At 59.5% G+C, this 115,078-nt stretch carries 100 protein-coding genes, 1 tRNA gene and 1 pseudogene (1 of these 102 cut by a window edge); 68 read left to right on the forward strand and 34 right to left on the reverse strand.

Annotated features, from left to right (window positions below; genetic code table 11):
- The 5 genes from D3878_RS00085 to D3878_RS00105 form a co-directional block, all read left to right on the forward strand.
- Positions 1-1,584, forward strand: a 1,584-nt coding sequence (locus D3878_RS00085) for a hypothetical protein (RefSeq protein WP_119783618.1), incomplete at its 5' end; no start/stop codon positions are given.
- A gap of 46 nt (positions 1,585-1,630) precedes the next feature.
- Positions 1,631-2,695: an ATP-binding protein gene (locus D3878_RS00090; protein ID WP_158592132.1), complete on the forward strand. Its 1,065-nt coding sequence runs from the start codon at positions 1,631-1,633 to the stop codon at positions 2,693-2,695.
- The gene (locus D3878_RS23335) at positions 2,676-4,130 is read left to right on the forward strand and encodes a hypothetical protein (protein ID WP_147383840.1); all 1,455 of its coding nucleotides are present in this window, start codon (positions 2,676-2,678) and stop codon (positions 4,128-4,130) included. The genes D3878_RS00090 and D3878_RS23335 overlap by 20 nt, the downstream gene beginning before the upstream one ends.
- Positions 4,093-5,388, forward strand: coding sequence for a hypothetical protein (locus D3878_RS23340; RefSeq protein ID WP_147383841.1), 1,296 nt, complete (start codon positions 4,093-4,095; stop codon positions 5,386-5,388). The genes D3878_RS23335 and D3878_RS23340 overlap by 38 nt, the downstream gene beginning before the upstream one ends.
- Before the next feature lie 456 nt (positions 5,389-5,844).
- A complete protein-coding gene (locus D3878_RS00105; RefSeq protein ID WP_119783622.1) occupies positions 5,845-6,114 on the forward strand; it encodes a DUF2164 domain-containing protein in 270 nt (89 codons plus the stop codon).
- Positions 6,115-6,139: 25 nt separating this feature from the next.
- Here D3878_RS00105 and D3878_RS00110 read toward each other — a convergent pair whose 3' ends face one another.
- A complete protein-coding gene (locus tag D3878_RS00110) occupies positions 6,140-6,343 on the reverse strand; it encodes a YbdD/YjiX family protein (protein WP_119783623.1) in 204 nt (67 codons plus the stop codon).
- 3 nt (positions 6,344-6,346) lie between these two features.
- Positions 6,347-8,419, reverse strand: coding sequence for a carbon starvation CstA family protein (locus D3878_RS00115; RefSeq protein ID WP_119783624.1), 2,073 nt, complete (start codon positions 8,417-8,419; stop codon positions 6,347-6,349).
- A 230-nt stretch (positions 8,420-8,649) separates the two neighbouring features.
- Between D3878_RS00115 and D3878_RS00120 the strand changes: the two genes are divergently transcribed.
- The gene (locus tag D3878_RS00120; RefSeq protein WP_119783625.1) at positions 8,650-9,087 is read left to right on the forward strand and encodes a universal stress protein; all 438 of its coding nucleotides are present in this window, start codon (positions 8,650-8,652) and stop codon (positions 9,085-9,087) included.
- Positions 9,088-9,305: 218 nt separating this feature from the next.
- Positions 9,306-11,135: a bifunctional diguanylate cyclase/phosphodiesterase gene (locus tag D3878_RS00125; protein ID WP_119783626.1), complete on the forward strand. Its 1,830-nt coding sequence runs from the start codon at positions 9,306-9,308 to the stop codon at positions 11,133-11,135.
- Here D3878_RS00125 and D3878_RS00130 read toward each other — a convergent pair.
- Both D3878_RS00130 and D3878_RS00135 read right to left on the reverse strand, forming a co-directional pair.
- Positions 11,121-11,675 carry a transposase gene (locus D3878_RS00130; RefSeq protein ID WP_119783627.1) on the reverse strand — a complete coding sequence of 185 codons (555 nt, stop codon included), beginning with the start codon at positions 11,673-11,675 and terminating at the stop codon, positions 11,121-11,123. The genes D3878_RS00125 and D3878_RS00130 overlap by 15 nt on opposite strands.
- On the reverse strand, positions 11,647-12,180 hold the full coding sequence (locus D3878_RS00135; protein WP_158592133.1) for a helix-turn-helix domain-containing protein: 534 nt from the start codon (positions 12,178-12,180) through the stop codon (positions 11,647-11,649). The genes D3878_RS00130 and D3878_RS00135 overlap by 29 nt, the downstream gene beginning before the upstream one ends.
- Before the next feature lie 29 nt (positions 12,181-12,209).
- Here D3878_RS00135 and D3878_RS00140 point away from each other — a divergent pair, with 29 nt between their 5' ends.
- A complete protein-coding gene (locus D3878_RS00140; RefSeq protein ID WP_158592134.1) occupies positions 12,210-12,848 on the forward strand; it encodes an EAL domain-containing protein in 639 nt (212 codons plus the stop codon).
- A 71-nt stretch (positions 12,849-12,919) separates the two neighbouring features.
- On the opposite strand, the gene D3878_RS00145 is transcribed toward D3878_RS00140, so the two are convergent.
- Positions 12,920-13,153 (reverse strand): hypothetical protein, encoded by a 234-nt coding sequence (locus D3878_RS00145; protein WP_119783629.1) that lies wholly within the window; start codon positions 13,151-13,153, stop codon positions 12,920-12,922.
- A 268-nt stretch (positions 13,154-13,421) separates the two neighbouring features.
- Here D3878_RS00145 and D3878_RS00155 point away from each other — a divergent pair, with 268 nt between their 5' ends.
- The gene (locus D3878_RS00155) at positions 13,422-13,796 is read left to right on the forward strand and encodes a glutaredoxin domain-containing protein (protein ID WP_119783631.1); all 375 of its coding nucleotides are present in this window, start codon (positions 13,422-13,424) and stop codon (positions 13,794-13,796) included.
- A 527-nt stretch (positions 13,797-14,323) separates the two neighbouring features.
- Here D3878_RS00155 and D3878_RS00160 read toward each other — a convergent pair.
- Positions 14,324-15,064, reverse strand: a complete 741-nt coding sequence (locus tag D3878_RS00160) for a GntR family transcriptional regulator (RefSeq protein WP_158592135.1) — start codon at positions 15,062-15,064, stop codon at positions 14,324-14,326.
- A 178-nt stretch (positions 15,065-15,242) separates the two neighbouring features.
- Between D3878_RS00160 and D3878_RS00165 the strand changes: the two genes are divergently transcribed.
- The 8 genes from D3878_RS00165 to D3878_RS00200 all read left to right on the forward strand — a co-directional run bounded on the left by D3878_RS00165 (position 15,243) and on the right by D3878_RS00200 (position 24,598).
- A complete protein-coding gene (locus D3878_RS00165; RefSeq protein ID WP_119783633.1) occupies positions 15,243-16,130 on the forward strand; it encodes an NAD(P)-dependent oxidoreductase in 888 nt (295 codons plus the stop codon).
- Positions 16,131-16,246: 116 nt separating this feature from the next.
- Complete coding sequence (locus D3878_RS00170) at positions 16,247-17,740, forward strand: aldehyde dehydrogenase family protein (RefSeq protein WP_233556180.1); 1,494 nt, start codon at positions 16,247-16,249, stop codon at positions 17,738-17,740.
- A gap of 43 nt (positions 17,741-17,783) precedes the next feature.
- Positions 17,784-18,593 (forward strand): enoyl-CoA hydratase/isomerase family protein, encoded by an 810-nt coding sequence (locus D3878_RS00175; protein ID WP_119783634.1) that lies wholly within the window; start codon positions 17,784-17,786, stop codon positions 18,591-18,593.
- A gap of 56 nt (positions 18,594-18,649) precedes the next feature.
- The gene (locus D3878_RS00180; protein ID WP_119787617.1) at positions 18,650-20,158 is read left to right on the forward strand and encodes an AMP-binding protein; all 1,509 of its coding nucleotides are present in this window, start codon (positions 18,650-18,652) and stop codon (positions 20,156-20,158) included.
- 28 nt (positions 20,159-20,186) lie between these two features.
- On the forward strand, positions 20,187-21,167 hold the full coding sequence (locus D3878_RS00185; RefSeq protein WP_119783635.1) for a zinc-binding dehydrogenase: 981 nt from the start codon (positions 20,187-20,189) through the stop codon (positions 21,165-21,167).
- A 169-nt stretch (positions 21,168-21,336) separates the two neighbouring features.
- Entirely contained in the window at positions 21,337-22,566 is a 1,230-nt protein-coding gene (locus tag D3878_RS00190; protein ID WP_119783636.1) for an ABC transporter substrate-binding protein, read from the forward strand.
- 874 nt (positions 22,567-23,440) lie between these two features.
- A complete protein-coding gene (locus D3878_RS00195) occupies positions 23,441-24,190 on the forward strand; it encodes an SIR2 family NAD-dependent protein deacylase (RefSeq protein WP_338016797.1) in 750 nt (249 codons plus the stop codon).
- Positions 24,191-24,280: 90 nt separating this feature from the next.
- Positions 24,281-24,598, forward strand: a complete 318-nt coding sequence (locus D3878_RS00200) for a hypothetical protein (protein WP_119783637.1) — start codon at positions 24,281-24,283, stop codon at positions 24,596-24,598.
- Between the two features lie 62 nt (positions 24,599-24,660).
- Here D3878_RS00200 and D3878_RS00205 read toward each other — a convergent pair whose 3' ends face one another.
- From D3878_RS00205 to D3878_RS00220, 4 genes are all read right to left on the reverse strand, one after another.
- The gene (locus D3878_RS00205; protein ID WP_119783638.1) at positions 24,661-25,113 is read right to left on the reverse strand and encodes an NUDIX hydrolase; all 453 of its coding nucleotides are present in this window, start codon (positions 25,111-25,113) and stop codon (positions 24,661-24,663) included.
- Positions 25,114-25,189: 76 nt separating this feature from the next.
- On the reverse strand, positions 25,190-25,690 hold the full coding sequence (locus D3878_RS00210) for an outer membrane lipoprotein (protein ID WP_119783639.1): 501 nt from the start codon (positions 25,688-25,690) through the stop codon (positions 25,190-25,192).
- 350 nt (positions 25,691-26,040) lie between these two features.
- Positions 26,041-26,116: transfer RNA gene (locus D3878_RS00215), tRNA-Asn, on the reverse strand.
- A 62-nt stretch (positions 26,117-26,178) separates the two neighbouring features.
- The gene (locus tag D3878_RS00220) at positions 26,179-27,393 is read right to left on the reverse strand and encodes an amino acid aminotransferase (RefSeq protein WP_119783640.1); all 1,215 of its coding nucleotides are present in this window, start codon (positions 27,391-27,393) and stop codon (positions 26,179-26,181) included.
- A gap of 128 nt (positions 27,394-27,521) precedes the next feature.
- Between D3878_RS00220 and uvrB the strand changes: the two genes are divergently transcribed.
- The 12 genes from uvrB (at position 27,522) to iscX (ending at position 38,017) form a co-directional block, all read left to right on the forward strand.
- Positions 27,522-29,615 (forward strand): excinuclease ABC subunit UvrB, encoded by a 2,094-nt coding sequence (uvrB, locus tag D3878_RS00225; protein WP_119783641.1) that lies wholly within the window; start codon positions 27,522-27,524, stop codon positions 29,613-29,615.
- A gap of 61 nt (positions 29,616-29,676) precedes the next feature.
- Entirely contained in the window at positions 29,677-30,480 is an 804-nt protein-coding gene (locus tag D3878_RS00230) for a uracil-DNA glycosylase family protein (protein ID WP_119787618.1), read from the forward strand.
- A gap of 121 nt (positions 30,481-30,601) precedes the next feature.
- Entirely contained in the window at positions 30,602-31,546 is a 945-nt protein-coding gene (locus D3878_RS00235) for a hypothetical protein (RefSeq protein ID WP_147383843.1), read from the forward strand.
- A 35-nt stretch (positions 31,547-31,581) separates the two neighbouring features.
- On the forward strand, positions 31,582-31,914 hold the full coding sequence (locus D3878_RS00240) for a four-helix bundle copper-binding protein (protein WP_476638914.1): 333 nt from the start codon (positions 31,582-31,584) through the stop codon (positions 31,912-31,914).
- A 328-nt stretch (positions 31,915-32,242) separates the two neighbouring features.
- Complete coding sequence (iscR, locus tag D3878_RS00245; RefSeq protein ID WP_119787619.1) at positions 32,243-32,716, forward strand: Fe-S cluster assembly transcriptional regulator IscR; 474 nt, start codon at positions 32,243-32,245, stop codon at positions 32,714-32,716.
- 16 nt (positions 32,717-32,732) lie between these two features.
- Positions 32,733-33,986 carry an IscS subfamily cysteine desulfurase gene (locus D3878_RS00250; RefSeq protein WP_119783644.1) on the forward strand — a complete coding sequence of 418 codons (1,254 nt, stop codon included), beginning with the start codon at positions 32,733-32,735 and terminating at the stop codon, positions 33,984-33,986.
- Positions 33,987-34,062: 76 nt separating this feature from the next.
- Positions 34,063-34,461: a Fe-S cluster assembly scaffold IscU gene (gene iscU, locus D3878_RS00255; RefSeq protein ID WP_119783645.1), complete on the forward strand. Its 399-nt coding sequence runs from the start codon at positions 34,063-34,065 to the stop codon at positions 34,459-34,461.
- Positions 34,462-34,560: 99 nt separating this feature from the next.
- On the forward strand, positions 34,561-34,884 hold the full coding sequence (gene iscA, locus D3878_RS00260; RefSeq protein ID WP_119783646.1) for an iron-sulfur cluster assembly protein IscA: 324 nt from the start codon (positions 34,561-34,563) through the stop codon (positions 34,882-34,884).
- A 149-nt stretch (positions 34,885-35,033) separates the two neighbouring features.
- A complete protein-coding gene (gene hscB, locus D3878_RS00265) occupies positions 35,034-35,549 on the forward strand; it encodes a Fe-S protein assembly co-chaperone HscB (RefSeq protein WP_119783647.1) in 516 nt (171 codons plus the stop codon).
- A 13-nt stretch (positions 35,550-35,562) separates the two neighbouring features.
- Positions 35,563-37,428 carry a Fe-S protein assembly chaperone HscA gene (gene hscA / locus D3878_RS00270; RefSeq protein ID WP_119783648.1) on the forward strand — a complete coding sequence of 622 codons (1,866 nt, stop codon included), beginning with the start codon at positions 35,563-35,565 and terminating at the stop codon, positions 37,426-37,428.
- Positions 37,429-37,472: 44 nt separating this feature from the next.
- Complete coding sequence (gene fdx / locus D3878_RS00275; RefSeq protein ID WP_119783649.1) at positions 37,473-37,811, forward strand: ISC system 2Fe-2S type ferredoxin; 339 nt, start codon at positions 37,473-37,475, stop codon at positions 37,809-37,811.
- Between the two features lie 11 nt (positions 37,812-37,822).
- Positions 37,823-38,017 (forward strand): Fe-S cluster assembly protein IscX, encoded by a 195-nt coding sequence (gene iscX, locus D3878_RS00280; protein ID WP_119783650.1) that lies wholly within the window; start codon positions 37,823-37,825, stop codon positions 38,015-38,017.
- Positions 38,018-38,039: 22 nt separating this feature from the next.
- Here the strand turns inward: iscX and D3878_RS00285 are convergent, their stop codons facing one another.
- From D3878_RS00285 to prfB, 5 genes are all read right to left on the reverse strand, one after another.
- Positions 38,040-39,275, reverse strand: a complete 1,236-nt coding sequence (locus D3878_RS00285; RefSeq protein ID WP_119783651.1) for a PAS domain-containing sensor histidine kinase — start codon at positions 39,273-39,275, stop codon at positions 38,040-38,042.
- A 12-nt stretch (positions 39,276-39,287) separates the two neighbouring features.
- Complete coding sequence (locus tag D3878_RS24765; RefSeq protein WP_119783652.1) at positions 39,288-39,467, reverse strand: PAS domain-containing protein; 180 nt, start codon at positions 39,465-39,467, stop codon at positions 39,288-39,290.
- A gap of 95 nt (positions 39,468-39,562) precedes the next feature.
- The gene (locus tag D3878_RS00295) at positions 39,563-40,288 is read right to left on the reverse strand and encodes an outer membrane lipoprotein (protein ID WP_119783653.1); all 726 of its coding nucleotides are present in this window, start codon (positions 40,286-40,288) and stop codon (positions 39,563-39,565) included.
- 180 nt (positions 40,289-40,468) lie between these two features.
- Entirely contained in the window at positions 40,469-42,007 is a 1,539-nt protein-coding gene (lysS, locus tag D3878_RS00300) for a lysine--tRNA ligase (protein WP_119783654.1), read from the reverse strand.
- Positions 42,008-42,061: 54 nt separating this feature from the next.
- Positions 42,062-43,166 (reverse strand): peptide chain release factor 2 gene (gene prfB, locus D3878_RS00305; RefSeq protein WP_119783655.1). Its coding sequence is split into 2 segments (ribosomal slippage): positions 42,062-43,084 and positions 43,086-43,166, totalling 1,104 coding nucleotides; the frame shifts between segments, so codons are not numbered across the junction.
- A gap of 294 nt (positions 43,167-43,460) precedes the next feature.
- On the opposite strand from prfB, the gene D3878_RS00310 reads away from it, so the two are divergent.
- On the forward strand, positions 43,461-47,330 hold the full coding sequence (locus tag D3878_RS00310; protein WP_119783656.1) for a DUF3427 domain-containing protein: 3,870 nt from the start codon (positions 43,461-43,463) through the stop codon (positions 47,328-47,330).
- A gap of 64 nt (positions 47,331-47,394) precedes the next feature.
- Positions 47,395-47,871 carry a hypothetical protein gene (locus D3878_RS23345; protein WP_147383844.1) on the forward strand — a complete coding sequence of 159 codons (477 nt, stop codon included), beginning with the start codon at positions 47,395-47,397 and terminating at the stop codon, positions 47,869-47,871.
- A 49-nt stretch (positions 47,872-47,920) separates the two neighbouring features.
- On the opposite strand, the gene D3878_RS00320 is transcribed toward D3878_RS23345, so the two are convergent.
- The 4 genes and pseudogenes from D3878_RS00320 to D3878_RS24535 form a co-directional block, all read right to left on the reverse strand.
- On the reverse strand, positions 47,921-48,724 hold the full coding sequence (locus tag D3878_RS00320) for an HNH endonuclease (protein ID WP_119783658.1): 804 nt from the start codon (positions 48,722-48,724) through the stop codon (positions 47,921-47,923).
- An 11-nt stretch (positions 48,725-48,735) separates the two neighbouring features.
- Positions 48,736-48,915 (reverse strand): annotated as a pseudogene (locus tag D3878_RS24185) (DUF4172 domain-containing protein); the annotation flags it as partial.
- A gap of 97 nt (positions 48,916-49,012) precedes the next feature.
- The gene (locus D3878_RS00330) at positions 49,013-50,371 is read right to left on the reverse strand and encodes a Fic family protein (protein ID WP_119783659.1); all 1,359 of its coding nucleotides are present in this window, start codon (positions 50,369-50,371) and stop codon (positions 49,013-49,015) included.
- A gap of 51 nt (positions 50,372-50,422) precedes the next feature.
- Entirely contained in the window at positions 50,423-50,554 is a 132-nt protein-coding gene (locus D3878_RS24535) for a hypothetical protein (RefSeq protein ID WP_274381889.1), read from the reverse strand.
- Between the two features lie 370 nt (positions 50,555-50,924).
- On the opposite strand from D3878_RS24535, the gene D3878_RS00335 reads away from it, so the two are divergent.
- The 7 genes from D3878_RS00335 to D3878_RS00365 all read left to right on the forward strand — a co-directional run bounded on the left by D3878_RS00335 (position 50,925) and on the right by D3878_RS00365 (position 58,637).
- Positions 50,925-53,669 carry a type VI secretion system Vgr family protein gene (locus D3878_RS00335; protein WP_233556182.1) on the forward strand — a complete coding sequence of 915 codons (2,745 nt, stop codon included), beginning with the start codon at positions 50,925-50,927 and terminating at the stop codon, positions 53,667-53,669.
- A 2-nt stretch (positions 53,670-53,671) separates the two neighbouring features.
- On the forward strand, positions 53,672-55,348 hold the full coding sequence (locus D3878_RS00340) for a lipase family alpha/beta hydrolase (protein WP_119783660.1): 1,677 nt from the start codon (positions 53,672-53,674) through the stop codon (positions 55,346-55,348).
- Positions 55,345-56,382: a T6SS immunity protein Tli4 family protein gene (locus tag D3878_RS00345; protein WP_147383845.1), complete on the forward strand. Its 1,038-nt coding sequence runs from the start codon at positions 55,345-55,347 to the stop codon at positions 56,380-56,382. The genes D3878_RS00340 and D3878_RS00345 overlap by 4 nt, the downstream gene beginning before the upstream one ends.
- A 2-nt stretch (positions 56,383-56,384) precedes the next feature.
- Positions 56,385-56,648 (forward strand): PAAR domain-containing protein, encoded by a 264-nt coding sequence (locus tag D3878_RS00350; RefSeq protein WP_119783662.1) that lies wholly within the window; start codon positions 56,385-56,387, stop codon positions 56,646-56,648.
- A gap of 192 nt (positions 56,649-56,840) precedes the next feature.
- Positions 56,841-57,650: a hypothetical protein gene (locus D3878_RS00355; protein ID WP_119783663.1), complete on the forward strand. Its 810-nt coding sequence runs from the start codon at positions 56,841-56,843 to the stop codon at positions 57,648-57,650.
- A 151-nt stretch (positions 57,651-57,801) separates the two neighbouring features.
- Complete coding sequence (locus D3878_RS00360; RefSeq protein ID WP_119783664.1) at positions 57,802-58,131, forward strand: type II toxin-antitoxin system PrlF family antitoxin; 330 nt, start codon at positions 57,802-57,804, stop codon at positions 58,129-58,131.
- Positions 58,128-58,637 carry a type II toxin-antitoxin system YhaV family toxin gene (locus D3878_RS00365; RefSeq protein ID WP_119783665.1) on the forward strand — a complete coding sequence of 170 codons (510 nt, stop codon included), beginning with the start codon at positions 58,128-58,130 and terminating at the stop codon, positions 58,635-58,637. The genes D3878_RS00360 and D3878_RS00365 overlap by 4 nt, the downstream gene beginning before the upstream one ends.
- Positions 58,638-58,663: 26 nt before the next feature.
- Here D3878_RS00365 and recJ read toward each other — a convergent pair whose 3' ends face one another.
- Both recJ and D3878_RS00375 read right to left on the reverse strand, forming a co-directional pair.
- Positions 58,664-60,361, reverse strand: coding sequence for a single-stranded-DNA-specific exonuclease RecJ (gene recJ / locus D3878_RS00370; RefSeq protein WP_119783666.1), 1,698 nt, complete (start codon positions 60,359-60,361; stop codon positions 58,664-58,666).
- Positions 60,358-61,437 carry a hypothetical protein gene (locus tag D3878_RS00375; RefSeq protein ID WP_119783667.1) on the reverse strand — a complete coding sequence of 360 codons (1,080 nt, stop codon included), beginning with the start codon at positions 61,435-61,437 and terminating at the stop codon, positions 60,358-60,360. The genes recJ and D3878_RS00375 overlap by 4 nt, the downstream gene beginning before the upstream one ends.
- A 72-nt stretch (positions 61,438-61,509) precedes the next feature.
- Between D3878_RS00375 and D3878_RS00380 the strand changes: the two genes are divergently transcribed.
- The 10 genes from D3878_RS00380 (at position 61,510) to D3878_RS00425 (ending at position 75,008) form a co-directional block, all read left to right on the forward strand.
- Entirely contained in the window at positions 61,510-62,775 is a 1,266-nt protein-coding gene (locus tag D3878_RS00380) for a lipoprotein-releasing ABC transporter permease subunit (RefSeq protein WP_119783668.1), read from the forward strand.
- Complete coding sequence (gene lolD, locus D3878_RS00385; protein WP_119783669.1) at positions 62,768-63,499, forward strand: lipoprotein-releasing ABC transporter ATP-binding protein LolD; 732 nt, start codon at positions 62,768-62,770, stop codon at positions 63,497-63,499. The genes D3878_RS00380 and lolD overlap by 8 nt, the downstream gene beginning before the upstream one ends.
- Positions 63,489-64,334, forward strand: coding sequence for a TatD family hydrolase (locus D3878_RS00390; protein ID WP_119783670.1), 846 nt, complete (start codon positions 63,489-63,491; stop codon positions 64,332-64,334). Before lolD ends, D3878_RS00390 begins: the two co-directional genes overlap by 11 nt.
- On the forward strand, positions 64,335-67,010 hold the full coding sequence (locus D3878_RS00395; RefSeq protein WP_119783671.1) for a DNA internalization-related competence protein ComEC/Rec2: 2,676 nt from the start codon (positions 64,335-64,337) through the stop codon (positions 67,008-67,010).
- A gap of 53 nt (positions 67,011-67,063) precedes the next feature.
- A complete protein-coding gene (locus tag D3878_RS00400; protein WP_119783672.1) occupies positions 67,064-68,005 on the forward strand; it encodes a lipid A deacylase LpxR family protein in 942 nt (313 codons plus the stop codon).
- 136 nt (positions 68,006-68,141) lie between these two features.
- On the forward strand, positions 68,142-69,800 hold the full coding sequence (locus D3878_RS00405; protein WP_119783673.1) for a CTP synthase: 1,659 nt from the start codon (positions 68,142-68,144) through the stop codon (positions 69,798-69,800).
- Positions 69,797-70,651, forward strand: coding sequence for a 3-deoxy-8-phosphooctulonate synthase (kdsA, locus tag D3878_RS00410; protein WP_119783674.1), 855 nt, complete (start codon positions 69,797-69,799; stop codon positions 70,649-70,651). The genes D3878_RS00405 and kdsA overlap by 4 nt, the downstream gene beginning before the upstream one ends.
- An 80-nt stretch (positions 70,652-70,731) precedes the next feature.
- Positions 70,732-72,015 carry a phosphopyruvate hydratase gene (gene eno, locus D3878_RS00415; protein WP_119783675.1) on the forward strand — a complete coding sequence of 428 codons (1,284 nt, stop codon included), beginning with the start codon at positions 70,732-70,734 and terminating at the stop codon, positions 72,013-72,015.
- Positions 72,016-72,141: 126 nt separating this feature from the next.
- Positions 72,142-72,465, forward strand: coding sequence for a cell division protein FtsB (ftsB, locus tag D3878_RS00420; protein WP_119783676.1), 324 nt, complete (start codon positions 72,142-72,144; stop codon positions 72,463-72,465).
- 257 nt (positions 72,466-72,722) lie between these two features.
- Positions 72,723-75,008, forward strand: coding sequence for a DUF1631 family protein (locus tag D3878_RS00425; protein ID WP_119783677.1), 2,286 nt, complete (start codon positions 72,723-72,725; stop codon positions 75,006-75,008).
- 38 nt (positions 75,009-75,046) lie between these two features.
- On the opposite strand, the gene hslO is transcribed toward D3878_RS00425, so the two are convergent.
- Together hslO and D3878_RS00435 are read right to left on the reverse strand one after the other, a co-directional pair.
- Entirely contained in the window at positions 75,047-75,970 is a 924-nt protein-coding gene (gene hslO, locus D3878_RS00430; RefSeq protein ID WP_119783678.1) for an Hsp33 family molecular chaperone HslO, read from the reverse strand.
- 23 nt (positions 75,971-75,993) lie between these two features.
- Positions 75,994-76,518, reverse strand: coding sequence for a gamma carbonic anhydrase family protein (locus D3878_RS00435; protein ID WP_119783679.1), 525 nt, complete (start codon positions 76,516-76,518; stop codon positions 75,994-75,996).
- 64 nt (positions 76,519-76,582) lie between these two features.
- Here D3878_RS00435 and D3878_RS00440 point away from each other — a divergent pair, with 64 nt between their 5' ends.
- From D3878_RS00440 to bamC, 11 genes are all read left to right on the forward strand, one after another.
- The gene (locus tag D3878_RS00440) at positions 76,583-77,443 is read left to right on the forward strand and encodes a ferritin-like domain-containing protein (RefSeq protein WP_119783680.1); all 861 of its coding nucleotides are present in this window, start codon (positions 76,583-76,585) and stop codon (positions 77,441-77,443) included.
- Entirely contained in the window at positions 77,440-78,648 is a 1,209-nt protein-coding gene (locus D3878_RS00445; protein WP_119783681.1) for a YbfB/YjiJ family MFS transporter, read from the forward strand. The genes D3878_RS00440 and D3878_RS00445 overlap by 4 nt, the downstream gene beginning before the upstream one ends.
- A 113-nt stretch (positions 78,649-78,761) precedes the next feature.
- Positions 78,762-79,787 carry a patatin-like phospholipase family protein gene (locus D3878_RS00450; protein ID WP_119783682.1) on the forward strand — a complete coding sequence of 342 codons (1,026 nt, stop codon included), beginning with the start codon at positions 78,762-78,764 and terminating at the stop codon, positions 79,785-79,787.
- A gap of 80 nt (positions 79,788-79,867) precedes the next feature.
- Positions 79,868-80,749 carry an alpha/beta fold hydrolase gene (locus tag D3878_RS00455; protein WP_119783683.1) on the forward strand — a complete coding sequence of 294 codons (882 nt, stop codon included), beginning with the start codon at positions 79,868-79,870 and terminating at the stop codon, positions 80,747-80,749.
- Positions 80,750-80,831: 82 nt separating this feature from the next.
- Positions 80,832-81,668: a 3',5'-nucleoside bisphosphate phosphatase gene (locus D3878_RS00460; protein ID WP_119783684.1), complete on the forward strand. Its 837-nt coding sequence runs from the start codon at positions 80,832-80,834 to the stop codon at positions 81,666-81,668.
- A gap of 111 nt (positions 81,669-81,779) precedes the next feature.
- Entirely contained in the window at positions 81,780-82,655 is an 876-nt protein-coding gene (gene htpX, locus D3878_RS00465; protein WP_119783685.1) for a protease HtpX, read from the forward strand.
- A 9-nt stretch (positions 82,656-82,664) separates the two neighbouring features.
- Entirely contained in the window at positions 82,665-83,288 is a 624-nt protein-coding gene (locus tag D3878_RS00470; RefSeq protein ID WP_119783686.1) for an L-threonylcarbamoyladenylate synthase, read from the forward strand.
- A gap of 61 nt (positions 83,289-83,349) precedes the next feature.
- Positions 83,350-84,006, forward strand: a complete 657-nt coding sequence (locus tag D3878_RS00475) for a site-2 protease family protein (protein WP_119783687.1) — start codon at positions 83,350-83,352, stop codon at positions 84,004-84,006.
- Between the two features lie 9 nt (positions 84,007-84,015).
- Positions 84,016-85,221: a tryptophan--tRNA ligase gene (locus tag D3878_RS00480; RefSeq protein WP_119783688.1), complete on the forward strand. Its 1,206-nt coding sequence runs from the start codon at positions 84,016-84,018 to the stop codon at positions 85,219-85,221.
- Positions 85,222-85,364: 143 nt separating this feature from the next.
- Complete coding sequence (gene dapA / locus D3878_RS00485; protein ID WP_119783689.1) at positions 85,365-86,243, forward strand: 4-hydroxy-tetrahydrodipicolinate synthase; 879 nt, start codon at positions 85,365-85,367, stop codon at positions 86,241-86,243.
- 57 nt (positions 86,244-86,300) lie between these two features.
- Complete coding sequence (gene bamC / locus D3878_RS00490; protein WP_119783690.1) at positions 86,301-87,500, forward strand: outer membrane protein assembly factor BamC; 1,200 nt, start codon at positions 86,301-86,303, stop codon at positions 87,498-87,500.
- Between the two features lie 194 nt (positions 87,501-87,694).
- Here bamC and D3878_RS00495 read toward each other — a convergent pair whose 3' ends face one another.
- On the reverse strand, positions 87,695-87,892 hold the full coding sequence (locus D3878_RS00495; protein ID WP_119783691.1) for a hypothetical protein: 198 nt from the start codon (positions 87,890-87,892) through the stop codon (positions 87,695-87,697).
- 239 nt (positions 87,893-88,131) lie between these two features.
- Positions 88,132-89,253 carry a cupin domain-containing protein gene (locus D3878_RS00500; protein WP_119783692.1) on the reverse strand — a complete coding sequence of 374 codons (1,122 nt, stop codon included), beginning with the start codon at positions 89,251-89,253 and terminating at the stop codon, positions 88,132-88,134.
- A gap of 107 nt (positions 89,254-89,360) precedes the next feature.
- Here D3878_RS00500 and D3878_RS00505 point away from each other — a divergent pair, with 107 nt between their 5' ends.
- Entirely contained in the window at positions 89,361-89,906 is a 546-nt protein-coding gene (locus D3878_RS00505; protein WP_119783693.1) for an FKBP-type peptidyl-prolyl cis-trans isomerase, read from the forward strand.
- A gap of 3 nt (positions 89,907-89,909) precedes the next feature.
- Here D3878_RS00505 and D3878_RS00510 read toward each other — a convergent pair whose 3' ends face one another.
- Together D3878_RS00510 and mutS are read right to left on the reverse strand one after the other, a co-directional pair.
- On the reverse strand, positions 89,910-90,842 hold the full coding sequence (locus tag D3878_RS00510) for a hypothetical protein (RefSeq protein ID WP_119783694.1): 933 nt from the start codon (positions 90,840-90,842) through the stop codon (positions 89,910-89,912).
- The gene (mutS, locus tag D3878_RS00515; RefSeq protein ID WP_233556183.1) at positions 90,839-93,532 is read right to left on the reverse strand and encodes a DNA mismatch repair protein MutS; all 2,694 of its coding nucleotides are present in this window, start codon (positions 93,530-93,532) and stop codon (positions 90,839-90,841) included. The genes D3878_RS00510 and mutS overlap by 4 nt, the downstream gene beginning before the upstream one ends.
- Before the next feature lie 233 nt (positions 93,533-93,765).
- Here mutS and D3878_RS00520 point away from each other — a divergent pair, with 233 nt between their 5' ends.
- On the forward strand, positions 93,766-95,103 hold the full coding sequence (locus D3878_RS00520) for an MFS transporter (protein ID WP_119783695.1): 1,338 nt from the start codon (positions 93,766-93,768) through the stop codon (positions 95,101-95,103).
- A gap of 62 nt (positions 95,104-95,165) precedes the next feature.
- Here the strand turns inward: D3878_RS00520 and D3878_RS00525 are convergent, their stop codons facing one another.
- Positions 95,166-96,053 carry a LysR family transcriptional regulator gene (locus tag D3878_RS00525; RefSeq protein WP_119783696.1) on the reverse strand — a complete coding sequence of 296 codons (888 nt, stop codon included), beginning with the start codon at positions 96,051-96,053 and terminating at the stop codon, positions 95,166-95,168.
- 102 nt (positions 96,054-96,155) lie between these two features.
- Between D3878_RS00525 and D3878_RS00530 the strand changes: the two genes are divergently transcribed.
- Together D3878_RS00530 and D3878_RS00535 are read left to right on the forward strand one after the other, a co-directional pair.
- Positions 96,156-97,298 carry a muconate/chloromuconate family cycloisomerase gene (locus D3878_RS00530; RefSeq protein WP_119783697.1) on the forward strand — a complete coding sequence of 381 codons (1,143 nt, stop codon included), beginning with the start codon at positions 96,156-96,158 and terminating at the stop codon, positions 97,296-97,298.
- 84 nt (positions 97,299-97,382) lie between these two features.
- On the forward strand, positions 97,383-98,303 hold the full coding sequence (locus D3878_RS00535; protein ID WP_119783698.1) for a dioxygenase family protein: 921 nt from the start codon (positions 97,383-97,385) through the stop codon (positions 98,301-98,303).
- A gap of 148 nt (positions 98,304-98,451) precedes the next feature.
- Here the strand turns inward: D3878_RS00535 and D3878_RS00540 are convergent, their stop codons facing one another.
- The 5 genes from D3878_RS00540 to D3878_RS00560 form a co-directional block, all read right to left on the reverse strand.
- Complete coding sequence (locus tag D3878_RS00540; RefSeq protein WP_233556184.1) at positions 98,452-99,735, reverse strand: DUF2325 domain-containing protein; 1,284 nt, start codon at positions 99,733-99,735, stop codon at positions 98,452-98,454.
- Between the two features lie 267 nt (positions 99,736-100,002).
- The gene (locus D3878_RS00545) at positions 100,003-102,795 is read right to left on the reverse strand and encodes an AMP-binding protein (protein WP_119783699.1); all 2,793 of its coding nucleotides are present in this window, start codon (positions 102,793-102,795) and stop codon (positions 100,003-100,005) included.
- Positions 102,792-104,090 carry an MFS transporter gene (locus D3878_RS00550; protein ID WP_119783700.1) on the reverse strand — a complete coding sequence of 433 codons (1,299 nt, stop codon included), beginning with the start codon at positions 104,088-104,090 and terminating at the stop codon, positions 102,792-102,794. Before D3878_RS00550 ends, D3878_RS00545 begins: the two co-directional genes overlap by 4 nt.
- A gap of 7 nt (positions 104,091-104,097) precedes the next feature.
- Positions 104,098-104,277, reverse strand: coding sequence for a DUF2934 domain-containing protein (locus D3878_RS00555; protein ID WP_158592136.1), 180 nt, complete (start codon positions 104,275-104,277; stop codon positions 104,098-104,100).
- A gap of 486 nt (positions 104,278-104,763) precedes the next feature.
- Positions 104,764-106,152 (reverse strand): DEAD/DEAH box helicase, encoded by a 1,389-nt coding sequence (locus D3878_RS00560; protein ID WP_119783702.1) that lies wholly within the window; start codon positions 106,150-106,152, stop codon positions 104,764-104,766.
- A gap of 382 nt (positions 106,153-106,534) precedes the next feature.
- Between D3878_RS00560 and D3878_RS00565 the strand changes: the two genes are divergently transcribed.
- The 5 genes from D3878_RS00565 (at position 106,535) to D3878_RS00585 (ending at position 113,212) form a co-directional block, all read left to right on the forward strand.
- Positions 106,535-108,739, forward strand: coding sequence for a TonB-dependent receptor (locus tag D3878_RS00565; protein WP_119783703.1), 2,205 nt, complete (start codon positions 106,535-106,537; stop codon positions 108,737-108,739).
- A 17-nt stretch (positions 108,740-108,756) separates the two neighbouring features.
- Entirely contained in the window at positions 108,757-109,437 is a 681-nt protein-coding gene (locus D3878_RS00570) for a Fe2+-dependent dioxygenase (protein ID WP_119783704.1), read from the forward strand.
- The gene (locus D3878_RS00575) at positions 109,437-110,153 is read left to right on the forward strand and encodes a DUF4198 domain-containing protein (RefSeq protein WP_119783705.1); all 717 of its coding nucleotides are present in this window, start codon (positions 109,437-109,439) and stop codon (positions 110,151-110,153) included. Before D3878_RS00570 ends, D3878_RS00575 begins: the two co-directional genes overlap by 1 nt.
- Before the next feature lie 258 nt (positions 110,154-110,411).
- Entirely contained in the window at positions 110,412-112,517 is a 2,106-nt protein-coding gene (locus tag D3878_RS00580) for a TonB-dependent receptor (protein WP_119783706.1), read from the forward strand.
- Positions 112,518-112,528: 11 nt separating this feature from the next.
- On the forward strand, positions 112,529-113,212 hold the full coding sequence (locus D3878_RS00585) for a PepSY-associated TM helix domain-containing protein (RefSeq protein WP_119783707.1): 684 nt from the start codon (positions 112,529-112,531) through the stop codon (positions 113,210-113,212).
- A gap of 127 nt (positions 113,213-113,339) precedes the next feature.
- Here the strand turns inward: D3878_RS00585 and feoB are convergent, their stop codons facing one another.
- Positions 113,340-115,078: the 3' portion of a ferrous iron transporter B gene (gene feoB, locus D3878_RS00590; protein ID WP_119783708.1), read on the reverse strand. Its footprint extends 160 nt past the window's final position; only the last 1,739 of its 1,899 coding nucleotides appear in the window; its start codon lies beyond the right edge, outside the window; the stop codon is at positions 113,340-113,342.

Consider the following 115,078-nt stretch of genomic DNA (forward strand, 5'->3'; position numbering starts at 1 on the left):
GAGATTCGAGCTAGGCTAGAGGCGATGATTCTCAAGCGTAGGGGAGAAGTGCATGAAGCAAGGATTTCAGCCAAGTCACTGCATAAGGTATTCATTACACTTTGCGAGTCTGCCGGCATTTCCAGCAGCAACTATCCGTTCAATTCAAAGTCACTTGGACGTCGCTCATTGGAGCGATTCATGCACAAAGTAGCAAGCCAGAATTTGGTTGAGAGTACTGCGTCGCGTTATGGAAAAGATGCAATTAAGCGCCTGGCTACTGGCACTGGATACAGCAAGCATATCTACTCTATGGCGCCATACGATCTTGTGGGACTTGATGCTCACAAGCTCCATTGTTTTGGCACCGTGCAAGTGAATGGCCCTGCCGGTTCGAAGAGGGTCGCCATCGAGCGACTTTGGATCGTGCCAGTGTTGGAAGGGGATTGCGCAGCAATTCTCGGCTACAGCGTTGGTATCCGAACTGAATGCAATGCGGCCGTCATTGAGAATGCACTGATTTCGGCCATGTCCAAATGGAGTGCGAGAAAACCGAGCATTCCTGGGATGGAGTATCTGCCTGGGGCGGGGCTGCCGTCCGGAGTGTTTCCAGAACTCGCCGGGCGCGGATGGGCAACCCTGATGGTTGATAATGCGGCACCACACTATGCCAAGGCGGTGGCAGAACGTGCCCGTCGGCGTATCGGATGCTTCCTGAATTTCGGGCCAGTTGGCCACTGGGAACACCGGGGGGCATTGGAACGACTGATGGCAACCTTAGAAGCATACGGTTTTAGCCGCCTGCCATCATCGACAGGCTCATCCCCCGCAGATCCGAAACGTGACGACCCTGTAAGAAAGGCAATCGATCTGGGAATCGACTGGGAGCACCTTCTCGACTTGATCGATATTACGCTTGCGAATTACAACGTTACACCGCATGCGGCCCTCGGAAATCGCAGTCCGCTTAGCGTATTGCGGGATAAATACCATGAAGCCGCATCTCAATTTCTACCACGCTCACTACCACCGCCTAGTGCAGCCCAACCCGAACTTGGGATCGCAATTGAAACGCGGTTTGTAAGAGGCAATAAAGCAGCGGGGCGCCGGCCTTATATCGAGGTCGACCGGGTGCGCTATACCAGTCCCGTGTTGGCCAATGCAATGAGCATGATTGGCAAGCAGATCCGGCTTCATATTCGTGAAAGCGACTTGAGTACGATCGACGTCTACCTTGTGACCGGCGAATCCCTGGGCACGCTACGCGCCCAAGGCGTGTGGGGACGTTGCAAGCATTCACGCGAGCTGCGCAAGCAGTTTAATGCATTGGACGATGCCGGTGAACTCCTCAATTTACCTGGCTCCGATCCCGTTCAAAAAATGCTGGCGTACTACGCGGGAGCCGCTCTCAAACAAACGGAAAAGAATCGACTCAAAGTATCCCGTGCTGGGACAAAACTTGCCCATACCGCCCACAGCACAGGGAAATCGCTAGAGGAAGTCAAAGCGATGGAGCCGGCGAGGGCAATCGATATGGTCAGCGCCCCAGAAAAACTCCCTGCACCGTTGATCCAACGCCCCCGCTGGAAAGCCATTAACTCTTAGGCTTAAAAATGAATCTTAAGGCCCAAGAATGGAGACTCCGACGCAAATGGCAAAAACGCAGGGAAGTACGAATAGGTCAGAGGCAAAGCCCGTGCTGAGCCGAGTTTTTGATGAGCATCCAGTCATTCGCGATAGAGCGCGTCTACCGACGCCGCCAGTCAAGGCCGTGTTCGATGTAATCGAACGAACCATCTACCAGCGTGACCCCGGTTCCTCTTTCATTGCCCATCCAAGATTTGGAAAGACTTTTGCAATTCAGGTGCTCACCAAACAGGTTTGCGCCACATTCCCCCAAGTTCCTGTGATCATCATCAGTGCCAAAGGACACGCTCGCTTCTCTGAAGTCGCCTTCTATACCGAAATCTTGGAAAACTGTAAGCATTCCTTTTCTGGCGTGGGGAAGGTCTCTGCACGACGTTCTCGCTTGATTAATTATCTTTGGACGCTGAGCCAGGCCCGTAATAGCGACAGAATCGTCCTGTTTATCGATGAAGCACAAAACTGGGCAGAAGCAGAATTTTCTTGCCTGCGCGATCTATCAAATGACCTTGCGCTCAACGACGTCCGCGTGATTGCACTGCTTTTCGGACAAACAGAGCTTGCGTCGATCCGCACCGTGCTTTTGCAATCGAAGCGGACCGATCTAATCGGACGTTTCATGATGCAGCAGTTCGAATTTAAAGGCCTGACCTCGCTTTCTGACCTTGTTGAAACGATGGAGTGTTATGACGATGTCGAGATGTCGGAATATCCGGAAGGAAGCGGTATTTGTTATTCCGAATATTTTTTGCCGGCCGCTTTTCAAGGCGGCTGGCGGCTTTCCAAGGAAGCAGGGCGCTTATGGGCGCAATTCGAGCACGCCGCGCGTGAACACGGAGGGCTAAAACAAGTAGGCATGCACTGGGTCGCGGCTTGTATTCGCAGCTTCTTTGTTACCCATATCGGTGTCGACCATACTGGATTGACAGGCACTGATGCGGATTGGCGCCAGGCTGTCGCGGCGTCCTGTTTTGCCTTATCCCTGGGAGTGACCTATGACGCGGACCTACAGCTGCCCGTAAATGCATCGATCTTTCGTGAGGCGCGCCCAAATGATTACAGGTCAACCTAACGATGCCGCTTGGCGTGACGAATGGCGCAATCCGTTTGAAAGCCCTTTGTCCTTGCTATGGAAGTTTGCATGGGCAAACTGCCTCACCGCAGGCGAAATTTGCAAAGCGTTATTCGGCCGCAACCTGACTTCAAGCCTTGGAATGGCGGTGCATGGCAGAACGTTGCTGACGCCGACTTGGATTCGCCACGAGTATCCGTACAGCGGACCAGTCGCTACTGCAGTGGCCAATGGAGGCCTGGAGGAGTATACGAGGTACTGGGCTACTGCATTGGCTTCGGATGCTGCGATTCGCTATTGCCCCAAATGCATGCAGCGCGGATATCAAACTATTTTTGCGCAGCTCGATGGTTTGCAGCAATGCCTGATCCATGCGGAACCTCTGCTTGCTCACTGTACAAACTGTACTGCAGCGACACCGCGTTTTGCATTGGTGCCAGAAACGATGGATGCGCCTTGGCGTTGTCCTTCCTGCTTGCATCCATTTGGTGGCGTGTTTCAGCCAAGCGAATGGGTTACGACGCCTTCCGAAAAGGCGTGCATTTACGACGCATTTGAACCTATCGACCACTGGCTACGAAATCTTGAGCACGCATCGCTTGAATGGTCGGGGCAGAGGGAATGGCACGGTAGATGGCTGGCTGAACCATTGGGACACATGAAACGCATTATGACGTTTTCAGTATTACGTACCCTTGAACCTATTGACCTGCCAGATTCGTTCCTCGCAAAGCCAGACCGCTCGATGGCCATCACCGTTGGTAGTTCCGTACCAGACATATTGCTCGAAAGTCGACTGATCGAAACGCCTCCAGATAATCGGGGGCTAATAAGCATTTATAAATCAATACGGCGTTACCTTCGGAGGCGACTTGGACCATGTGCGCGTATTGACGATGGAATGACTAATGAAGATATCTTTTGGAAAGATCAAATTCTGAACCTGTCACGTAAGTTGTGCCCGCGAAAACAAGCGATGCTGTTATGGCGTCTTCGGTTTGAAGATATCGACCAATTTCAGCAGTCGCCACGTCGCCAAGCTCCAAGACTTCATTTACGCGAATCAGCCTTGAATTGGCCTTGGCAGGCCACGGCAAACCAGACGGCCTGGGCTGGTTTTGCCTTGACCAGCGCTCACGCGAGCTTTGAAGTGGTGGCGAATTGGTGGGAGAGGGCGAAGCAGCTTCAAGATGAAGATATTTATGGGCGCGATAGAGCCCATGCTCTCACCCTTTACCTGGAGTTTGCGCCCTTTCTGAGCCCTATTAAGACGCCGGTACTGCCTCAAATAACGATGTTGCTCAACGTAGGAGTACATCAAAAGGGGGAGGCCATGGTCGTCGTTGGCCCTGGGCCGCGATTTGATGACCTGGAGCCTTGTCCGCACTGCGAGCTCCATGTCAACCACCATTGCCGTACAGCGGTCTACTCATAATTTAGCCCATCAAAATTCGATGCCTATGTCAGACCATCCTTCCGTAAGGATAGAGAAAACATTCTCCGTAGCTCCGATTGATTGGCTGGAATTGCCCGCTGAGCTGGATGGCAGTCGCAGTCATGTGGCTCTGCGTTCCAGTCAATGCGTACTTGGCGCCGTCAATGATCTTGAGGCAATCGATGCATGGCTTGCATTTACGGCAAAGGATGAAAACACCTTTCGACTCTATCGACACCAAGTGGAGAAATGTCTATTGTGGGCGACAATCACTCGCGGCAAGGCATTGTCTTCCATAGACGAAGAAGATGCCGGTGCATTCGAAGCTTTTCTTTTAGATCCGCAGCCTTATCGCCAATGGATTAGCAATGCGACGGTCCGCCGAGACAGTCCTGATTGGCGCCCCTTTCGTGGATTACCTTCACCTGCCAGGGCATGCCAGATCGTTGAAATTGTGTCGTTGCTTTTCGATTGGTTAGTTAGCCATAGATATGTTCCCTGGAATCCTTGGTACGGAACAGCTCGTTCTAGACGTACTATTCGCCAGCGTGAAATGGCGCTTATGGCCGCGGATCAGTTTCAGAAATGCGTTTTGACGCTGCCTGAGTGGAAATACATCAATCGCTCACTGGTTAGCGTCAGCAATGATGAGCAGGGCGCCCGTGTAACTTTAGCAATTTACCTGGCTTACTATGCCGATCTGAAACCAGGTGAGATTTTGAAGCTACAGCGTGAGTCGTTTCGAATCGGGCCGTCCATTTACGGCGAATCACCAATCTGCAGGCTCCACATAGCCAATCGCAAACCTATCCGCGCCTCCGTCGTTGTGCTCCCTCCAGTCCTCGCAGCACTTGAACGCTATCTCGTTCATAGTGAAAAAAATAAATGTCTTGCCTTTGAAGAAGGTGGTCAACCTCTTTTCCGCTATATATACAAGCGCGTTCCAAAGGGATTTTTAAGCCTTAGCGAGTTGAATAGAATCTCAAAGGCGCAGCTGAGGCAGGCCGCTGAGATCGCGAGACATGAAAAGAATTTCATTTCCGCACAACGACTAGGTCAAGCCACGTTGGGTTGGGTTACTCACAGCTTCGAACTTCACTGTAGAGCGGCCAATATCGGCGGCGATCTTCCTTGGTATTTGTTGGGGGCGCGAAAGACTATCGCGGGTACGACTTTGGAATATTGTCGTGATCGTCGCCTGATGTCCGATGAAGAAATCGTACATGGTATTGCCGATCTTGTGCCGATGTGGAGCTGACTTTGGGCATTGCTTAAAGCCTTGTAGCTAGACTTTTTAGATGGCGGTAGCTTGCGTCAGGGTAAAGCGCGACAAAATTCTATAACTAAGCATGTCTCAGGTTTTTATGCGACGCAAATCTATAACTTTTCGGACTAGTATTACTTTAGAGGCGAAAGTTATAGGTTTGTGTCGATGAGAGTTATACATTTCTGTCGGAGGACTAAAGTGCATAAAAAACGGGCGGCAAAAACAATCATTAACAAGAGAAAATGACGCGTGCGTCTTTATTTTACATTCCATAGTGCATCGTTTGGGTCTTTCAGCGGGGATGTCATCACGATAATTCCCTCGACCTGGGCTCGCACAGCTTGAAATTATTTTTAAAAGCCCACTGCGCCAGCAGCCAAATGGTCTGGCATCGCCGTGTGACACGGTACAATTTCGGCCAGCAGGCGCCTAAGCAATGGAGGAAAAATGGCAATCAAACTTAAAAAAGAGGCCGAGGAACAGTTGACCGGTTCGCTTCGCCGTTACTGGAAACAGGAAGAAGGCGAAGAATTGGGCGAACTTCGTGCTCAGATGTTCTTGAAGTTCATTTTGGAAGAGATTGGCCCGAGCGTTTATAACCAGGCGATTGTTGACGCGCAGGCATACATGCAGGAAAAGGTGACTGAGATGGAGATTTCCTGCTATGCGGAGGAATTTTCGTTCTGGGGAAAGCGTAGCACGAGTTCGCGCAAGTAACTTAATTTCACTCAATTAATTTCACTCAACAACAGCCACCAACTTTCCCGTTGCCGCTGCCGTAACGCGCGTCCTGACGCTCCCTGAAAAACTCTTCATAACTCATGACGGGTTGATCAGGGTGCGTCGTTTCCATGTGGGTGACATAGGTGCTGTATTCAGGCACGCCGACCATGAGCCGCATCGCCTGCCCGAGATAGCGTCCTGCTTCAGATAAGTTATCCAGCATGGCTCAAGCCTGAGGAAGCGTGCCCGGCGGGAAGGACTCGGCGGGTGCCTCATCCACGCTCGGTCGATCTTTTCGTCTGGCGGACAATATCGTGCGAATGCCGAAAAACAGGACGCTCACGACGACGAACATGAATAAAAATGCCAGCGATGCATCGACGTAATCATTGAATATGATTTGCCGCATCTGATCGAACGACTTCGCCGGCGCCAGCAGCTTTCCTTGCTCAAGGGAGGTCTGATACCGGTCGGCATGCGCCAGGAAGCCGACCTTCGGATTGGTAGAGAATACTTTTTGCCAGCCTGCGGTGAGCGTGCATATCAGCAGCCAGATCGCCGGTACGATGGTGATCCATGCATAGCGGTCGCGCTTCATCTTGAACAGGACAGCGGTCGCGAGGATGAGTGCGATGCCTGCGAGCATCTGGTTGGAAATGCCGAACAAGGGCCACAAGGTATTGATGCCGCCCAGCGGATCCACCACCCCCTGGTACAGGAAATAACCCCATCCCGCGACGCAGATGGCGGTCGCCACAAAACTCGCCACCACCGACTCTGTTTTTCTCATTGACGGTACGATCGTGCCAAGCAAATCCTGCAGCATGAAACGACCGGCGCGTGTGCCCGCATCGACCGCCGTCAGGATAAACAGGGCTTCGAAGAGGATGGCGAAGTGATACCAGAAGGCCATCATTGCTTTTCCGCCGACGACGCCCGAGAGGATTTGCGCCATGCCGACCGCGAGTGTGGGCGCCCCCCCGGCACGCGAAAGAATCGTGTGTTCGCCGACATCCTTGGCCGTCTGGGTCAGCATCTCCGGCGTCAGCTGAAAGCCCCATTCCGAGATGACCTTGGCCGCGCCCTCGACGGTGCTGCCGATGATTGCAGGCGGACTGTTCATCGCGAAATACACGCCCGGTTCTATACAGGCCGCCGCCACCAGTGCCATGATCGCGACAAACGATTCCATCAGCATTGCGCCATAGCCGATGAGCCGGACATGCGTCTCGTTCTCAAGCAGCTTGGGGGTGGTGCCGGATGAAATCAACGCATGGAAACCCGAGACCGCGCCGCAGGCAATCGTGATGAACAGGAATGGGAACAGATCGCCGGACCATACCGGCCCCGTGCCATCGATGAAACGCGTGGTAGAAGGCATCTTGAGCTCTGGCATCACCACCAGAATGCCAATTGCCAGCCCGACGATGGTACCGATTTTCAAAAAGGTGGACAGATAGTCGCGCGGTGCCAGCAGCAGCCAGATCGGCAGCACCGAGGCAACGAAGCCATAGCCGATCAGCAGCCATGTCAGTTGCGTGCCGGTGAAGGTGAACATCGGCCCAAAAGTGGGATGCTCCTGCACATACTGGCCGAATACGATCGACAGCATCAACAGCACGAATCCGATCACGGAGATTTCGCCGATGCGCCCGACCCTGATGTAGCGCATATACACGCCCATCAGCAACGCAATCGGTATGGTCGCCATCACGGTAAAGGTGCCCCAGGGGGATTCCGCCAGCGCTTTCACCACGATCAGGGCCAGCACCGCCAAGATGATGACCATGATCAGAAAGGCGCCAATCAGTGTGATGACGCCGGCCACCGGGCCCAGCTCGGATTTGATCAGGTCACCGAGCGAGCGGCCATTGCGGCGCATCGAAATGAACAGCACCATCGCGTCTTGCACTGCGCCGGCAAAGACAACGCCCACCAGAAGCCACAGCATGCCGGGAAGATAGCCCATTTGCGCGGCCAGCACCGGTCCGACCAGCGGGCCGGCACCGGCAATGGCCGCGAAATGATGACCGAATAAAACATATTTATTGGTCGGCACATAATCCAGTCCGTCATTGAATCGGTATGCCGGCGTCATGCGTTTGGAATCGAGCCCCATTGCATGTTTTGCAATGAAGAGACTGTAATAACGATAAGCAATCAGATAGGTGCAGACTGCAGCGATCACGATCCAGACTGCACTGATCGCTTCACCGCGCTGCAGAGCAATCGTGCCGAACGAAAAAGCACCCACTATGGCAAGTGCAATCCAGGCGATATGCTGTTTGAAATGGCGCATGGATCCTCTCAAAGAGGCTGGGTAAGCGATCAACAATCATCATGGATCGTAGCAAAGCGGAATTCGGAATATTTCGGATTTGCTTCGTTCAAGATAAAAGAATGGCATCTTCCAAATTTGATATTGATCAATGGAGTTTGCGTGATTTAGACGATTGGTGTGCGCCTGGCGGCAGGCAGTTGGATAATGGCTGGACTGAGTCTCCATACATATCGCCATAGAGGCCTATCATGTTCAAGACGATTCTGGTGCCGACGGATGGATCCCCCCGCTCGGAAAAAGCGGTCAACGCAGCGGTGAGATTCGCAAAGGAAATCAACGGAAAAATTATCGGAGTATCGATTGCCGAACCCCATCCATCCCCATTACTTTCCGATAGCGAGTTTTTTGGGACGACTCACAGCGTGGATAAAAATCCGCACGATCTGGCATTGGAACATGTTCAAAAGGTCGCCGATGCCGCCGCCGCTGAAGGCGTGCCCTGTGAAACCGTTTTCGTGCACTCCCACAACCCTCACGAAGAAATTCTGAAGACCGCAGGGAAATACAATTGCGATCTTATCTTCATGGCGCCATACGGAAAAAAAGGCTGGACCGGCTTGTTTCTGGATAGCGAAACGCAGCAAGTGCTACTGCACGCGACGATTCCGGTATTGGTATTCCACTGAGACTGGTCAATGAAAAGGGGGCAGCACGAAGCTGGTCCCTTGTGTGTTTCTGCTCCTCGACCTGGACTCGAACCAGGGCCTGTGGATTTATAGTCTGTGTGCCATTTTCAACGCAGCCATACTTTGAAGCGGGCGATACGTGCATTGCTGCACTTTCTTTAGCGCTAACGACTCTCTAAAAATAAACCTTATTTAAAGGCAAGCAGGAAAGAAATTTAATGAAATCTTGGCATCGGCCTTTAACCTTAAGGCTGCGTTTGATACTCATTATATTTTTAGCGGCAATACCTGCTGTCGGCTTGCTTATTTATTCAAGCATCAATGAGTATGAGAATCGCTGGCAACACGCGAGCGATAATTTGCTCAGTCTTTCTGAACTTGCAGCTACCAGTCAAAGCAAGATTCTTCATGGTATCCACAACTTGTTAATTGCGATCAGTAAAATTCCTGTTGTATATAAATTTGAATCGTCGGCATGCGACGCTTACCTCGCAAGCCTTCTTCCTGGTTATGTGCAATACCAATTTGAATCTTTCTCTGTTTACAATTCTGCCGGGATTCGCGAATGTGGGGCATTACCCTTTGCTTCCGGGCGCATTTCCATTCAAGACCGCCCTTATTTCCAAACAGCGCTTGCTGAAAGGCGCTTTGTAGTCTCAGGTTTCTTGATCAGCAAACTAACAGGATCGTCGACGATCGCTTTTGTCCTTCCGATCATCCGTGACGAACAGGTCACTGGCATAGTGACGTCCACCGCAACACTGGAGACGCTTACTTCAATGGCAAGTGAAATCAAGCTTCCCGTTGGAGCGGACTTTAGCATTATTGATCAACAGGGAATCGTGCTAGTGCGACAGCCCTATAACCCTGACATCCTTGGTAAGCCGATATCGCGGGACATAATTGCCAAAAGCTTGAATGGCGCCATACCAAGGTTGATTGAAAGCACAGGAGATGACGGCGTAGAGCGCTTGTACTCAATAGCGCCTGTTCTCTATGAAGGACATCCGATATTTCATGTGATCATTGGACTAGACAAGGACAGACTTATTTCAGAAGCAAAGAAGTCTCTCGTTTTCAATCTCACTGCCGTCCTTTCCATTATCGGCCTGGTATTTTTAGGAACCTGGCTGCTCAGTAAAAAGCTCGTGATTACGCCAGCCTCCCAACTTATCCGTGCGGCGCAACAAGTCGGCGGAGGAAATCTGAAGACACGGACAAACATAGACTATGGCACCGGCGAGATAGGGCAACTTGCCCGTCAATTCGATGAAATGACGACTGCTTTGGAACAACGAGAGCAAGAATTCGAGGCGGCCTATCAACGTGCAGAGTATTTGGCCCTTCATGACGAGTTGACGCGCTTACCGAACAGACGAGCTCTTGGGAAAAAGTTAAGTGGATATCTTGATGAAGCCAAGAATACTGGCACTCAAGTTGCGGTTCTATTTTTCGACCTTGACCGCTTTAGGGTAATTAACGACTCGTTAGGCCACTTCTTTGGCGATCAGTTATTGATTGCGGCGGCCGAGAGGCTGGTCAAGTGTTTAAGGCAGAATGACGTGGTCGCGCGGTTTGGAGGAGACGAGTATGTGGCTGTTCTCCCCGGACTTAAAACAAGCACCGAAGCATCGAGATTGGCGAAGGTCGCAGTCACATGCCTTTCCGAACCCTATGTTATTCAAACCGAACGGATCAATACCAGTGCAAGTGTCGGCATAAGCATTTACCCGACTGATAGCACTGACTCCGCCACGCTGATTAAATATGCCGAAGTTGCGATGCGGCGTGTAAAGGAATCGCATTCCAAGTATCAATTCTTCTCTAAAGAGATGAATACCGAAGCAGTACAAAGGCTTGCATTGGAAAATGAGCTGCGGCGCGCCCTGGAGCAAGGAGAGCTGGCACTTTTTTATCAGCCGCAAGTTCGTTTAAAAGACAATCGCGTCAGTGGGGCAGAGGCGCTCATTCGCTGGCATCATCCGACCAAAGGAATAATTGGTCCCGCTGCGTTTATTCAGCTAAGCACGTTATCAAAAGTTTTTTGACAAAACTGGTTTCAACCAAAAATTCTCCGACAAGACGCCCGATGTTTGCAATGCTTCCCGATTCGACAGGCCACTCAATTGCGCGACAAATGCTTTGACTTGTTCAGTCATCGTGGCGTATTGCCAGTTGACGCAAATGGCGTCCTTGGCTTGCCCCCACAGCGACTCCATCGGGTTGAGCTCCGGCGACCGCTTGGGCAGCCAAAGCAACCGAATGCCCAGTCGGCGCGCCAAATCTTGCGAACTTTTGGCGGTATGACTGGTGTCGCCATCCACCAACATTGTCACATCCCGGCCGCGATAATGCCCATGCACTTCCCGCAAAAATGCCTGGAAGTCTTCCGCTCGCTGGCGGGTTCGCGCCAAAAACAGTCGATGGCCGCTCACTGGATTCATGCAGCCAAATACCACGCGGCGCTCATTGCGTCCGGAGAGCAGCACTCTGGCCGGCTCGCCTTTTTGCCACCACATTGCCCGCAACGGCGGAAACAGCTGCAAATCCGTCTCATCCTCAACCAGCAAGACGCCACGCTTTGGCATTCTTCTCAGAGCGTGCAGAATTTCGCGTTTTTTTCTCTCGCTCCGGATCCGGAACCAACACGTAGCGTGGTCTCTTCCAAACGTAATCCAACCGTTGCAGGCCGCGGCGCACCGTGGAGGCGGAATATTCCTCGCCAAAATTCCGCTTCAACTGGTCCCGCAATAACGGAACGGTCCAGCAATGGGCATGGTAGCCGAACCGCTGAGGCGGCAAGATCAACAACACGCGCAAGACGGTGTCGAACGCTTCTCCTGCCTTTGCCGGTCGACCGGTGCGCGGCGCATCAAGCAAATCGCCAGGATCGCCATGCCGGCATGCTCGCTCAATCCAGTTGTAGACACTCTGCCGACTTACGCCAAGCAATTCTGCAATACTGCTTACCGGCTCGCCACGATCATATTCCAGCACCGCAAGCAGTCGCCGAAACTGGCGTGCGTCGCTTGTGTGTCGGAGTTGATTGCGCAACCGCCGCCGCTTGCCAGCGGCCAGCTTCATCTCGTTCATGGCAGCTTCCCCGCATCTCATCCGAGCCCATGAACTCAGTCTATGTCAAAAAACTTTTGGCAAGGTGCTTAGCAGAAGAAGCCGGACTTATTGTACCGATTGGGGAATGGGTCCTGAGGACCGCTTGTTTTCAAAATCAAGCATGGCAAGAAGCCGGCATGCGCCCCCTCCGTGTATCAGTTAATGTTTCGGCGACTCAGCTTCAACAAGTTGATTTCTTAAGTGTTGTAAGAAAGGCTTTAGAAGACAGTAGATTACTTCCAGAATATCTGGAGCTAGAGCTTACGGAAGGAATGCTCTTAAAAGATGTCGATACATTATTGAGGCAGTTGAGAGAACTCGGCGTCGCATTATCTGTTGACGATTTTGGAACAGGGTATTCCAGCTTAAGTTATCTCAAACGTTTGCCGATTGAGAAGCTGAAAATCGATCAGTCCTTTATACAGGATAGCAGTACTGATTCCGATAGCCGTGAGATCATAAAAGCAATTATCAGTTTGGCGAAAGTCTTGAAGCTGACAGTCATTGCGGAAGGTGCGGAAACTGAAGACACCTTCCGCTTTTTAAAAAATGTGGGCTGCGACAGTATTCAAGGCTACTTCTACAGCAAACCCGTTTCTGCCTACGATTTTGTTCGGTATCTTGAGGAAAGCGGAAATTTTCTCTAGACGAGCGCTTGTGTACTCGCGAACCATGCCATTCGGATGAAATCGCGCTGTTTTTAAACAGGGTATTTTTTTCAACCGATACTGATGCGCTTGAGTCGTTGACCGTAAATGCCCCAGACGCAATCAACGCCATCCACTGTGCCGCAGAGCGCCCAGCCGGTGCCGATCTTCTTGGCGACCACCGGGCTGCCGATTTCAGCTGCCAACCGTTGCGCCCATTGCGTTGCCGAGCCTTGCCCTTTGAAGAGTTCGTTGCCTTCGAAGATGACCGTCGCGTCAAAAACCGGGGTGGCGAAAAGTGTCATTACTGGTAATTCCTTTAATTTGGCTTGAATATGTAGGTATAGGCGTGGCCAGTGAAGCCGTCTGCACGCATGAAAAGCGACGGAATATCATCGCGAGTCGCCCAAGTATACGGCGGGATTGAATTGGCCACCACGGCCATTAACCTGGTCAGGTTGTTCGCAATGATTGAGCGGTCGCGGAACAAGAGCTTGCACTGAGGCGAAATCGAATTGTTACGGCAATTGAAAATCACGATATCCTAAGCAATTCAAACTGCCAGGAACCATGATGAGCCGAAATATCCTCGATGAGGCCCATATCCATCCAGCCATTCGTACAACTATTTCCAATGAAAATGCGGATATTATTGCTGAGGTAAAAGCGGCAATTGCATCCAATCCGGTCGTCGTCGTGGGGATGGCTCAAAACCCCTTTCCCAAAAAGGCCCGGACTGCTCTTTCAGCTGCCAAGCTTCCCTACACCTATCTGGAGTATGGCAGCTATCTCAGTGGCTGGCGGCGTCGCGCTGCACTCAAGATGTGGACCGGATGGTCGACCTTCCCGATGATATTTGTTAAGGGAGTATTGATCGGCGGGGCAAGTGATTTGCAACGGCTTATTGCAAGTGGCGAGCTATCCAGTATGCTCAAAGCCGAGTCCTGATATGTCTCCTTTCGGCATTGCAGGCGATGAAATCCCTGGGCGATGCGGACACAAAAAGAAAAACCTCACTAATCCCGAAGGATGGAAGTGAGGTTATGTGGCAGAGCAATTACGAGCGGGCCGGTACAGGTACAAGGCGCTTGATTTCATCCAGTGTGGTCAGCCTCAAATCAGCATCGACGGATCCTTCTCGATACCGTCAATGCGTTCGACAGCGAGAAGCCGGCTTCCCCGCTTGAACATCACCGTCATACGATAGAGGCGGTACATGCCGCGGTCGAATGCCAGCGTCAGGGCAACTTCCTGGTTGAGGCCCGGGTCGACTCATTCCTTGCGTAGCTGGTACAAAGACTTCACGGGCAGGTAACGCATGTCCTGCGCAAGCTTTACCGAACCGTCCACAGCAGATGCCAGGAAACGGCCAATGTTGTCCGGCCGGCAAAAACTCGGTCGCACCATTGCGCCGCCCTGAAAAACGATATGTAGGGTAGGGGGCTCTTTCCAATTTAAATTGCAGCGCGACTGATTCAGTCGTCGGACCTCATTACATTCGGATAAGCCTTGTCATGGCTTTCGAGCAGATTGGATGGGATGGCGGAGACGAATTCCGCAAATTCCTTGCCGCCGACAGAGATATGTTCAATCGCACGCTCATACGCCGCCGAAGCATCGCCTTGCAGTATGGCTTCGAGAATAAGTCTATGCTCTTCCACCGATTTAGAGACGCGCCATGGCGCCTGAAATGGATTCTGCCGATATGCCTGGGTGCGACGCCTGATATACAGAATCTGATCCATGAGAAATGGATTGTGAGCGCCTAGATATAAAACATTATGAAAGTCCGCATTCAGGCGGGCATAGCCGTTGTGGTCACCATTTTTCAAACACTCGGCGCCGGCGGCATGAGCCTGTTTGAGATCGGCACGCTCCTGTTCGGTCATGCGGCGCGCCGCCAGCTTGGCGCAGATACCTTCGAGTTCGGCCAGCACTTCAAACATCGCTAGCAACTCGCGCACCGACATGCGCGCCACGTAAATTCCCGATCGCGGAATGATTGCCACCATGCCCTGTGCGGCCAGTTGCAGCAGAGCTTCGCGCGCCGGTGTGCGCGACACGTTGAAACGGCGCGCGATTTCCGCCTCGTTCAAGGAATCTCCTGGTAATAGTGCACCGGAGATAATTTCGTTTTCGATGTTTTTTCGTACCAGCTCAGTGGCATTCGGCTTGGACGATTCGGCGACGACGCTTTTGATGTTTGATTTTTCCATGCTGCGTATTTTAACCATCATTGATTCGAAACGTCCGGTGGAAGAGCGATTTATTATTCAATCCTTGACATATAAAATAATTTTGTTGACATCAATTATATCTGTTTGATAATCTGATGTGCATTACTTGATTGTACTTCGACAAACACTGCAGGATAAATTCATAAAGGATAGAGACATGGAGCTTGGATTCGTCGGTTTGGGAGCTATGGGGCTGCCAATGGTGCAGCGATTGCTGGCAGCAAAGCATTCCGTCGTAGTTTTCGACCTGAATCGCGACGCCGTCGCCACCGCCGTGGCGCAAGGCGCAATTGCAGCCGCATCGCCGCTGGAAGTCGCTTCATTGGTCGAGACGGTATTTGTCAGCCTACCAACTCCAGCAATAGTGCGGAATGTCGTTACCGCCACCGGTGGTCTGATCGACGGTACACGCATCCGGCACTACATCGACCTTTCCACCACCGGCGGTCAGACAGCGAAAGATATGGCAGAACGCCTCGCCGCGCGCGGTATCGCATCTCTCGATGCGCCCGTCAGCGGTGGTACCGAAGGTGCAAAAAACGGCACGCTGGCCATCATGATCTCCGGTGAGGAAGCGTTGTTTGAGTCGCTGCGACCTGTATTCGAAGTGATCGGAAAAAACCTGTTCCACGTTGGCAGAGACATCGGCCAGGCGCAAACCATGAAGCTGATCAACAACCTTTTGGCAGCCACCGCCGTCGCCGCATCCAGTGAAGCTTTGGTCATGGGCGCCAAGGCAGGACTGAGCGCCGAAACCATGCTGAACGTGATTAATGTCAGCAGCGGCCGCAACATGGCGACAGAAAAATATTTCCCTGCTGCGGTGCTGACGCGCCGTTTCGATTTCGGTTTCAAAACCGAGCTCATGTACAAGGACGTTCGTTTGTGCGTCGAAGAAGCCGAAGCGCTGGGCGTGCCAATGTGGATTGCCGGCACCGTCAAACAGGTATGGGGTTTTGCTACCAGTCAGAACGCCGGCAAGGAAGACATGACCGCCATCATCAAATTCACCGAAGGCTGGGCCGGCGTTGAAGTGAAAAGCTGATCCGGCTAATTCGGTTGTTCGGTAAATCCAGGATTCCCGTATCCCCTGTTTGAGATTGTTAACTATTGCCGTTCCGGTCCGACCGAACGCACCTGTCGAAAGAGTAAGCAATGAACATGATGGAACTCCACCCCAATCTCGATCCGGCCAAACTGGCCTTGGAATTGTCCGGTAAGCACCTAATCGACGGCGTATTCTGCGCCGCTGCGAGCGGTCGTAACTTCGATGTCGTCAATCCTGCTACCGGCAAGAAAATTGGCGAAGCCGCTGACGGTAACGTGGAAGACGTCGACCGCGCAGTCAAGGCCGCGGTAACTGCGCAACGCGCTTGGGGCAAGGTCAATGCCCGTGATCGAGGAAAAATCCTTAGCGATGCTGCGCGCAAACTGAGCGATCACGCCGAGGAACTGGCGCTGCTGGTCGCACTGGAATCAGGCAAGGCACTGCGCACAGAATCTCGTCCAGAAGGTAATGCCACTGCCGACGTTTTCAATTTTTTCGCAGGTTTGGCCTCCGAACTCAAAGGAGAGACCGTGCCGCTCAAGAGCACAGCCCTGACCTATACGGTGCGCGAGCCGGTCGGAGTCGTGGCGGCAATCATTCCGTGGAATGCACCGATGCTGCTGATGGCTTTCAAGATCGCCCCTGCGCTGGTGGCCGGCAATGCCGTGGTGGTCAAGTCGGCGGAGGAAACACCGCTGGCCGTACTGCGCGTGATTCAGATCCTCAATGCATTTCTGCCTCCCGGCCTGCTCAGCATTGTCTCCGGCGATGGCCCTGGATGCGGCGGTCCGCTGGTGGCGCATCCGGCAGTACGTAAAGTGACCTTCACGGGTTCAGTCGAAACCGGCAAGATCATCTATCGTGCCGCAGCTGAAAAAATCATCAACGTCACGCTCGAACTGGGCGGCAAGAGCGCCATGATTGTCATGGCCGACGCCGATCTCGAACAGGCTGTCGAAGGTGCCGTGTCCGGCATGCGCTTCACGCGTCAAGGTCAGAGTTGCACGGCGGCCAGCCGCATGTTGGTGCATGCCAGCCTGCACGACGTTTTCGTCGAAAAACTCAAGGCCAGGGTCAATGCGCTGAAGATGGGCGATCCGCTAGATGAAAAGACTGACATCGGAACCGTGATTTCGCGTCCACAATATGCAAAAATTCTGTCCTACATCGCTTCTGGCAAGGCTGAAAAAGGCGCGGTCGCGCACATCTGCGCGGCAATGCCAACTGATTCGAAACTGGCTGAAGGTCTGTTTATCCAGCCCGTCATCTTCACGGGCGTGCCGACGACCAGCCGTCTGATTCGCGAAGAAATTTTCGGACCGGTCACTTGCGTGATTCCATTTTCCGACGTCGAAGAAGCCATCCGTATTGCCAACGACAGCGATTTCGGACTGGCCGCAACGGTATGGACTAAGGATCTCAAGATTGCACTCAATGCGGCCAATACGCTGGAAGCAGGGCTGGTGCAAATCAATCAAAATCAGGTCGCAGGTCCGAATATTTCCTACGGCGGCGTCAAGCTATCGGGTGTCGGCAAAGAATTGTCGCTGGAGTCGATGCTGGAACACTTTACCCACAAGAAGACGGTCATCGTCAATCTGGAGTGAGCGCCGTGGCCAGTTTTCACCGCACCGTTTCGATGAGCGCGCCATGAGCAATGTCGACCAGCAGGATCCAACTGCCGGCTCGTTGCCGGTACTGAGCATCGCAGGCGCACGCGCCGAGATCCGCCTCAACCGGCCGCGCCAACACAATCGCATCGAGCCGTGCGACCTCGCCGTCATCGACGGCTATCTCGACCGACTGGCTCAGGACAAGTCACTGCGGCTGGTCGTACTGACCGGCACTGGTGAGAAAACCTTCAGTTCCGGCTACTCCCTCAACGCGCTCGATGCGAATGCGCCGGGATCGGTGGGTAGACCGGCGATATCGCTAGAAACGGTTATCGACAAACTCGAAGATCTGCCCCAGCCGACCGTGTGTGCGATGAACGGCAGCATCTACGGCGCGGCAACCGATTTCGCACTGGCTTGCGACTTCCGCATCGGCGTTCGCGGCATAAGCATGGTGATGCCGGCGGCGAAGATCGGCATTCACTATTACGCGCAAGGCATGCGCCGCTATGTTGAGCGACTCGGTTTGACGACGGCCAAGCGGCTATTCATGAGCGCAGAAAAGATCGACAGCGATGAAATGCTGCGCATCGGATTTCTCGACGCAGCCGTGGAGCGCGCTGAACTGGCCGCCCGTATCGACGACATGCTGCGCACTTATGAACACCTCGCACCGAATGCCGTGCAAGGCATGAAGAGAGACCTTAATCTGATCGCACGCGGCCGCTTCGATGCCCAGGAAATGAATCGCAGCGGCTTCGAACGCAGTCTACTCTCGGCGGATTTGGCCGAAGGCCTGGCGGCCCATGAGGAAAAACGAGCGCCGAAATTTTCGTTGCCCGATTGACGGACATCCTAACAAACGATGTGCTTCTGCCATTTCCCAATTTTTTCATCGAGCCTATGAGCACTAATATTTTTTCAGTAGTCGAAGCGCGCTGCCGTCACGACGCACCTTTGCTCTACACCGAAGATGGTACCACGATCAGCTATGGAGACATGCTGGCGCTGACCGCGCGTTACGCAAACCTGCTGGCTTCGCTTGGCGTAGTCAAGGGCGACCGCGTCGCGGCGCAGGTCGAAAAATCACCGGAAGCCCTTTTTCTTTACCTGGCTGTGATACGCATGGGCGCGATCTATCTACCTATGAACACGGCGTACCAGTTACCGGAGATGGAGTATTTCTTCAAGGATGCCCAGCCAACTGTGTTCGTGCATGACCCCGCCAATGCGACTGCAAAGCAAGAACTGGCGATGGCGTGCGGGATTCCGCATTGCCTTACGCTGGATGGGGCCGGCTTAGGTTCTCTGAGCGATCAATGCAGGGCGCAGTCCGCCAGCTTTGCAACAGTGGATACGAGCAATGGTGAGGTCGCTGCCATTCTTTACACATCCGGCACGACTGGTCGCCCCAAGGGGGTGATGATCAGTCATGAAAATCTATTGGCCAATGGCGAGGCTCTAGTCAAACTATGGGGTTTTACCGGCGCGGATATCCAACTGCACGCATTACCTCTGTTTCATGCGCATGGACTTTTTCTCTCCACTCACTGTGCATTGCTAAGCGGTAGTAGCATGATTTTTTTAAAGAAATTTGTCGCTGCCAAAGTGGTTGAAATGTTGCCGCGTGCCACGGTGATGATGGGAGTCCCAACATTTTACACGCGCTTGCTCGATACGCCCCAATTTGACTTGGTCGCATGTCATAACGTGCGCTTGTTCGTCAGCGGTTCAGCACCGCTGTTGCCGGAGACTGCATTGTACATGCAGCAACGCACGGGCCATACAGTGCTGGAACGCTACGGTATGACGGAATCGCTGGTTATCACATCCAATCCCTTACACGGCGAACGACGCATCGGATCCGTCGGCCTGCCAATAGAAGGTACAGAACTGCGCCTGGCAGACGAAGCCGTGAACGACAATCGGCCGCTACCGGCTGGCACCGTCGGTGCAATCCAGATTCGTGGCCCGGCTATCATGAAAGGCTACTGGCGTAATCCAGAAAAAACCGCCGAAGAGCTGACCAGCGATGGCTGGTTCAAAACCGGCGATCTGGGCGTGCTGAGCGAAGACGGCTATCTGACCATCGTCGGGCGTTCCAAGGACCTGATCATCTCCGGCGGCTACAACATATATCCGAAAGAGGTGGAGTCGATACTCAATGCCATCCCGGGCGTGGTCGAATCGGCTGTAGTCGGCGTGGCACATCGCGATTTCGGCGAGGCAGTTACTGCTGTGCTGGTATGCAGTGAACCGGTGCCAAGTGCGGACGACATCATGGCCTCGCTAAAGGGACAGCTGGCCAATTACAAGTTACCGAAGAAAATATTTTTTGTCGCAGAATTCCCGCGCAACGCCATGGGTAAAGTGCTCAAGAACGAATTGCGCGCTATTTACGGCAAAGTTTGACGCCAACCACATTCAATGGGGGAATGTCATGAAAGCCATTGTCATCGTGCAGAAAGCCGGGCAGCCTTCCTCACTGGAATACCAAACCGTAGCCGATCCGGTGCTGCAACCGACTGAGTTGCTGGTGTCGGTCAAGGCTGCCGGTATCAACCGGATCGATTTGATGCGCTCGACCTCACATGGGACTGCGTCTGCCGGAGAGCCGCAGATCGCCGGTCTTGAGGTGGCGGGCGAAGTCATCGCTGTGGGTGCTGACGTGCATGGATTCGTCATTGGGGATCGCATCATGGCGATGACGCGCTCCGGCTACGCGGAATTGGCGGCGGTCGATTATCGCGTCGCCATGAAATTGCCGACCTCATTTTCTTATGATGAAGGGGCTGCCATTGCCACGGTCTATCCGACTGCACACGACGCGCTGGTCGTCAATGGCCGGTTCGCTGCAGGCAAGAGCGTGCTAATCCATGGCGTGTCCTCGGCCGTCGGCCTCGCGACGGTGCAGATAGCCAAAGCATTAGGTGCCGGCATCGTCATCGGTACTGCCCGATCGACCGGAAAGGCCGCGATGCTCGCGGGTTTTGGGCTGGAACATTTTGTCGATCTGGACAGTGGCGATCTCACCTCTGAAATCATGCGGCTGACCTCGGGCAAGGGCGTGGATGTCGTGGTGGACATGGTGGGCAGTGGCGTGTTGGCTGCTAATCTGGCCTGCATGGCACTGGGCGGGTATCTCGTTTCGGTGGGGCGTATGGGTGGTACCAAGGACAGTATCGATCTCGACTTGTTGGCGCTGAAACGCCTGTCGCTGATCGGTGTTTCTTTCCGCATGCGTTCGGTGGAAGAGAAAGCCGCACTGTTTGCGCGCTTTCGCGAAGATATCTTTCCATTGTTCGATGCCGGCCTGTTACGCCCGCACATCGAGCGCGTATATCCGCTGGCACAAGCCGAGCAGGCGCAGGCAGACATGGCAAGTAATTGCCATTTCGGAAAACTGATTTTACAGCCTTAGAAAATACGTCTGCCGGCCGCCTGCTACTGATGATTTGCAGGCAGTTGTTTTGCACCCTTAGTTTTTTAGCCCTGAGTTCATCAATCATTCAATGAAGCCAGGAGCAGTTCCGTAATGGTCAATTTTAACGCAGCAAGCTAACCAACCGAGTTAACACAAAGGAGACACAATGAAAACACAACGCTGGCAACATTCATGTCTGACCATCGCTATCGCCGCGCTGTCTACAGCGGCATACGCACAGCAATCCAAGATTTCTGATGAAGTCGTCAAAATCGGTGTCATCACCGATATGTCCGGTAATTATTCTGATTTCGCTGGCCAAGGCGCGGTGACGGCCGTAAAGATGGCGATTGAAGACTTTGGTGGCAAGGTGCTGGGCAAGCCGATCGAACTGATCGTCGCCGACCATCTGAACAAGGCTGACATAGGTGCTGCGAAAGCGCGCGAATGGTTCGATACGCAAAAAGTCGATGTGATCACCGAATTGACGAATTCGTCGGTTGCGCTGGCTGTGGTCAAGCTGGCCAAAGAAAAAAACCGCATTGCCATCGTCAACGGTGCACTGACCGCCAGAATCACCAATGAAGATTGCACGCCCAACAGCATCCATTACGTAGCCGATACCTATGGTCTGGCAAAAGGCACCGGGGAAGCAGTGGTCGCAGAGGGTGGCAATACCTGGTACCTGCTCGCGGCCGATTATGCTTTCGGCGCGCTAATGCAAGAGCAACTGACTCAAGTGGTCACTGCCAGCGGTGGCAAGGTAGTGGGGGCGCTCAAGCATCCGCTGAGCACACCCGATTTCTCGTCGTTCCTGCTGCAGGCGCAGAATTCAGGTGCGAAAGTCATCGGCCTTGCCAATGGAGGCGTCGATCTGGTCAATACGATGAAAACCGCCAATGAATTCGGTATTCCGCAATCTGGCAAGCAGACGCTAATCGGCTTGGCGACGGTGATCACCGACATCCATGGCATGGGACTGAAAACTGCGCAGGGACTTACGCTAACCACGGCCTTCTACTGGGATGCCGATGAGCAAACGCGCAAATTTTCCAAGCGGTATTTTGAGCGCATGAAGAAAATGCCCAATATGATTCATGCCGGAAATTATTCGTCGACGATGCATTATCTGAACGCCGTTAAGGCTGCAGGCACCGATGACGCACAGACCGTGATGGCCAAAATGCGCGAAATGCCGATCAACGACTTTTTCGCTAAAAACGGTCGCATCCGCGAAGACGGTAAGATGGTTCACGATCTTTACCTGATGCAGGTCAAGACACCGGCTGAATCGAAATATCCTTGGGACTACTACAAGCTCAAGGCCGTGATTCCTGCAAGTAGTGTGACGCTGCCGGCCGCGCAAAGCAAGTGTGCGCTGCTGCCGAAGTCGTAGTCGTAGGCATAGTGAGATAAACGTAATGAGAGCCGCCTTCGGGTGGCTTTTTTGATGGCGTCGATATACGACTGGATGTGTAAGGTTTGTTATCGGGTTGTACTGGACGGCGAGAGTTACCGCAGCCTGAAACCGACGCCAGAGAAATTCACGCCACCGGCCGCGAAAGGAAGTAAGGCCGGGGCACCGTGACCGGCGAATCCGGGCGAACGTGACCGGGCATTCCGGTCCATCGTGACCGATTTCGGGCAACTGCCGAAACGCCACCGCCCGCAGTACGCGCCATGCTTTCCGCAGGCTACGGAGTTGCCGGACAAAAAACTGTCCGGCAAGGGCTACCACCCCGGCACCCACCGCCGAACTTCGCCATACGGCCGGCGAAGCCCGCTTCATGGCGCTCTGATCCTCCGCAGCTGCATTACCGCCTTGGCCCGGCAACATGGCGCTGATCCCGCCATACGCGCTAGAAAGCGCGCTCGCGAAATGCACGTAATTACAGCAAAAAGCGCTATTGCAAAAACATCCAAAATCGCGCATCCTTGCGCCCAGTTTGATCCCCTGAAATGGCAGGTAAAAGTGGCGCGATTACGCCGAAAATCGGTGGCGCCTTAATGCCGAAAGTTCACAGCCAATAACGACGGTAAGGGTTGTGCCTTGGAATATCGCTCCTGGAATCGAACATTAGCTGATGACGGCGAGGCTGCCTGAATCGAAACTGGCATGTCACCGTTCGCGGGAATCCTAATCTGACAAAAATCCAAATGACGGATGCGTCTTCAATCGACGCCGCCTGCTTCGAGGCAGCCGAACTGATTTCCCAGGCGGATAGTCTGCTCTTATTACTGCCGGCGCCGGCATCGGCATCGACTCCGGTTTGCCCGATTTCAGGGGCGACAACGGCTTCTGGAAAGCCTACCCGGCGCTGGGCGATCTCGGTATGCGGTTCTACGAAGTGGCCAATCCCAAGGCCTTCGAATCGATGCCTGCCATTGCCTGGGGCTTCTATGGCCACCGTCTCAATCTGTATCGGGACGCTGTTCCGCATGCGGGATTTGCCCGGCTGTTGAACCTGTCCCGGAAAATGCCCAACGGCGCTTTCGTCTTCACCAGCAACGTCGATGGCCAATTCCAGAAGGCGGGTTTCGATCCGGATCGCATCATTGAGTGTCATGGTTCGATCCACCATCTTCAATGCTTCAACGCGTGCGGCCAATCGACCTGGCCGGCGGATGACTTTGTGCCTGTCATTGATATCGCGCATTGCAAATTGCAGTCTGCTTTGCCGACCTGCCCTGCCTGCGGTGGCCTTGCGCGCCCCAACATCATGATGTTCGGCGATTGGGATTGGAATGGGAAAAATGCCGAGCGTCAAAAAACCAGATTCGATGCCTGGATGGCACGGACGGAAAGGCCGATCGTAATCGAAATCGGCGCAGGCACGGCCATACCAACCGTACGCTACTTTGGCGAGGAGGCGGGATGTCCGCTGATCCGCATCAATCCAACCGAATATCAGGTGGGACTGGTGCGAGACATCGCCATTTCTCTGGGTGCCCTGGATGGCATTACCCGTATTACCAAGGTCTTAGAGAACATTGTGCCCATTTTTAGACCAATAATTTAAATGGGCTACATTCGGATTTGTTGTCAACGTTATCTGGGCAGGCGGCGTTTTTCAAGCAGGCATACCGCCTTATTCTGGAGGAATATCGCAATGAAAAAACTTATCCTGGCTGCCGTCAGCCTTTTCTTTACTGCAGGCATTGCTTGTGCTCAAACACCAGCACCTTCATCTCCCGATAAGGCCGCAACGCCGCCCATGGCCAGTTGCGCAAGCAAAGCAGTGGACAAGAACGGCAAGCCACTGGCCGGTGCTGCAAAAGCGTCTTTTATGAAGAAATGCGAAGCAGGCGATAAAGGCGCAGTGGCTGCGAGTTGCGAAACGAAAGCAGTCGACAAGCATGGCAAGCATTTGGCCGGCGCGGCGAAGACGTCGTTCATGAAAAAGTGTGAAGCAGACGCCGGAAAATAATTACGCAAGACAAAGAAGAAAGCCGGCGCAAGCCGGTTTTCTTCTGCCAGGACGGGCTATCTCTACCAATCCAGGGAGAGCAATTGCTGCGCCATCGGCAGCAGGCACAACGATGGAATATCCTCACGCGTCGCCCAGGTATAGCCATCCATCTCCGGTGTCGGCGCACCCGTCTCGCGATGGGAAAAATGGCTGGTACAGACAAGGTGGCCAAGGCATTCCAGATTTTCCGGCGCACGCACCTTGTACAGATGCAGTCTTTTGTGCTTTTGATAGGCGAAGCCACCGATTTCTTCAAATGCGGAATGGGCAAAATCGAGGCCGGTTTCTTCCATTAATTCCCGCTTTGCCGCTTCCAGCGTGGACTCGCCGGATTCTCGCATTCCCTTGGGAATATCCCAGTGACGGGTGCCAGTGACGTGGCAGACAAGTAGCTGTCCGCGCTGATTGAGAATGAGGGTGCCACAGGAAGTTGGCATTTCAATGGGTACTGTGGCATGAGCCAATGCTGTCATGCAAACTCCTTAAAGGGAAAACAAGTGAAATGCTTCGATCGACTCTGCCAGGTCGGTGCGTTTCTCCGACATGGAATTATCTCCTTGGGGTCAACGTGCCATTGCTCACCTTCACGCGTTGCCCGGAGTGCCAGCGGCTGTTCCCGGCTTCGGAAAATGAGCGCACCGAGCCGTTCGTCATTCTGACGCGTACCTGGGTGACCGTAGTCGAATTCATTTTTTTCTCCACCACATTGCCGGCATAGCCGCCGCCGACGGCGCCGGCCACGGTCGCCAGTGCGCGGCCGCTGCCGCCACCAACCTGGTTGCCGAGCAGGCCGCCGATCACGGCGCCTGAAGCAATACCCACTCCACTGCCTTTTTCAGCCGGCTTTTGATGGGTATGGGTTGAGATCACCGTCCCGCAATTGCGGCAAGCTGACTGGGCATGAGGATTTGGTGGCGCTGCCTGTGCGGCAATCGGTGTCCCGACGCTGAGTGTGCCGACGAGCAGCACGGCAGCTGTGGCGCGTGTCAGCAAAGACGGGATGAGGTGCGACAAGTGACCTGTTTTCATGGCAAATTGGGATGGTTTCATGGCAAATCAGAAAGGACGCCTTGGCGTTACATGCAAGCAGATTACGGCTTTTGCTTTGGAGGTGCTAGCCGGCAATGTGTTTCATATGTAAGGTTTTGTAAGGGCGCCTGGGGCGTAAGGAATTTTAAAATTCCCTGGATAAAAATGTGCGCGCGTCAGGGGCGTGGGTATTTCCCATGCCATCGACATGCGCGTATTCTCGGCAGCACATAACATCGGTCCTGCGGAAAAGCGCTAGCGCCCGGCGGCATGAGCCGCGACTGGAATATTGCACGAAAACGTGAAATGGTATTGTTTTGCGTCGGAAATGAGAAAGGGGCCACGTTTTCACGTGGCCCCTTAATGAAGCTTGGCTCCCCGACCTGGACTCGAACCAGGGACCTGCGGATTAACAGTCCGTCGCTCTACCAACTGAGCTATCAGGGAAAGGAGACAAGATTATAGGGGCTATCTACGATCTTGTCAAAGCCTTGCGGCAATTTTGTTGATTACAGCACCTTGGCGATGGCATCGACCACATTGTCGATGTTGCGCGAGTTCAAGGCTGCCACGCAGATACGGCCGGTGTCGACTGCATAGATCGCAAATTCCTCGCGCAGGCGGCCGACCTGGTCCTTGGTCAGGCCGGAATACGAGAACATGCCGCGCTGCTGGATGACGAAGTCGAAATCCTGGCCAGGAGCCTTGGCTTTCAGTTTTTTCACCAGCTCGCCACGCATTTCCTTGATGCGCACGCGCATGCCGGCCAGCTCCTCTTCCCACAGCTTGCGCAGTTCCGGTGTCGACAGCACGGTGGCAACCACCTGGCCGCCATGGATCGGCGGGTTGGAATAGTTGGTGCGCACCACGCGCTTCAGTTGCGACAGCACGCGGGCGGCTTCCTCGGCGCTGGCGGCGACGATGGACAGGGCGCCGACGCGCTCGCCGTACAGCGAGAACGACTTCGAGAACGAATTCGAGACGAACAGCGGGCCGCCGGCGTCGGCGAAGCGGCGCACCACCTTGCCGTCGGCATCGATGCCGTCGCCAAAGCCCTGGTAAGCCATGTCGAGGAAGGGGATCAGGCCGCGCTGGGCAACCACTTCAATGACCTGGGTCCACTGCTCTTCGGTGAGGTCGGCGCCGGTCGGGTTGTGGCAGCAGGCGTGCAGCACGACGATGGCGCCGGCTGGCATGTCCTTCAGGGCGGCCAGCATGCCGCCAAAGTTCACGCCACGGGTGGCGGCATCGTAGTACGGGTAGTTATTGACGACGAAGCCGGCCGATTCGAACAGGGCGCGGTGGTTTTCCCAGGACGGGTCGCTGATCCAGATTTGCGAATCCGGCGAAAAGCGCTTGAGGAAGTCGGCGCCCAGTTTCAATGCGCCGGTGCCGCCGATGGCTTGCGCGGTCACCGCGCGTTTTTCCGTGATGACGGCGCTGTCGGCGCCGAACACCAGTTCCTGCACTGCCTTGTCGTACGCTGCCAGGCCTTCGATCGGCAGGTAGGTGCGCGGCGCCAGCTTTTCCATCAACTGCGCTTCGGCCTTTTTCACGCATTCCAGCAACGGCACCTTGCCGTTGTCGTCGTAATAGACGCCGACACCCAGGTTGGTCTTGCCCGGGTTCTTGTCAGCATTGAATGCCTCGGTAATGCCGAGGATGGGGTCGCGCGGGGCCATTTCAATGGCGCCGAAAAGGGAGGCGGAAAGAGGTGCGGTCATCGTGATAACATGAAAAGTTGGCTGCGTTGGTGATGGTGCAGCAGGGTTGTCCAATCGACAAAGCCACGGGTCTTGAACGGGTTTTGCACTGGATTGCAACCTAATATTCTATCAAAGGTCGAACATTCATGGCTGAATTAACCCAGGTGCCTGCCGGCATCGACGAGTCGCGCATCGTTACTTTCGAAGATTCTCCCTACCAGCTGTACCAGCCGTTCCCGCCGGCCGGCGACCAGCCGGCGGCAATCGACCTGCTGGTGGAAGGCATCAATGATGGCTTGTCGTTCCAGACACTGCTGGGCGTAACCGGCTCCGGCAAGACCTACACCATGGCCAACGTCATCGCCCGCATGGGGCGCCCGGCCATCATCTTCGCCCCCAACAAGACCCTGGCGGCGCAGCTGTACAGCGAATTCCGCGAATTTTTCCCGCGTAACGCCGTCGAGTATTTCGTCAGCTATTACGATTACTACCAGCCGGAAGCCTACGTGCCGCAGCGCGACCTGTTCATCGAGAAGGATTCCTCGATCAACGAGCATATCGAGCAGATGCGCCTGTCGTGCACCAAGTCGCTGATGGAGCGGCGCGACGTGGTGATCGTCGCCACCGTCTCGGCCATCTACGGTATCGGTAACCCCAACGAATACCACCAGATGATCCTGACCCTGCGTTCGAAGGACAAGGTGAGCCAGCGCGACGTCATCGCCCGCCTGATCCAGATGCAGTACAGCCGCAACGAGGTCGATTTTTCCCGCGGCACCTTCCGTGTGCGTGGCGACACCATCGACGTCTTCCCGGCAGAGCATGCCGAGCTGGCGCTGCGCATCGAAACCTTCGACGACGAGATCGACAGCCTGCAGCTGTTCGACCCGCTCACCGGCCGCGTGCGGCAGAAGATCCCGCGTTTCACCGTCTATCCGGGCTCGCACTATGTCACGCCGCGCGCGACCGTCTTGCGTGCCATCGAAACCATCAAGGAAGAATTGCGCGAACGGCTGGAGTTTTTCCGCAAGGAGCACAAGCTGGTGGAAGAGCAGCGCCTCGAGCAGCGCACCCGCTTCGACCTCGAGATGATGACGGAAATCGGCTTCACCAAGGGCATCGAGAACTATTCGCGCCATCTGTCCGGCGCCAAGCCGGGCGATCCGCCGCCGACGCTGGTCGATTACCTGCCGCAGGATGCGCTGATGTTCCTCGACGAGTCGCACGTGCTGCTGGGGCAGCTGAACGGCATGTACAACGGCGACCGCGCGCGCAAGACCAACCTGGTCGATTACGGCTTCCGCCTGCCGTCGGCGCTGGACAACCGGCCGCTGCGCTTCGACGAATTCGAAGGCAAGCTGCGCCAGACCGTGTTTGTCTCGGCGACGCCGGCCGACTATGAAAAGACCCATTCCGGCCAGGTGGTCGAGCAGGTGGTGCGGCCCACCGGCCTGGTCGATCCGCAGATCATCGTGCGTCCGGCCAGCACCCAGGTCGACGACCTGATGTCGGAAATCACCGAGCGCATCAAAAAGAGCGAACGTGTGCTGGTGACCACGCTGACCAAGCGGATGTCCGAGCAATTGACCGAATTTTTGGGTGAGAACGGCATCAAGGTGCGCTACCTGCACAGCGATATCGATACCGTCGAGCGGGTCGAGATCATCCGCGACCTGCGCCTGGGTACCTTCGATGTGCTGGTCGGCATCAACCTGCTGCGCGAAGGACTGGATATCCCCGAAGTGTCGCTGGTGGCGATCCTCGACGCCGACAAGGAAGGCTTTTTGCGCTCGGAGCGCAGCCTGATCCAGACCATCGGCCGCGCCGCCCGCAACCTCAACGGCACCGCGATCCTGTACGGCGACCGCATCACCGATTCGATGCGGCGCGCCATCGACGAGACCGAGCGCCGCCGCGCCAAGCAGGTGGCCTTCAATCTGGCCAACGGCATCACCCCGCGCGGCGTCTCCAAGCAGATCCGCGAGCTGATCGACGGCGTCTACAATCCGCATGAGGCACGCCTGGAGTTGCAGGTGGCGCAGGAGCGCAAGGATTACGAGGCGATGAGCGAAAAGCAGGTCAGCAAGGAGATCAAGCGCCTCGAAAAGCTGATGGTCGAGCATGCCAGGAACCTGGAATTCGAACAGGCGGCGCAGGTGCGCGACCAGTTGCACGCCTTGAAGGAAAGCCTGTTCGGTGCGGCCGGCGCCGACAATGTGGTGTCGCTGACCGGCAAATAGCCAGGTGCCGGCGGCGGCGCACTGCCGCTACAATCGCTGTTTTTCGATTGAGGCGTTCGCCATGTCCGTTACCATTCCTCCCGTCATCCTCGAGATGCTGTCCCTGGCCGAGCCGTCGTGGCGGCCTGCCTTGCGCGCCGGACTGGAAGCGCTGGCCGCCGCTCATCCCGCCTATCTGGGCGAACTGCTTGCCGACAGTTACCTGCCGACCGAAGGCCGGCTGTTCGCCGCCTTCGCCCAGCCATTGCCCGTAGTGCGTTACGTGCTGGTCGGCGAGGGGCCTTATCCACGTCCGGAAAGTGCCACCGGCTTTTGCTTCATGGATGGCGCGGTGCAATCGCTGTGGTCGGCGGGTGGCTTGTCCAAACAGGTCAATCGCGCGACTTCGCTGCGCAACTTCATGAAGATGCTGCTGGTCGCCGATGGCCGCCTTGCGCCCGGGCATACCTCCGGCGACGCTTTGGCACATGTCGCTGCCGAGGCCAACGCGCCTGCTTCGGGGCTGGTCCAGACCCTGGCGCAATTGCAGCAAAATCTGGGCGCGCATGGCTTTCTGTTGTTGAACGCGGCGCTGGTCTATCGTCCGCATGTGCCGCCGCTCAAGGAAGCCAAGGCATGGCAGCCTTTCCTGCAATGCGTGCTGGCCGCCCTGGCCGACCACGCGCGACAGGCCGGCGCGGCGGCGCCGACCCTGGTGTTGTGGGGAAAAATCGCGGAACAGTTGCAGTCGGTGCCTGCGCTGGCGCAGTTCCCGCAGGCGGTCTCGGAACATCCGTACAACCTCAGCTTCATCCTCAACCCGACGATGCAGGCCCTGTTCGCCCCCATGCATCTGCTGCAAGGCGCCCGCGCCCGGCAGGACTGACCGCCGTCAAGCCGGGGCTGGAACTTTGTGAGGTATCAAGGAACGGCGTTCGTTTGCGGTAACAATTCTTATGCTACCCGCCTCTAAGCATTGCCGGCAAATTCCAATGAGGGAGGCAGCGATGAACGCGACGCGAGTGGCGGCATTGTCTTGTGGTTGTGTGTGTGCGTGGGCAGCTCAGGCGGCGGCCCAGGCAGCGCAAGCAGCTTCCTACAGCGAAGACTACGGCCAGGCTGCCGTAACGGAAGATGTGCCGTCAAGTCACGGTGCGGACGAGCTGGCGCAGGCAAGCGCAGACGCAGACGAGCCGTCCCTCTCCGGCGAGGCGGCGGTTCCCGTGCCGACCGGACTGCGCGTCCAGTTCGATTCCGGCACCATTGAAAATGTGAATCGGATCGTCGGTTTCTGGCCCAGCGTGCACTGGCTCAATTCCCGCAACCGCGGCACCAGCATGGCGGCGCTGGGTTACACCTGGCGCAACCTCAAGCTCGAAGGTGCGCTGTTCAGGGAACGTGAATCCGACCAGTACCGCAATACCGAATGGCTGCGGATCCATTCGGCCTCCAGGCGCCTTGCCTACAAATTCGGCCCGCACTGGGCGCTGCAGTTCAGCCGTGGCTTCCTCCGCAGCCCGGACCAGTTCCGCCAGGACCAGAAAAGCCGCCGTAAGACCGCGTCGGTCACGTATCGCGGCGGTTTTAATGGCAATCCCTGGCACGCCACGCTGGCGTACGGACGCGGCAAAGGATCGTCCGGCAGCGAGGGTGGCGCCTATTTGCTGGATACCGCGTTGCGCCTCGGCCAGGAGCACTCCCTGTTCGGCCGCATCGAACGCGCCGGTCATGAAGAGTTGTTCCGCTACGAAGATGGTCCCAACAATCAAAGCTACCAGACCAACAAGATGAGCGTGGGCTATCTGTATGAGCCAAAGACGCGCGGTCCGGCCACGCTGGGGGTCGGCGCGCTCGTCAGCCGGCGCACATTCCCGGCTGAACTCTTGCCGTATTACGGTGACAAAAACACTGCTTACACCGTGTTTTTAAGGCTGCAGATGAAGTTCAATTAAAGGACGGCGCCATGCATCATCCAGTCAGTGCAGAAATGAAAAAATGCATTGAGGCATGTCAAAAATGCCATAACAGTTGCCTGCAGATGGCGATGAGCCATAGCCAGGAGAGCGGCGGCCCGCATCTGGAGGCGGGACATTTCCGCCTCATGATCGATTGCGCCGCAATTAGCCAGTTTTGCGCCGATTTCATGCTGCGCGGCTCGCACTTTCTCGATCAGACCTGCCAGCTGTGCGCAGCCATCTGCGATGTTTGCGCCCAGGGGTGCGAGCAGGCGGGCGGCATGGCCGACGCTGCTCAATCCTGCCGGCGCTGTGCCGAAAGTTGCCGCCAGGTGATCGAATCGATGGTGGTCAAGCTGCCTTAAATCGCTTTCCTGTCGACCTTCCTGCCGGCTTTCCGGCCGGCGCCAGGGCCCGGCTTGCGGGCCGGACTATCCTTGCCCGTCGTTCCGGAAGCGGAATGTTTTTCCGCTGAGCTTGCTGCGGCCGCCGCCGGACATTTCCGCCTGCGACGTATTCCTGACGGTTTTAGTCAACTTTGATATACTTGAATTAAATACTCAACTAATCAGGGAATTCAGGAAATTTTCTGCAAGGTTGCTGCCGGAAGGCAATAAAATCCCGGCAACCGATATTGCAGGGTATTTACAGGCATTTACAGGGCATTTATTACGCATCGAAGGTGGACGACAAATGAGATTGACGACCAAAGGCCGCTTTGCCGTGACCGCGATGATCGACCTGGCCATGCGGCAGGATAAGGGGCCAGTCACGCTGGCCGGCATCAGCCGGCGCCAGGAGATTTCCTTGTCTTACCTGGAACAGCTGTTTGGCAAGCTGCGTCGCCACGAGATCGTCGAGTCTGTGCGCGGTCCCGGAGGCGGCTATAATCTTGCCCGGCGTCCAGAAGATGTCACGGTGGCCGATATCATCATTGCCGTCGACGAGCCGCTGGATGCAACCCAATGCGGCGGCAAGGGCAATTGCCAGGGCGCCGACCATGAGGCCGGCCTGCAGTGCATGACGCATGACCTGTGGTCGACCCTGAATGCCAAGATGGTTGAATACCTGGATTCGGTTTCCCTGAAAGATTTGGTGGATCAGCAAAGGCATAAGGCCGCTGAACAGCGCGTGGTTTCCGTCGTGCGCCCCCACGTAGTGGTTTAATTTGGAGTTAATTAGAATGAACGCCCCCCTGGAAAAGAGCCTGCTGGATACCCTCAAGGCGCCGCACTTCCCGATCTACATGGATTATTCGGCGACCACGCCGATCGACCCGCGCGTAGCCGACAAGATGATCCCGTTCCTGCGCGAGCAGTTCGGCAACCCCGCCTCGCGCAGCCACATGTATGGCTGGACCGCCGAAAAGGCCGTCGAAGAGGCGCGCGAGCAGGTCGCCGCCCTGGTGAACGCCGATTCGCGCGAGATCATCTGGACTTCCGGCGCCACCGAGAGCAATAACCTGGCCATCAAGGGCGCCGCGCACTTCTACAAGACCAAGGGCAAGCACATCATCACGGTCAAGACCGAGCACAAGGCGGTGCTGGACACCGTGCGCGAACTCGAGCGCGAGGGTTACGAGGCGACTTACCTGCAGCCGCAGGACAATGGCCTGATCACCATCGCCCAGCTGGAAGCAGCGATCCGCCCGGACACCATCCTGGTTTCGGTCATGCTGGTCAACAACGAAATCGGCGTGATCCAGCCGATCGACGAAATCGGCGAGCTGTGCCGCAGCAAGGGCATCATTTTCCACAGCGACGCCGCGCAGGCGACCGGCAAGGTCAAGATCGACCTGGAAAAGACCAAGGTCGACCTGATGTCCTTCTCCGCCCACAAGACTTACGGCCCCAAGGGCATTGGCGCCCTGTACGTGCGCCGCAAGCCGCGCGTGCGGATTGAAGCGCAGATGCACGGCGGCGGCCATGAGCGCGGCCTGCGTTCGGGCACCCTGGCGCCGCACCAGATCGTCGGCATGGGCGAAGCCTTCCGCATCGCCCGCGAGGAAATGGATGAGGAACTGACACGTATCCGCGCCTTGCGCGACCGCCTGGCCAAGGGCCTGATGGAAATCGAGGAAGTCTATGTCAACGGCGACATGGAGCACCGCGTGCCGCACAACCTCAACGTCAGCTTCAACTACGTCGAAGGCGAGTCGCTGATCATGGCGATCAAGGATATCGCCGTATCAAGCGGTTCGGCCTGCACCTCGGCCAGCCTGGAGCCGTCCTACGTGCTGCGCGCGCTGGGCCGCAGCGACGAACTGGCGCACAGCTCGATCCGCTTCACCATCGGCCGTTTCACCACCGAGGAAGACGTCGATTTCACGATCAAGCTGCTCAAGTCCAAGGTCGGCAAGCTGCGCGAACTCTCGCCGCTGTGGGACATGCACAAGGAAGGGATCGACATCAGCTCGATCCAGTGGGCAGCACATTGATTAAATTGGGGAAAGAGTTTGCGAGGCGCCGCCGTGCGACGAGTTACTCTGTCCCCAACTAACTAGGAGATTTGAAATGGCATATTCGGAAAAGGTCCTCGACCACTATGAAAACCCGCGCAACGTCGGCGCCTTCGAAAAGGGCGACGACACGGTCGGCACCGGCATGGTCGGTGCGCCGGCTTGCGGCGACGTCATGAAGCTGCAGATCAAGGTCGGTGAAGACGGCGTGATCCAGGACGCGAAATTCAAGACCTACGGCTGCGGCTCGGCGATCGCATCAAGCTCGCTGGTGACCGAATGGGTCAAGGGCAAGACCCTCGACCAGGCTTTGTCGATCAAGAATACCCAGATCGCCGAAGAGCTGGCGCTGCCGCCGGTGAAGATCCACTGCTCGATCCTGGCGGAAGACGCCATCAAGGCGGCGGTGCAGGATTACCAGGCCAAGCACGGCGCGGCCAAGGAAGCCGCGTAAGTCGCAAGCGCAGGCAGAAAGTAAACTAGCAAGTTAGCCAGCAAATAAGCAGGTGCAGGATATCCTCGTCCGGAAAGGCGAGGCGTTGAGGAAAGCAAGATGGCAATCACATTGACGGAAAAAGCGGCGAAGCATATCAGCCGTTACATCGAGCGGCGCGGCAAGGGCATCGGCCTGCGCTTCGGCGTGCGCACCACCGGCTGCTCCGGCATGGCTTACAAGCTGGAGTATGTCGACGAGAGCAGCGCCGATGACGAGGTGTACGAGTCGCATGGCGTGAAAGTCTTCGTCGATCCCAAGAGCCTGCCGTACATCGACGGCACCGAGCTGGATTTTGCGCGCGAAGGCTTGAATGAAGGCTTCAAGTTCCGCAATCCCAATATGAAGGATGAATGCGGCTGCGGCGAGAGCTTCCGCATTTAAAGCCACCAAATCAAAAACCTGAAAGTCAGTTGGGGACAGAGTAATTCGGCGAGGGGCGCGTAGGCACAAGCTTGTATGCTTGTGCCGCTACACCAGCAAGCCGCTTGCGGCTTGAAACCCTGGCTCGCTTCAAACTCTTTCCCACAATCATGAAGACTCACTTCGACCTTTTTCAACTGCCGCAGCGCTTCGAGATCGACCTCGCAGCGCTGGACCGTGCCTACCACGAAGTGCAGAACCAGGCGCACCCGGACCGCTTCGCCAGTGCCAGCAGCGCTGAAAAGCGTGTGGCCATGCAATGGGCAACCCGCGCCAACGAAGCCTATCAGACCCTGAAAAATCCGCTGGCGCGCGCAAAATACCTGTGCGAACTCAATGGCGTCGACCTGCAGGTCGAATCCAACACCGCCATGCCGCCGGCCTTCCTGATGCAGCAGATGGAATGGCGCGAAGCGCTGGAAGACGCCCATGCGGCCAAGGACATCGGCGCGCTGGAAAGCCTGGAAGGCGAGTTACTGGCGGCGCGCAAGGCGGAAGTCGCAGGTCTTGCGGCGCAGCTTGATACCGGCGATTTCCATGCGGCGGCGCTTGGTGTGCGGCGCATGATGTTTGTCGAAAAATTCGAAGATGAAGTGGCCAGGGTGTTCGACCTGGTCAGCGATTAGGAATACATAGTTTATGGCGCTTCTGCAAATCTCCGAGCCGGGCATGTCCACCGCGCCGCACCAGCACCGGCTGGCGGTCGGGATCGACCTCGGTACCACCAATTCGCTGGTCGCCACCGTGCGCAGCAGCATCCCGGAAGTGCTGGCCGACGACGAGGGCAGGACGTTGCTGCCGTCAGTGGTGCGCTACCTGGCCAACGGCCATGCTCACATCGGCTACAAGGCGCAGGCGGCGCAAGTGACCGACCCGAAAAACACCATCGTCTCGGTCAAGCGTTTCATGGGCCGCGGCCTGAAGGATATCGCCCACGCCGAGAACATGCCCTATGACTTCCTCGACACGCCGGGCATGGTGCAGTTGAAGACGGTGGCCGGCGTGAAAAGCCCGGTCGAAGTGTCGGCGGAAATCCTTGCCACCCTGCGCCAGCATGCGGAAGATGCGCTCGGCGACGAACTGGTCGGCGCGGTGATCACGGTGCCGGCCTATTTCGACGATGCCCAGCGCCAGGCCACCAAGGATGCGGCAAAACTGGCCGGCCTGAATGTGCTGCGCCTGCTGAACGAGCCGACCGCGGCGGCCATCGCCTATGGCCTCGACCACGACCCGCAGGGCATCTATGCCGTCTATGACCTCGGCGGCGGCACCTTCGACATCTCGATCCTGAAACTGACCAAGGGCGTCTTCGAAGTGCTGGCCACCGGCGGCGATTCGGCGCTGGGCGGCGACGACTTCGACCATCGCCTGCTGTGCTGGATCACCGAGCAGGAAAAGCTGGCGCCGCTGTCGGACCAGGACACGCGCCTCTTGATGGTGAAGTCGCGCGAAGCCAAGGAACTGCTCTCCACCAAGTCCGAAACCCAGATCGACGCCGTGCTGCAAAGCGGCGAACAGGTGCACCTGACGCTTTCCGCGGCGACCTTCGCCGAGATCACCCAGCACCTGGTGAAAAAAACCATGGTGCCGTGCAAGAAGGCCATGCGCGACGCCGGTCTCTCGGAAGAAGATGTCGATGGCGTGGTGCTGGTCGGCGGCGCCACCCGCATGCCGAACATCCGCAAGGCGGTCGGTGAATTCTTCAAGACTACGCCGCTGGCCAACATCGACCCCGACAAGGTGGTCGCCCTTGGCGCGGCGATCCAGGCCAATCTTTTGGCCGGCAACCGCGCGCCGGGCGACGACTGGCTGCTGCTGGACGTGATCCCGCTGTCGCTCGGCATCGAAACCATGGGCGGCCTGGTCGAGAAAGTCATCCCGCGCAATTCCACGATTCCCTGCGCGCGCGCGCAGGAATTCACCACCTTCAAGGATGGCCAGACCGCGCTGGCGATCCACGTGGTGCAGGGCGAACGCGAACTGGTGAGCGACTGCCGCTCGCTGGCGAAGTTCGAGCTGCATGGCATTCCGCCGATGGCGGCCGGCGCCGCCCGCATCCGCATCACCTACCAGGTCGATGCCGATGGCTTGCTGTCGGTGTCGGCGCGCGAACTGCGCTCGGGTGTCGAATCCTCGATCACCGTCAAGCCATCCTATGGCCTGTCCGACGACGAGATCGCCAGGATGCTGCAGGACTCCTTCACTTCGGCCGAGAGCGACATGCAGTCGCGCGCGCTGCGCGAAGAGCAGGTCGAGGCCGAGCGCATCCTGCTGGCGACCGAAGCGGCGCTGGCAGTCGATGAAAGCCTGCTGGATGACGAGGAACGCGCGGCGATACTTGCCCTGATCGATAATCTGCGCCAGCTCGCGCAGGGCAGCGACCACGACGCCATCAAGGCGGCGGTGCAGGCACTCGCCAACGGCACCGAAGACTTCGCTGCCAGAAGGATGGACCGCAGCGTCCGTCAGGCCCTGTCCGGCAAGAAGCTCGACGAGATCGCCTGAAGCGGCGACAGAATAAATTAAACCATTTGAACCCGAGGTAAGCCGTGCCACAGATCGTTGTCCTGCCCCATGCCACCCTCTGCCCGGAAGGCGCCGTCATCGACGCGCAAAAGGGCAAGACCGTGTGCGACACCCTGCTCGCGCATGATATCGAGATCGAACATGCCTGCGAAAAATCCTGCGCCTGCACCACCTGTCACGTGGTGGTGCGCGAAGGGTTCAATTCGCTCAACGAGGCGCAGGAAAAGGAAGAAGACCTGCTCGACATGGCCTGGGGCCTGGAAGCGCAATCGCGCCTGTCCTGCCAGGCGGTGGTCGGCGATGAAGACCTGGTGATCGAGATCCCCAAGTACACCATCAACCAGGTCAGCGAAAACCACTGAGGACAATAGTCATGAAATGGACCGACATTACCCAGATCGCCGAAGACTTGCACGACAAGTATCCGGACATCGACCCGCTGACGGTGCGTTTTACCGACCTGTTTAACTGGGTCTGCGCGCTGGACGGCTTCGATGACGACCACCAGCGTTCCGGCGAAAAGATCCTCGAAGCGATCCAGGCCGCCTGGATCGAGGAAGCGAAGTAGGCAGGCCGCGCGCCTGGTTTTTTCAGTCTGCCCCGGAGCTTTTCAGCGGCAGTGAAATGCTCAGGCAGGTGCCTTTGTCCTGGCAGCTGTCGATGTCCAGCCTGCCGTGCAGCGCATTGACGCGTTCGGTAATGCCCAGCAAGCCAAACGAATTCGCCTTGCGCCGGCAGCCCGGGAAAAAGCCGACGCCATTGTCGCCAATGGTCATGAAGATGCTGGCGCCGTCGCTGCGTACCTCGACGCGGACATGATCCGCATTGGCATGGCGCAGCACGTTGTTGAACGATTCCTGCAGGATGCGAAATAGCGCAGTGGCGCGCTCGTCATCCAGCGCGAACTCCGTTTCATCCATGATCAGTGTGCAGCGGATGCCGTTGCGCTGCTGAAAATCCTTCACCAGCCACTCGATTGCCGCATTCAGGCCCAAGTCCAGCACGGTCGGTCGCAGGTTGTTGATGGCGGTGCGCACGGCTTTCAACGTGGTATCGATTTGCTCCAGTGCGGCAGCCGTTTTCCGGTGCAGGCGCGGATGGTGCTGGCTGGTGCGTTCATGCAGCATGGCGATGTCCAGGCGCAGGGCCAGCAGGTTCTGCCCCAGGTCGTCATGGATTTCGCGGGCAATGCGCTTGCGTTCGTCTTCCTTGACATGCTCCTGGTGTGACACCATGTGCCGCAGCATCTCGCGCGAGTAGCGCAGGGCTTCTTCGGTTTGTTTTCGCTCGGTAATGTCCAGCATCACCAGACGGCAGGCTTTTCCGCTGGCATCCATCGTGGCTTCGATGTGCGCAATCAGCGGCTCGTTCTCCGCATTCAGAAATCCCATTTCATGGATTTCCTTACCCTGTCCCAGCATGACTTTCCGCATGAAATTCCGAAATTCCGGCTGCCTCTCTGGCGCAATGAAATTGCTCAGGGGCTGCCCGGACAGCCTGCTACGCTCGGTGCGCAGCAGGGTCGCACCGGTAAGATTGACCTCCAGGATGCTGCCATCGCAATCGAGGGTGAAATAGCCGATCGGCGCAAAATCATAGAGATCGGTATAGCGTGCCAGATTCACATCGCTGTTGGTGCGGGCCTGTTGCAGCTCGGCGTTCTGCATTTCCAGTTCAATCTGGTGGACGTGCAGTTCTTGCAACTGTTTCTGGGCGTCCGATTCTATCGGGGCGCACTGTGCCCTGGCCGCTTGCTCATCCAGGTGATCCCGGGCGGGCTGGCGCAGATTTTTCGGACTGCCTGAAATTTCATTTTTAGGTTTCATGGCGACCGTGGGCTATCCAATCAATGGCATTTTGCGCATGGTGGAAGTTTCAATTTCCTGGCGCAACGGTTCTTCAAGCATCTTGGCGACGGTGATGCCGCTAAACGTGATCACCACGCCATTGATGAGATTGTCGTGGCTGCAGTAGGGGATGGTGCGTACCTTGAAGCAGCGTCCGTCATGGGTGACAATATCCGTACTGTCGAGTTTGTGATTTTATACCAATGTTTGCGGCGAATCCTGCATTCTTCCAGAACAAAAAAGGGACCGCACTGCGGCCCCTTGGCTCAACCCCGCAAGCTCAGCTCGCCGTTGACGATGCGTACGCGGTCGCCGACACGCCAGTTGTCGGTAGTCTGCTTGAAGCTGCGCACCGCGCCGTCTTCCATGCGCACCTGTACCTGGTAGCTGCTGGTGGCGCGGCTGCGTTTCTCGACTTCATTGCCGGCAAAGCCGCCGCCCACTGCGCCGGCCACGGTCGCCAGCTTGCGGCCGCTGCCGCCGCCGACCTGGTTGCCCAGCACGCCACCCAATAGCGCACCGGCGACCACGCCGACGCCGCTGGCCTGACCCTGTTCCTGGATCGCCTGGACCGATTCCACCTTGCCGCAATCGTAGCAGATGGGGCGCGCTTGTGAAGTCTTTTGCGAATAATTGGTCGAGGCCGGGCGCGGGCTATGCTGCTGTGAGGTTTGTTTCGGGGCGGCTTTGGGTGCCGGCTTTTCGGCTTCCTCGGCTGCCAGCTGGGCCTTTGGCGCAGCGGTGGCGGAAGCGGCTGCATTGGCCTGCGCGGGATCCGCGGATGATCCGCCACCGACCTGTGCAGCAGCGCCTGTTGCCGCCGGCGCCATCAGGCTGGCGACCGCCGCCGCACTGCCAGGGCCGCTTTCGCCGTGCGAGGTCGGCAGCAGGCCGGTAATGGCGGCCACGCCGGTCAGGCTCAATACTGTGACGGCAACGGCGGCAGTCGCCACCAGAGGATGAATGCGGTTCGGCTTGTGATTGGCTTCCATGCGGGCTCCCATACTTGATGAATTGAATGTTGTCTTCCTATGAACTGATTATCAAAGGAAAGTTTCATCAAACCTAGAGGCCAAACTGTGACAGGTGTAAGCGTATGTAACGAATGCCGGCGGGCGCAAACAAAAAGGGCCGCGAAAGCGGCCCCTCTTTTGCATGGTAAAAAAACCCGATCAGTCTTCCCGGCGCAGGTGCGGGAACAGGATGACGTCGCGGATATTCGGCGAATCGGTGATCAGCATCATCAGGCGGTCGATGCCGATGCCGCAGCCGCCGGTCGGCGGCAGGCCATATTCGAGCGCGCGGATGTAATCGGCGTCGTAATACATGGCTTCCTCGTCGCCGGCGTTCTTGGCGGCGACTTGCGCCTGGAAGCGCGCAGCCTGGTCTTCGGCGTCATTCAGCTCGGAAAAGCCGTTGGCGATCTCGCGGCCGGTGATGAACAGCTCGAAGCGCTCGGTAATGCCGGGCACGGTGTCGGAAGCGCGCGCCAGCGGCGAGACTTCCACCGGATAGTCGATGATGTAGGTCGGGTTCCACAGCTGCGCCTCGGCGGTTTCCTCGAACAGCGACAATTGCAGCGCGCCCAGGCCGGAAATGACGTGCGGCTTGACGCCAAACTTCTTCAGTTCCGCCCGCAGGAAGTCCGTATCGTGCAATTGCTCGTGGGTGTATTGCGGCGCGTACTTGTTGATGGCGCCGACGATGGTCAGGCGCTCGAAGGGCTTGCTCAAATCGAGTTCGCGGCCCTGGTAGGTCAGGCTGGCGGTGCCGTGCGCATCGATGGCGGCCTGGCGGATCACCTGCTCGGTGAATTCCATCAGCCACTGGTAATCGACATACGCCGCATAGAATTCCATCATGGTGAATTCAGGATTGTGGCGCGGCGACACACCCTCGTTGCGGAAGTTGCGGTTGACTTCGAAGACGCGCTCGAAGCCGCCCACCACCAGGCGCTTCAGGTACAGCTCGGGCGCAATGCGCATGAACATTTCCATGTCGAGCGCATTGTGGTGGGTGATGAAAGGCTTGGCCGCGGCGCCGCCCGGGATCACGTGCAGCATCGGTGTCTCGACTTCCATGAAGTCGTTCTTTTCCATGAAGCGGCGGATCGACGACAGCGCGGCGGTGCGCGCCTTGAAGGTGCGGCGCGTGTCCTCGTTCATGATCAGGTCGACATAGCGCTGACGATACTTGGTTTCCTGGTCGGCGAGACCATGGAACTTGTCCGGCAGCGGGCGCAGCGACTTGGTCAAGAGGCGCAGCTTGGTCACCTTCACCGACAGTTCGCCGGTCTTGGTCTTGAACAGCGTGCCTTCGGCGCCGAGGATGTCGCCCAGGTCATAGTGCTTGAAGGCGGCGTAGTCTTCTTCGCCAAGCAAATCCTTCGTGATGAAGAGCTGGATACGGCCATCGGCCCTGACGCCGGAAGCATCCTGCAGCGTAGCGAACGACGCCTTGCCCATCACGCGCTTCAACATCATGCGGCCGGCCACCGATACCTTGATGGCCTGCTCCTCCAGCGCTTCGGCAGCTGATTCGCCGTACTGCGCCTGCAGGTCGGCCGCCTTGTGCTGCGGGCGGAAGTCGTTGGGGAATGCGACGCCTTTCTCGCGGATCGCCGCCAGCTTGGCGCGGCGCTCGCCGATGATGGAGCCCTCGTCTAGCGGCTGCGCCGCATTATCGGGTTGTTGAGCAGTTTGCTGAGTCATGTTGGGAATGCGTGTTCTTATGATTGAAGGCCGGCGCCGCATGGCGCCGGTGGCTTAAACGCCCTGCTTGAGCGAAGCGCCGATGAAGTCGTCGAGGTCGCCGTCCAGCACGGCCTTGGTATTGCCGACTTCGTGACCGGTGCGCAAATCCTTGATGCGCGACTGGTCCAGCACGTAGGAGCGGATCTGGTGGCCCCAGCCGACATCGGTCTTGGAGTCTTCCAGCTTCTGCTGCTCGCTCATGCGGTTGCGCAGTTCCAGTTCGTACAGCTTCGACTTCAGCATGTCCCAGGCTTCGGCGCGGTTGCGGTGCTGGCTGCGGTCGTTCTGGCACTGCACCACAATGCCGGACGGCGCGTGCGTCAGGCGCACGGCGGAATCGGTTTTGTTGATGTGCTGGCCGCCCGCGCCGGAAGCGCGGTAGGTATCCACCCGCACGTCGGCCGGGTTGATGTCGATGTCGATCGAGTCATCCACTTCCGGATAGACGAACAGGCTGCAGAACGAGGTGTGGCGGCCGTTGGCCGAGTCGAACGGCGATTTGCGCACGAGGCGGTGCACACCGGTCTCGGTGCGCAAGAAGCCGTAGGCGTAGTCGCCCTCGACCTTGATCGAGGCGGTCTTGACGCCGGCGATTTCGCCGTCGGACTGTTCCAGGATTTCGGTCTTGAAGCCCTTGCGTTCGCAATAGCGCAGGTATTGCCGCATGATCATCGAAGCCCAGTCCTGCGCCTCGGTGCCGCCGGCGCCGGCCGTGATATCGATGAAGCAGTTGTTGGGGTCCATCGGATTGTTGAACATCCGGCGGAATTCCATGCCTTCGACGCGTTTGCGCAGTTCTTCGGCATCGGCTTCGATGGCGATGAGGGTGTCTTCATCGCCTTCTTCGCGCGCCATCTCGAACAGGTCGGCGGCGTCGCGCAGGCCGGATTCGATCTCGGTCAGCGAGGTGACGATGGCTTCGAGGGATTTCTTTTCACGGCCGAGGTCCTGGGCCCGCTTCTGGTCATTCCAGACGTTCGGGTCTTCCAGTTCGGCGTTGACTTGTTCTAGTTTCTCTGACTTGGCAGCGAAGTCAAAGATACCCCCGAAGTTCAACCTCACGGGTGGTGAGGTCCGCCAGCAGGGCGGAAAGGGCGTTGAGGCGTTCTGCTTCCATGGTGGATTTTAGTGTGTGCGGTAAAACCGGACATTATACCTGAGCGGGGAAGTGGGCTTGGCGCGTGACGCTTCGTCTGCCTGTTAGGTGGCTGATATATTAAAAATGAAAAATTGACTTAATTGCAATTATTGGCCTCTTGTCGATCGCTGAAAATTGCATTCCCGACTAATTTTGACGCTTGGTGGTCGTGGCTGTACTACAAGAAAGCAACAAATCATGAGGCAGTCTGTACAATGCATTTTGTTAACTAAATCAGGCCGCACCGTTACGCTGCCGTCAATTAGCCTACGCATGATCGACACGCTCGCTTACTACAACAACAACGCTGCAGACTTTTTTTCGAATACTGTTTCCGTTGATATGTCGGTCCTGTATGACCGATTCCTTTCGGTGCTGAGTCCCGGCAGTCTGATCCTCGACGCTGGCTGCGGCTCTGGTCGCGATGCCAAAGCATTCATGCAACGCGGCTTTCGTGTCGCCGCTTTTGATGGTTCGGCTGAGTTGGCGCGTATGGCAACTGCGCATGCCGGAATCGAAGTCGCCGTGCGCAGTTTCGCTGACGTGGGTGAGGTTTCTTGTTACGACGGCATATGGGCTTGTGCAAGCCTGCTCCATTTGCCGGCAACGGAAATTTCTTCGGCCTTGCAGTCGCTGTGGGCGGCATTAAAGCCGGGCGGGGCTTTTTATCTCAGCTTTAAAATCGGTGTAGGCGAGCGGACGCAAGGCGGCCGCCATTTCACGGATATCAGTGAACCCCAACTTCGCGAATGGTTGGGCATACTGCCGGACCTCTTGAGTATTGAATGCTGGGAAACAGCCGACCAGCGTCCGGGGCGTTCGGAGCAATGGCTCAATGCGATCATCATGCGCGCCATGCCGGGGAAAAGTCGGCTTGTGACTGGTGGCGACGATCCGTTCTTGCCGCATCTGTGCGAGGCTATGAACAAGGCTTCGGAAGTCGATTTGGCGGTCGCCTTCATCAAAACGACCGGGCTTCGCTTGCTGCTGCCGGATTTGCAAAGCGCGCTTGTGAAAAAAGAAAACGGGAATTCTGCGCGAGTGCGCGTCAGAATATTGACCAGCGATTACCTCGATGTTACCGATCCGGAGGCGCTGCGTTTGTTGATGCTGCTGCAGGAGCAGGGGGCGCAAGTACGTGTGTATGAATCAGCGGGCAGCAGCTTCCATCTGAAAGCCTATTTGTTCGCGAGCATTCACGGCGAAGGCGGATTGCAGGGCACCGCCTTCGTCGGCTCAAGCAATATCAGCAGGCAAGCCCTACAAAACGGCCTCGAATGGAATTACCGTGTCGATTATCCGGGAGATTCAGGGTTTTTAGAAGTTCGCGCCAGATTCGATGAGCTATTTTCTCATCCGCGCAGCCTGTCCCTGACCGATGCCTGGATTGATCGGTATGAGGCACGCCGTGTGCCGCTACCGCGCGCAGTGGAGGCGGGTAGTCAGGAACAAGAACCGCCGCCCGAGCCGACTGTCGTGCAATTCGATGCATTGCAGGCATTGGCTGATACACGCCATGAGGGTTTTCGTCGGGGCTTGGTTGTATTGGCTACTGGCCTTGGCAAGACTTGGCTCGCAGCATTCGATGCTGAACAGGTAGGGGCGCGTCGGGTTTTGTTTGTAGCCCATCGTGAAGAGATATTAAATCAAGCTGCGCAAACATTCTTGCGCATCCGGCCTCGTTGCCGGGTTGGTTTCTACATGGGAAAAACTCGGGATGTTGAAGTTGATGTCCTGTGCGCTTCAGTGCAAACGCTCGGGCGCGATTGTCACCTGGAGCGCTTTTCGCCTCAGCATTTCGATTACATCGTCATTGACGAGTTTCACCATGCGGCGGCTCCCACCTATCGACGTTTGCTCAGTTATTTTGCGCCGCGATTTTTGCTCGGGTTGACCGCCACGCCGGACCGCTCCGATCACTCGGATATCTTGTCGCTGTGTGATGACAATCTGGTATTCACTCGTGGCTTGTTTGACGGCATTCACTCTGGCCTGCTCGTGCCATTCCACTATTTCGGCATTTATGACGATACGGTGGACTACTCGGAAATACCCTGGCGTAACGGGAGGTTTGATCCAGAAAAACTGTCCAATAAGCTAGCAACCTTGGGACGCTCAAGACACGCGCTCAGGGAGTGGCGGAAGCGCAAGCAGCAGCGAACTCTGGCGTTTTGCGTTTCGATCGCGCACGCCGAATTCATGGCGAGCCAGTTTAGTAAAGAGGGTATTGCTTGTGCGGCAGTCTATGCTGGTTCGAGCCTGAGCCGTGCGGATGCTCTGGAGCGGCTACGGGATGGCCGGCTTGCTGTGATTTTTTCTGTTGACTTGTTCAACGAAGGTGTTGACTTGCCGGCCATCGACACGGTCATGATGCTGCGACCGACGGAATCCAAGATTCTCTTCCTTCAGCAGCTTGGTCGCGGCTTACGCAAGAGCGATGTCAAGGAAAAATTGGTAGTGCTCGATTTCATCGGCAATCACAAGAGCTTTTTGCATAAGCCACAGGCACTATTCGATGTCGGCAGTGGCTACAAGAAATTGGCTGAATTCGCGCGTAAAGCCGAACATGGCCGATTGGAATTGCCGGATGGTTGCTATGTGAATTATGACTTGCAATTGATTGACTTTCTAAAGTCGCTCGATGGCGATGGTATTCAAAAAGAATACGAGGCGCTGCGGGAAGGGCTTGGACGCAGGCCTTCGCTTGCCGAGTTTTATCGTGCTGGCGCGAGTTTGCAGACGATGCGCAAGCAGTACGGTGGCTGGTTTGAGTTGGTTGGCGCCATGAGTGACTTGACTTCGTCAGAGGCCGCTATTGTTGAGAAATATCGCGACTTCTTGAAGGAAGTCGAAGTCACTGCGATGACCAAAAGCTTCAAAATGGTTTTGCTGGAGGCTTTTCAAGAAATCGATGGATGGCAGAAAGCACCGACGATAGATGATTTGGCCGCTCGTTCATGGGATGTGTTGCAGCGCCGCCGAGACTTGCTTACGGATTTGGACGGCGATGAAAGAAGTTTGCCAGATGGTTATAACCAAACATGGAAAAAATATTGGTCAAATAATCCAATTGTTGCTTGGATTAAGAGAAAAGACATAGTTAAAGGGAGTCCGTTTTTTGAAGTGGCTGGCGATTACTTTCAACCTGTGTTTGCTGTAATGCCAGAGCATCGAGATGTGTTTGAGCCGATGTTGCAGGAGCTTGTAGATTACCGTCTTGCTGCCTATGAAATCCGTCGAACAAGTTCGGTCGAACAGAGCAATGTCTTGCCATTCCAGCGTACTGAAAATGCAGCAAGTCGGAATCGCACCGAGTTACCCTATTTCCCGAATTTAAAAATTGCTTGCGGTCATTTCAAGACCGGCTCTGCTGATGTCGAGGAGTATCGCGGGCTGGGAGGCGGATTTGGACGCTTGGACCCGCAACGCCACTTCATTGCGCGTGCTTCAGGAAATTCAATGAATGGCGGGAAAAGCCCGATTCATGACGACGATTATCTCTTGCTGGAACATTTGTCGCCGACGAAGGCCGGTTCGATTACGGGGGCTGTCGTGGCCATCGAGCGTGATGATGGCGGAAGCGGAGACAGCCAGTACCTCTTGCGTGAAGTATTGAAGTCTGCCGATGGTAGCTATATTCTTCATGCGCATAATCCGGATTATGAAGATATGCCAGCGACTGACGAGATGCGTACGCTGGCGCGTTTCAAGGCCGTCATTGACCCGCTGGACATCGCCCTTGGTCAATCCTTCATGCGCGAAGAGATTCCTGCGCTTTTCGGGGAAAGCTTCAACCCTGGTAATTGGAATGTCGGCCACGTCAATTTGAGCGACAAGAAAGCGCATGTATTGCTTGTCACGCTGAACAAGCAGGGTAAGTCGGAAGATCATCGCTATCTGGATCACTGGATCGATGACACCCATTTTCATTGGCAAAGCCAAAATTCCACGACGCCGGCCAGCAAGCGCGGACAGGAAATTATCGAGCATGAGAAGTTGGGGATCGCCATTCACCTGTTTGTACGAGAAGGCAAACTGGGAAATGGCAAGGCCGCACCATTCGTTTATTATGGACCGGTCCGGTATGGCAGTCATACGGGAAGCAGTCCGATGAGCGTGATTTTTGAACTCGTAAATTTTTGATATTCCAACGCTTGGCGCTGCTTGTGATGCCTCCAATAACACCAACAATACCGGCACCATGTTTATGAAGTCATTAGCATTCCTTCTAAGCCCACTTTTTTTAACTATTCAGCTGCTGGTACCTGCGTATGCCCAGAGCCTCCCCGTTCCTTCGCGCACCGTATTCAAGTGCGAGATCAATGGTAAAGTCGTCTATTCCGATTCCCCGTGTCTCGGGGCACAGCGACTGGATATTCAGCCTACCCGTGGAGTCGATAAGTCGACGGGAAATGAGCGTATTGGTAAGGATGTGCGCCAAGAACGCAGTGATGAACAAATGGCCAAGGCATGGGAACCGATTTTTGCAGAAACGCCAGAGCAACGTGCCAAGCGCCATCGCCGTGCGGCACTCAAGCCCGAGGCGCGTACTCAGTGCAGTCGGTTGGATCAAGAAATCGCATTAGCCGAGCAGGCCGAACGCAGCGTTACCAAGGCAATGCTGTCGGACGTGCAGTCAGACCTAATGCGGTTGCGTCGGCAATATAGAGAGTCTCGATGCTGATATGAATGAATTGAATATCCAGTCTACGAAATTGTGCTGTCCGAACGCGTCACTCGCTTAAAAAGACATGCGCATGGTGCCATTCGATGAACTCTTTATCTGGCTGAAATTTTTCAGGTAATGCAATCAGTTTCCCTTCGATTCCTGATAGCCATTCGGAAGAAAAAAGATTGCTTTCGCCAGTTTTAATTTCTTTGGATACCTTCACCCTGAATTCAGTGGTTAAGGTGATCAATCCTTGATCAAAGGCTCGGTCGTGCAATGCTGATAAACACAATCCGTTGCGGGGGTTCAGGCGATTGTTGGCGTCCCAACGCCATGGGACAATATGACTCGCAACGAGCAAGCGAGAGTGTGACAACCCTGTGATGCAACATCGGTTTTGGTAAGCACTCATCACTGAGCGTCTAAAGAAATTCTGCCCGATACGTATTTTCGCTTGGGTGATTTTTTCGGTGCCCACATAGTTTTCAGGCGATTCGCCATCGGCGGTGCCCAGCGGTTGCGATGTCAAATCGTTTTCCATTTCATCAGCCGTCGGCAAAAGTGCATCTACCTCGGCTTGGCTTTCCAACGCGAAGTCTTCCCAACCGTGTTGCATTTCCTCCCACATTTTTTTGTCGGATGCGGAGGCGCTCGTGAGTCCCTTTCGGCCGGTGGATGTAATTGCAGGATCAAGACTCGCAATATTGGTGAGCTTCATCGCTAATGCAGAAGGAGTGCGTCCGATTAGCGCCGCGAACTTAATAATGTCGCCATTCTTCGAATGCATTTTGCCGAATGGCATCTGGCAGTAGAGATAAAACGCGACTAAAAGTTGATTGCGTGTCCAGCCTTGGTGTTTTTCTGCCATGTCGAAAGATCTCAGTCCGCCAATTCGTAAGCCGTACTACGCCCGCCCCCCGGCGCCTTGCGCAGCACACCAAATCCTATCATCTCATTGATGTCGCGCAGCGCCGTATCCGGCGAACACTTGGCGATGGCGCCCCATTTGCTGCTGGTGAGCTTGCCTTCGAAGCCGTCCAGCAGCCGGTTGAGCCGCTTTGCCGAGCAAATGCACGGCCACTTCCTGGATGCAGAATCCCGCCGTTTTCATAGCCGGCGGAATCTCGCTGCTGCGCACGACGCATGCGTGCCGCGCTCACTTGAATTGATTCTCCTTCCATGCCGCAAACTCGGACGGTCTCAGCCCGTAACGCGCCAGCACGCCCTCGTGCAATCGCCGCAACTCTTCCACGATCAATGCCTGCATGCTGCCACGCTCGGCCTCGGGCACAGTGGTGTCCACGGCGCGCCGGATGATGGCGAGCGCATCGCCTCCCGGTTGCGTCACCACTTCCCGGATCGTTTGCTTGATGAGATCCCGCCAGGCAAGGCGAAGCGGATCGGGTTCCGCCAACTCCTGCCTGATGGCCCGATATTCCTGCGCCGAGCGTTCATAGGCCCAGACGTACAGGTCGCGCAATAGTTCCACCCTGGTCAATTCATACACGCCGAGGATGGCGCGGCTGTAGGCCTGCTCCGGCACATCGAGGAAGGTCAGCGGGCACAGGTTGGCGCGAAAAAGCGGCAGATTGGCGGCGAGCCGCGAAGTACGTTTGTTGATGTCGGCAAAAGGCTGCAAATACGGCAGATGCACCATCATGAAGAAGGATTGTTCGAACGGGTCGACGATTCGGTTGGCCTTTTCAAGCAGTATATCCAACAGGTCGTCGAGTTGCTGGGGCGTCGACAGCGGCCGATAGACGCTCTTGCCGATATCCACGGCATGCTGGCGGATCCGGCCTTCGTCGGCCGGATTGGGCAGCAGGTTTTCCGCCAGCGCGCTGTGCAGGTTCATCACCGTGTAGCGGTTGAATTCGGCGGTGTCGATGTTGCCGACCAGCAGTTCGATTGCTGTCTTGTGGTTCAGGATCATCTGCGTTTCGATGGTCGCCTTGCCTTGCGCCGCCTTGCCGTGTTCGATGAGTTCGCGGGTATCGATCCGGGAATAGGTATTTCCCTCCAGGTGACTCGACGCCCAGGACAGATCGATCAGCAACCGGTTCAGGATGGCGCGGCTGTATGTGCCTGCCGGCGCCTCGGTCTGCGGCGTTTTCCCGATTTTATGCAGTTGCCGTCGCAGTGGCGCGGACAGATACCAGGTGTCGTTGGGTTGATAGGCGTCGAGAAATTCGCGCTGGTAGCCAACCGGCGTGCGCGCCTCGTGCGGCTGATCGATGTAGGCAAGAATGTCCCGGCTGTCGGCGGAAAGGGGAATGAAATTCGGGAAAGCATCGCCCCCGGAGCCCGACGTAATTTCAGGCGATGTGTGCGTTGCAAAATAGCGGCGGGCACGACCCGCGCCGCCAGGCCTTATTTTTCCTTCAGCAAGCAAACGACTGATCAGGCGCTGTGCCGTTCTGCGGGCCAAGCCGGGATGCAGCGGCAGCAACTCGGCGAGCGATAGCCCGGCAGGCGCTGCCTGAATATTTTGCAGGAGTTTGTCGATGGCTGACATGGAGAGGGTGGCGCGATTTTATCGATAATGGCGCGATTATGGCCTGATTTTCTAAATCGCGCCAAAATTTTGGCGCGATTTAGGCTGATTTCCTTGAACTGCGCCAAATTGCCGTCGTAGCGGCGTCCATCCTTTTTCAGCAAGTTCTTCTGCTTCCAGCGTGAAAATGAGGGCATAAGTCATTACGCTTTGGCAGGGGTTTTTTTGCCAGCAGTGGCTTTCTTGTGTTCGGCGGCGAGTCTGGAGCGCACCTGATCGACGGTAACGGCTCTTGATGGGTCTGCTTTCAGTGGGGTACTCGCCGGCTGCAACCTTGGATTTCACGACCTCGGCCATTTCAAGGTGATGTCGGCGCTGGGTTTCAAACTACCTGTTCCCTTGTGCGTGCTCCACCAGCAACACCTTCAAATGCTCGTTCTTGAGCGCGCGTAACTTTCCTATAGCAATTTTGGTTGTCTAATATGCAATTTTGGCGTAGCATGCCTTGTTGCAAATTGATCAACATTTGCTCTTAACTCTCGACATTAAAACGAACGCGTCGCTAAAGGATGCCATGGATCTCAAAGACATCATGCTGGCCAGGTCAGGATTGACCGAAACCAATCGTCCCATTCGATTGCGTCTATCTCATGCAGATGGTGTCCTGGAGGACATGCTTCTGATCAAGCACGTGTCCGGCACGGAAACCATCAATGGCGGACTTGAGTATCGCTTGTTGTGCGTGTCTGCTCGCGGCGACCTGCCGCTCAAGGACTTCATGGCAATCCCGGTGGAAATCCAGTTCGTCACGGATAGGGGCGCCTTGCGCTCCGTGTGCGGCTTGATCAGCCAGGCTTTTGCCGGACACCATGATGGCGGGCTGGCATCGTATCAACTGGTCATTCGCGACGCCCTGGCTTTGATGGAACAGCGCGTCAATACCCGCGTGTTTCGCAACCTGAATGAACTGGATATTTCCAAAGTTATTCTGGACGAGTGGAAGCAAACCAGTCCGATCCTGGCCAATGCATTTGATATTGACTGGAACTGCCTTTCCGGAACTTATCCTGCCCGTGAATTCACGATGCAGCATAATGAATCTGACAGCCAGTTTCTGCGGCGGCTCTGGAAGCGACAGGGCATTGCATGGTTTATCCGGCCTGGCAAATCCGCAGAACCTGGGTCCAGCGATTTTCCATCGCATACCCTTGTGCTGGCTGACAATACGGAGGCCTATCAGCAGAATGCCGCCGGCACCGTTCGCTACCATCAGGATAGCAGCACGGAACAGCGCGATACGGTCACCAGCTGGAATGCCATGCGTTCCCTGCGCCCTGGCGTCGTTACCCGCCATAGCTGGGATTATGCCAAAGCTGGATTGATGGAGACTTCAGCGCCGTCCCGGATGCATCAGGGCAGCGCCGGCGACCAGATGGCGGCCAGTCTGGAAGACTATGCGATCGATGTTCCCCACGTCGCTGAAAACAGCGATGATTATGATCGTCTGGGCGAATTGCGCATGCTCCGCCATGAGCTTGAATCCAAGTGTTTTCATGGCGAAGGCAGCGTGCGTGACCTGTGCGTGGGGCAATGGATAGGACTGGCTGGTCATCCGGACATTGATGGTCATGCGCCACATGAGCGAGAGTTCGTCATTACCAGTATCGAGGTGGATGCCGATAACAATCTGCCCAAGGAGATTGCTGACCATGCGCAGCGCCTGTTCTCGCGTGAAGCGGGGTGGCTGCAGGACTTTCCCGGTGCGCTGGGCAAGGCCAGCGCCGAGCGGGGTGCGCGCTACACCAACCGTTTTTCCTGTGTGCGCCGGGGCATACCGATTGTGCCGGCATTCGATCCTGCCATCGATTTGCCGCGGACGCGAATCCAGAGCGCCATTGTGGTGGGACCCGCAGACGAAGAGGTGCACTGCGACGAGTATGGCCGGGTCAAGATCCGGTTTCCCGGCACGCGCGCATCCAACCATGAGCACGCCCAAGGTGCCGGTGCCAGCAATTCCGGCCGCGACTCGGCATGGGTGCGGGTGGCCAGTACCTGGGCAAGCAGTCAATGGGGCAGCTTCACCCTGCCAAGGATCGGTGACGAGGTGCTGGTGGATTTTCTGGGCGGCGATCCAGACAAACCCATCATCGTCGGCCAGGTCTATAACGGCAAAGCGCCCCCGCCAAACTTTACGCATACCGGAACCTTGCCGGAGAATCGGTATGTCTCGGGCATCAAGAGCAAAGAGGTGCGCGGTCGCCGCTACAACCAGTTGCGGCTGGACGATACGCCCGGCCAGATCAGTGCCCAGCTCGCTTCCGAGCATGGCCATACGCAACTGAACCTTGGCTATCTGACACAGCCGCGCGTCGATGGCGCGGGCGCGCCGAGAGGGGAGGGCGCAGAGTTGCGCACGGATGGGGCGCTGGCGCTGCGCTCCGCCAAACTGATGCTGTTGTCCACACAAGCCATGCAGGAAGCGCAGGGCAGGCAGCTGGAACGTCAGGTGATGCTTACCGCGCTGGAAAGCTCGCATGGATTGCTTGAAGAGCTGGGCAAGTATGCGGCAGAACACCATGCATTGCCGTTCGACGTGGAAGCGCACGGCAAGATCAACCAGCGTCTGGAAAAAGCCGAGCAGGGCAACAATACCGATCCGCAAGGCGGGACTGGCGGTGATCCTCTCATGGCGCTGTATGCGTCAGGCGGCTTTGCATTTGCGACGCCGTATTCCTCCGTTACCTACAGTGGCAAGCACCAAGACCTGGTGGCGCAGCAAAACGTCCAGCTGACGGCCGGTGAAAACTTCAACGTCAATGCCGGCAAAGGAATTTCCCTTTTTGCGCATCGCCAGGGCGTCAAGCTGATTGCGCATCGCGAAGATGTCGATATCCAGTCTCATCGGGACAGCATCAACCTGGCTGCGCAAAAGGATGTCCGGGTAAGCGCCAGCAGTGGCGAGGTCACCATTGCCGCTGACAAGCGCATCATGCTGGTTTGCGGTGGCGGGTACATCAAGATCGAAGGCGGCAACATCGAGCTTGGCTGCCCGGGGACCTTTACTGTCAAGGCCAGCCAGCATGCCTGGGCGGGGCCTTCCAGTGCCTCGCGGGAGATGCAGAAGTTCTCGGAAGGGGCGCTTGAGTTCAATGATCGGTTCGTGCTGGCTGACATGCTGGGCGATCCGGTGGCCAACCGCAAGTATGAAATCAAGCGCGGTGATGGCTCAATTATTCGCGGCGTGACCAATGAGCAGGGGCAGATTGAGCAGCAACAGAGCTTATTGAATGAACAGATTGAAATCAGGATTTTGGGATAATTATGAGCGATCACATTCCTTATAAAGATGAGAGATCAGACCCGTTGCGTCTTGTTGAAGTCAAGGATGAAGGAACCGGAAGCGATGTCGTTCGATGGTCTTTGACGAACCGGAATTTAAATGATCCGGTTGTCATTACGGTCAGGCCGACCACAGTCCTTCCCATTATTTTTGTCCCAGGCATCATGGGCTCCAACCTCGCATTGATTAATGCTGTGGGTAAAAAAAGCGCTGGCGCACCTGTGTGGGTATTCAATAGTGGTGGCGGTATGGCGTGGGACTGGACTTCCCTCAATCCGGCCGAGCGTCAGAGGCTCCTTGATCCAGCCAATACCCGAGTTTATGCAGGCGGCGATGTGCCAGACAGCATGGATGCCATTGGAGATGCAAGTGCCATTCGCAACAATCGATTCTGGGGCGAGGTCGGCGCCGGAAGTTACGAAGAGTTTTTGGTCTGGCTTTCAGACGCACTGAACACCAAGCGAGGCATCCTTTTTACGCAAAAGCCATTGATTGATAAAAATTTCACGAAAGATTGGGGACCTGTAAGTGGCGGTTTTATCAAAACAGAGAAGGACGATGTCGATCACGCTACAAAAATCAGTTTCCCTGTTTATGCATGTGGTTATAACTGGCTACAGTCCAATTTTGAATCTGCAAAAATCTTACAAAAGCGCATCGCTCATGTCATCAAGGTAAATAATGGTCCTTCAAGAAAATGTGAAAAGGTGATTTTGGTCACCCACTCAATGGGCGGATTGGTAGCCCGGGCTTGTTCTGAATTGCTAGGCATGCAGGACAAGATTGCTGGCATTGTGCATGGTGTCATGCCCGCTACTGGCGCTGGCGTTGCATATAAACGTGTTCGAGCCGGCAGCGAAGGAACCGCGCAGTTGGTGCTGGGCAGGAATGCAGAAGCAGTCAGTGCAGTGTTTGCCAATGCGCCTGGAGCATTGCAGTTATTACCCAGTCACACTTATCCGTCAGAGTGGCTTCAGCTAGGCGTCAATACTGGCAAGAACTTCAAAAAGCTGCATGCAGTACCGGCAGCTGACAAAAACCCCTATGACGAGATTTACCTCAAGCGAGGCGAATGGTGGTCGCTGATGCGCGAGGAGCTGATTAATCCGGCTGGCGTCAGTACGCACCGCGGTTGGGCTGATTATGCAGGCAACGTTGAAACAGCCAGAAAGTTCCATAATAAACTGGCGCCGCCTGAACTTTTAAAGGGAAAGTATCACCCTGTTACCTATTCGCTGTATGGTTGTGGTGACGACGATAGTGACGAGAGGACTTGGGGTAATGTGCGATGGGAGTGCGAAGGCGCTTATCGTATAGATCATGCTTACCGCATGGACAATCCGTTTTCGAACAAGGTACCAACCGATTTATCCAAAGCAAAGATGCTGAATGAATTGCGTGTTACGAACGACGATGGAAATGGTGGAATAAGCATGGTGCAAGGTAAGATGATGTGGAATTTTGAATTATCCGGTAAGGATAGCGGTGGAGATGGCACAGTCCCTACATGTTCAGGATCGGCGGCTAATGCCGGTAGTTTGAAGTCTTATGCGTTGACCGGAATTGAACATGAGCCCGCCTACCGAAACAGCCATTTTCAGCTGGCTACACTGCACTCCATTTTAAAAATCGCTCGTAGAGTTAGGGTTCTTGCATGACGAAAATTTCAAGGAATGTGTTGATTATCTTCGGCGTACTCGCCGTTGTTACGACAGTACTATTTCGCATTAATACTTTTTCAGCCACCGCAAACGCCCAAGAGAAAAAAAATATGGAACCGTATACCCAAAACATGAAGAAGCAATGTTACGGCCGGTTTTTGGTCGACATCCCGCAGCAGAGTAAGGAGGGCGGAAAGGGGACTTACGAATTTGGATTTGCTAATATTTCTGTAGGGCGGCACGAAAAAACCATGCCACATTTTCAGGCGTACGCTACCAGTATCAAGGAAAGCTATGCAGCGCAACGTACCTTGGAAAACGCGCCCAGACTGGTGCATGCCGAAACTATATCGGACGATGCTAGATTCATTGCCTACTATGATGATGACTTCGGCATCGTATTCAAAACGCTCGGTCTAGTAAAGAAAGAGAATATCCTTTTTAAGGTGGAGGCTCATGGATCGGAGAAGCCCGAGCTTGAGGCGTTCTCTCAGAACCTGCAGAATCTCATTCCCCACCTGAAGCCGCGTGCCAATAACGAGATTCCTACTGGCCCAGGATTTTGTATGGATGGCGCCATCATTACAACGCAGCACAAGAAGGGCGAGTACTATTCTAGTGGATTCACGCTGCCGGAATTTCCTGAACTTTATTTCGGATTCAGCACCAACGTTAATGGTGACAAGGTTGACCCAGGAATTATTGACCGTGAAGCAAATATCATCAAAGACCTTGGCGGATTTATTACCCAAATTAAAACCATTAGAAAAGGTCGCCGGATGATCAATGGCATGGAAGCTCAGGAATGGCTTACCCGTCTGCCACCCGGCGATACCCATGAATACTCTTTTGAACTCGACATTGTAGGTAAGCCGAATTCCATTTCGGAATCGCGCATTTCTGTTGGCATGCGTTTGACAGGGAGTCAAGTGGGAAACAAGAGAGAACCTGTAAAGATGACCGAGGCCGAAGCTCTGCTGCTGTGGGATGCAGTCACTAGCACGATCCGCCCGCGGCCAGGAGCGGTCTGAGCATGAAAGGTGTCATTCGCGTCGGCGATCCCACCAGCCATGGCGGCACGGTCGTCGCCGGCGCGCCGACAAAAACCGTCAACGGCATCCCGGTGGCGCGTGTCGGCGATGCCTGCACCTGCCCCCGAAAAGGCCACTCGGGATGTGTTGTCGCGGAAGGCGATCCAACCGTGACGATCGACGGCATACCGGTGGCCTTCCATGGCCACAAAACGTCCTGTGGTGCCTCCCTGATTTCGACCATTCCAACATCCGGCAAGGGCTGATTCGCGTCCAGGCAAGTTGTCCAGGCCTGTGCATGGCGCTCGGTCAGCATCGCCTGCATGCGGCAGATATTTTCGACAGTAAGCTCGCGGTGCGCGCATTTGGCGTCATCGAGGTTGGGCAAGGATTACAGTAATGCGTAGAATCGCAGTGGTGTGTACACTTCCGGCCTATCGTTTTTATTTGCCTGAACCATGACCATCACCATCAACGAAGACCTCCGTGCCTATATCGACCCGCTGACCGAAGACGAATATGCTTCGCTGGAGCGCAGCCTGCTGGCGGAAGGCTGCCGCGATGCCCTGGTGCTATGGGGCGACCTGCTGGTGGACGGCCACAACCGCTACGGCATCTGCCAGAAGCACGGCATCCCTTTCAATACCATGCAGAACGAAACATTCAAGTCCATCGACGATGTGCACCTGTGGATGATCGACAATCATCTCGGGCGGCGCAGCGTGTCGGATTTTCAACGCGGCGTGCTGGCGTTGCGCAAGAAAGAAATCGTCTCGGCGCGCCTGGCAGAGGCACAAGCCCAGCAGCCACCCGCCAGGCCAGACGGTGCAGATACTGCCGCGAAGCCGCCAGTTGCGCCACCGTTGACACGCGAGGGCATTGCGCGCGCAGCCCGGGTGAGCAGCGCGACGCTGGGACAGATCGAAAAAATCCAGAAAACGGCGACGCCCGAACTGGTCAACGCAGTCAAATCAGGCGATATTTCGATCAATGCTGCCGCTGTCGTCGCTTCCCTGCCGAGCGAGAAGCAGGTGGCGGCGGTTGCCGGCGGCAAGAAGGAACTGCGCCAGGTGGCGCGGCAGGTGCGCGAGAGCAGGTTGCCGCCCAAGCCGGAAGTCGAAGCCCCACCCAGCGATGCTACGCCAGAACAACTTGAAATTCATCGCCTGAAGCTGCAGGTGGCGGAACTTGCCGAAGAGCGCGATCAGTTGAAAAAGAAGGTGCAGCACTTGACCATTGCGCTGGCGGAGGCGCGTGGAGGGCAATAGTAGCCATGCGGGCATTCTCCGCATTTAATGCGGAGAATTGTGCCGTATTCGCCGCAGGCGCAACGCGGCCTTGGTAATGCAATTGCATTGACATGGTAATGCGATCGCATTACCATGTCGGGTATTCTCTCCCATTTGTCCGGAGCCCCCCATGGTTACCACTCTCGAAGTTGAATCTACCCTGACCGACCGTTACCAGACCACGGTGCCGGAGACTGTGCGCCGCGCCCTCCGGTTGGGCAAACGGGACAGGATTCATTACTCCATTCGCTCCGGTGGCGAAGTCGTGCTGACGCGAGCCGCCGCATTCGAGGCAGACGACCCTGTGCTTGGACAATTCCTGGGCTTCCTTGCCCGTGACATCGTCAGCCATCCGGAGCGCGTGCAGGCAGTTGATGCCAGCCTGGTGCTGCGCCTTCAGTCGCTGGTTGGCGATATCGAGGTCGATTTCGATGCCCCCCTGTCGGCAGACGATGAATGAGGGGCGGCAAGCCCGCGCCTTTGGTCGTCAATGGCTGGGCGATCTTTGCCCATCCCCTGTTTCTCGCGCAACTTGGTGCGCTGACACGGCAAGTTGAGGCGCTCAAGCAAAAAGACCCGGCCGGATATATGAAGAAAAATGTCAGCAAGCGGCTTGCCGCGATTTCCAGGTTGGCGTTCGAGGTGATTCCGCAGGATCCGGCGCGGCCGGAATACCGGCAGGGAAACGCCCTTGGCGAGGAACACAAGCATTGGTTCCGTGCTAAATTTTTTCAGCAGTACCGTCTCTTCTTCCGCTACCACGCATCAAGCAAGGTAATTGTCTTCGCCTGGGTCAATGACGAGGATACGAAGCGTGCCTACGAGAGCAGCGATGACGCTTACCGGGTGTTTCGCAGGATGCTGGAAAGCGGCCATCCGCCGGATGAATGGGATCGGCTGCTGGCTGAGTCGCGATCTTTGAAGGAAAATTCACCCTCGCCGCTTTCTCAGTCCGCCAATTCATAAGCCGTACTGCGCCCGCCCCCAATGTTTCACTCCCCCTGTGCATGCTCCACCAGCAACTGCACCTTGGTCACCCCATTATATTCATTGTTATCCAGCCGGAATGCCACCACCGCCTTCTCCGGCAAGGCATCCGCATGCCCGAACCAGATGGCGTCGTAACGCCGGCCATCCTTTTCCAGCAACAGCTTCAGGTGCTTTTCCTTCAGCACGCGCTGGTTGACTACCCGGAAGCTGTCGCAAAACACCGGCGCACCGAAGCCCTGGCCCCACACCTGTTCATCCAGCAGGCTGACGAAGTGCGGCGTGAAGTAGGCGTCTTCCAGTGCGCCATCGGTGTCGATTACGCGCTCGAGTGCGCTGCCGCTGAGCCATTCGCGGCCGACATCCTCGAAGGCGTGCGTAAACGCATCGAGGCTGTCGGCGCGGATGGTGAGTCCGGCGGCCATGGCGTGGCCGCCGAATTTCTCGATCAGGCTGGGGGCGCGCTTGGACACCAGGTCGAGCGCGTCGCGCAAATGGAAGCCGGCGATCGAGCGGCCCGAGCCCTTGATGTTGACGCCGTCGCCGGCCGGCGCGAAGGTGATGGTGGGGCGGTAGAACTTGTCTTTCAGGCGCGAGGCGACGATGCCGATCACGCCCTGGTGCCAGCTTTCGTCGAACACGGTGATGGTGGCGCGGCTGGCCGGGTCGAAGTCGTCCAGCAGCGCCATGGCGGTATCCTGCATGCCGGACTCGATTTCGCGGCGGTCGCGATTGATGGTGTCGAGTTCGTGGGCGATGGCCCAGGCGCGGCCTTCGTCGTCGGTGGTCAGGCATTCGATGCCGAGCGACATGTCGGCCAGACGGCCGGCAGCGTTCAGGCGTGGACCGAGGCCAAAGCCGAGGTCGAAGGGCGAGGCGCGCCGCGCTTCGCGGCCGGCGGCGCGGAACAGCGCGGCAATGCCGGGCTGCATGCGGCCGGCGCGCATGCGCTTCAGGCCTTGCGCCACCAGGATGCGGTTGTTGGCGTCGAGCTTGACGACGTCGGCGACGGTTCCCAGCGCCACCAGGTCGAGCAGGGCGTCCAGGCGCGGCTGGCTGGCGGCATCGAAGGCGCCGCGTTTGCGCATCTCGGCGCGCAGCGCCAGCAATACATAAAACATCACGCCCACGCCGGCCAGGTTCTTGCTGGTGAAGCCGCAGTTTGGCTGGTTGGGGTTGACGATCACGCGCGCGTCCGGCAACTTGTCGCCCGGCAGGTGGTGGTCGGTGACGACCACGTCGATGCCGCGGCGATTGGCCTCGGCCACGCCATCGATGCTGGCGATGCCGTTATCCACCGTGACGATGACGTCGGGCGACTTTTCGCGCACGGTCAGTGCGACGATTTCCGGCGTCAGGCCATAGCCGTATTCGAAGCGGTTGGGGACGATATAGTCGACTTTTGCGCCCAGCATGCGCAGGCCGCGCAGGGCGACGGCGCAGGCGGTGGCGCCGTCGCAGTCGTAGTCGGCGACGATCACCAGCTTCTTGCCGGCGCCGATGGCGTCGGCAAGATAGACGGCGGCCGCTTCCACGTGGGTCAGGCTGGCCGGCGGGATCAGGGAGCTCAGTTCGCTCGCCAGTTCGCGGGCGTCGGTCAGGCCGCGCGATGCGAACAGACGCGCCAGCACCGGGTGGATGCCGCTCTGGCGCAGCATTTCAGCGGTGCGGAAATTGCAGGGACGGATGGCGATGCGGGTCATGGCAGCAGTCGGTTCAGGCCGGGTTTGGTCCAGAATTTGCGCAGCGAAGCCTTGCGCACGCTGAATTCGGCCAGGCCGGTGTTGTGAGAGAGGATGAGGTTCATTTGCTGCAGCCGGCCGCCTTGCAGCGCGGACAACAGCGGCGCGAACCAGGCGGCTTCTAGCATTTGCAATTCCTGCAGCCAGCTGCCCCAGTCGGTGGCGAGCGCGGGCGCCAGCAAGGCGTCGAGCAGCAGCAGGCCGCGCTGCGGCGCGGCCAGGACCACGTCGATGGCATGGCAATCGTCCTGCCTTTTGTTGGTGGCGTTGGTGGCGCCGGCAGCGGCGCCAAGCGCTTCGATCCAGCCGCTGAGTTTGAAGACGTCGGTGTAGGGCGCCGGCAGCGCGCCATTCGCCGCCGCCTGCGGCAGGCTGGCGCCGCCCCACAGCCATAGCGAATTGACCGGCCGGGCGCCGCGCGCTTCGCGGGCCGCATTGACTTCATGCATGTGCCAGTGCATCTGCACTTCGTTTTGCAGCTTGCGCCAGGCGCGCTCCTGCGCACCTTGCGGCAGCCAGATATCGATATTGCGGCCGCAGGCGGCGTCCGGGGTGGCGGTATGCAGGTCCTGCCAGTCGTCGGCTTGCAGGAACCAGGTGCTGGCGTCGCCATACACCAGGGTCTTGCCGCTTTCCTCGAGCAGCGGTTGCGCGGCGTCGAACAGGGCGCGCGACTCGGTCTCGTCCAGCGCCAGTTGCCGCAGGTCGGTCAGCACCAGGTGGTCGCGGGCGATGTGGAAATGCACCGGTTGCAGCACGAACCAGGTGCCGGATTCGGCTTGCAGGCCGTGCAGGCGCATCAGGGCATCGGCCAGCGGCGGACTGCTTTCTGGTAACAGGTTGCCGGGCAGCAGCTTGCGTGCCAGCCAGGTTTCATGCGGCAGGGCGCGCGCGAACGGGTCGAAGCATTCGGTTTGCGGGGCTTTGGCGCGGGCCAGCAGCATTGCCAGCGCTGGAGTTTTGCATTGTCGCAATAAATCTTTGGCTAGATCGGGCGGCGGCAAGCCGAACGGCAGCAGGATATCGAGTTGACTCATGCCATGATTATAGAATGTATGGCAAACTGCGGGCTGCCTCGGGCCTGGTACGCCCTTTCTGGAGTATTTCTTTTGAGTATCATAAAAAACTTACCATTCGAATGGCTGGTGGGCTTGCGCTATACCCGCGCCGGTCGCCGCAGCGGCCGCAACAGTTTCATTTCATTCATTTCCCTCATTTCCATGGCGGGCATTGCCCTCGGCGTGGCGGCCTTGATCGTCGTGTTGTCGGTGATGAACGGTTTTCAGAAAGAAGTGCGCGACCGCATGCTGTCGGTGCTGTCGCACATCGAGGTCATGGATGCCTCCGGCGCCTTGCCGAACTGGCAGGAAACCGCGCGCGAAGCGTTCACCAACAAGGCCGTCAGGGGCGCCGCGCCGTATGTTGCCGGCCAAGCCATGATCACCCGTGACGACATCGTGCGCGGCGTGCTGGTGCGCGGCGTGCTGCCGCAGGAAGAGCCGAAGGTGTCCGACGTGGCGGCGCAGGTGCGCCAAGGCTCGTTTGATGATTTGCGGGCGGGCGAATTCAATATCGTGCTGGGCGGCGAGCTGGCGCGCTCGATCGGCGTCGGGCTCGGTGACCGCGTCACCCTGATCGCGCCGCAGGGGCAGGTAACGCCGGCCGGGGTGATCCCGCGCCTGAAGCAATTCAATGTGGTGGGCATTTTCGAGGCCGGCCATTACGAATTCGATTCCTCGCTGGCCTTCATCCATCTCGACGATGCCGAGAAGATGTTCAAGCTGGACGCGCCTTCCGGCCTGCGCCTGAAGATCGCCGACATGCAAAAGGCGCCCGAGGTGGCGGCGGAGCTGTCCACCACCCTGACCGGCAATGTGCTGATCCGCGACTGGTCGAGCCAGAACCGCAACTGGTTCGCCGCCGTGCAGACCGAAAAGCGCATGATGTTCATCATTCTTACGCTCATCATCGCGGTGGCCGCCTTCAACCTGGTCTCGACCCTGGTGATGACAGTCACCGACAAGCAGGCCGATATCGCCATCCTGCGCACCATCGGCGCCTCGCCGCGTTCGATCATGAAAATCTTCATGATCCAGGGTGCGGTGGTCGGCCTGATCGGCACGGCCATCGGCGTCGGTCTGGGCGTGCTGGTGGCGCTGAACGTGGATGTGATCGTACCCTTCATCGAGGGCATGCTGGGCGTGCAATTCCTGCCCAAGGATATTTACCTGATCAGTGCCTTGCCGTCCGACTTGCGCTGGTCGGATGTGTGGACCATCGGCGGCGTCGCCGTGGTGCTGGCCTTCGTGGCGACGCTGTATCCGAGCTGGTGGGCGGCGCGCGTCAAACCGGCGGAGGCTTTGCGCTATGAGTAATGTGCGTCCGAATGAGAATGCGAATGTGAGTGCGAATTTGAGTGGCACTGTGCTGTCCTGCCGCAACCTGGGCAAGACTTTTACCCAGGGAAAATATGCGGTCGAGGTCTTCCAGCATATCGACTTTTCCGTGTCGCGCGGCGAGCGCGTGGCCATCGTCGGCGCTTCCGGCTCCGGCAAGTCGACCCTGCTGCATCTGCTGGGCGGGCTGGACGTGCCCAGCACCGGCAGCGTGAATTTACTGGGCAAGGATTTGTACAGCCTCAACGAGGCCGCGCGCGGCGACTTGCGCAATACCTCGCTTGGCTTTGTTTACCAGTTCCACCACCTGCTGCCGGAGTTTTCCGCGCTCGACAACGTCGCCATGCCGCTGATGATCCGCCGCGTCAAGCGCGCCGATGCGCAGCAGGTCGCCGCCGGCATCCTCGAACGGGTCGGACTGGCCAAGCGTGTGTCGCACGTGCCGGGCGAGCTGTCCGGCGGCGAACGCCAGCGCGTGGCCCTGGCGCGCGCGCTGGTGACGCAGCCGGCCTGCGTGCTGGCCGATGAGCCCACCGGCAACCTCGACCGGCCCACCGCGCACAAGACCTTCGACCTGATGCTGGAACTGTCGAAGACGCTTGGTACGGCCTTTGTCATCGTTACCCACGACGTCGAACTGGCGCGGCATTGCGACCGCATCCTGCGCCTGTCGGAAAACGGCTTGCAGCCGCATGTGGATTGATACCCATTGCCATCTGGATGCCAGTGAATTCGCCGGCGAGGCGGATCAGATAGCAATGCGCGCCGCGCAGCAGGGACTCGACTGGATCGTGATCCCGGCGGTGGCGCGCGACAATTTTGCTGCGGTGGCACAACTGGCGCGGCGCTTGCCGAATTGCGCCTATGCGCTGGGTATTCATCCGATGTATGTGCCGCAGGCGAATGAAAACGATCTGCGCGTGCTGCGCGAGACGGTAGCCGCCGCCATGGATGACGGCCGCTTTGTCGGCATCGGCGAGATCGGCCTGGATTTCTTCGTGCCGGAACTGAAAGACGGCCCGCTGCGCGACAAGCAGGAATACTTTTACAGCGAACAATTGAAGATCGCCCGCGACTTCGGCTTGCCAGTCTTGCTGCACGTGCGCCATTCGGTCGACATCATCTTGAAATACCTGCGCCGCATCACCGTGCCGGGCGGTTTCGCCCATGCCTATAACGGCAGCTTCCAGCAAGCCGAGGCCTTGATCCGCCTGGGCTTCAAGCTGGGCTTCGGCGGCGCCATGACGTTTACCCGTGCGCTGCAGTTGCGCCGGCTGGCGACGGAACTGCCGCCGGAGGCGATCGTGCTGGAAACCGACGCCCCGGATATCGCCCCGGCGTGGGTCCATCCCGGGCGCAACAGCCCGGAGGAATTGCCGCGTATCGGCGCCGTGCTGGCGTCCCTGCGGGGCATCGGCGTCGACGAACTGGCGCGCATCACCTCCGCCAATGCGATGGCAGCATTGCCGCGGCTGGGGCAAATGGTGCAATTGTCGCCATCGTCGCAACCATCGCAGTCAGCACCACGTACCGCATAAATGCGCAGCGCCATCCTCGGTTTCGTGGTTGGCGCCGCCTGGTTGCAGACGCAGCCGGATTTGCCCGGGATGTGGCTGATGCTGGCGCTGGTGGCCGCTGTGCTCCTGTGGGCGCTGGCGATAAAAAAGCTGCCGCACTGGATCGCCCGGTCGTCCTGGCCTGCGTGGCTGACATGGCCATCCTGGCGCGTGGTCGCTCTTGCTGCCGGCGGCGTGCTGGCCGGATTTGTCTGGGCGGCGCTGTTCGCGCATTACTCCTTGCGCGAAGAATTGCCGGAGGAATGGGAAGGGCGGGACATTACCGTCATTGGCACCATCGACAGCCTGCCGCATCGCTTCGAGCGTGGCATCCGTTTCAATTTCGCGGTCGAACGGGTGTTGCCGGAAGGTGGTGGGGATGCCGATGCCGGTGCTTCCGCTGCCAGGGAAACGGCGGAGCTTGCCGCCGACGCTGCGCAGGCCGCGACGGTTGCTACGGTTTCGACGGATGCTGCGGTTCCGCTGGCGGCAGCGATCCCTGTCGTGCCGTCCCGGCTCGCATTATCCTGGTATGGCGGCTTTCGCGGCGAAGCTACCCAGACCGTGCCTGGCCTGTTGCCGGGCGAGCGCTGGCAACTGACGGTGCGCCTGCGGCGGCCGCACGGCAACGCCAATCCGCACGGCTTTGATTATGAAGTCTGGCTGCTGGAGCAGGGCTTGCGCGCCACCGGCACTGTGCGACCCGACCGCCGCCTCGATAACAAGAATGAAAAGCGCGATGACTTCGTGCCGGGCTTTTCGAATGCGGTCGAGCGCAGCCGCAACTGGCTGCGCGAGCGCATCGTCGCCGCCTTGCCGGGCAAGGAATACGCCGGTGTGATCGTGGCGCTGGTGGTGGGCGACCAGCGCGCCATCGCCCAGTCCGACTGGCAGGTGTTCAACCGTACCGGCATCGGTCATCTGATCTCGATTTCAGGTTTACACATCACCATGGTTGCCGGCCTGTTCGCCGGCCTGTTCCAGTTCCTCTGGCGCCGCTCGTTTTTCACCCGCGCGCAACTGCCCTTGCTGCTGCCGGCGCAAAAGGCAGCCGCCCTGGCCGGCGTGGCCATGGCGCTGGTGTATGTCTTGCTGGCCGGCTTCGGCGTGCCGGCGCAGCGCACCCTGTACATGTTGACGGTGGTGGCGGTCGCCCTGTGGTGCGACCGCCTGACCAGCGTCTCGCACGTGTTGTGCCTGGCGCTGGGCGTGGTGATCCTGCTCGATCCATGGGCGGTGCTGTGGCCGGGTTTCTGGCTGTCGTTCGGCGCGGTGGCGGCGATCCTGTACGTCAGCGTCGGCCGGGTGGCGATGCCCCGGGCCATGATGCCGCCGGCATTGTCAGCGCTGGCGACGCCCGCCGCGATCACCGGCGCTGGTAGTGGCAGCGGCATGCGCAAGGCCGCCGGCGCGCTCGCGCCACTGCGGCAGCGCTGGCAGACCTGGCGGGAAAGCCTGCGCCAGGCCGGCCGCACCCAGTACGCCGTCACGCTCGGGCTGGTGCCGCTGACCATGCTGCTGTTCGGCCAGGTGTCGCTGGTCAGTCCGCTCGCCAATGCGCTGGCGATTCCGCTGGTGAGTTTTATCGTCACGCCGCTGGCGCTGGCCGGCAGCGTCCTGCCGGCGCCGCTGTCGGACTGGATCCTTGGCTTCGCGCACGCATGCGTGGTCTGGCTGGCGCAGGCGATGGCGTGGCTGGCGGCATTGCCGGCCGCAGTGTGGAGCGCGCCGTTGCCGCATTGGTGGATCTTTGCCGCCGCGCTGGTGGGCACCGTCTGGCTGCTGGCGCCGCGCGGCTGGCCGCTGCGCTGGCTTGGCCTGGCCGGCTGGCTGCCGCTGCTGCTCAACGCCCCGGCGTCGCCTCCCGCCGGGGAATTGTGGGTGACCGCATTCGACGTCGGCCAGGGTACGGCGCTGCTGATCGAAACCCCGGGCCGGCGCCTGCTGTACGACACCGGCCCGGTATATTCGCCGGATTCCGACGGCGGCAGTCGCGTCATCGTGCCTTACCTGAAGGCGCGCGGCATCGACCGCCTGGATGGCATGATCGTGTCGCACAGCGATACCGACCATGCCGGCGGCGCGCTGTCACTGCTGGACGAGGTCGCAGTTGACTGGGTATCGTCCTCGATGGCGGAGGATAACCCGATCGTGCGCGCCGCCGCCGAACACCGGCGCTGCCAGGCGGGCCAGGCATGGGACTGGGACGGTATGCGCTTCGAGATGCTGCATCCGTCGCCGGCCAGCTACGACAATCCGCACCTGAAGCCGAATTCACGCAGCTGCGCGCTCAAAATCACGCATGGCGCGCAGGCGATTTTGCTGCCGGGAGATGTCGAGCGGATCGATGAGGCCGAGCTGCTGGATGTCCAGGGCGAGCGCCTGCGCGCTACCGTGCTGCTGGCGCCGCATCATGGCAGCGGCACCTCGTCGACGCTGAGCTTTTTACAGGCGGTCGATCCGCAACTGGCGCTGTTCCAGGTCGGCTACCGCAACCGCTACAAGCATCCCAAGCGCGAAGTTTATGAGCGTTATGGCGAGCTCGGCATCCGCCGCCTGCGCAGCGACGAATCCGGCGCGGTGACGTTGCGCTTCGGCGCTGCGCTGGAGGTGGATGAATATCGCGGCACGCATGCGCGGTATTGGTACGGTCGCTGATGCTTGTCTACACGCCAGTTTTGTTGGCGTGCCGGATTGGGTAGAATGCCGTCATGCAACCCCTACATCGACAAACCGCCCTCGTCCTCGTCCTCCTGACCGCTTCCGCACTTGCCGCCGCCGATAGCGCGGCCAGCCTGCTGGACGATTACCGCCGCGTGACGGCGCAGGGCAGGGCGACCAACCGCCTCGACATCGACAACGATTCGCTCCTGCTCAACCGCGATGACGGCTTTTATTCGAGTGGCTTGCGCTACTCGCGCGAGCATGCGTTGCGCGAGGGCGGCCAGGTCACCGTGTTTGGCTGGCGCCTTGGCCAGCAGTTTTATACGGCCTCCGACATCAAGCTGGCGCCGCAACAGATCGGCGCGACCGACCATCCCTATGCCGGCTGGCTGTATGGCGGCGTTTTCAAGGAAACGCAGCGCAAGGATGGCAGCCATCTGCGCTATGGCGTCGATCTCGGCTGCCTCGGCCCCTGCGCCGGCGGCCGCTGGACCCAGACCAGTCTGCACCGCTTGCTGAACCAGCCCCTGCCGCAAGGCTGGAGCCGCCAGGTGCGCAACGAGATCGGGGTGATCCTGTATGGCGAAATGGCGCCGTTGCGCTGGCAGCCGGCATCCTGGCTGGATGCCACGCCGGTGATCCACGGCCGCTTCGGCAATATCCATACCGACGTCGGCGCCGGTGTCACGGTCAGGGCGGGGCAATTGCCGGCCTTTGGCGAGGCAGCTGGCCTGCATGGCTACCTGCGCCTCGATGCCAGGGCGGTCGCTTACAACGCGACCCTGCAGGGCGGTTATTTTTCTTCGGACAACCCGCACACGGTCAAGCCGAAACGCGCGGTCGGGGAGGCGGAGTTGGGCCTGGCGTGGAGTGGCGGCCAGTATGGCGTCACCGGCGCGGTGGTGCGCCGCAGTACCGAGATCGACGCCTTGTCGAATGCGCGCGGCGCCCAGACCTTCGTGCGTCTGATGTTGGTCTACACGCCCTGAGCCAGGAGTTTGCCTGTCCGATTTTGGCAGGATTGTTGGTTAAAATGAAACTTTCTGGCGCCGGGCTGGCGGTTTTGCCGCCGGCTTTTGCGGTATAATTTCAATTTCCCGCACGTGCCGTTCGGCACCATCAGCAATGACCAAGTTTGTATTCGTTACTGGCGGCGTGGTTTCTTCCCTTGGCAAAGGGATCGCCGCCGCCTCTCTGGCCGCTATTCTTGAATCGCGCGGCCTCAAAGTCACCCTTTTGAAGCTCGATCCGTACATCAACGTCGATCCGGGCACCATGAGTCCATTCCAGCATGGCGAGGTGTTCGTCACCGACGACGGCGCCGAGACCGACCTGGATCTCGGGCACTATGAGCGTTTCATCTCGACCCGGATGAAGAAGTCGAATAACTTCACCACCGGCCAGATCTATGAATCGGTGATCCGCAAGGAACGCCGCGGCGAGTATCTCGGCAAGACCGTGCAGGTGATCCCGCACATCACCAACGAAATCCAGGAATACATCAAGCGCGGCGCCGAAGGCTATGACGTGGCGCTCGTCGAGATCGGCGGCACCGTCGGCGACATCGAATCGCTGCCGTTCCTTGAGGCAGCACGCCAGCTCGGCCTGCGTTCGGGCCGCAACAACACTGCCTACGTGCATCTGACCCTGGTACCCTTCATCGCCTCGGCCGGCGAGCTGAAGACCAAGCCGACCCAGCACAGCGTGCAAAAGCTGCGCGAGATCGGCATTTCGCCGGATGCGCTGCTGTGCCGCGCCGACCGTCCGATTCCGGACGACGAGCGCGCCAAGATTTCGCTGTTCTCCAATATCCAGGAAGACGCCGTGATCTCGGTATGGGACGCCGACACCATCTACAAGATTCCGCAGATGCTGCACGACCAGGGCCTCGACGCCATCGTCTGCGACAAGCTCGGCCTGTCGCCGCAGCCCGCCGACCTGTCGGTCTGGACGCGCCTGGTGTATGCGCTGGAGCATCCCAAGGCCGAAGTCACCATCGGCATGGTGGGCAAGTACGTCGACCTGACCGAATCCTACAAGTCGCTGACCGAGGCGCTGCGCCATGCCGGCATCCATACCGAAAGCCGCGTGAATATCGAGTACATCGATTCCGAGGAAATCGAAGGAAAGGGCACCGCTTCGCTGGCCAAGTACGACGCCATCCTGGTGCCGGGCGGCTTCGGCAAGCGCGGCGTCGAAGGCAAGATTGCCGCTGCCCGCTATGCCCGCGAGAGCAAGATTCCTTACCTCGGCATTTGCCTGGGCATGCAGGTTGCGCTGATCGAGTACGCCCGCCACGAGGCTGGCCTGGCCAAGGCCAATTCCACCGAATTCGATGGCGACACCGAGCAACCGGTGGTGGCGTTGATCGACGAGTGGCAAAACCAGGACGGCAAGGTCGAGACCCGCGATGCCAATTCGGATCTGGGCGGCACCATGCGCCTGGGCGCCCAGACTTGCGAAGTCAAGCCGGGCACGCTGGCGGCTGAAATCTATGGCAAGCAGGTCACCGAGCGCCATCGTCACCGCTACGAAGCCAACAACCATTACCTGCCGCGCGTGGAAGAGGCTGGCCTGATCGTTTCGGCCCGCACGCCCACCGAGCACCTGTGCGAAATCATGGAGTTGCCGCGCGCAGGCGCGCATGCGCATCCGTGGTACCTGGGTGTGCAGTTCCATCCGGAATTCAACTCGACGCCGCGCAACGGTCATCCACTGTTCACCTCGTTCATCAAGGCAGCGCTGGCGCACAAGCAGGCTGCAGCCAAAAAGGAAACGGCATGAAACTCTGCGGATTCGACGTCGGCCTCGACAAGCCGTTCTTCCTGATCGCCGGTCCCTGCGTGATCGAGTCGCGCGAGATGGCGCTCGATACTGCGGGCCAGTTGAAGGAAATTACCGCCGCACTCGGCATTCCCTTCATCTACAAGTCCTCGTTCGACAAGGCCAACCGCTCTTCCGGCGCGTCGTTTCGCGGCCTGGGCATGGAAAAGGGCCTGGAGATCCTCGCCGACGTCAAGCAGCAGATCGGCGTGCCGGTGCTGACCGACATTCATGAAATCGACGAGGTCAAGCCGGTCGCCGCCGTGGTCGATGTGCTGCAGACCCCGGCCTTCCTGTGCCGCCAGACCGATTTCATCCGCGCCTGCGCGCAAAGCGGCAAGCCGGTCAACATCAAGAAGGGCCAGTTCCTTGCGCCGCACGACATGACGAACGTGATCGACAAGGCGCGCGCCGCCGCCCGCGAGGCGAACCTGGCGGACGACGTCTTCATGGCCTGCGAGCGTGGCGTTTCCTTTGGCTACAACAACCTGGTGTCCGACATGCGCTCGCTGGCGATCATGCGCGAGACCGGTTGCCCGGTGGTGTTCGATGCCACCCACTCGGTGCAGTTGCCTGGCGGGCAGGGCACGACCTCCGGCGGCCAGCGCGAATTCGTGCCGGTGCTGGCGCGCGCCGCCGTCGCCGTCGGCATTTCCGGCCTGTTCATGGAAACCCACCCGAACCCGGCCCAGGCGATGTCCGATGGCCCGAATGCAGTGCCTTTGAACCGCATCAAGGAGCTGCTGGCAACGCTGGTGCAACTTGACCGGGTCGTCAAGCAGGGCGGCTTCCTGGAAAACAATTTTGCGTGATTAAGTATACGCAAATAAGTACACGCAAATAAGCACACGCAAACACAAGAATTTAATTTGATTTGATTTGGGAGAACTGAATGAGTGCAATCGTTGACATCATCGGCCGCGAAGTAATCGATTCGCGCGGCAATCCGACCGTCGAATGCGACGTCCTGCTGGAATCCGGCGTGATGGGCCGCGCCGCCGTGCCCTCGGGCGCTTCCACCGGTTCGCGCGAAGCGATCGAATTGCGCGATGGCGACAAGAGCCGCTATTTCGGCAAGGGCGTCCTCCAAGCCTGCGAGAACATCAATACCGAAATTTCCGAAGCCATCATGGGCCTGGATGCCAATGAGCAGGCGTTCCTCGACCGCACCCTGATCGATCTCGACGGTACCGAGAACAAGGGCCGCCTGGGCGCCAACGCCATGCTGGCCGTGTCGATGGCCGTTGCCAAGGCGGCTGCCGAGGAATCCGGCCTGCCGCTGTACCGTTACTTCGGCGGTTCGGGCGCAATGCAGATGCCGGTGCCGATGATGAACGTCATCAACGGCGGCGCACATGCCGACAACAACCTCGACCTGCAGGAATTCATGATCATTCCGGTGGGCGCTCCGAGCTTTCGCGAAGCGATCCGCTACGGCGCCGAAGTGTTCCATACGCTGAAGAAGATCCTGCACGACAAGGGCCTGACCACCGCGGTCGGCGACGAAGGTGGTTTTGCGCCATCGGTGGCCAACCATGAAGAAGCGATCAAGCTGATCATCCAGGCCATCGAGCAGGCAGGCTATGAGCCAGGCACGCAAATCGCGCTGGGCCTGGATTGCGCCGCTTCCGAATTCTACAAGGATGGCAAGTACCACCTGTCCGGCGAAGGCCTGAGCCTGTCCTCGACCGATTTCACCAACCTGCTGGCAACCTGGTGCGACAAGTACCCGATCATCTCGATCGAGGATGCGATGGCGGAAAACGACTGGGAAGGCTGGGCGACCCTGACCAATGTGCTGGGCAAGAAGGTGCAGCTGGTGGGCGACGACCTGTTCGTCACCAACACCAAGATCCTGCGCGAAGGCATCCAGAAGAACATCGCCAACTCGATCCTCATCAAGATCAACCAGATCGGCACCCTGACCGAAACCTTCGCCGCCATCGAAATGGCCAAGCGCGCCGGCTACACCGCGGTGATTTCGCACCGCTCCGGTGAAACCGAGGATTCGACCATTGCCGATATCGCGGTCGGTTGCAATGCCCTGCAGATCAAGACCGGCTCGATGTCGCGTTCGGACCGCATGGCCAAGTACAACCAGCTCCTGCGCATCGAGGAAGACCTGGGCGACATCGCCAGCTATCCGGGCCGCAGCGCGTTCTACAACTTGCGCTGAAACCTGCGTTAAAACCACATCAGACGGCCGGAATTTTCCGGCCGTTTGTACAATGGTTGTCAATCTTCATCGGCATATGCGAACATGTGGCCTTCGACATTCGCCTAATGGCTCGCGACTTCCCGTATGCGCCTGATCACGATTTGCCTTGCTGCCTTGCTGGTCCTGGTCCAGTACCCTTTGTGGCTGGGCAGGGGCGGCTGGCTGCGCGTCTGGGATTTTGACCAGCAGGTCGCCGAGGCCCGTCAAAAAAACCTCGAGCTCAAGGCGCGCAACGACAAGCTGGAATCCGAAGTGCGCGATTTGAAAACCGGCACCGGCGCCGTCGAGGAGCGTGCCCGCTACGAACTGGGCATGATCAAGGATAACGAAATCTTCATCCAGGTGCTCGAACCTGCCGACAAAACGCTCGCCCGCCAGACTACCTCCGCAGTGCCGCCACTGCGCTGATCCCGCTTTGCCGCAGGGCGCGGCACGAGATGCCTCACGTTACGCCTCACGTTGATTGAGTCCCACCTTTCTCGAAATTGCTAGTTGAGCAATATTTAATATTTTTTTACATTTATTGCTCAATGGATATTGCTCTGGAGTAATTTTCTGGGAAAATACAGAAAGTTGCCGGATTATCCGGTGCACGTACATGGATGCTTAATTGACGATGGCATGAACGCTGGATAGCAGGACGTATCCCCCTGGGAGGCAAGACCATGGTTTCCAATCACATAGACACGATGCGCAACCCGCGCAACTTGCATTCGCCCGCCTCGGCCGGGCCTGTGGAAATCCTGTCGAGCCTGGTTCCCGTCGCCGCCGGCGCTGCCAATGCCCAACTCGATGCTTTTGCCCTGCGCCTAGCGGATGCCCTGATGGCGTTTTCCGAACAAAGCCTTGAGTCCAAACAAGCCAATCTCTGTTTTACCGGCGCTGGTCTGCTGAGAAAAAATACCTACGCGTACTACCATCTGGCCACGTCCGCGATTGCCGACGCGCTGCGCCTGGAAATGCAGGCCGTACTGCAACAAATTCCGCAACAGCTCAGGCAGCAGGCGCCGGCCGAGGCCGTGAATGCCGAGCTGGCGTTGGTCTCCTACGAGGACATGGATAACAAGGTCCGGCTGGGGCATATTGCGCGTCCGATCGTGACCAGGCATGTCGAGTTGCTTGAGGCCTTGAATCTGCGTTTTGCCGCTTTGCTGGGGCGCGACGATTTTCAGTTGGCGCAAAATCCGTTTCGGCCCGAAGTCTTCCTGGGGGCACTGAACGCAGCCTGGGCCGATTTCAATCCGGAAGCCGAATCGCATCCATTGTTGCTCCCCCTGCTGCAGCCGGAAGTTTTTCTGGATATGGCGCCGATCCTGCAGGCGCTCAATGACGCCCTGGTTGGCCATGGCATCCTGCCGGCGCTGGGTGACTCCTATCGCATTCGCAAATCGACCAATTACGTTGCTGATCAAAAGCGCGAAGCGCAGATCGCCGAAGGCTTGCGGCGCATGTTGACAGGCGAGGGAGGCGCTCCGGCCGGTGGCGGCATGACGGGCATTGCGGACATTGCAGGTGGAATGGGTGGGATTGGTGGAATGGGCGGTGGCTTGCCAGGTGCCGGTGCGGCCGGTATTCCTGGCGGTGCGGGTGTGGCGGGCAATCTGCAAAGCCAGCTGCTGCAAGTGACGGCGGTCAGCAACCAGTTGATGGGATTTTTGGCGGGCATGCAAAAAACCATGCTGGATCGGCAGCTGGCTGGCGTCGGCAGCGGCGACCACGGCAGCACTGCGGTGCTGGCCGATATCAAGCGCCAGGCGCCGGCAGGCGCCTTGAGCCAGGTCGATGAAAACACCATCGACTTGCTCACCAGCGTGTTCGACCTGGTGTTCCGCGACCAGAACATCGCCACCGAGATGAAGTCGCTGATCGGCTTTCTCCAGGTGCCGGTGCTGAAGGCGGCCCTGATCGACAAGGATTTCTTTTTCAAGCAAGAGCACCCGGCGCGGCGCCTGGTTGAATCCCTGGCGCAATCGAGCATGGAGTGGGACGGGGCCAGCGGCCAGCAGGCGCCCGTGTACCAGACCATGAAGCGCATCGTCGAGCGGGTGCAGCAGGATTTCGACAAGCAGATGTCGGTGTTTTCCGAAGTGCTGTCGGAGCTGCAGGGTTTCATCCAGCAGGAAGAGTACGCCGCCACCGAGACGCTGCAGGCGCCGATCAGCAAGGCCTTGCGCAAGGAAAAAATTGGCCAGGCCACGAAAGTCGCAAAAAACGAAGTGGCCCTGCGCGTCGGCACCGGCGAAGTGGTCGCTTTTGTCGAGACCTTCCTGGAAAATAAATGGGTACCGGTGCTGACCGTGGCTTATACGCTGCAGGAAGAAAAGCCGACGGCGGTGCAAAATGCGGTCAGCACCATGGACGACCTGATCTGGAGCGTCAAGCCGAAGATCACCATGGCGCAGCGCAAGGAATTGCTGGCCAAGCTGCCATCCATCCTGGCGCGCCTGAACAAGTGGCTCACCGTCGTCAAATGGGAAGAGGCCGACCGCACGCGATTTTTTGCCGATCTGGCGGAGACGCACGCCTCGATCGTGCGTGCGCCGCTGCCGCTGACACCGGAGCGCCAGCTGGAACTGGCGGTGGCGGTGGCGAAGGAGGCAGCCGAGCGCCGCCTGGAAAAACAGGCCAGCGCCGCGCCGGAACCGCAGCCGGACGATTACGACGAACAGGTGAAAAATCTTGAGCGCGGTATCTGGCTTAATTTCACCGATGCGCACGGCGGCGCCATGAAAGCCAAGCTGTCATGGAGTAGCCCGATGAAGAGCCTGTTCATCTTTACCACGCACAGGAAAGAACAGACTTTCCAGCTGACCGATGCCGCGCTGGCGCAACGCCTGCGCGAAGGCAGCGTGCAGACGGTCTCGCTCGACCGCCTGGTAGACCGCGCGCTGGACCAGGTCTTCGCCAGCGGCGCCAACGACCCGGAGATCGCGAAAAAATCGGCAGCGTAGGGGCAGGGGCGCATGACGATCCGCCCTGCGTTTGCCTTTTAGTGCCGCGTCGGACTTGGCGCTTGCGTTGCATCCGCGCTGGCATCGGCGACGAACAGCCGGGCACAATCGATGCTGTCGAATTCATAGTGCTGGCCGCAGAAATCGCAGTCGATCGCCAGCTTGCCCAGTTCCGCCACGGCCAAGTCGATTTCTTCCTGTCCGAGCATCTTCAGCATGTTGCCGACCTTGTCGCGGCTGCAGTTGCAATGAAAGGCCGGCTGCTGCGGATCGAATACGCGGATCGACTCTTCCCAGAACAGCCGGTGCATCAGCGTGGCGGCGTCAGTGCGCAGCAATTCCTCGCTGCCCAGGGTCGAGCCCAGCGCCACGGTGCGGTTCCAGGTTTCCAGCGCGCCTTCCTCGGAGATTTCCGCACCGCCCAGGACCGGCAGTTTTTGCAGCAGCATGCCGCGCGCGATCTCGCCGTCGGCCGCCAGCCATAGTTTGGTGTCGAGCTGCTCGGAGCGCAGCATGTAGTTCTCGATGACGGTGGCAACCGAGTCGCCGTCGAGCGGCACGATACCCTGGTAGGGTTGCTGGCCGGGCAGCTTGTCCTTCGGATCGAGCGTGATGGCGAAGCGGCCGTTGCCGTGCGCGTTCACCAGTTGCTGCAGCAGGGCGCCATCGTCGATGATGGCGTCCGGCGCCAGCTTGGCGGTGGCGCGCATGCGCAGCTCGGCGTCGCACTCGACCACCAGCAGGCGCAGCGGGCCGTCGCCATGGATCTGCATGACGACGGCGCCGTTGAATTTCAGATTGGCCGACAGCAGCGCGGCGGCGGCCATCATTTCGCCCAGCACGTTGCGTACCGCAGGCGGATACGTGCGGTGCAACTGCACATGACGCCAGGTTTCGGAGAGTTCGACCAGCTCGCCGCGCACCGCGGCTTGCTCGAATATGAATTTTTGCAGCGTGTCCATACTGGGTTTCTATTGGCGCCGGCTTAGCCGATGCGCTTGAGGTTGTTCTTGAAATGCTGGCCGCGCTCGACGTAGTTGCTGGTGTTGCGGTGCATGCGGGCGATGTCTTCCTCGGAGAGGGTGCGCACCGCCTTGGCGGGCGAGCCGATGATGAGGCTATTGTCGGGGAATTCCTTGCCTTCGGTGACCAGCGCACCGGCGCCGACCAGGCAATTCTTGCCGATCTTTGCGCCATTCAGGATCACCGCCTGGATGCCCACCAGGCTGCCTTCGCCGATGCTGCAGCCATGCAGCATGGCCTGGTGGCCGACCGTGACATTCTTGCCGATGGTCAGCGGCTGGCCGGGGTCGGTATGCAAGACGCAGCCTTCCTGGACGTTGCTGTTTTCGCCGACCACGATCAATTCGTTGTCGCCGCGGATGGTGACCTCGAACCAGATGCTGGCATTGGCCTCGATCCTGGCCTTGCCGATGACGTTGGCCGATTCGGTGACGTAGGCGGAAGAATCGATCTGCGGGATGTGCTCGCCCAATTGGTAGATAGCCATGGATTTCCGTAGAATGGTTGGATTGATAGACACCAATAAACACCGACATTTTACCGTTCCTCGCATGACTGCACCGAATTCCGGCCAACTTGCCGAATATTTAACGAAATTGCCGACATTGCCGCGAGCATTGCCGGAATTGCGCCTGGCCGCCTTGCACTGGCTGGGCACGACGGATCCCGCGCAAAAAGCCGCCGGCGTGGCAGCCCTGCGGACGGCCTGGCAGGAGGGCACCGTGGCGCTGGCGGCGGCTGTGCAACTGCAGCCGACGCAGCGTATTCCAGGGCGCCCGGCGCAACCGCAGCTGATTGCGCCGCGCGCCCTGAAACACCGTTCGATGACATCGGTGGAAGGGCGTGCTGCCTTGATCCATGCCCTGGCGCACATCGAATTCAACGCCATCAACCTGGCGCTGGACGCGCTCTGGCGTTACGCCGGCATGCCGGCGGACTATTACGCCGACTGGCTGCAGGTGGCGGCGGAGGAAGCGCTGCATTTTTCCCTGCTGGCGGCACACCTGCAGACGCTCGGCTTTGCCTATGGCGACTTTCCGGCGCATGACAGCCTGTGGGAAATGGCGCAAAAGACCGAGGGCGATATCCTCGCCCGCATGGCGCTGGTGCCGCGCACGCTGGAAGCGCGCGGACTGGATGCGACACCGGCGGTGCGCGCCAAGCTGGCACAGGCCGGCGACCATGCGGCGGCGGCGATCCTCGACATCATCCTGCGCGACGAGATCGGCCATGTCGCCATCGGCAACCGCTGGTATGGCTGGCTGTGCGGCCAGCGCGGGCTCGACCCGCTGGCCGCGTATGCGCAACTGGCCGCCATCCACAAGGCGCCGCCGCTGCGCGGGCCATTCAACCTGGCAGCGCGCCGCCAGGCCGGCTTTACCGAAGCCGAACTGGCGCAGCTGCCGCAATGATGGCGCGCGCTCCCTTCGATGATTGGCCCCATCGGCGTCCCTTGTTGACCGCGCTGGCGCTGTCGCTGGGCGCCGCCGTCGCGCTCGGCATTGCGCGCTTTGCCTACGGCCTGCTGTTGCCGCCGATGCGCGCCGACCTCGGCTGGAGCTACTTCCTGGCCGGCGCCATGAATACCGCCAACGCCTTCGGTTACCTGCTGGGTGCGCTGGTCACGCCCTGGCTGCTGCGGCGTGTTTCGCCGCAGCGCCTGCTGGTCGCCGGCGCCATGTTGACCGGACTGTTCATGCTGGTGTCCGGCATGGTGACCGCCACCGGCGTGCTGCTGTCGCAACGCATCCTCGCCGGGGTTTCCAGTGCCTTCGTTTTTATCGCCGGCGGCATCCTGGCGGCGCGCCTGGGCGCTTTGCATTCCGGCCGTTCCGGCCTGCTGCTCGGCCTGTATTACGGCGGCACCGGTATCGGCATCGCCGCCTCGGCGCTGCTGGTGCCGGCTAGCCTGGCGCAGGCGGCTTCGCACGGCGCCGCGCATGGCTGGCAATGGCCCTGGCTGGTGCTGGGCGGCGTCTGCCTGCTGGCCACGGCGCTCATGGCGGCACCGCTGCGGGCGATTCCCGAGGCGCCGCAACAGGCGGGCGTGCAGCGGCCGTTCCAGTTGCGCGCGTTCGCGTTCGGCTTGCTCGGCTACTTCATGTTCGGCGTGGGCTACATCGGCTACATGACCTTCGTGGTCGCGCTGTTGCGCCAGCAAGGCATGGCCGCGCCGCTGATCACTGTGTTCTACGCCTTGCTCGGGCTGGCGGTGGTGGCCTCCTCGCGCATCTGGGCCGGCATGCTGGATCGTTTCAAGGGCGGCGAGTCGCTGGCGATCCTGAACGCCTTGCTGGGCATCGCCACTATCCTGCCGGCGCTGAGCGCGGCGGCGCCGCTGGTGTTCCTCTCGGGCCTGCTGTTTGGCGCCGTGTTCCTCTCGGTAGTGGCCTCGACCACCGCGCTGGTGCGGCACAACCTGCCGCCGCAATCCTGGTCGGCCGGCATCAGCGCCTTCACCACGGTGTTTGCCTTCGGCCAGATCGTCGGCCCCAGCACGGTCGGCTGGATCGCCGATCGCGCCGGCGGACTGGAGCAGGGCCTGGTGTTTTCGGCGCTGGCGCTGTTTGCCGGCGCCATACTGTCGATGCGGCAGCGTAGCTTGCTTAAAAATTAGTTCCCTTTTTAAACTTGATACACTTAAACGCGGCTGCTCATTCGTTCTATAGCATGGAGGAAAACTGGGAGGGATCGTCCTTGCCGGATTAATGGATTTTGGAAAGGATTGGCATGCAAAAGAAAACGCTGACGCTGGCCTTGCAGGGGGGCGGTTCCCACGGCGCCTTTACCTGGGGCGTGCTGGAGCGCTTGCTGGAAGACGAGCGCATCGAGATCGAAGGCATCAGCGGCGCCAGTGCCGGCGCCATGAACGCGGTGGCGCTCGCCCATGGCTGGACAATCGGCGGGCGCGAAGGCGCGCGCCAGGCACTGCAGGATTTCTGGGAGAGCGTCGCCGTCAAAAAACCCTTCAGCCTGCAGTCGGAAGACGCCTACACGGCGGAGAACATCGCCACGCATGCGCAGCCTTCACCCGGCATCAATGCGCTGCTGTCGCTGACGCGGTTCTTTTCGCCTTATCAGTGGAACCCTTTCGACATCAACCCCTTGCGCGACATGCTGGCCGCGCAAATCGACTTCGAGCGCCTGCGCGCCGAATGTCCCCTGAAACTGTTCATCGCCGCCACCCATGTCGGCAGCGGCACCCTCAAGCTGTTCCGCACCCGCCAGCTGACGCTGGACATGTTGCTGGCTTCGGCTTGCCTGCCATCCCTGCACCATGCGGTGGAAATCAACGGCGAAGCTTACTGGGATGGCGGCTTCACTGCCAATCCGCCGCTGTTCCCCTTGCTGCATCAATGCCAGGCGCGTGACATCATGGTGGTGTTGCTGCATTCGGCCAGGCATGCGGGCGTGCCGCAGTCGGTCAATGACATCCACACTCGCCTGACCGAGATCGGCTTCAATGCCGCCATCTCCACCGAACTGCAGGCGATTGCCCTGGCCCAGCGCGAAGCCAGGCGCGGCCTGTTCGCCTTCGGCCATCTGGAGCGACGCCTGCGCCATCTGCATATCCATTCCATCGCCTCCAGGGATTTCATGGGCCAGCTGACCACGCTGAGCCGCCTGAATACCGATGCGCTATTCCTGCAGGCGCTGCGCAGCGAGGGCCGCCAGCAAACCAGCCGCTGGCTCGATGAAAATTTCAAGCACATCGGCGCACGTTCCTCCTTCAGCCTGGCACGCTTTCTGCGGTGAATCCTGCGCTGAATTGCGCCAGGACGCGCGATGGGGCGTTTCCTGTATTACAATAGTACGATCGTTCTATTAGGACTCCCATGAAACCATCCCGGTCGGAATACCTGCCAGTGCGCGGCTTGCGCTACCACGTTCGCCACTGGGGCCGCGAAGATGCGCCCAAACTGTTCATGCTGCACGGCTGGATGGATGTCGCGGCGTCCTTCCAGTTCGTGGTCGATTGCCTGCAACAGGACTGGCATGTGATCGCGCCGGACTGGCGCGGCTATGGACTGTCCCAGCGCTCCGGCAGCGACAGTTACTGGTTCGCCGATTACCTCGGCGACCTCGATGCCATCCTCGACCACTACGCTCCCGGCGCGCCGGTCAACCTGCTCGGCCACAGCATGGGCGGCAACGTCGCCTGCATGTACGCCGGCGTGCGGCCGGAAAGAATCGCCCGGCTGATCAACCTGGAAGGCTTCGGCATGCCGCCGACCAAGCCGCAGCAGGCGCCGGGACGCTATGCCCAGTGGCTGGACGGATTGCGCCAGCCGCCGGCAATGCGTTCCTATGCGGGGCCGGCGGAAGTCATGGCGCGCCTGCAGAAAACCAACCCGCGCCTCACGGAGGAGCGCGCGGCGTTCCTGGCGCAGCACTGGGCTGCGCCGAATGCGGCAGGGCGCTGGGAGATCCTTGGCGACCCGGCGCACAAGTTGATCAGCCCGGTGCTGTACCATGTGGACGAGGCGCAGGCCTGCTGGGAGGAGATCGTCGCCCCGGTGTTGTGGGTGGAAGCCGCCGATACCGATATCTGGCGCTGGCTCGGCTCGAAGGAGCGCGCGCGTCCCGAAATCGACCGCCGCATCGCCACGATTGCGCATGTCACGACCGCGTCGATTCCTGATGCCAGCCACATGCTGCATCACGACCAGCCGCAATTGCTGGCCGAGTGCATCGAGGCGTTCCTGTTGCCGCATTGATTGTTTTAATGTAATGCATGGCGTCAGCGGTCGCATCGCAAGCCGCGTACAATGACGGCATGCCTATTTTTTTGAACAAGCCGTGCTGAACATCGATCTTCATTGCCATTCCAATGTGTCCGATGGTGTGCTGACGCCGGCGGCGGTGGCGGCGCGCGCGAAAGCGCAGGGGGTGGATGTCTGGGCCCTGACCGATCATGATGAACTGGATGGCATCGCCGAAGCCAGGGAGGCGGCGCTCGCGCTCGGCCTGCGTTATGTTCCCGGGGTGGAAATCTCTGTCACCTGGGGGGGCGAGACGGTACACATTGTCGGCTTGCAAATCGATGAAACCAATCCCGACCTGCAGCGCGGACTGGCGGCGACCCGCGGCGGCCGCGCCCAGCGCGCACAAGAGATGGCCGCGCAACTGGCGGCGGCCGGCATTCCGCACGCGTTCGAAGGGGCGCTGAAATTCGTCGGCAACCCGGACCTGATTTCGCGCACCCATTTTGCCCGCTACCTGGTCGAGATCGGCATCTGCGCGGATGTCAAGGACGTGTTCCGCAATTACCTCACCGAAGGCAAGCCCGGCTTCGTGCCGCACCGCTGGGCGAAGTTGCCGGACGCGGTGCGCTGGATCCGCGGCGCCGGCGGCATCGCCATCGTCGCCCATCCTGGCCGCTACAACTTCGGCGACTTGCAGCAGCATGCCATGCTGACCGAATTCAAACAGGCCGGCGGCGCCGGCATCGAAGTCGTCACCGGCAGCCACACCGCCGACCAGTACGATGTCTATGCGAAGGTGGCCGGCAATTACGGCTTGCTGGCTTCGCGCGGCTCCGATTTTCACGGGCCGGGCGAATCGCACATCGAGCTGGGCGCCTTGCCGCCGCTGCCGCGCTCGGTCACGCCGGTCTGGCATGACTGGAATCTCTGAGTAAAACGCAGATATTATTCTGAAAAACCTGAGGATAAATCACTCCGGCGCCTTGGATTTTGTGAAAAAATCCATAGCTTAGTCACATGGATTTTTAAAGGGGATTACACCATGAAACGAATTTTTCTGTTCATTGCCACCAACGTCGCCGTCATCGCGGTCATGACGGTGGTGCTCTCTGTGCTCGGCGTGGACAAGTTCCTGACCGCGCAGGGCCTGAACCTGCCGATGCTGATGGTGTTTTCGCTGGTGGTCGGTTTCACCGGTTCGATCATTTCGCTCTTGATCAGCAAGCCGATGGCGAAATGGTCCACCGGCGCGCAAGTGATCGAGGCGCCGTCCAATTCGACCGAATTCTGGCTGGTCGATACCGTCGGCAAACTGGCGCAAAAGGCTGGCATCGCCATGCCGGAAGTGGCGATCTATCAGGGTGAGCCGAACGCTTTTGCCACCGGCGCCTTCAAGAATTCGGCGCTGGTGGCGGTATCCACCGGCTTGCTCGAATCGATGACGCGCGAAGAAGTCGAAGCGGTGCTCGGCCACGAAGTCGCCCACGTCGCCAACGGCGACATGGTGACCATGGCCCTGATCCAGGGCGTGGTGAATACCTTCGTGGTGTTCCTCTCGCGCGTGGTCGGCTATGCCGTGGATCGCGCGTTGTCGAAGGGCGAGAGTGACAGCCCGGGCATCGGCTACATGGTGACTGTGGTGGTGTGCCAGATCGTCTTCGGTATCGCCGCTTCGATGATTGTCGCCTGGTTCTCGCGCCAGCGTGAATTCCGCGCCGACGCCGGCGCCGCGCAACTGCTGGGTGGTCCGAAGCCGATGATCCATGCACTGGCGCGCCTGGGCGGCCTGGAGCCAAGCAACCTGCCGCAATCGATGGCGGCGATGGGCATCGCCACTGAAAAGCCGGGCTTCATGGCGCTGTTTTCCAGCCACCCGCCGATCGAGCAGCGCATCGCCGCCTTGCGGGGCGGACGCTAAGATTTTTTCATGAGCCAGTTTTTCCAGATTCATCCCGACAATCCACAACTGCGCCTGATCAAGCAGGCGGCGCAGATCGTGCGCGCCGGCGGCATCGTCGCCTTGCCCACCGATTCCTGCTACGCCCTGTGCTGCCACCTGGATGACAAGGATGCGGTGACCAAACTGCGCCGCATCCGCGGCATCGACGACAAGCACCACCTGGCCTTACTGTGCCGCGACCTGAGCCAGATCGCCGAGTATGCGAAGGTGGACAACAGCCAGTACCGCCTGCTGAAGGCGGCCACGCCTGGGCCTTACACTTTCATCCTGGAAGCCACCAGGGAAGTGCCGCGCCGGGTCAGCCATCCTTCGCGCAAGACCATCGGCCTGCGCGTGCCGGAAAACCCGGTCGCCCTGGCGCTGCTGGAAGAATTGGGCGAGCCGCTGCTGGGGGCGACCCTGATCCTGCCGGACGACGCCCTGCCGCTGACCGACCCCGACCTGGTGCGCGAAAAGCTGGAGCGCCAGATCGAGCTGGTGATCGACGGCGGCGCCTGTGGCCTGGAAATGACCACCGTGATCGACCTTTCCGGCCCGGCGCCGGTGCTGCTGCGCCAGGGCAGGGGTGACGCCGCCATGTTCGGCTTGTAGGTCGTCCGGCGAATTGGCCGGAAGTTGGGCTCCTGTGGCAGCCGTCTGCTAAAATCCGCTGATGAACGAAACTATCCAGAACTTCGCCGTCTACGTACTGCCCATTCTTTTTGCCATTACCCTGCACGAAGCTGCGCATGCCTACGCCGCCAGATATTTTGGCGACGCCACCGCCTACCTGCAGGGGCGCATGAGCCTGAATCCGGTGCGCCACATCGATCCGGTGGGCACGCTGCTGATTCCCATCGTGCTGTATTTCGTCGGCAGCCCCTTTCTGTTCGGCTATGCCAAGCCGGTGCCGGTGGAGTGGGGCAAGCTGCGCAATCCCAAGCGCGACATGGCCTGGGTGGCGCTGGCCGGCCCTGCCGCCAACCTGCTGATGGCGCTGCTGTGGATGCTGTTTTCCATCGCACTGGTGGCGTTTCAGGTCAATGAAGTATTTTTCCTGAAGATGGCGCAGGCCGGTGTCGTGGTCAACCTGGTGATCTTTGCCTTTAACCTGTTTCCGGTGCCGCCGCTGGATGGCGGCCGCGTCATGTTCAGCATCCTGCCCAACCGCCTCGCCTACAAATACGGCCGCCTCGAACCCTACGGGTTCTTCATCGTGCTGGGGCTGCTGTTTTTACAGGTATTGAAATTCTGGATGATACCGGTCATGATCGCCGCCCAGACCGTGTTGCAACTACTGGTATCCCCCTTGACCTTTTTGCTGAGTTAATCCATCACCATGTTTCCCGATCGTGTCGTTTCCGGCATGCGCCCCACGGGCGCCCTCCATCTGGGCCATTACCATGGCGCCTTGAAAAACTGGGTGAAGATGCAGGCTGAAGTGCCTTGCCTGTTTTTCGTCGCCGACTGGCACGCCCTGACCACACATTACGAAGACCCGGCGCAGATCGAGGCCAGCACCTGGGACATGGTGATCGACTGGCTGGCCGCCGGCGTTGATCCGGCCAAAGCGACCATCTTCATCCAGTCGCAGGTGCCGCAGCACGCCGAGCTGCACCTGCTGCTGTCGATGATGACGCCGCTGGGCTGGCTCGAGCGCGTGCCGACCTACAAGGACCAGCAGCAAAAGCTGGCCGACCGCGACCTCTCGACCTACGGCTTCCTTGGCTATCCGCTCTTGATGTCGGCCGACGTGCTGCTGTACCGCGCCAGCATGGTGCCGGTCGGCGAAGACCAGATTCCGCACGTCGAGATCACCCGCGAAATCGCCCGCCGCTTCAACCACATGTACGGCAAGGAAGCCGGCTTTGCCGAGAAGGTGCAGGAGGCGATCAAGAAACTGGGCGGCAAGCAGGGCAAGCAATACGATGCCCTGCGCACCGCCTACCAGGAGCAGGGCAAGCACGAGGCGCTGGACGAGGCGCACGCCTTGCTCGACGCCGCGCAAAGCATCAGTGGCGCCGACCGCGAGCGCCTGTTCGGCTACCTTGCCGGCAGCCGCAGGATCATTCTGCCCGAGCCGCAGGTGCGCCTGACGGAATCTTCGCGCCTGCCGGGGCTGGATGGCCAGAAGATGTCCAAAAGCTATGGCAACGCCATCGCCCTGCGCGAGGATCGCGAGACCGTGAGCAAGAAGCTGCGCACCATGCCGACCGACCCGGCGCGCATCCGTCGCACCGATCCGGGCAACCCGGAAAAGTGCCCGGTGTGGCAGTTGCACCAGGTGTATTCCGATGCAGCCACCAAGGAGTGGGTGGTGAAGGGCTGCACCTCCGCCGGCATCGGCTGCATCGAATGCAAGCAGCCGGTGATCGATGGCGTGCTGAAGGAACAGGAGCCGATGCGCGAACGCGCCCAACGCTACCTGGACGAGCCGAAACTGGTGCGCGACATCGTTGCCGACGGTTGCGGCAAGGCGCGCGCGCTGGCCGAGGAAACCATGCGCGACGTGCGCGAGGCGATGGGCCTCGGCTATCGCAGCTGATCGCCGCCAGGGGTGGTGGTCTTGACCATTCCGGGTGCACTGCCGCCGGACTTTTTTCATCGGATTTGCCTGCCCGAAGCCCCCCATACGGGCAGGCGATCCGCTACAATCGTAGCTTTCCACCTTTTCGTTTTCAAATCATCATGATTCAGGGCAGCATAGTAGCGATCGTCACCCCCATGCATGCGGATGGCAGCCTGGATTTGCCAGGCTTGCGCAATCTGATCGACTGGCATATCGCCGAAGGCACCGACGGCATCGTCATCGTCGGCACCACCGGCGAATCGCCGACCGTTTCGGTCGAGGAACATTGCGAACTGATCAAGGTGGCAGTTGAACATGTCGCCAAACGCATTCCCGTGATCGCCGGTACCGGCGGCAACTCGACTGCCGAAGCGATCGAGCTGACCCGCTACGCGAAGGAAGTCGGCGCCGATGCCTCGCTGCAGGTGGTGCCTTACTACAATCGCCCCACCCAGGAAGGCATGTACCAGCATTTCCGCAAGATCGCCGAGGCGGTGAACTTGCCGGTGATCCTGTATAACGTGCCGGGCCGTACCGTGGCCGACATGAGCAACGACACCATCGTGCGCCTGGCCCAGGTGCCGGGCGTTATCGGCGTCAAGGATGCGACCGGCAACCTCGCCCGCGGCACCGACCTGCTGCGGCTGGCGCCGAAATCCTTTGCCGTGTATTCCGGCGACGATGCGACCGCGATGGCGCTGATGTTCTGCGGCGCCAAGGGCAATATTTCCGTCACGGCGAATATCGCGCCGCGCGCCATGCATGAATTGTGCGTGGCCGCCATGCAGGGCGAAATCGCCAAGGCCATCGAGATCAACAACCGCATGCTGCCCTTGCATAACAAGCTGTTTGTCGAACCCAATCCGGTGCCGCTCAAATGGGCCATGGTCGAGATGGGCAAGATCCCGTCCGGCATCCGCCTGCCGCTGGTTGCGCTGGCGCCGGAATATCATGAAACTGTCCGCAAGGCACTGCGCGAAGCGTCTGTATTACAATAAGAAGCGCCTGGTGATGCTTTGCATCCTGATCTTGTCCGGTTTTTAACCCGTATCCATATGATTATTCGCAAGAACCTACTTTCATTGCACGCTACTAATTTCACTCGCACCCTGTTGGGCGCGGCGATCCTCACCGGCATGGTTGGCTGCAGCGGTTCGCTGAGCTCGGTGCTGGAACCGGAGCGGGTCGATTACAAGAGCGCGAGCAAGGCGCCGACCAAGTCGCTGGAAATTCCGCCAAACCTGACGCAATTGCAGCGCGATAATCGTTATGCGGTTGGTGACAACCGCGGCATCGCAACCGCTTCCGGCTACAGCCTGCAGCAGGCGAATACTGCCGGTGCCGGCACTGGCGCGAGCGCCCAGGTCATCGCTCCCGCGGTGGCGGCCGACATGCGCGTTGAGCGCGCCGGCAACCAGCGCTGGCTGGTGACCAAGAAGTCGCCGGAAGTCTTGTGGCCGCAAATCAAGGATTTCTGGCAGGAGGGCGGTTTCCTGATCAATGTCGAAATGCCTGAAGTCGGCGTGATGGAAACCGACTGGGCGGAGAAGCGCCTGAACGTGCCGCAGGGTACGGTGCGCGGTTTCCTCGCCAAGGCGCTGGATACTGCCTATGATGCCGGCGTGCGCGACAAATTCCGTACCCGTCTGGAGCGTGCCCCTGACGGCAGCACGGAAATCTACATCAGCCATCGCGGCGCCGAGGAAGTCTTTGCCGGTACCTCCAACAGTGGTCCGGCGACGACGTCCTGGGTTAGCCGTGCTTCCGATCCGGAACTGGAAGCGCAAATGCTGGGCCAGATGATGACCCGCCTGGGTGCGGAGGAGGTCCGCGCCAAGGCCGTGGTCGCCAATGCTTCGCCGATCCAGTTGCGTTCCCGTTTGCTCAAGGGTGAGGGCGGCTCATATGTCGAGGATAATGAAGGCTTCGACCGCGCTTGGCGCCGCGTCGGCCTGGCGCTCGACCGCGTCGGCTTTACTGTGGAAGACCGTGACCGCTCGCAGGGCCTGTATTTCGTGCGCTACGTCGACCAGGACAAGGATGCGAAGGACAAGGCGGCGGGTGAGAAGGGCTTCTTCTCCAAGCTGTTGTCGTTCGGCGACAAGGACGATCCGAAGTCGGCGCAACGCTATCGCATCTCGGTCAAGGAAACCGCTGGCGTCAGCCGCATCCAGGTACTCGATGGCGAAGGTCGTCCTGACACTTCGGCGACTGCCGGCAGGATTCTCACGCTGCTGAACGACCAGCTGAAATAAGCATCGCTGCAGTCTTCTGCATGAATGCCGCCCGCTTTGCGGGCGGCATTTTCACTTGGTGCGCCTGGATTTTGCCGGGTGGGTCAGGTGGGGCGGATTGGCCAGGCGGATTGTGTGATGGGATGGGGATGAAAATCAGGACAAAAAAAAGCCGACCCGAAGGTCGGCTTTTTCATGATGCTGTACTGTACTGATTACTTAGCCACGGTGGTGGTGGTTTCAGCAGCAGTAGTGGTAGCTTCAGCAGCAGTAGTGGTGGTTTCTGCAGCAGTAGTAGTCGTTTCAGCAGCGGTGGTGGTTTCAACCGGAGCAACAGCAGGTGCTTCTTCTTTTTTGCCGCAAGCGACCAGAGTCAGGGCGAACAGGGAGGCGATCAGCAGATTCTTTTTCATGGATTTTTCCTTCGAAATTTAAACAGGTTTGCGATGAATATTTGCGATGAATAATTACCGGTAATTATCGCTCTTACTTTAGGGCGTTTTCGCAAGCTTACTGACCGATGGTGCAGTGCGACACAGCGAAACCTTCCTAACTCGACATTATAACGGGTTTTGCTATGGAATGATAAAAACGATTCCTACTGGTAAGTTATTTTTGTAGGCAAACAACAGTGAGTGCCTGATGCCAATCATTACGCCAATTCCAGCCAACCATCGACATACCACTGGTGCAGGGTTTCCAGTACATCCGTTGATGCTGCGGCCAGCACGGCGCCTTCCAGCTGGCGGTCGTTGGCCAGTGCCAGCAAGGGCGTCTTTTCGGCGCGGCCGGCCATGAAGGATTCGCCGTTGATGAAAATGTGCTTGCCGCGGTAAAGCATCTGGGTCTTGCGCGACAGCTTGATGCCGCGCTTGCCGGCTGCTTCGATGAAACGCGCCAGGCTCAGGGGCCGTGCCAGCGGCTTGAAATAAACGCTGGCCTTGGGTTCGGACAGGTATTCGCCGAGGAAGATGGCGATATCCTCTTCTTCGAAGGTAATCTTGTGCAATTCCTGCTGTACCCGCTGCAGCATGGCCGTGCCGATCTCGGCCGGCGCGCGTGCCGGCGTCAGGTCGGGGTCGGCATAGCGGCCTGGCAGTTCGATGGTGTCCGTCATGAATTGCAGGAAGGCTTCGCCGAGTTCCTGCCAGGCGGGGGCACGGAAGCCGATCGAATACGTCATGCACTCGCCGATCGCCACACCGTCATGCGCATAGTGTGGCGGCAGGTACAGCATGTCGCCGGGTTCCAGCACGAATTCCTGCTCCGGCGTGAAATTCTTCAGGATCTTCAGCGGCATGCCTTCCACCACGGACAGGTCTTGTTGGGCGCCGATGCGCCAGCGCCGCTGGCCCTGTGCCTGCAGCAGGAAGACGTCGTAGGAATCGAAGTGCGGGCCGACGCCGCCGCCATCGGTGGCGTAGCTGATCATCAGGTCGTCAAGCCGGGCATCGGGGATGAAGTTGAATTGGCGCAGCAGCCGCTCGGCGGCGTCCAGGTGCAGGTTGACGCCTTGCACCAGCAGGGTCCAGTCCTTTTTGCTGAAGGCGGGCGGCTGGCTCACCGGGCCGTGCGCCATTTCCCAGTGCTGGTCGAAATGCGTGATCAGGCGCGACTCGACATCTTCCTGCTGCGCCAGCTTCAACAGCGCCTCGCGCTTGAGCAGGGGCTTGAAGCCGGGGATTGCCTGGCGCACCAGCAAGGGCTTCTTGTGCCAGTATTCGCGCAAAAAGCGCGCGGGCGTGATGTCGCCCAGGAGTGTGAGGTTTTTCATGGCGCTCATTATATAGCGGCGCCCGCGCTGTATTCGCGGCTTTTTCTGAGGGTGGAGCGGCAGATTGGTATAATTCCGGCCATCGTCCAATGAAAGGAAATGTGGCCATGAAGATTGCCCAGAATGCCGTAGTCACCCTGAACTACACCCTGTCAGATGCGCAAAACAATCTGATCGAAGAAAGCCGTGAACCGATGGTGTACCTGCATGGCGGCTACAACAACACCTTGCCGAAAATCGAGGAAGCGCTGGAAGGCCAGCAAGCCGGCTACAAGGTCACCATCCAGGTCGAGCCGGAAGACGCTTTTGGCGAATACGATCCCGAGCTGGTCAAGATCGAAGACCGCAAGCTTCTGCCGACGCCGCTGGAACTGGGCATGCAGTTCGAAGGTTCGCCCGAGGCCGACGACGAGCAGCAGGAGTCGCTGATTTTCACCGTGACCGAGATTGCCGATGACAAGGTAGTCCTGGACGGCAATCATCCGCTCGCCGGCATCGCGCTACGCTTCAGCCTGGATGTGGTCGAAGTGCGCGCTGCCAGCGACGAGGAAGTGGCGCACGGTCATGTGCACGGCGCGCATGGCCATCATCATGGTCACGACGACGATGAAGAAGGCGATGACGGCGAGTTTCGCAGCATCCCGGTGCACTGATTTTTAATCGCGCGCCGGATTGGCTGACTTGCCGGCGGCGACGCTGAACAAGACCGGCTGGGCCGGCGTCACCTGGACGCTGAGCCAGTCGGATGCCACCGCCAGGTCGCCCAGATTGCCTTTCCAGCGGATAGCCGGCGCGCGCTGCTTGCCGGCCCGTGATTGCTGGTTATGCACCAGCAGTATCTTTCCCGGGTAGCCGGCGGCAAGGCTGGCAAGTTGCCGCCGCGTTTCGCGGAAGCCGTCGCGCCGGACGTTGTCTTCCTCCTGCGGGAAGAGCGGATTGCCGTCGCAGAAAATCACGATGCCCGGGTATTGTTTGCGTTTGGCATACATCACGACGCGCTGCAGCCAGTCGCGGTTGGCCACCAGCCTGTCTTCGAATTCGCTGTTGCGGCCGGCGGCGTTGAGAAAACGATTGTTGTTGGCCGGTAGATTGAGCGTGGCAAACATGATGTTGCCGATTTCCCAGCGGGCGTTTTCCACGTAATCGCGGAATTTCGGATTGGCCGACTGGCGGATCAGCGGAATGCGCGTGGCGCCGAACGACAGATCGTCGGCGAAAAACAGTTCCCGCAGGCGATGCAGTCGCTCCAGCGCGGCCGGCCTGCCGTCGCGGTAGCGGCAATCGCTCCAGTCGCTCTCCGCCACCGAGACCACCAGCCCATGCCTGGCCTGGTTCAGCAGCGTGCGGCGCTGCGCGTAGAGTTCATCGTCGCAGGGCTCGATGGCGGACTTGATGCCGCCGACCACCACGAAGGCCAGGTTTTCCCGGTCCGTTTCCGCCAGTGCCTCACGCAATCCCGTTTCGTCGGCCAGGGCGTCGCCGAAAGGATGGGCGACGTAGCCGAAGGCGAATTTTTCCTCGGCGCCTGCGGCCGGGCCGGTCAGCGCAAGGCAGGCTGCCAGCAGGCATGCGAGGCGCCCGCCTTTCATGTGCGCCCGCCTTCCAGTTGCTTCAGCTTGTACAGGGCGTCCAGCGCTTCGCGCGGCGACATGGCATCGGGATCGAGCCCGGCCAGGGCGGCGCGCAGGGCGGCCGCCTGCTCATTGGCCAGTTCTGCCGCGGCGTCCGCCGGCACATCGGGCGCTGCAGCTTCTGGCATGTTGCCGCTGAACAGGTCGAACTGCGGCGTGGCTTGCAGCGAACTGGACTCCAGTGCCGCCAGATGCTTGCGCGCGGCGCGGATGACGGGCGCCGGCACGCCGGCCAGTTGCGCCACCTGCAGGCCGTAGCTTTGCGAGGCCGGGCCGGCCTGCACTGCGTGCAGGAAGACGATGCTGTCCTTGTGCTCGATGGCCGACAGGTGCACGTTGGCGCAGGTCGAATGGGTTTCCGGCAGCTGGGTCAGTTCGAAGTAATGGGTGGCGAACAGCGTGAAGCTCCTGGTGGCATCGATCAGGTGGCGCGCGATCGCCCACGCCAGCGCCAGGCCATCGAAGGTGGAGGTGCCGCGGCCGACTTCATCCATCAGCACCAGCGAATGTTCTGTTGCGCCGTTGAGGATGGCGGCCGATTCGGTCATCTCGACCATGAAGGTGGAACGGCCGCCGGCGAGGTCGTCGGCGGCGCCGATGCGGGTGAAGATACGGTCGATCGGGCCGATGGTGGCGTGGCTGGCCGGCACGAAGCTGCCCATGTAGGCCAGCAGCGTGATCAGCGCCACCTGGCGCATGTAGGTCGATTTGCCGCCCATGTTGGGGCCAGTGATCAGCAGCAGCTTGCATTCGTCCGACAGTGCGCAGTCGTTGGCGATGAAGCGCTCGATCTGGTTTTCCACTACCGGGTGGCGGCCCTGGCCGATCGAGATCACCGGTTCGTCCACCAACTGCGGCGCGCACCAGTTGTGCGCCAGCGCATGCGTGGCCAGCGCTGCCAGCGCATCGAGCTGCGCGGTGGCGTGGGAGATCGCCTGCATGATGCCGATGTGCGGGGCGAGGGCGGTGAGCACTTGCTCGTAGAGGAATTTTTCGCGTGCCAGCGCGCGTTCCTGCGCCGACAGCGCCTTGTCCTCGAACGCCTTCAGTTCCGGCGTGATGTAGCGTTCGGCATTCTTCAGGGTCTGGCGGCGGCGGTAGTCTTCCGGCACCTTGTCGGTCTGGCCGTGCGTGACTTCGATGTAGAAGCCGTGCACCTTGTTGTATTCGACGCGCAGGTTGGCAATGCCGGTGCGGGCGCGTTCGCGGGTTTCCAGGTCCACCAGGAACTGCCCGGCGTTTTCCGACAGGCCGCGCAATTCGTCGAGATCGGCATCGAAGCCGCGCGCGATCACGCCGCCATCGCGCACCAGCGCCGCCGGTTCCAGCGCGATGGCGCGCTCCAGCAGGTCGAGGCATTCGGTCGGGTCGGCCAGGTCGGCCTGGATCGCATGCAGGAGCGGCGCTTCGGCGTCGCGCGTGCACATGCCGACATAGGCGCGCAACGAGGGCAGGTGCTGCAGGCCGGCGCGCAGGCCGGCAAGGTCGCGCGGGCGTGCCGACAGCAGCGCCACGCGGGTGGTGATGCGTTCGATGTCGGGCACCGCCGCCAGTGTCGAGGCCAGGCCCGAGCAGGCATCGTTGCGCATCAGGGCATTGATGGCGGCATGGCGCGCGCGTGCGACCTGCTGGTCGCGCCGGGCATGGTGGGTCCAGTGGCGCAGCAGGCGCGAGCCCATCGCGGTGCGACAGTGGTCGAGCGTGGAAAACAGGGTCGGCGCGGCGCCCGCGCTATCCTGGCCGCGCAGGGTTTCGGTCAGCTCCAGGTTGCGCCGGGTCGCCGCATCCAGGCCGATGAATTCCGTTTCCGATTCGACCGTCAGGCTGCGTACGTGCCGCAGGCCGCGGCCCTGGGTCGACTGGGCATAGCGCAGCAGGGCGCCGGCGGCGCCAATGGCCGCGCCCAGGTGCTCGGCGTCGAAGCCGGCCAGCGTGCCGACTTCGAGCTGCTCGAGCAGGGCTTTCCTGCCATTGGCGAGATCGAAGTGCCAGGCCGGCACGCCGGTGCGCCGCGCCGCCAGGGTATTGCCGGGGGCGGAGAACAGTTCATCCTGGGCGTCTTCGGCCACCAGCACCTCGGCCGGGCCGATGCGTTCGAGTTCCTGGCGCAGGCGCGCATCGAGCGCTTTTTGCTCGCAGGAGAATTCCATCATCTTGAGGGCGCCGCTGGCCAGCGACAGCCAGGCCAGGCCGACCGTGAAGGTCTTGCGCTGGCTGAGCTGGCACAGCGCCAGCAGCGGGCGCTCGGCCTTTTCCGGCAGCAGGTCGGCATCGGTCAGGGTGCCGGGCGTGATTACCCGGATTACCTTGCGCTCGACCGGCCCCTTGCTGGTGGCGGGGTCGCCGATCTGTTCGCAGATGGCGACCGACTCGCCCAGCCTGATCAGGCGCGCCAGGTATTGTTCCGCCGAATGGAAGGGCACGCCGGCCATCTTGACCGGGATGCCGTTGGAAGAGCCGCGCTGGGTCAGCGTGATGCCGAGCAGGCGCGATGCTTTTTCGGCATCGTCGAAAAACAGCTCGTAGAAATCGCCCATGCGGTAGAACAGCAGGGTGGTGGGGTGGTCCGCCTTGATGCGCAGGAACTGCTGCATCATTGGTGTGTGTTTATCTAGCTCAGCCATGATTTGTGAAATTTGATCCAACATGGATCGGCGCGACAAAACCTGCCATTTTACTCTGCGTCGCCAGCCAGCAGCACGTGAAATTCCGCGCCGTGCCCGCGCGCATGGCGCTGCAGGCTGGGGTCGGGCCATACCCGGCGAGTATGGCGCAGTACGGCAATGATATTAGACGCATGAACAGTTCGTCACTAAGATGCTCCCGCGATCATTGACTTCAGCACAAGATCAGCAATCAAAAAATCCTAAAAGGAGCAGACATGAGCATGCAGTATGCAATCCCGGATCTCATCGACCGGGCCAAGTTGACGCCGTTTCAGTGGCGTGTTTTCACCCTTTGCTTTTTGGTCGCCATTTTCGATGGCTTCGATACGCAAGCCATTGCCTTTACCGCGCCGGCGCTGATCCAGGCTTTCGGCCTCGGCCCGGGCGCACTGGCGCCGGTCATGACTGCGGGAACGGTCGGCATGGTGCTGGGCGCCATGACGCTGGGCCTGCTGGGCGACAAGATCGGCCGCCGTCCGGTCATTCTCGGCGCCGTCGCGCTGTTCGGTACCGCCACGCTGGCGACGGCATTTGCCGCTACCACGGAGCAGATCCTGGTCTTCCGCTTTCTCGCCGGTCTCGGCATGGGCGGTGCAACGCCAGTGCTGCTGTCGCTTGCCGGTGAATATGGTCCTGCCAAGAAGCGCGGCACCATCATGACCACGGTCTTGCTGGGCTTGCCTGCCGGCGCCATCCTCGGTGGCTTGCTGGCGGCGAAGATGCTGCCGGTGATTGGCTGGCAGGGCATTTTTGCCGTCGGCGGGGTGGTGCCGCTGTTGTTGCTGGTGGTGCTTTTCTTTGCATTGCCGGAGTCGCTGCATTTCCTGGCGCGTCATCCAAGCGCCGCCGGCACCGAAAAGATCCAGCGCATCATCGCCAAAATCGTGCCGCAGCCAATTGCTGCGAATGCCAAATTCACTGTCCCTGAACTGGAAGTGAAAACCGGTATTGCGTCGCTGTTTGCCGATGGGCTGGCACGCAACACCGTCGCGATCTGGACGATCTACCTGTTCAACTGGGTGGCATGGTTCATGTTCCTGTCCTGGTTGCCGACGGTGCTGAAAGCCACCGGTTTGCCGGCGACGCAAGCGCCCATGGGGACGGTTGCCGTCAACGCCGTGTTCGTTGCCTGTGCTATTCCGCTGTCGATCATTTTGCCAAAAATGAATACCCGCCTGTTGCTGCTGGCGATGTTTGTCTTCGGTATCGCCTTGAGCGTTGGCCTGTCCTACAGCGGCACCAACTGGACCCTGGTGTTCGTTCTCGCGGCTGCCGCCGGCCTGGGTATCGGTGGTCAGCAGATTGTTCTCAACTACATGGTGGCCGAGGCTTATCCGACCGCCTTGCGTGCCACGGCGACGGGCTGGGCGATTGCCCTGGGCCGTGTCGGCGCCATCGTCGGTTCGGCCAGCGGCGGCTGGTTCCTCGAGCATGGTGGCCCTTCGGGCTTCTACATGGCGCTGGTTCTGCCGCTGGCGGTTGCCGCAGCCGGGCTTGCGCTGATCAAGCCGGTTGGCGCGGTCGACAAGAATGCGCTTGCAGCCGCGCATTGATGGCAGCTTTGCCGCGCTAGCGGCATGATGGAGGGACATGATCGAGGGGCGCGGCAAAAATCTCAGGATTTTTGCCGCAGCCCCTCGATCAGTTTACGCAGTTGCAGCAAGTCGGTGGAGTCATTATCGGCGCGAACGTTCATGATGACCGGCGAGCTCACATCCTTTTCCACCAGCCCGCGATAGACCACGTCGTCGCGTTGCAGCCGCTGTACCGAACTGGGGACCAGTGTGACGCCGACGCCGGCCGCGACCAGCCCGATCGCGGTCTGCATTTCATTGACGTCGATGACGCTGCCCAGGCTCAGATCGTGCGTACGGAACTGTTGCAGGACATGGTCCGCGTAACTCGGCCGCGGCCGCGCCGGATACAGGATGAAGGGCTCGGCGGCCAGCTGCGACAGGCGCAGCCGTTTGAATTTCAGCAGCGGATGCCTGGCCGACAGCGCGGCAACCAGCGGCTCTTCGACGATGACCTCGCAGTGCAGTTGGGGATCATCGAGCGGCAGCCTGCCGAAGCCGACATCGATGCGCCCGGCTTTCAGCGCTTCTGCCTGCTGGATCGAAGTCATTTCCGAGAGAACCACCTCCACTTCCTGGTTGGCAAGGCGATATTGCCGAATGATCTCGGGCAGCACGCCGTAGAGCGCCGATGGCACGAAGCCGATGCCCAACCAGCGGCGTTGGCCCTGGCTGATCCGGCGCGTTGCCTCCTGCGCTTCATTGATTCTCGATAGAAGCTGGGAGCACTGTTCAAGAAAGAATGTGCCGGCCTTCGTCAGTGCCAGCGGCCGGGCATTGCGGTCGATGAGCGTCGCGCCGAGTTCTTCCTCGAGCTGGCGAATCTGGCGTGACAGGGGCGGCTGGGCGATGTGCAGCTGTTCGGCGGCGCGCGTGAAGTTCAGGGTATTCCCCAAAGCTTCGAAATAACGCAGGTGACGGATTTCCATCTATACCTCCTGGGTATCGTTCTGTATTGAAATGATATTAGACGCATCCTCCTGCGGCAACTACTATTCTATTCAACTATTGATCACCGAATCCGCATACTTATGAGCACAAAACTGGCAACTGAAAAAGTATCGATCACTTCACTTGAGGCGGTGATCGTCGATTTGCCGACGATCCGCGAACACAAGCTGGCGATGACCACCATGCAGCGGCAGACCCTGGTGATACTGCGCCTGCGTTGCGAAGACGGTATCGAAGGCCTGGGCGAAGCCACCACGATCGGCGGCCTGGCCTATGGCGACCAGAGCCCGGAAACGATCAAGCTGGCCCTGGACCACTACATCGCCCCGCTGGTGACCGGCATGGATGCGCGCAGCGTGAACGCCGTCATGGCGCATGTGGGCAAGTCGGTGCAGGGCAATGCGCTGGCCAAGTCGGCGCTGGAAACTGCCTTGCTGGATGCGCAGGGCAAGCGTCTCGGCGTGCCGGTGCATGCCTTGCTGGGCGGCGCCGTGCGTAACGCGCTGCCGGTGCTGTGGACACTGGCCAGCGGCGACAGCGCCCGCGACATCGCCGAAGCCAAAGAAATGCTGGAAGTCAGGCGCCACAATGTCTTCAAGCTCAAGATCGGCAAGCGCGCTCCGCTGGAAGATGTCGCCCACGTCGCCGCGATCAAGGCGGCCCTGGGCGACCGCGCCCAGCTGACCGTCGATATCAACCAGGCATGGAGCGAGGCGATCGCCACCCGCCATATCCCCGATCTGGTGGATGCCGGCGTGATGCTGATCGAGCAACCGATCATCCGCAGCAATCGCCGCGGCATGGCGCGCCTGACGCAACGTTTTGAAGTTCCCATGATGGCGGATGAAGGCGTGCAGAACGCCGTCGATGCCTTCGACTATGCCGCAGATGGCGCGTGCAGTGTCATTGCGCTGAAGATCGCCAAATCCGGTGGTCCGCTGGCGACCATGCGCACCGCGACCGTGGCGCACGCCGCCGGCATCGGCTGCTACGGCGGCACGCTGCTGGAAGGCACCATTGGCAGCATCGCCTCGGCGCATGTCTTTGCCGCCTGCGAAAACCTGGAATGGGGCACCGAATTGTTCGGCCCCTTGCTGGTGAAGGATGACATCGTGGTCGAACGCGCCACCGTCAATAATTTTGAACTTGCAGTACCGAATTTGCCTGGCTTGGGTGTGTCTATTGATGAAGACAAGCTGGCATTTTACCGGCGCGACCGCTAACAGGTTGCCCTAGTTGCGGCCGCGTGCGGGTGCATGATGCCGCCTTATTTTCCATTAGGAAATTTTTTGTGTTTGGAGACTGTAATGAAAAATGAATTCACGTTTGACGAACTGTTGAACCGCGTGAATACGGTGAAGGTTGCCGAAGGTAACGAGCGAGTCCGTGCACTGTCGCAGCGCATCATCACCGACCTGTTCAAGACCATCGACGAATTCAAGGTCACCCCGGACGAGTTCTGGTCCGCGATCAACTGGCTCAACCAGCTTGGTCAACTCGGCCAGACCGGCCTGATTACCGCCGGCCTGGGTTTCGACCGCCTGCTGGATATCCTGGCTGACGAAGCAGACCAGAAAGCCGGCCTCGTCGGCGGCACCCCGCGCGCCATCGAAGGTCCGCTGTACGTTGCTGGTGCACCGAGCAGCAAGTACGAAGCGCGCCTGGACGATGGCAAGATGGCAGGCGAAACCTACGTCATGGAAGGTGTTGTGCGCGGTCTCGATGGTCAGCCGCTGGCCAATGCGTCGCTGGATGCCTGGCATGCCAACGAGCACGGCATGTATTCGCACTTCGACCCGAGCCAGGCAGAGTACAACCTGCGCCGCAACATCACGACCGATGAGCAGGGCCGTTACCGCTTCCGCAGCGTGATCCCGCCGGGCTATGCAATTCCGCCGACCGGCCCGGTCGCTGAGCTGTTCGCCGCCCTCGGCCGCCATGGCAACCGTCCGGCGCACATCCACTTCCTGGTGTCGGCTGAAGGCAAGCGCACCCTGACCACGCAGGTGAATATTCCTGGCGATAGCTTCCTCGACGATGACTTCGCTTTCGCTACCCGCGACGGCCTGGTCGTGACGCTGGAAAAAGTGGCATCGCCTGCAGGCTATGAATCGCTGGGCATTTCCGGTCCGTTCACCCGTATCCCCTTCGACTTCGTGCTGCAAAATGCAGTTCAAGCCGATGAGAGCAAGCACTTGAGCCGCGTTGAGCGTGCATTGGGCGCCTGATCCTTTAGTCAATAATACCTCGTGCGTAAACCCCCGCCCCGCGATAATTTCACGGGGCGGGGGTTTTTCGTTTTGGCCGGGCAGGGCGGGTGCGGCGGGTCTTTCCAGGGGCGTTGGCCGCCGTTCAAGTCATTCAAAATTCCGTCGATTAGGTCGTTGTCATGAGTGGCGCCGACCGATCATTTGTTGCGGGAATGTCAGAATCGGTGGCAGATATCTGTTGCAGGCCGCGCATCAGCGATGTTGCACTTGGATTTTCAACAAATACGCAGCGCTTGCCGTTACGTTTGCAGAAATCTTTCACCTTCCAGTAGGCATTGTGGCTGATGCAGCCAGTCTGGCATATCACCAGGTCAGCTGCTGCAAGATTGGCGTCCAGGACGTTGGGACTGTCTTCCAGGCCGCCATCGTGATGGGCAAACCGGCCGCCGACCCGTTCGATGATGTCGCGGTAGGATGCAATGCTGCCGTTGCGTCCGCCGACGCAAAGTACGGTCTTGTGATGCAAATGCACGGGCACGATGCATGGTTCCGCGTGCCCGGCGATCACTGCCTTGGCCGCCTCGGAAGTATCGTTGGGCAGGGCAGCGAGCAATTTTCTGGCGGAAGCCAGTTCTTGCCTCAGCCTGGCATTCTGTTCATCCACGGTCGATTGCCGAAGCGCCATCTGTTCGATTTTTTTCTGCAAGCGAGTGATGGTCTCAAGGTCTGGAAGCGATGCTTTCAGGACTGCCATGTCTTCGGTCAGAAAGGCGATGCGGCTGTCTTTTGCAATGCTCTCTGCGCGGACGCGAAAAACCTGGGTAGTGAGATGCGCAATCTCGGTGGATTTTTCCGCGATGATGCGGGTAGCACGCTCCTGTGCCTTGGCAAGTTCACGCGTCAGGATGCCGTTTTCATGCTGCAGCGCATTGAATCTGGTGATGTCAGTGCGGAGGCTTGCACCAGCCTGATGCTGGATCATGTGCATGTCGCGGCACAGCGTTTCCTGCAAAACCGCATCGCAGCGAGGGTGCGTCAAGGCAGCCCAGAATGCGCCGGATACATCGCTCTGCCGAACCGCCTCGACCCACATGTCCTGCAAGGCTTGCGTGTTTTTTGCTGACCTGAAATCCCGAATTTTGCGGGCATAGCGCCTGTCCAGTTCATTTTGCATCAGCTCGGACAGGCGATTTCGCTGCACACATTCCGCCACGGCGCCGACATGCACTTCATAGTCGCTCGCGATGGCTTTTCCGCCCAAGGCCTTGCTGGCCAGCCTGCTCAAGGTTTCGAGCGGCAGGCAGACCCCCACCACGGGGCAGTGGCATTGCTGCGGGAGATCCCACAAACGACGCCGTCTCGATCCCGTCGTCGCCGCGGCATCATGGCCTGGGCCGGGCGCGTGGAAGTGCAGGGAGAATGCTTGCTTTGCATCGTGATCACACATCATGGGGCTCCTGTTGCCGGCCGCGGCGCAGCTGGATTTGCATCGTGAATCTCCAGGCGGTAAGGATCGGGCGAGCTGGTGGCTGGCGACTCAATTGATGTTAATGATAATCATTCGCATTAAAATTGTAAAGAAATGATCTGGAGTAAGCACGAAAGAATGTGCATGCCGATGAATTTAGGCGGAGAAATTTCTGTGAGGAAAGACAAATGAATTGCATTTGCAAATAACAATCGTGGGCAGCAACAACTTGCGGATTTCCCCTGTCGATTAAATGAGATAGTCATCATAGCCGGCATCCGGTTCGCCCAGTCGGGCGAGAATGACGGCCCGTGCGGCGTCGCGCAGGGCGAGCGCGGCGTGCCAGTCCGTCCCGGCGGGGATGAGCGGCGCATGGATCGTTACCGCGAGCGGGCTGTGGCGCGGCCAGCGCCGCCGGCCGGGGAGCAGGGCACGGGTTCCGCTGAGGGTGACGGGGACAATGGGAACGCCGGCGCGGGCGGCCGCCAGGAAGGCGCCCATGCGGAAGGGCAACAGCCCCGGCGCCTCGTGGAAGGTTCCCTCGGCAAAGAAGATGAGGGAATCGCCCGCGCGCGCGCGCGCCTCCAGGGCCGCAGTGTCTTCGACGCCGCGGGCGGTATCGAATCGTTCGACGAAAGCCGCGTCAAGACGCTTGAGCGGCGTCGCCGACAGCGGATGGCCGAGCAGTTCCTGCTTGGCGGCATAGGCGAAGCGGGCGGGCAGCGCGGCGGTCAGCGCCATGCCGTCCAGATAGCTGGCGTGGTTGGCCACGACGATCGCGGGGCCGCCGTCCGGCAGATTTTCCAGACCCGTCACGCGCGGCAGGATGCCGCCTGCCGCCAGCGCCAGGCGCGCCCCGGCGCGGGCTGCCGCGCGGCGCAACGCCAGCGTCGGCGCCAGGGCGATCAGCAGCCAGAACGGCGGCGCCAGCAGTGCGAAGACGGTCCAGGCCCAGAACCCCCAGAGGCCGCCGGCAGCCCTTCGCAGCGCGGTGCGCAGGCGGACGATCGCGGCGTCGCGCAGAAGCCTGAGCACCTGCAGCCGGGGGGAGCGCGGGCGGCGCAACAGCTCGCCGCGCTCGTAGGCGGTCCGGCAGGCGGCGCGGCGCAGCTTGCCGCTGGAGGTTTTCAACACCGTTCCGGGCGGTGCGAGCACGACCTCGTCCGCCGGCAGGCCGGTGAGCTCGACGGCGAGCCGCTCGACCTCCGCGCGGATGCGCGCGTGCGCTGCCGCCGCCGCGCGCGTTTCGGCGAGCACCACCAGGCGCTCGGTGCCGGCGCGCGGATCGGTGGCGGGAAACGCCACGACATTGCCGGCACGCACGCCGGCGATGCGACCGACAGCCTCTTCCAGCTCCTGCGGATGGATGTTGTGACCGCCGCGGATGATCAGATCCTTCTCGCGGCCGGTGACGAACAGTTCGCCGCCGGCGAGATAGCCCAGGTCGCCTGAATTGAGCCAGTCGCCGTCGAACAGCTTCGCCGTCGCGGCGGGATTCTCGAAGTAGCCGGCGGTGGCCGACGGTCCGCGGAACTGGATGCGGCCGACGCGCCGCTCGGGGAGTTCGCGCCCCGCCGCATCGACGATGCGGATCGCATGGCCGGGCAGGGCGTGGCCGCAGCCGGGCACGGCCTGGGCGCCGGGCAGGTCGTCCCCGACCGGCTGCGCCAGTCCCTCGTCCGCAAGCGCCCGGCGCGCCACCCGGTCGATGCGCGGGCCGCGCCCCGGCGGCGGGAAGGCCAGTCCCACCGAACATTCGGCCAGGCCATAGACGGGCGCCAGCGCCTCGCGCCGCAGCCCATACGGCGCCAGGCGTGCGGCGAAGCGTTCCAGCGTGACCGGGCTGACGGCCTCGGCGCCGTTGCAGGCCATGCGCCAGCAGGACAGGTCCAGGCCAGTGAGCTCGCTGTCCGTGAGCTTGTTGGCGCAGATCTCGTAGGCGAAATTGGGCGCCGCCGAGAGCGTGCCGCGATGGCGGGAAATCGCTTCCAGCCAGCGCACGGGCCGGGAGAGGAAGGCGAGCGGCGACAGCAGCACCAGCGGGAAGCCGACCACCATGCTGCCCATGCCGGCGCCGATCAGCCCCATGTCGTGGTAGAGCGGCAGCCAGGAGACGAACACGTCGGCGGGCGTCGCCCGCGCCGCCTGCCGCATGGCGCGGATGTTGGCGAGCAGGTTGGCGTGGGTGAGCGCGACGCCCTTCGGATCGCCGGTGCTGCCGGAGGTGTACTGGATGAAGGCGAGGTCGCCGGCGGCGAGGGTGGGCATCGGCGCCATCGCGACGGGAGCGGCCAGCTCGGCGACGGTGACGATGCCGGCCAGCGTCGGACACTTGCCGGACAGCGCCTCGGCGAAGGCGCGCGCGCGGGGATCGGCGACGAACCAGCGGGCGCCGGCGTTGGCGAGGATGCCGGCGATGCGGCGCAGGTGCTCTTCCAGTTGCGCCGGCCGTGCCGGGGGATAGAGCGGCACCGGCACGCAGCCGGCCTGGAGCACGCCATAAAACGCGGCGAAGAAATCCAGGCCCGTGGGCAGCATCAGGGCGACGCGGCTGCCCGGCGGCGCGCCGCGCGCCAGCAGGCCGGCCGCAACCGCCCGTGCTGCGGCGGCCAGCCGTGCGTAGCTGATCGCATCCTCCCGCCCGTCCTCACCGAGCAGGATGATGTGGATGCGCTCACCCTGATGCCGGACATGCCAGTCGAGCACCGCCGTCAGCGTGGCGAACTCGGCCGGCGGCGCAACGAAGTTACCAGGGGTCGGCGCTGGCGCGACGGCGCTTGTGAGCGGAACATTCGGCCACGGCGCGTCGCCGATCAGTCGCAGCAGGTCGGCGGGCGTTTCGGCGGCAAGCGCCGCCTCGCCCAGCCGTGCGCCCATCTCGCGCTCGATGCGTGCCAGCAGTTCCACTCGGGCCAGGCTGTCGAGACCGAAGTCGCGCTCCAGACGATGATCAAGGCCAAGCGCGGAGAAGTCGCCCGCGCCGGGCTTGAGCTCTGCCGCCAGGGCGCGCACGAGAGCCAACAGGCGGTCGCCGTGATTCATGGGGGGGCTTTCGCAAGAGCGCGCTCTGCGCGCAGCGCGGCGCGTCGTCCGCGACCGGCGTGCACGCCGGTGAGCAGCGCCAGCCCGACCACGAAGAACAGGCCCGTCGCCCACAGTGCCCGGCGGTGGTCGCCATCGCTCGCCCAGGTGACGAGGCCGTAGCTCAAGGGGCCGAGGATGGCGGAGAGCTTCGTGGCAAGTCCCCAGAAGCCGAAGAACTCGGCGCGTCGCGACGGCGGCGACAGCAGCCCGACGAGCGCGCGGCCGCCGGACTGCGAGGCGCCCAGGCACAGGCCGGCCAGATGCGCCGCCGCCCAGAACGTGCCGGGCGTTCGCGCAAGCGCCGCCAGGACGATGGTGAACAGCCAGCCGACCAGCACCCAGGCGATGGCGCGCACCGGCCCGAGGCGATCCTGCACGTGGCCGAACAGGAAAGCGCCCGCCGCCGCCGCGACATTGACCGCCAAAACCAGCAGCAGCGTCTGCTGCGTCGTGAAGCCCATGGCCTGATTGGCATAGATGGCCGCCAGGGCGATCACGGTATGCACCCCGGCCTGGTAGCACAGCGCGGCGGTGAGAAAACGGCGCAGGTCGGGAAAGCCCGCTGCGGAGCGCAATGTGCGCGCCACTTCCCGCCAGGCGTCGAGCGCGCGGCCCTCGCGGGGGACGGCGCGCTCGGGCAGCAGCAGCAAGGTCGGCAGGCTGGCGAGCGCGAACACGGCCGCGGTGATCAGCATGGCGACCGGCACGTAATCCGCTGCACCTTGCCCCCGCTTTTCCGCCCAGGCGATCCAGGCGAGGCACAGGCCGAGGGTGAACAGGCCGCCCAGATAACCCAGGCCCCAGCCCCAGCCGGACACCCGGCCCATGCCGCGTCCGCGCGCCAGTTCCGGCAGGAAGGCGGCGATCAGGTTCTCGCCCGTGCCGAAGAAGAAATTGGACAGAACGAGGCAGGCCACGGCCAGCCACAGCGCGCCGGGCTGCGCGAAATACAGGAGCGCCGTGAACAGCACGCAGCCCGCCGTCGAAAGCGCCAGCAGCCGTTTCTTGGCGGCCCTGAGGTCGGCGAAGGCGCCGACGACCGGCGCGGTGGCGAGGACGGCCAGATAGGACACCGCCAGCGCCGCCGTCCAGGCCAGCGTCGCCCAGGGCTGGCCATCCGCCACCACGGCGACGAAATAGGCGTTGAACAGCGCAGTGATGACCACCGTGGTGTAGCCGGAGTTGGCGAAGTCATACATCGCCCAGGCCCACACGTCGCGCGGGCGCGCCTCGGCGCGCAGGGCGGGTCTCACGCCGGGCTCAGCCGCTGCTTGACGGCAGGCCTGACTGCAGGTGCGACTCGATCTCCCTTTCGGCGCGCAACCAGTCCGCCAGTTTCTGGCCCGGGAAGAGACCGCGCCGTTCGGCCAGGTAATTGGCGGCGATGGCGGTCATTTGCTGCGGTTGGGGCTGGGTCTTGCCACGTCTTTGCTTTGTCAAGATACTCTCCATTGACACATCATGCCGAAAAGCCCAAGGCGGTGATGAATCGCCTCAGGTCCGGAAGCGCAGCGGCGGGTCGGCCTCCTTCCCGGTCCGTTGTCCCGTCGGAAACTACTGTAGCTCATCGTCGGCAAGGCGTTCATGCCCTGGATCAAATACTCGCTGGCTGAAGGGCTGGCCCGGATATTTCATGAACCTGCTGAAGTGCGAGCTTGATTCCCATGCAAGGTGCGTGAACGCGGTCTGGACGCTTGTGCAATCGTGAAACAGGGGGAATGGCGGCACTGCGGACGCAATTCCCCTACCCCCATTATTGAGAAAACAAGATTCAAATCGGCACCAAATAAAATCGACGGCAAAGCCACACCAACATTGGCTTTTACGGGCTTCAAGCTAGATTTAACCGGACACTACTGGATTGCGATATAAAAAAAGCTCCTGGGCGATGATGCGCAGGAGCTTTTTTGCTTTTGACGCTACGGCTTAGCGGCCTCGGCCGCCGCTGCGGTGCGGCGACGCCGGCCGTGGTGCAGCGCCCTGGTCCGGGCGCGGGCCGGCGGGTTTGCGCTGGCCTTGCGACTGGCCCGGTTGTCCCGGCTGGGCAGAGCGCGGCTTGCCGCCGGCGCCCTGGCGTCCGCCGCCACCACCACCACCGTTACGGCCGCCGTTACGACCGCCGCCGCCACGCTGGTGATCTTCGCTGCGCAGCTGGATCGGCTGTGGCCTGGCGTTCGGATCCGGCTCGAAGCCGGCGACCACTTCACGCGCCAGGTTTTGCTTGATGAGCTTTTCAATGCCTTTCAGCATGTCGTGTTCATCCACGCACACCAGCGAGACTGCTTCGCCGGAAGCGCCGGCGCGGCCGGTGCGGCCAATGCGGTGGACGTAGTCTTCCGGCACATTCGGCAAGTCATAGTTGACCACTTGCGGCAACTGGTCGATGTCGATGCCGCGCGCAGCGATATCGGTCGCCACCAGCACCTGCAGCTTGGCGCTCTTGAATTCGGCCAGGGCACGCGTGCGCGCTGCCTGGCTCTTGTTGCCGTGAATCGCCATGGCACTGATGTCTTCCTTGCCCAGCTGTTCCACCAGTTTGTTGGCGCCATGCTTGGTGCGGGTAAACACCAGCACCTGGAACCAGTTTTTTTCCTTGATCAGGTGGGCCAGCAGCGCATGCTTGCGGTTGCGGTCGACCGGATGGATCTTTTGCGTAACGATATCGGCGGTGGCGTTGCGGCGCGCCACTTCGATCATTGCCGGGTTATCCAGCAGGCGATCGGTCAGCGCCTTGATCTCGTCGGAGAAGGTGGCGGAGAACAGCAGGTTCTGGCGCTTCTTCGGCAGCAATGCGAGCACGCGCTTGATGTCATGGATGAAGCCCATGTCGAGCATGCGGTCGGCTTCGTCCAGCACCAGGATTTCCACCTGGTCGAGCTTCATGGTGCCTTGCTGAAGATGGTCGAGCAGGCGGCCGGGGGTGGCGACCAGGATATCGACGCCTTGCTTCAACAGGGTTACTTGCGGGTTGATGTTGACGCCGCCAAAGATGACCGCCGAATTCAGCTTCACATATTTGCCGTAGGTTTTGACGCTGTCGCCAATCTGCGCTGCGAGTTCGCGCGTCGGCGTGAGCACCAGTGCGCGGATCGGGCGCCTGGCGCCTTCCGCCCGGCTCACGGCAGACAGGCGATGCAGGATCGGCAGGGTAAAGCCGGCGGTCTTGCCGGTGCCGGTCTGGGCGCCCGCCAGCAGATCGCCGCCGGCGAGTACCGCGGGGATGGCTTGCTGCTGGATCGGGGTGGGCGTGGTGTAGCCGTATTCGGTAACGGCACGAACGATCGCCTCGGACAAGCCGAGCTGGGAAAATGACATGTGGATTCTTGAGTTTTATCGGCCTGTCGCCTGATATGAAGGCGCCAGTCGCAGGCAAACGGGTTGGACTACGGAGAGTCTAGGGACAGCGGCAGGTTGACTGGAATACAGCCGCAAAAATCAGTATAACAGTCATTGTCCGGTGACGCTTGCTCGCTTCTTGTTGCTGGTAATCAAGTCTTTCGAAGCCGGCAAGGACGGTACTAATCGGGTATTGCAAATGATAATAATTATCATTTATAATTAGCCTGCTTTTAACTGATTTTATTCCGCCATTTCCAAGCCAGCCAACCGGGTTTTGTCATTTTTATCCGACTAGCCAGCCACCTCATTGCCTGCTCACTGTGATGCGGGCATTGATCACTGATTAACAAGGATAACCATGAACCGACGTTTCACCCCGGTCGCAGCTGCGATGATGGCTGCGTTTGCAACCCCTGTATTGTTTCAGCAACCAGCTTTTGCCCAAGCGGCACAACAAACGAACTCCCTGCCGGAAGTGGTCGTGCGCGACAACGCCGCTGGCGAGGATTACGCGCCGGCGCGCAGCTCGATCGGCGGCGCGACGCCCGCCCTGATCCGCGACATTCCGCAATCGGTCACGGTGATCAATCGCGCCGTGCTGGAGGCGCAGGCGGCGTCGACGATGACGGAAGCGCTGCGCAACGTGCCCGGCATTACGATTTCCGCCGGCGAAGGCGGCAACATCGGCGACAACATCAATCTGCGCGGCTTTTCGGCGCGCACCGACATCTTCATGGATGGCTTCCGCGATCTCGGCCAATACACCCGCGATACTTTCAACGTCGAGGCGGTGGAAGTCCTCAAGGGGCCATCGTCGATGCTGTTCGGGCGTGGCTCGACCGGCGGCGTGATCAATCAAGTCAGCAAGAAGCCGGGCCTGAAGCCGGTCAGCGAAGTGACGGTGGGCGTGGGAACGGACGATTACTATCGCACGACAGTTGACTTGAACCGCGCTCTCTCGGACACTTCGGCATTTCGCGTCAATGCATTCGGCCAGAGCCTGCATTCCACCCGCGACGTGGTGGAAAACAAGGATTGGGGCATTGCGCCATCCTTGAGATTTGGTATCGGCACGCCCACCGAAGTCACCTTGTCGGGCCTGTTCCAGCGCAATGACGATACGCCGGATTTCGGCTTCCCGCTGGTGACGACGAATGGCGCCGGCACGGTGCGCAAGCCGGTCAATGCGCCCGCGAACCGCTTTTACGGGTATACCGATGACCGTTTCGAACAGGAAGTCAACGTCTTGAACGCGACGATTCGACACAAGATCAGCCCGACGCTGACCTTGCGCAACCAGACCCAGGTCGCCGACTACACCACTGAAGCCTCACCCTCGCCGCTGGGCGCCGTCACGCGCATCGGCGGCGGCACGCCGTCGCTGAACGACCCGCTCAACCTGCTGGTGGCGCCGCGCCAGGACCGCGACCGCACCGTGCGGCAGAAGTCGTTTTCCAACCAGACCGACCTGGTCGCCAGGATCCAGGCCGGTTCGATGCTGCATACGGTGACCACCGGCATCGAGTTCGGCCGCGACGAGTACCGCGAAAATCGTTATGTCTGGAATACGGCGAATGCCAACCGCAACATCAACCTCGGCAATCCGGTCAACGGCACGCGCCAGGGCGCGCGCGCATTGAGCCGGACCGTCAATACGACAGCCGACACGCTGGCTGTCTATGTCAATGACCAGATCGATCTGAACAAGCAATGGAAGCTGGTCGGCGGCGCGCGCTGGGAGCGTTTCAAGGCCAGTTCCACCCTGCAGAAATTCGCGCTGCCTGCAGGATTCCCCGCGGATACGACGGCAGCGGCGGTGCCGAATTCCGACTCTATGTTCAATGTCCGTGCCGGCGTCATCTACCAGCCGACTGATGCGCAATCGTATTATCTGTCATACGGCACGTCGTCGAATCCGTCTGCCGAAGCCGTCACCCAGTCGGCCACGACTGCCGGGCTCGATCCGGAAAAGAACCGCTCGATCGAAGCAGGCGCGAAGCTCGATTTCCTCAACGGTAATCTGTCGGTCAATACCGCCGTGTTTCGCGTCGAAAAGACCAATGCGCGCACCACCGATCCATTGACCGCATTGGTTTCCCTGAATGGCAATGTGCGGGTCCAGGGCATAGAGCTGGGCGTGGTCGGGCGCATTACACCGGCATGGCAAGTCATGGCCGGCTATACCTTCCTCGACGGTAAAATCGTCGAGTCGCTCGATACCGGCACCGGCGCCGATGCCGGCATCCGCTCCCAAGGCAAGACGCTGCAAAATACGCCGCGCCACAGCGCTTCGATCTGGTCCACCTACAGCTTTGCGGGCAACTGGGAAGCGGGCGGCGGCCTGGTGTATTCGTCCGACCGCTTCGTCAACAATTTTGAAACGGCGATGATTGATGGGTATACGCGCGTCGATGCTACGCTGGCATACAGGCAGAAAAAATACGACGTGCGCCTGAGCCTGCAAAACCTGACGGACAAGAAGTACTTCGAGTCGGCATCCGGCGGCCGCGCCACGCCGGTGAAAGGTCGCACTGCAATCGTCACGCTGGCCTACCGCTTCTGATGCAAGGATGAACTGCGATGCTGCTAACGATTCCCGACGTGCTGACTCCGGACCAGGTCCGGCAATGCCGCGACGTGCTGGAGACCGCCGACTGGGTCGATGGGCGCGTCACGGCCGGCTACCAGGGCAGTAGGGTCAAGGATAACCGGCAACTGCCCGAGGGCTCGCCGGTCGCGCTGCAACTGGGTAATCTCGTCCTGGCGGCGCTGGAACGCAATCCGCTTTTCATCAGTGCGGCATTGCCTTCCGTGGTGTATCCGCCGCTGTTCAACCGCTACGAAGGTGGCGGGCATTTCGGCGACCATATCGACAATGCGGTGCGCCTGCTGCCGGGCAGCGGACGCAAGCTGCGCACCGACGTTTCGGCCACGCTGTTTTTCACCGGGCCGGACGAGTATGAGGGTGGCGAGCTGCTGATCGAAGATACCTATGGCGTGCATTCGGCCAAGCTGCCGGCCGGGCACATGATTCTCTACCCATCGACCAGCCTGCACCGGGTCAACCCGGTCACGCGCGGGATGCGGCTGGCATCGTTTTTCTGGATACAGAGCATGATCCGGGACGATGCCCAACGCACGCTGCTATTCGATCTGGACAGCGCGATCCAGCGGCTTAGCCGCAGCGGCGCCGATGAACACGCGCTGGTGCAGCTGACGGGAAGCTACCACAACCTGCTACGCATGTGGGCAGAGCCTTGATGGGCAGCCCGGTAAAACAACTTCATTTAAAAAAGGTGCAATCCATGAAAAAACCTCTGTTTGTATTGATGATGCTTGCCGCCTCCGCTGCGGCTCATGCGCATTACGTCTGGATCGAGCGCGATGCGACCGGCCCTGTCCGTGCTTATTTCGGCGAATGGGAAAATGACAAAATTGAAAAATCCGGTGCTGCGCTCGACCGGATTGCTTCGCCGCTCGCATTTGCCGGCGATGCCAGGCAAGCGCTGAAAATCGATCGACGGGCCGATCATCTGGAAATCCAGACCAGCAGCGCCGAAGATGTGACGCTGGTTGAAAGCGGCCTTGCGCCGCGCGAAGACAAGCAGGCCGGCGGCAAAACCAAAACGGTATTTCATGCCAAGAACGGCCGCAGCAGCACCCAGGCGAAGCTTGATCTGGATCTCGTGCCTGCTGCAGCCAACGCTAACCAGTTCACTTTGATGCTGCGTGGCGCGCCGCTCGCCAATACGGAAATCAAGGTATATGGGCCGCCTAAGTGGGAAAAGTCTTTCAAGACTGATGATCAAGGCCAGGTCATGATCGCTACACCCTGGGCCGGACGTTATGTAATTGAAGCCATTCATATCGACCCTACGCCAGGTGAAGCCGCTGGCGAAAAATATAACCGCCTCCGCCACGTGAGCACCCTGTCGTTTTTGGTCAATGAAGGGATTGCCTGGCCTGCCGGGCGCTGATCGTCGGCGGGGTGGCGAGGTCAGGCATCCTGGCCGGACGTGATTTTATTTGTTGAGAATAATTCTCGTTCGTATTATTATTTGAAAAGTACTTATTTTGCTGTCAGGAATCATGCCGGCGCGAATCTAGGGCACTACCCCACTGGTCTTCCTTGGGATACTCAGGGGGTAGGTTCGAGTCGCGTCGCTCGCCAGCCGATTACATCAAGAACTGAACAGCGAGTCGCCGCTTTTCTACCTTTAGGGAATACCACTCCAATGAAAAAGAACAAACTGGCGCTGCTTGTCGCGCTTTCCTTGCAACAACTCACGAGTTCGGCCTATGCCCAGGCTAATCCTGCGGCTGCGCCAGAAGCAAGCTTGCCTGAAGTTAAAGTGACGGGCGGCCGCGAATTGCCGCCGACTTACAACGCGTCGACAGCGGTCAGCGCCACCAAGATCGAGGCACCCCTGCGCGACATTCCGCAAACCGTCAATGTCGTGCCGCAAAGCCTGATCCGCGACCAGGGCGCGCGTTCGATGGAAGCCGTGATGAAATCGGTGCCGGGCATCGGCTTATCGCATGGCGACGGCCAGCGCGATCAGGTCACGATCCGTGGCTTTTCGGCGATTGCCGACCAGTTCATCGATGGCTTGCGTGACGATGCGCTGTATTTCCGTGACCTGTCGAATATCGAACAGGTGGAAGTCATCAAAGGGCCTGCATCCGTGCTGTATGGCAGAGGATCGTCGGGCGGCCTGATCAACCGTATTACCAAAAAGCCCGGCATCGATAAAAACGAGGTCGCACTGACGGTCGGCAGCTGGAAGCAGCGCCGCGGCGAGTTCGATCTCGGCCGCAATTACAGCGATGCCGGCGTAGCCTTCCGCGTGACCGGCGCGCTGGAACGCGCCGACAGTTATCGCGACCAGCAATTCCTGGACCGCCAGGCACTGTCGCCTTCCTTGTCGATCAAGCTGGGCACCGACACCAACCTGCTGATTCAAGGCGAATACCTGGAAGACCGCCGCGTGACCGATTTCGGCGTCCCAGCACTGAACGGCTTGCCGGTCAACGTTCCGCCCAGTACGTATTATGGCGCCGCGAATGCCAGGAATTTCGACTACACGGAATCGCGTGTGTCGGCGCTCGGCTTCACCCTGACGCACCGCTTCAACAGCGAATGGTCGGTGCGCAACGCCTTCCGCCGTTACGACTATACGCTCGACCGCAATAATACCCTGGTCGGCTCCGTCAATCCGGCGGCGCTGACGGCATCGCTCAACCGCAGCAACGTGCGGCGCGAGGAAGATGGCTATTTCAACCAGACCGAACTGGTGCAGAAAACCACGCTGGCAGGCATGCCGCATCAAGTGTTGTATGGCGTGGAATTCGGCAAGCAAAACAAGGATCAGGTGTTCCGCACGCAAAATAATATCGCCACGGTCTCTTTGTTCAATCCGGTGGCGCCCGTGCTGCCGTTTGCCGTCACCGCGGCGCCCACTACCGATAACCTGGGCATCCTGACGGTGGCCAGCGCCTATGTGCAGGATCTGGTGAGCCTGAGCGACCAGTGGAAAGCATTGGCCGGCGTGCGCTACGACAAGTATCAGCAGGAAACCAGGGAGCGGCGCGTCGGCCAGTCCAACCTGGACCGCACCGATACGGCCTGGAGTCCCCGTGCCGGCCTGGTGTTCCAGCCGACCCAGAACCAGTCGTATTACGTATCCTTCAGCAAGTCCTTTCAGCCTTCCGCCGAAAGCTTCCCGCTGGCGGCGAACAATGCGCAGATCGAGCCGGAAGAAACCACCAACAAGGAAATCGGCGCCAAGTTCGATTTCCTCGATGGCCGCGCTTCCGCAAGCGCCGCGCTGTTCCAGCTGGAACGCACCAATATCAAATCGACCAATCCGGCAACGCCCGGCGTGCTGGTGCCGGTCGGCGTGCAACGTACCGACGGCCTGGAACTGACCTTCACCGGCGAGCTGCCGCAGGGATGGCAGATCTGGTCCGGTTACGCCTATCTCGATGCCAAGGTGACCTCGTCGCCGACGCCGGGATTGCAAGGCAGGCGTGCCACCCTGACGCCGAAACACAGCGCCAACCTGTGGTTGACCAAGGCGCTCGGCAATGGCTGGCGGACAGGCGCGGGCGTCAATTACGTTGGCGACCGCAAGGCCGATCCGGCCAACACCGTGACCTTGCCTGCCTATACGACCGTGGATGCGATGGTCGGCTACAAGTGGCAGGGTCTGGACCTGCAGTTGAACTTCATGAACCTGTTCGATCGCGAGTACATCGTTTCGGGCCACGGCTCATCGGCCAACCTGAACCTGCCGGGCGCGCCGCGTTCCGTGCAGCTGACCGCGCGCTATAACTTCTGAGGAGTCCGGCGATGAACATGCAAGACGGCGTGGCCGAGGTACAGGTAGCATCGATCCCCGCGCGCCGCTCCCGCAGCAGCCGGGCGGTCTTTCTGACCTGGCTGCGCAAGATTCATTTGTACGTGGGCTTGTGGGGCGCGGTGTTCGGGCTGCTGTTCGGTGCGACCGGCATTTTGCTCAACCACCGCGCGATCATGAAAATCCCCGTCCAGAAAACGGTGCAGAGGACCGTGCAAATGGCCTTGCCTTCCGCGACGGCGTTTTCGTCGCCGGCGCAATTGTCGGCGTGGCTGCAGCAGGTATTGCAGTTCAAGCCGGTGGCGCCGCCCGTGATGAAATCGCAGCCGGCGCAAAAAGTGATCTGGGGCGAACTCGAGACCACCCAGCCGGAGCGCTGGACCGTCAATCTGCACCGGCCCGGTGGGGCGATCAACGCGGAATACTTTGTGGGCAACCGATTTGTGAAGCTGGATCAGATCGATGCCACGCCCATCGGCACCCTGACGCGTCTGCACATGTCAACCGGTGTGAGCGCATTCTGGGTGCTGCTGACCGATACGATTGCCGGTTCGCTGATCCTGCTGTCGATTACGGGATTGCTCTTGTGGACCCAGCTGCACACGGTACGCACGCTGGCCGTGCTGACCAGTGTCGGGGCCATGTGCGCGGGCCTCTGGTTCATGTGGTCGATTTAGCGACGAACCAAAACTTCCCGCAGGCGCGGACAGGGCATTTGAAATGCGAACCCGGCGTAACGGCGATGGCTGTTACGCCGGGTTTTTTTATCGGGCCGCCGCATTGGGGCCGCATTCTTCGATCTGCCTACGTCAGCGCGAGCGCAATCCGGTAAGTCAGGAAGGACGCCAGGTAAGCCAGGCCGAACATGTACGTGGCAATGATCACGGGCATCTTCCAGCCGCCAGTCTCGCGCTTGATCGTGGCCAGGGTGGACAGGCATTGCGGTGCGAAGACGAACCAGGCAAGCAGGGACAAGGCTGTCGCCATGCTCCAGCTCTGGCTTATCACGTCGGTCAGGGCGGCGGTGGCAGCGTCGCCGGTGGCCGACAAGGCATACACGGTACCGAGCGAGCTGACCAGCACCTCGCGCGCAGCCAGGCCGGGCACCAGGGCGATGCTGATCTGCCAGTTGAAGCCGATCGGCTCGAACACCACCGCCAGCAGACCGCCGAGCATGCCGGCCAGGCTGTATTCGATGGCCGGCCCGGTGGCGCCGACGGGCGGCGTGGGAAAGCTGGCCAGGAACCACATCAGGATCGTCAGCCCGAGGATGATGCCGCCGACCCGCTTCATGAAGATGCTCACCCGCTGCCACAGGCCGAGGAGGATGTTGGCCGGACTTGGCCAGTGGTAGGTGGGCAGCTCCATCATCAGCGGACGCACCATGCGGCCGCTACTGGTGAAACGCTTCAGTATCCAGGCCACGGCAAGGGCGCCGAAAATGCCGGCAGCATACAGTCCGAACAGTACCAGACCCTGTAATTCCAGCACGCCCCCTACCTGGCGCTGCGGGATGAAGGCGCTGATCAGCAAGGCATACACGGGTAGCCGGGCGGAGCATGTCATCAGCGGCGCGATCATGATGGTCACCAGGCGGTCGCGCGGATTGGCGATGGAGCGGGTCGCCATGATGCCGGGAATGGCGCAGGCGAAGCTTGACAGGAGCGGGATGAAGGAGCGCCCCGACAGGCCGACGCTGCCCATCAGGCGATCGAGCAGGAAGGCGGCGCGCGGCAGGTAGCCGGATTCCTCCAGCAGCAGGATGAAGAAAAACAGGATCACGATCTGCGGCAGGAACACGATCACGCCGCCTGCACCGGCGATCACGCCATCCACTAGCAAGCTTTTGATCCAGCCATCGGGCAAGAGCGCGCCGACCGCGGTGCCGGCCCATGCGGTCAATTCCTCGATCCAGCCCATCGGCGCTTCGGCCCAGGCGAACACGGCCTGGAAGATCAAGAACAGCACCAGTCCCAGCAGCACGGGACCGGCGACCGGGTGCAGCACCACACGGTCGATGCGGTCGCTGGCAGTGTGGGGGATGACCAGGTCCAGTCCGAGGCGCTGCAGGATCCGGCGCACTTCTTCGTGGTCGCCGGCAGTGCTGATCGATTCATCCTGCACCGATGCAGCTGCCGGTACCGCTGCCGATGTGCCGCGCTGCCACAGTTCCGCATCATCCAGCAGCGCGCGCAAGGCCTGCTCGCCGCCGGCTGCGACACCGACGGTGGCCACCACCGGCACGCCGAGTTCGCGTGCCAGCGCATCGGCATCGACCGGGATGCCGGACTTTTGCGCCAGGTCGGCCATGTTCAGGGCGACCACGCAGGGCAGGCCCAGACGCTTGACTGCCAGCACCAGGCGCAGGTTGCGTCGCAAATTGGTGGCGTCCACCACGCACACCACCAGGTCGGGCCGTTTTTCGCCGATGGCGCGGCCGTACAGGACGTCGCACGTCACGCGTTCATCGGGGGACCGGGGGTGCAGGCTGTAGGCGCCCGGCAGGTCGAGGACGCGCAAAGTCTTGCCGCTCGGGGTTTGCA

It is taken from the genome of Noviherbaspirillum sedimenti (genome assembly GCF_003590835.1).
Classification (GTDB): domain Bacteria; phylum Pseudomonadota; class Gammaproteobacteria; order Burkholderiales; family Burkholderiaceae_D; genus Paucimonas; species Paucimonas sedimenti.

What these genes read in the sequence shown, in the direction of transcription:
- D3878_RS00230 (WP_119787618.1), top strand. Translation starts at nt 29,677, where the DNA reads ATGTCCGTTACCATTCCTCCCGTCATCCTCGAGATGCTGTCCCTGGCC.
- D3878_RS00365 (WP_119783665.1), top strand. Translation starts at nt 58,128, where the DNA reads ATGAGGGGCGGCAAGCCCGCGCCTTTGGTCGTCAATGGCTGGGCGATC.
- D3878_RS00575 (WP_119783705.1), top strand. Translation starts at nt 109,437, where the DNA reads ATGGGCAGCCCGGTAAAACAACTTCATTTAAAAAAGGTGCAATCCATG.
- mutS (WP_233556183.1), bottom strand. Translation starts at nt 93,532, where the DNA reads ATGTTGGATCAAATTTCACAAATCATGGCTGAGCTAGATAAACACACA.
- D3878_RS00375 (WP_119783667.1), bottom strand. Translation starts at nt 61,437, where the DNA reads ATGAGTCAACTCGATATCCTGCTGCCGTTCGGCTTGCCGCCGCCCGAT.
- D3878_RS00105 (WP_119783622.1), top strand. Translation starts at nt 5,845, where the DNA reads ATGGCAATCAAACTTAAAAAAGAGGCCGAGGAACAGTTGACCGGTTCG.
- D3878_RS23340 (WP_147383841.1), top strand. Translation starts at nt 4,093, where the DNA reads ATGTCAACCACCATTGCCGTACAGCGGTCTACTCATAATTTAGCCCAT.
- lolD (WP_119783669.1), top strand. Translation starts at nt 62,768, where the DNA reads ATGAGTAATGTGCGTCCGAATGAGAATGCGAATGTGAGTGCGAATTTG.
- recJ (WP_119783666.1), bottom strand. Translation starts at nt 60,361, where the DNA reads ATGACCCGCATCGCCATCCGTCCCTGCAATTTCCGCACCGCTGAAATG.
- D3878_RS00580 (WP_119783706.1), top strand. Translation starts at nt 110,412, where the DNA reads ATGAAAAAGAACAAACTGGCGCTGCTTGTCGCGCTTTCCTTGCAACAA.
- D3878_RS00585 (WP_119783707.1), top strand. Translation starts at nt 112,529, where the DNA reads ATGAACATGCAAGACGGCGTGGCCGAGGTACAGGTAGCATCGATCCCC.
- lysS (WP_119783654.1), bottom strand. Translation starts at nt 42,007, where the DNA reads ATGACTCAGCAAACTGCTCAACAACCCGATAATGCGGCGCAGCCGCTA.
- D3878_RS00155 (WP_119783631.1), top strand. Translation starts at nt 13,422, where the DNA reads ATGAGCCGAAATATCCTCGATGAGGCCCATATCCATCCAGCCATTCGT.
- D3878_RS00440 (WP_119783680.1), top strand. Translation starts at nt 76,583, where the DNA reads ATGACTGCACCGAATTCCGGCCAACTTGCCGAATATTTAACGAAATTG.
- D3878_RS00520 (WP_119783695.1), top strand. Translation starts at nt 93,766, where the DNA reads ATGAGCATGCAGTATGCAATCCCGGATCTCATCGACCGGGCCAAGTTG.
- D3878_RS00175 (WP_119783634.1), top strand. Translation starts at nt 17,784, where the DNA reads ATGAGCAATGTCGACCAGCAGGATCCAACTGCCGGCTCGTTGCCGGTA.
- D3878_RS00445 (WP_119783681.1), top strand. Translation starts at nt 77,440, where the DNA reads ATGATGGCGCGCGCTCCCTTCGATGATTGGCCCCATCGGCGTCCCTTG.
- D3878_RS00235 (WP_147383843.1), top strand. Translation starts at nt 30,602, where the DNA reads ATGAACGCGACGCGAGTGGCGGCATTGTCTTGTGGTTGTGTGTGTGCG.
- D3878_RS23335 (WP_147383840.1), top strand. Translation starts at nt 2,676, where the DNA reads ATGATTACAGGTCAACCTAACGATGCCGCTTGGCGTGACGAATGGCGC.
- D3878_RS00360 (WP_119783664.1), top strand. Translation starts at nt 57,802, where the DNA reads ATGGTTACCACTCTCGAAGTTGAATCTACCCTGACCGACCGTTACCAG.
- D3878_RS00355 (WP_119783663.1), top strand. Translation starts at nt 56,841, where the DNA reads ATGACCATCACCATCAACGAAGACCTCCGTGCCTATATCGACCCGCTG.
- D3878_RS00240 (WP_476638914.1), top strand. Translation starts at nt 31,582, where the DNA reads ATGAAAAAATGCATTGAGGCATGTCAAAAATGCCATAACAGTTGCCTG.
- D3878_RS00125 (WP_119783626.1), top strand. Translation starts at nt 9,306, where the DNA reads ATGAAATCTTGGCATCGGCCTTTAACCTTAAGGCTGCGTTTGATACTC.
- D3878_RS00340 (WP_119783660.1), top strand. Translation starts at nt 53,672, where the DNA reads ATGAGCGATCACATTCCTTATAAAGATGAGAGATCAGACCCGTTGCGT.
- D3878_RS00320 (WP_119783658.1), bottom strand. Translation starts at nt 48,724, where the DNA reads ATGGCAGAAAAACACCAAGGCTGGACACGCAATCAACTTTTAGTCGCG.
- D3878_RS00250 (WP_119783644.1), top strand. Translation starts at nt 32,733, where the DNA reads ATGAACGCCCCCCTGGAAAAGAGCCTGCTGGATACCCTCAAGGCGCCG.
- D3878_RS00165 (WP_119783633.1), top strand. Translation starts at nt 15,243, where the DNA reads ATGGAGCTTGGATTCGTCGGTTTGGGAGCTATGGGGCTGCCAATGGTG.
- D3878_RS00535 (WP_119783698.1), top strand. Translation starts at nt 97,383, where the DNA reads ATGAAAAATGAATTCACGTTTGACGAACTGTTGAACCGCGTGAATACG.
- D3878_RS00180 (WP_119787617.1), top strand. Translation starts at nt 18,650, where the DNA reads ATGAGCACTAATATTTTTTCAGTAGTCGAAGCGCGCTGCCGTCACGAC.
- D3878_RS00540 (WP_233556184.1), bottom strand. Translation starts at nt 99,735, where the DNA reads ATGATGTGTGATCACGATGCAAAGCAAGCATTCTCCCTGCACTTCCAC.
- D3878_RS23345 (WP_147383844.1), top strand. Translation starts at nt 47,395, where the DNA reads ATGAAGTCATTAGCATTCCTTCTAAGCCCACTTTTTTTAACTATTCAG.
- D3878_RS00480 (WP_119783688.1), top strand. Translation starts at nt 84,016, where the DNA reads ATGTTTCCCGATCGTGTCGTTTCCGGCATGCGCCCCACGGGCGCCCTC.
- hscB (WP_119783647.1), top strand. Translation starts at nt 35,034, where the DNA reads ATGAAGACTCACTTCGACCTTTTTCAACTGCCGCAGCGCTTCGAGATC.
- D3878_RS00330 (WP_119783659.1), bottom strand. Translation starts at nt 50,371, where the DNA reads ATGTCAGCCATCGACAAACTCCTGCAAAATATTCAGGCAGCGCCTGCC.
- kdsA (WP_119783674.1), top strand. Translation starts at nt 69,797, where the DNA reads ATGAAACTCTGCGGATTCGACGTCGGCCTCGACAAGCCGTTCTTCCTG.
- D3878_RS00400 (WP_119783672.1), top strand. Translation starts at nt 67,064, where the DNA reads ATGCAACCCCTACATCGACAAACCGCCCTCGTCCTCGTCCTCCTGACC.
- D3878_RS00455 (WP_119783683.1), top strand. Translation starts at nt 79,868, where the DNA reads ATGAAACCATCCCGGTCGGAATACCTGCCAGTGCGCGGCTTGCGCTAC.
- D3878_RS00135 (WP_158592133.1), bottom strand. Translation starts at nt 12,180, where the DNA reads ATGAACGAGATGAAGCTGGCCGCTGGCAAGCGGCGGCGGTTGCGCAAT.
- hscA (WP_119783648.1), top strand. Translation starts at nt 35,563, where the DNA reads ATGGCGCTTCTGCAAATCTCCGAGCCGGGCATGTCCACCGCGCCGCAC.
- D3878_RS00570 (WP_119783704.1), top strand. Translation starts at nt 108,757, where the DNA reads ATGCTGCTAACGATTCCCGACGTGCTGACTCCGGACCAGGTCCGGCAA.
- D3878_RS24535 (WP_274381889.1), bottom strand. Translation starts at nt 50,554, where the DNA reads ATGACTTATGCCCTCATTTTCACGCTGGAAGCAGAAGAACTTGCTGAA.
- iscR (WP_119787619.1), top strand. Translation starts at nt 32,243, where the DNA reads ATGAGATTGACGACCAAAGGCCGCTTTGCCGTGACCGCGATGATCGAC.
- D3878_RS00530 (WP_119783697.1), top strand. Translation starts at nt 96,156, where the DNA reads ATGAGCACAAAACTGGCAACTGAAAAAGTATCGATCACTTCACTTGAG.
- D3878_RS00285 (WP_119783651.1), bottom strand. Translation starts at nt 39,275, where the DNA reads ATGAAACCTAAAAATGAAATTTCAGGCAGTCCGAAAAATCTGCGCCAG.
- bamC (WP_119783690.1), top strand. Translation starts at nt 86,301, where the DNA reads ATGATTATTCGCAAGAACCTACTTTCATTGCACGCTACTAATTTCACT.
- D3878_RS00450 (WP_119783682.1), top strand. Translation starts at nt 78,762, where the DNA reads ATGCAAAAGAAAACGCTGACGCTGGCCTTGCAGGGGGGCGGTTCCCAC.
- D3878_RS00495 (WP_119783691.1), bottom strand. Translation starts at nt 87,892, where the DNA reads ATGAAAAAGAATCTGCTGATCGCCTCCCTGTTCGCCCTGACTCTGGTC.
- D3878_RS00510 (WP_119783694.1), bottom strand. Translation starts at nt 90,842, where the DNA reads ATGAAAGGCGGGCGCCTCGCATGCCTGCTGGCAGCCTGCCTTGCGCTG.
- D3878_RS00425 (WP_119783677.1), top strand. Translation starts at nt 72,723, where the DNA reads ATGGTTTCCAATCACATAGACACGATGCGCAACCCGCGCAACTTGCAT.
- D3878_RS00475 (WP_119783687.1), top strand. Translation starts at nt 83,350, where the DNA reads ATGAACGAAACTATCCAGAACTTCGCCGTCTACGTACTGCCCATTCTT.
- D3878_RS00170 (WP_233556180.1), top strand. Translation starts at nt 16,247, where the DNA reads ATGATGGAACTCCACCCCAATCTCGATCCGGCCAAACTGGCCTTGGAA.
- hslO (WP_119783678.1), bottom strand. Translation starts at nt 75,970, where the DNA reads ATGGACACGCTGCAAAAATTCATATTCGAGCAAGCCGCGGTGCGCGGC.
- iscX (WP_119783650.1), top strand. Translation starts at nt 37,823, where the DNA reads ATGAAATGGACCGACATTACCCAGATCGCCGAAGACTTGCACGACAAG.
- D3878_RS00345 (WP_147383845.1), top strand. Translation starts at nt 55,345, where the DNA reads ATGACGAAAATTTCAAGGAATGTGTTGATTATCTTCGGCGTACTCGCC.
- D3878_RS00190 (WP_119783636.1), top strand. Translation starts at nt 21,337, where the DNA reads ATGAAAACACAACGCTGGCAACATTCATGTCTGACCATCGCTATCGCC.
- D3878_RS00295 (WP_119783653.1), bottom strand. Translation starts at nt 40,288, where the DNA reads ATGGAAGCCAATCACAAGCCGAACCGCATTCATCCTCTGGTGGCGACT.
- D3878_RS00335 (WP_233556182.1), top strand. Translation starts at nt 50,925, where the DNA reads ATGGATCTCAAAGACATCATGCTGGCCAGGTCAGGATTGACCGAAACC.
- ftsB (WP_119783676.1), top strand. Translation starts at nt 72,142, where the DNA reads ATGCGCCTGATCACGATTTGCCTTGCTGCCTTGCTGGTCCTGGTCCAG.
- D3878_RS00500 (WP_119783692.1), bottom strand. Translation starts at nt 89,253, where the DNA reads ATGAAAAACCTCACACTCCTGGGCGACATCACGCCCGCGCGCTTTTTG.
- D3878_RS00130 (WP_119783627.1), bottom strand. Translation starts at nt 11,675, where the DNA reads ATGCCAAAGCGTGGCGTCTTGCTGGTTGAGGATGAGACGGATTTGCAG.
- D3878_RS00395 (WP_119783671.1), top strand. Translation starts at nt 64,335, where the DNA reads ATGCGCAGCGCCATCCTCGGTTTCGTGGTTGGCGCCGCCTGGTTGCAG.
- D3878_RS00200 (WP_119783637.1), top strand. Translation starts at nt 24,281, where the DNA reads ATGAAAAAACTTATCCTGGCTGCCGTCAGCCTTTTCTTTACTGCAGGC.
- D3878_RS00210 (WP_119783639.1), bottom strand. Translation starts at nt 25,690, where the DNA reads ATGAAACCATCCCAATTTGCCATGAAAACAGGTCACTTGTCGCACCTC.
- D3878_RS00115 (WP_119783624.1), bottom strand. Translation starts at nt 8,419, where the DNA reads ATGCGCCATTTCAAACAGCATATCGCCTGGATTGCACTTGCCATAGTG.
- D3878_RS00110 (WP_119783623.1), bottom strand. Translation starts at nt 6,343, where the DNA reads ATGCTGGATAACTTATCTGAAGCAGGACGCTATCTCGGGCAGGCGATG.
- htpX (WP_119783685.1), top strand. Translation starts at nt 81,780, where the DNA reads ATGAAACGAATTTTTCTGTTCATTGCCACCAACGTCGCCGTCATCGCG.
- D3878_RS00145 (WP_119783629.1), bottom strand. Translation starts at nt 13,153, where the DNA reads ATGACACTTTTCGCCACCCCGGTTTTTGACGCGACGGTCATCTTCGAA.
- D3878_RS00390 (WP_119783670.1), top strand. Translation starts at nt 63,489, where the DNA reads ATGTGGATTGATACCCATTGCCATCTGGATGCCAGTGAATTCGCCGGC.
- D3878_RS00160 (WP_158592135.1), bottom strand. Translation starts at nt 15,064, where the DNA reads ATGGAAAAATCAAACATCAAAAGCGTCGTCGCCGAATCGTCCAAGCCG.
- D3878_RS00470 (WP_119783686.1), top strand. Translation starts at nt 82,665, where the DNA reads ATGAGCCAGTTTTTCCAGATTCATCCCGACAATCCACAACTGCGCCTG.
- D3878_RS00405 (WP_119783673.1), top strand. Translation starts at nt 68,142, where the DNA reads ATGACCAAGTTTGTATTCGTTACTGGCGGCGTGGTTTCTTCCCTTGGC.
- D3878_RS00310 (WP_119783656.1), top strand. Translation starts at nt 43,461, where the DNA reads ATGATCGACACGCTCGCTTACTACAACAACAACGCTGCAGACTTTTTT.
- D3878_RS00140 (WP_158592134.1), top strand. Translation starts at nt 12,210, where the DNA reads ATGAACTCAGTCTATGTCAAAAAACTTTTGGCAAGGTGCTTAGCAGAA.
- D3878_RS00505 (WP_119783693.1), top strand. Translation starts at nt 89,361, where the DNA reads ATGAAGATTGCCCAGAATGCCGTAGTCACCCTGAACTACACCCTGTCA.
- D3878_RS00545 (WP_119783699.1), bottom strand. Translation starts at nt 102,795, where the DNA reads ATGAATCACGGCGACCGCCTGTTGGCTCTCGTGCGCGCCCTGGCGGCA.
- D3878_RS00090 (WP_158592132.1), top strand. Translation starts at nt 1,631, where the DNA reads ATGGCAAAAACGCAGGGAAGTACGAATAGGTCAGAGGCAAAGCCCGTG.
- iscU (WP_119783645.1), top strand. Translation starts at nt 34,063, where the DNA reads ATGGCATATTCGGAAAAGGTCCTCGACCACTATGAAAACCCGCGCAAC.
- D3878_RS00350 (WP_119783662.1), top strand. Translation starts at nt 56,385, where the DNA reads ATGAAAGGTGTCATTCGCGTCGGCGATCCCACCAGCCATGGCGGCACG.
- D3878_RS00220 (WP_119783640.1), bottom strand. Translation starts at nt 27,393, where the DNA reads ATGACCGCACCTCTTTCCGCCTCCCTTTTCGGCGCCATTGAAATGGCC.
- uvrB (WP_119783641.1), top strand. Translation starts at nt 27,522, where the DNA reads ATGGCTGAATTAACCCAGGTGCCTGCCGGCATCGACGAGTCGCGCATC.
- D3878_RS00435 (WP_119783679.1), bottom strand. Translation starts at nt 76,518, where the DNA reads ATGGCTATCTACCAATTGGGCGAGCACATCCCGCAGATCGATTCTTCC.
- iscA (WP_119783646.1), top strand. Translation starts at nt 34,561, where the DNA reads ATGGCAATCACATTGACGGAAAAAGCGGCGAAGCATATCAGCCGTTAC.
- D3878_RS00205 (WP_119783638.1), bottom strand. Translation starts at nt 25,113, where the DNA reads ATGACAGCATTGGCTCATGCCACAGTACCCATTGAAATGCCAACTTCC.
- D3878_RS00185 (WP_119783635.1), top strand. Translation starts at nt 20,187, where the DNA reads ATGAAAGCCATTGTCATCGTGCAGAAAGCCGGGCAGCCTTCCTCACTG.
- dapA (WP_119783689.1), top strand. Translation starts at nt 85,365, where the DNA reads ATGATTCAGGGCAGCATAGTAGCGATCGTCACCCCCATGCATGCGGAT.
- D3878_RS00560 (WP_119783702.1), bottom strand. Translation starts at nt 106,152, where the DNA reads ATGTCATTTTCCCAGCTCGGCTTGTCCGAGGCGATCGTTCGTGCCGTT.
- D3878_RS00565 (WP_119783703.1), top strand. Translation starts at nt 106,535, where the DNA reads ATGAACCGACGTTTCACCCCGGTCGCAGCTGCGATGATGGCTGCGTTT.
- eno (WP_119783675.1), top strand. Translation starts at nt 70,732, where the DNA reads ATGAGTGCAATCGTTGACATCATCGGCCGCGAAGTAATCGATTCGCGC.
- D3878_RS00120 (WP_119783625.1), top strand. Translation starts at nt 8,650, where the DNA reads ATGTTCAAGACGATTCTGGTGCCGACGGATGGATCCCCCCGCTCGGAA.
- D3878_RS00525 (WP_119783696.1), bottom strand. Translation starts at nt 96,053, where the DNA reads ATGGAAATCCGTCACCTGCGTTATTTCGAAGCTTTGGGGAATACCCTG.